We start from the raw sequence: 115343 nt of genomic DNA, 5'->3' as shown, positions 1-115343 counted from the left end.
TTTCGTGACTTGCCGTTAGAAGTTGGCGCCGGCGTTCCTTTTTAACACCCCACCCATCTCATATTAAAAACCACGTAACAGGAAACCAACATGAAACAAGTCGAGCGCATTGGTTGCCTTAACAACGGCATTTTCGTCATGAACTTTTCGATTCAGTGGCTGGATTCGACAGGCCAATGGCATACCTGCGATTGGAACAGTGGCAACTTCGAAAATGGTTTATACAAAGTCAGCCCTTCACTGGCATCACTAGGCATTCCGGCGGATGCAATCGGCGTCGCTCCTTATGTGTCCGCCGTCGCCGGCATCCAAAATCGGGGAGAGCCGTTAGTCCAAACAGCCAATAACGGCAGGCTGGCCGCCTATGAAGTAACGGGCACGACCCTGAACTTCAAGGTTCAGCCGCTACCGTGGAAAAACTGGGCCCAGAACATCGTCGATACCCTGGAAATCGATGGTCAAGGCTACTTCTCCCCCACTCATCTCGCCGAGCTTCAAGACATCATTCGCCAGGCCGACGCGGCGGGCGCGACGGTGCGCGTATCGGGCCAACGGCATGCACAGCCGGCCCTGGTTGCCGAAGACAATCGCAGCGTCCCAAACCCCCGCCGCTGGCTTATCGACCTGTCCTGTTATGCAGACTTGGGGCTCCATGGAGATCAGTCAATGGTGCTCAACGCCACCGAAAATACGATCACCGTGAACACCGGCGTGCGCGAAGATGAGCTGGATGCCTTCCTCACCGCCCATGACATGATGCTACAGACCGCCACCGCCGGCGGCTTCTTCAGCCTCGGCGGGATGACAGCCGTCGATGTCCATGGGGCCACGATCAACGCACCGATCTTTGCGGAAACCGCCTCGGCGTTCACCCTTATGGGGCCGGACGGTCAGGTGCGTATCATTGATGCGCAAACGCCTGCAGTCAGCGGATGGTCGCCCTTGCAGTTCGCGCGCGTGTCTCTGGGTGCATTGGGAATCGTCACCTCCGTCACCCTTGAGGTATTGCCACGCCCATGGGCCACGACATTGAACTCAGGCAAGGAAAAGAATATTGTCTGTGACAACGAGCAAGCATTCATCGCCCGGTTCAAAGCGCTGCTCACAGAGCATGACCGCGTTGAGTCCTTTCTCAATCCCTACACCGACAACTTCCTGGTGTTGTGGTGGGACGTGGTTGCATCGCCTGCGACGCAGGTTCCAAACCTGAAGAAAAACGTACCGAATGCGTGTGCCCTCGCGGGAGAAAACGTGTTCGGGGCGCCCTACCTGATACCGTTTGAACCCATCGTCGAGCCTCCCCTCATCGCTGCTCAGTATGGCGGCAACACCACAACCGCGAGCGCGATCATTGATGCAGGGTTCCTCACCATCGAAACGCTCTTCGATGAAGCCGCGGCGGTCTACTCCGACTTGTGGCTGACCAAAGCTTCACGCGTCATTTTCATGTCGTACTTTATCGAGCTACCGGCGCTGGATGACAGTGGCCTGAGTAAAGCCTGGCAAGGGCTTGATGCGGTGAGAACACGTATCAAGGGCTCCAGCGACTTCCTGGTCGTTGCCCCGCTGGAGTTCCGCTTTGTGCGGGGCGGCGATACGGCATTGGCCGGGACATACACGCAAACCCCCAATGCCACTTTCGTAAACCTCGACCTTATCGGGTACGTGCCTGCTACCCCGGCATCTGATTACCCGGGTCGCCTGCTGGATTTTTTTGCAGCTATCGAAAGAGCCTGGGTTGACCTGGGAGGGATGCCCCATACCGGCAAAATGTTCGCCTTCTATGACCCCACTCAACCCTCGCAAACGTCCTCCGCCCCCTTCAACCCGGCCTTTTTGAAGAACCTTGCACGGCACCGAAGCCAGAGAACCGACGCCTTCAACGCCTTTCGCAAGGTATGCGACCCAAAGGGAGTTTTTTACAACACTTTTGTCGCCACGCTGCTGGGAGACTGAACAACCTCAAGCGCTCTTTTACTTGCTTTGGTCGGCCTTGCCTTCCTGCATCTGCACCGAGGACTTGCTGCCGCTGGTGTTGTCTTTGGTGGTGTTATTGGAACTGTCGAAACAGCCGTGGAGCATGAACGCACTGCAAAGGCCCAGGCACATATAGAGCTTCTTCATGAGGTTTCACCTATAACGGATAGATAAGGCAAGCGTCAGCCATACCCAATATGGCTGACGCAGGTGATCAGGGTTCAACAAATAGATGGAGCCCCTGACGAGTGGTTTGCCATCAACTCGCTAGCATTTACGTACAACCTATTTGAGCTAACCTTGATCCGTTCAAGCCTGCTATCCGGTGACCCCATGGACACGTTGACCAAAGCGCAAATCCAGCGCGCGCTTGCGAGGCGGCTGCGCAACTGCCGTGTCTCCTGCACGATCAATCCGGATAACAGCCTGTCGGTGACGGTGCTCGCGCCCGATGCCAATCAGTTCACCATTGCCAACATCAACCGTGCTCTTTATCACGGCGAGTCAGGGATCAATCGGCTCGTTCGGGAAATCCTCGAAGACATGGTGGTTTCGCGACAATCATCCCGCCTCTCCTCCGTGGAGTAATGCAAAACACAACGAGGCTTGCCATGCACGATGATGCTGTTAACCCCTTTCAACGCGTCAAAATCGACTACCTGCAAGACACGCTCCTCGGCGTGAACCCCCTTTCTTGCGAGTGCATGGCAAAGGTTGTACAAGCGGGTGCGAGCGTTTCGCTGCAAATCCTGGCGCCGTGGCCGGAGCAATTATTGAAGGCCCACACGGTTTCGATCAAAGGCGAAAGCTGCACTTATCATGGCATTGTTGTTGACGCCAGTAAGAACGACGCCAGTGAGCTGCTGTTGAATATCGAACTGCAGGGCTAGCGGCCCGCTAACCCCGCTCCCCCGCCAAGGCCCGCTGGTGAAAATGCGGCAGCCATTTCAACGCATGCAGCGCCGCATACAGCTGCACCTGCTCCCGGGTGCCCATGAAACGCTCTTTGCGACTGAATACACTCAACGCCTTCCCGGCTCGATACGCCCAGGCAAAACAAACGGTCCCGGCCGGAATACCGTCCTTGTCGTCAGGCCCCAGCAAGCCGGTGGTGGCGACTGCGATGTGCGCCGAGCTGTCTCGCAAGGCACCTTCGGCCATTTCGCGGGCCACCTCGCAACTGGTGAGGTTGAAGGTTTCAATCGTGTACGCACGCACGCCCAATAAGCGTTGTTTGGCTTGCGGTGAGTAGACGACATAGCCGCTCTCGATACATGCCCCACCGCCCTCGATTTCAGACAGCAGCGTGATGATCTTGCCTGCCGTACACGACTCGGCGCTGGTAAGCGTAAGCTCGCGGGTTTTCAGATAGTCGATGGTGGAGGCGGCGATGGACATGGGTTCTATCCTCCTGCACAGGGCGCTCACAACGTTGCAAGGTAGTCGGCAAGGGTCAGCGCGCAGGCTTGAATCGCACCGTCGACCACCAGTTCATAACCATGGGTGTTCTCCGTCGGGATCGCCAGGCAACCCGCACAAGGCGAAGTGCCGTTGCTCATGACGGCATTGGCGTCCGACGCGAAATCCACCAGTAGCGCGTATTGAGGCGCATAACCACAGCGTTGCGCAGCCGCCGCGAGGCCAGTGACTTGGGCGTTGTTGAACACTTATAAAAAATGACCCGGCACGCTGAAGGGTTGTTCCATAATCTTGCGCGCCGCCTCCCCCATATCCGGTTGAACACCCTCCTCGACAGGCTTTCTAGATGTTCTCTACAACTGCCCATGGAGGGAATCCCCAATGAACATCCACCGCCTGCAACCTGCGCTCCCATCGCTGTGCCTGGCCATTTGCGTCGCCTCGCTGACGGCTTGCGCGGGCAATGACTCAGCCTCCAACGTGGTGGCGCCGGGTGACGCCAAATCGCCAGGCACGCGAGCACTCGATACCGGTGCCGCGCTGCTGCAGTCGCGCCCGCCCATCGACGCGCTGAATGCCTATCTGGACGGCTTTCACTTCTACAACGGCCACCCCGACGTGCAGATGGAAGCGCACCACTACTGCGCCATCCTTAACGAGGAGGTGATCCAGTGCGTGATTTACGACGGCAACCGCAAGGACGCCAAGTTGATGGGCGTGGAGTACATCATCAGCGAGCAGTTGTTCAACAGCCTGCCGGCCCCGGAGAAGGCCTTGTGGCACAGCCATGTGCATGAGGTGAAATCCGGCCAGCTGGTCGCGCCCGGCATTCCCGCGGTGGCCGAGCACGCGCTGATGGAAAAACTGGTGCACACCTACGGCAAGACCTGGCACACCTGGCATACCGACCTGCACAAACGCCTGCCATTGGGTGTGCCTCAACTGATGATGGGCTTTACCGCTGACGGCCACGCCGATCCGAAGATGGTTGCCGAGCGCGATCAGCGCCTGGGCATCGACAGCACCGAGAAAAAGCGCTCACGCGCCGATATAGCCCCACCGGCAGTCGCACCCGGTGCAGATGCCTGGCGCCAGGGCACGATCATCCAGATCGACGACCCCACCGCAACGCCCCACACGCACTGACGGCGCCGCCGGGTCATTTGGATTGAACAATCACTGACCCGCGCTTGCCACACAAGAACCCGGGCGCATCCGCCGCCCTTTGCATGAGGTATTGCAAGATGTCTTACGACTATCAAGGCCCCGCCAGCATCATCACGGCTTCGCGCCACTTGGGAACCCAGGCGGATGAACGCCTTAACGAACACGTTGACGTAAATCTGACGAGTAGCGGCAAACCAACCCTGGTCCGCCTGGACTTTGACACTCCCCTGCAGTGGCCCGGCAATCCCAACTTTGTCACGGTGAACATGCCGGACGGCACCTCCGTCAGCGGTGTAATCGCCGAAATAGAGCGGCCCGCTGACGGAGCCGGGTGGGTAACGTTTACCGTGGATGACTGACTGCCATACCGCCGCCCGCCCCCCATCGAATTGTCCGACAAGTTCTTTGAATTTTTTTTGACGCCAAATATCTGTAGTTCATGAGCATAGGGAGGCCTCATGAAAACCAACGAGCTATTTACCATCAAGTATCAACTTCACGGCGAGCCGAGGTCCTTTATCGTGCGTACGGCACGCATGAACAATGCCGAAGCATGGCACTGGGCCAGTTGCGATGCCGGCGTGGCGGTCATCCCCAGGTTCGGTCAAAACAACCTCAAGCGCGTGTCCAAGCCGATGGCGGAAAAATACGGCATTACCGATGTGCGCTGGTGCGGGGCAGAAGAAATTCAGTGGGCGGAGGGCGTTACACAATGAACAGTCAGGTGCTGGATTACACAACCAGGCAAACGTGGGATGAGGAGATTGCGCAGAACACCCAGATGTTTTTCGAAGCGGATCGACTGGATGCGCAGGCGTATAACATCATCGAACACTACAGCGGCGATGCAACGACCTGGGCGCGCTTCACGGAGGCGAAGAAGCGTGCGGATGCGCAGCGGACTGCGGCTTATCGAGAGTGGATGCGTATACGGCGTGCGATGAGAACGTAGGAGCGAGCTTGCTCGCGAAAAACGTTAACGATAATGCGTAAACCTGAAGGGACGTGGCGCTCGTGAGTCTTTCGCGAGCAAGCTCGCTCCTACAAAAAAGACACGCCCCGTCCGGGGCGTGTCAGTCAACAAAGCGTGGACTGGTTTGTCGCTATCGGGGGCATGGGTGTCTACACACCTTTGGTGTGACGCCGGACCTGTGGGAGGGGGCTTGCCCCCGATGGCGGCCTAAGAGCCGACCAGGATGCTGGACTTTGACCGAGTACATATCCGTTATTTGAGTCACGGCTGCTATTGGTTCCGCTTTTACAGCGGGTCACTTTGGAAAAGAGCCGGAATGCCGGCCCAGCCCAAAGTAACCAAAGGGCTCTTGCCCCACCACTCGGCACCTCGCTTAGGCTCGGTGTGCCCGTAATCCGCCATGGATTTGGGGGGCCGCCGCCACGCGCCATCCATGGCGCGGGGCGGCTAAACCGGCATCCCTGCCGGTTTACCCCCCAAATCCCTGTCGAATTCCGGCCAGCGTGGTTTAACGGGGCGCCTCAGATCAAAAGCAGATCAAGAGCAAGATCAAGAGCGGCTCGCTTCGCATCGTGGTTAGCGTCGGCAGTGGCTACAAAAGTTGTGTAGATACCCATCGCTATCGGGGGCAAGCCCCCTTTCACATTTTAACGCTGCTTGAATCAGGGGGATGTGCCGATTCAAAGAATCGGCTTGCCCCCCGTCACGCCATAGCGCTCGCCAGAGATGTAACTGCCTTCATCCGACGCCAGCAATACATAGATGGGCGCCACTTCCACCGGCTGGCCTGGGCGGCCCAGTGGCGTGTTGCCACCGAAATGCTTCACCGACTCCTCGGGCATGGTGGACACGATCAACGGCGTCCAGATCGGCCCCGGCGCTACGCTGTTCACCCGAATTCCACGCTCGCCCAGCATCTGCGCAAGGCCGGCGGTGAAGTTGGCAATGGCACCCTTGGTGGCCGCATAGGGCAACAGGGTCGGGTTGGGCATATCGGAATTGACCGACGAGGTGTTGATGATCGAACTGCCTTGCGCCATATGCGGCAACGCTGCCTTGCAGATGCGGAATATCGCCGTGATATTGACGTTGAAGGTTTTCACCCAATCCTCGTCGGGAATGTCCTCCAGAGACTTATAGGTCATCTGGAACGCAGCGTTATTGACCAGCACATCGATACGGCCGAACTTCTCGACGGTGTCATTGACGATCGCCGTGCACTGCGCCGCGTCGCCCAGGTCGCCGGGCAGCAACAGGCACTGGCGCCCTGCCGCTTCGACCCAGCGAGCGGTCTCCTTGGCGTCCTCATGCTCGTCCAGATACGACACCGCGACGTCCGCCCCTTCGCGGGCAAAGGCAATCGCCACCGCGCGGCCGATACCGCTGTCGGCACCGGTGATCAATGCAATCTTGTTGGCCAGACGGCCCGAGCCTTTGTAGCTTTGCTCACCGCAATCAGGCATTGGGTCCATCTTGCGCTGGTCGCCCGGAACGGGCTGCTGCTGGGGATTGAAGGGTGGTTTTGGGTAGTGGTTCATCGGATTCCCTCCTGTGTATGGATACTGTTGCGAGGGCGTGCCGAGCGCGATAGTTCAGAGAAATTTTCATAAAATCGGATAACCGTTGCCGACAGATTTCCCTTTTTGTTGTAGAAGCGAGCTTGCTCGCGAAAATCGTCAACGCAGACGCGTACTTTCTGAATGAACACGGCGCCTGAGAGTTTTTCCCGAGCAAGCTCGCGCCTACCGTTGCGTAATAAAAATGTGCTATCCCTATGCGCTAGGGACTCATACATGAACGTGAAGCCGGCACTCGCCACGTAGAAGAAAAAACCAGAACGCCCATGACTGAACACCGCTCCCCCACCGCCACAGAGTGGCTGATCCGCCAGGCCCAACCCGACGACGTACACGCCCTGGTTGAACTGGACGCCTACGCGGCTGCCCATGCCCACCGCCGCGTGTTTATCCACGACGCCGTGGTTAACCAGCAATGCCTGGTGGCAGCCAACGACCACGCGTGCGCCGGGTACCTGGTGCTCACCCACGACTTTTTCGATCACGGTTTTATTGCCCTTGTGGTGGTATCACCGACCTGCCAGCGCCAGGGTGTGGCCCTGCGCCTGCTGGCGGCGGCCGAGGCGGCCTGCAAGACGCCGAAGTTGTTCGCCTCCACCAACGCCTCCAACCACGCGTCCCAGGCATTGATGACAAAGGCCGGATTCATACCCAGCGGGCAAATCGAGAACCTCGACGAAGACGACCCCGAGTGCGTGTACGTCAAATTCCTGCGCTGATCTGCATCAGACCCAGGCCCAGGCGATCACCCACGCCGCCAGGTAAAGACCCACACCAAACACGCCGTGGTTGATCAGGCTGCGCAGTCGGTTCTTGCCTGGCGTCGGCGTCCTGGACGACGCAAACCCGGCCCCCATGGCCGGCTGTATCACAAACAGCGGAACGGCCACTGTCACAACACCCCACGCCAGTGCAGGTACAAAAGTCGGCGCCAGCAACCACGCATCGCCTTCAATCCACACCAGCACCCACGCGAACACCACTCCGGTGACGTAATGCGCGATCCAACCCAGGGCTACTTCACCTCGAACGGGAAGCGCTTGCCCAATGCTTGAGTGCGCAAATCGCCCCCGGCACGCATGGCCGACCCAACGGCCTACGAACGCAAAATTCAGGGTCGGAACGCCAAGCACCTTCATCAGCAGCATCCACATATCCATCACCACGGTAGCCCCTGCCCCCAACAACACCACCTGCGCAACCCCTTCCAACGCTGTCATACCTACCTCTTAGTCATGGACCCATTCAACCTGCGCAGGCATCATAGAAGTTGAAGTCAACTTCAAGTCAATGGTCTGCCAATGGATATCACCGAGGTCGTCAAACGCACGGGCATTGCTGCCCATACGCTGCGTTTTTATGAAAAGAAGGGGTTGATTACATCGACCAGCCCGCCCGGTGCTCGCCGTCATTTCGCAGCAGCGGTCGTTGAGCAGTTGGCGGTCATCGCCCTCGGGCAGGCGGGTGGCCTGTCGCTGGACGAGATACACGCCATGCTGTCACCCAATGGCCAGGCCAATGTGGATAGAGCGGTGCTGCTGTCCAAGGCCGACGAGATTGATGCCACGGTCAAACACCTGCAGGCGATGAGCCGGGGCTTGCGCCATGCGGCCGCCTGCCCTGCCCCCAACCACGCACAATGCCCGACTTTTCGCCGCCTACTCACCATCGCAGCAGCAGGAACCTTCAAGCGCGGCGGCGCCGGTCTCGCCAGGGTTCGGCCTGCTCACTCAAACACTGAGGCACTATGATTCGCCACTTTCAACCTGCCGACCTGGAACCCGTCCTGGATATTTGGCTGCAAGCGTCCATCCTGGCCCACCACTTTATCGACCCCGCCTTCTGGCATGACCAACTGGGCGCCATGCGCGAGGTCTACCTGCCCAGCGCCGTGACCCGTGTGTTTGAAGCCGACGGGAAAGTGCTGGGCTTCAGTTGCGTATATGAAGACACCCTGGCGGCGCTGTTTGTCGCGCCTGAGCATCAGGGCAGTGGTATCGGTACACAATTGCTCAAGGACGCGCAGGCAGCCAGAACCTCACTTCAACTGAGCGTGTATTCGCAGAATGTTCCCAGCCTTCACTTCTACAAGAAGCACGGTTTTATCGCACTCAGAGAGCAACGGGACGAACACACAGGTCACCCTGAAACAGTGATGGGCTGGGCGCCTGATGGATTATTTGACCCACTGCCCTGATTACTCCAACCCGTATTGCACTCGACCTTTCCCATAAACGCCGCCAGCGCCTCCGGATCAGGCAACGGCGCCGCGCTGATCAGCACGTTGGGCACATGGCACCACGCAAGCGCGGGCGAAGCGCGTTCGCCCTGACCATAGATCAACACATGACGAATCTGTGGGTTGTCCCTGATGAACCAGAGCAAATCGAACTTCACGCTGTGCGCCAGGGCGGCATTGATAATCAGCACATCCAGCGGCGTATCGCCGAACTCCACGGCACTGAAGACTTCATCCAGCCGATGTATCGGCGCGATACGGTAATAGCCCAACTGGTTCAACGCCCGCTCGATTTTCAAGCGAAAGAAGTGCTGCCCATCGGCAATCAGAATGCGTAGCGCTTTATTGGTCATGTTCCCACCGCTCACTGATAAATGATCGTGAAGGTTGCCGACGCATTCGCCGGCCCCGGCGTGACCTTGGCCCCGGTTTGCAGGTAGCGCGCTCGCAGTGGGATGGCATAGCTGCTTTCGGTACTCCTGAGGGTCAGGCCCGTGTTTTGATTGATCGCCAATGGCAGGGCAACGCTGTTGCTGGTAGCGACCTGAATGCCGACGCCCGTCGCGGCAGGCGCGGTGCCGGCCGCGCTCGGGTCGAGGCTCAGAATGCCGTTGCCTGCATTGATGGCCGTCCGAGCCGGGTCGATGCGGTATTGCAGTGTGTTGTTGACGCGGGTTCCGCTGGTGCCGGTGCCTGTGGGTGAGCTACCGCCTTGCGAAATCCAGCCGGGACCCGCGGCGGAGAATATGCCGTTGAACGCCGGGCAGTCATTTAGCGCAATGGAGAAGTCCGTCCAGCCGGTGGAGCTGTTGAGGCCAGTGAATTTGTTGACCAGGTGGGTGCCCATGGGCACCGAGACATCCGGTGTGCTGCAGGTGCGCGAGACGATCTGGATGCTGCCGGAAATGCCCATCCTGAAGCCGGTCATTCTGGCGTCGCCGAAATTGCCGAACAGATTCACGATCGGCAATGTGTTGCCCACCAGCACGCCCGGCGTCACCTCGCCGATCTTGATCAAGATCAGTTCAAAGTTCGAAGGCCCGTCAAACGGCACGATGCATCTGAAACCATCCGAACACGTGGTCCATGCCTTGGTGCTTTGCCTGGGCAGCGGGCCACCGTTGCTATTGAAAGCAACGCCCAATCCGGGAAGGCTGGTTTTGTAGACCTTATTGGCATAAGTGCCACTGGTCACATTGGCCAGGGCCTGGCTGGATTCAACGGTAAGGTCGGTCCACTGCTGAAACGGCGCGACAAGACATTCCAGCTTCACTGCCTGGCCCAAGGCCATACTGAACTTCTGACGGTAAACCTCAGTGCCCACCGGCACATCCCGCCCGACGGTGATAGCCGAGATTTGCAACGGCATGGAGCCCACGGCAGGCCGGGTACCTTCCATGTAGGAACAAGTGACCGCCATGGCCGTGCCGGCCGTGGCCCACAAGGCCACACCCAACAACCCCAGTTTGATCAAAGAGCCGATATTCATAACGCTACCTTTTGCTGGGTGTTGGGCTGCACGCTGTCAGCGACCTGTTTGCCGGCTGCACACACGGCGTCCACTTGTTGCAGTTGTTGCCCATCGCCGGGGCCAGGCGGGATCGTCAGCGCACACTGCTGCTGCGCCTGGCTGCCCCAGTTGACCAGCAAGCGGCGCGTTTCGGGTTTGATTCGCGCATACAGTTGACCGCCCTGCCCGACCACGCCCACGGTGGCCCCCTCGCCATCGGTCACGCCCGCGCCGAAGGGCAAGCTGCTGCCGTCGTCCAGGCGCACATTGAGCAACACCGCGCGGCCCTGGTTGGTGGTGTATTTGAGGTGCACGACTGCACCGGCACGCGGTGCGGTCTGTTGGCTGGTTTCACTTAGCTCTACGTCCAGAGAGCTGCCGATCGGGTCGATCGCCACCTCGTTCAATTCATACGGGCGCAGGTAGGGCACCACGGCGTTGCCGCTGCCGTCGAGCCTCAGGCCCGGATAGCCGGAGACCTTCGCGCCCTCGGCGCCTGGGGCGCTGACCACGGCCATGGTTTCGCCGCGATAAGGCGTCATGGTCACCCCGTCGGCATGGGCTACCATAGTGCCGCTGGCGCCCACCGACGCGCTGGTATAGCCATCGCCCCGGCCCAGGGCGGCACTGAGCATGGCGCGGGCGCCGGTGTACTGGCCGTTGAGGGCTGCGCTCTTGGTATTGCTGCCACCGTCATGGCCGAAGGTAGCGCCGTAGCCGTACTGGCGGTCCTCGCCGGCGGTGCCGCTGATACCCGCCTGCTCGCTGTAATGGCCTCGGGTGTCCCGGCCCAGCTGTGCCGTCACTTGCGGCCCATAGCCCGGACCGCCGAATTCCAGGGGCATGCTCATGGTCAGCAGAAAACTGTTTTCCATATCGCCCAGGCCCATCCGGCTGCGGTTGGCGTTCAGGCTGAAACTCACCCGGTTGAACTGCTTGCTGTAGCTGAACTGGTACTGCACGTCGCTGCCCTGCTGGTTCCAGTAGTTCTGGGCATAGCCGCTGATCGACACCTGACCCCAGGGCCCGAAGCTTTGGTCGGCGGTGACTGACAAGCGGCTGCGCGGGCGGCCGAACTCGCTGGTGTCCCAACCGTTTTTTTCGGCATCGAGCAGCTGCACGGCATTGCTGAAGTCCAGGTAGTCACGGGTAGAAAAACGATAGGCCGCTACCGAAAAGTTACTGCCGGTACTGAGGATGTTCTTGCTGTAGGACAGGCGCATGCTCTGCCCCTTTGCCCGGCCGGCAGCCAAATCGGTCTGCGCGTGCGTCACGTCCACCGCCATGGCGCCAATCGGCGTGCCGAACGCTACGCCTGTGAGGATGGCCGCGTAGTCATCGCTCGATTGCACACCGCCAAAGCCGGTGAAGGTGTTGTTCAGGCCATATTGCAGCGTGCCTTGCAGCAGGCGCGTCTGCTCGTCAACGAAGTTGTTGCGGGTTTCCCCGGCGGTGACACTGAAACGCGAGGTGCCAGGGCGCAGCAACTGGCTGACCGAGGCGTAGGGCACAATAAAGTTTTGTTCGGTACCGTCCGCCTCGGCCACGCTCACGTTGAGGTCGCCGCCGTAGCCGGTGGAGTACAGATCGTCAATCACGAAGGCGCCGGGGGCGACCGTGGTTTCCAGCAGCACGTTACCCGCCTGGCGAACGGTGACGCGTGCGTTGGTGCGCGCGATACCTCGAATAACTGGAGCGTACCCGCGCATGGAATCGGGCAACATGCGGTCATCACTGGCCAACTGCACGCCGCGATAAGACAAGGTGTCGAAGATCTCACCGCTGGTGTTGGACTCACCCACAGTCAGCTGGCTTTTCAGCGCAGTGATATCGCGTTGCGCGTAGCTGTCCAACGCCTGGTACTGGCTACCGTTGCGCGATTGCCAGCTCATCGAGGCATTGTGACGCAAGCGCCAGTCGCCCAGATTGAGGCCGGCATTGAGCCCCAGGAACGCCGAGTCATTGGTGCCGCTGCGGGTGCGGTTGCGATTGGCATTGAAGTTATAACTGAGCATCCCTGCAGTGACGCCACGGTCCCACAGCTCAGGGCTGACGTAGCCGCGCGAGTTACGCTTCAAGGCCGCCTGAGGGATGCTGAGGTCAAGTGCCTGGTTCTCCGGGGAGAAGTTCGCACTGGCGCCCTGAATCAAACTGCTCAACGCCGCGCAGCCTGGCCCCTCAAGCGCCTGGCTGGCTTCGGGTGACAGTTTGGCGATATTCACACCCTGGCGCTCAAGCAAGCCATGGTCCATGCACACCACCGGCTTGCTGCCGTCGGGCTGAGCCTCGATACGAATGTCCTGGCGACTGTTCAACTGGCCGTTGAGCATAACGTCCGCACGGTACTGCCCCGGGGTCACCGGGTTGCCGGCCTGGTATTTGCCGAGGTCAAGATTGCGTGAGTCTTCCGGCAGGAATGCATCGTTGAACTGCACCTCTTGCGCCAACGCGGCGTGGACGCCCCAGGCGCCTGGCGTGACGGCCAATACCTTGAGTATCAAGCGGGTGAGCGGATTCAGGGCGAAGCGAGGCTGCGCCCCCAGGAGCGGCCTGGAGCGGGAAGAGGTCTGCATAAATGACTCGCGGGTAAAGACGTCAGGAATGGTTCAGGGCTTGAGTGCTGTCCGAGTCGGGATCAGCGCGCCGTAATCGTTGATTGCGCTGAACTCCACCTGTGCGCCTGGGGCTGGTCGGGTTTTAAGAGTCGGCAGCGGGAATTGCCGGGTTTGACCCGGGCCCACCATGCCGTCCTCACTGCGCGCGCGGTGACCGCCGGCCACCAAATCCAGTTCGACGAGCGATACGTGAAACGCCGACGGGTTGAACGCTTGCAGGGCCAGGCCCTGGCCATCGCGGGCCGTCACCAGTTGCCACTGCACCTGCTCGATCGCTTCGCTGGCGGTGCCTGCAAGGCCCGTCGGGCGGTAGAACAATTTGATCCGTGAACGGAAGGCCATTTGCAGAGTATTCACGTCTGCCCCGGCCTCAGGTTTGGGCGGTATTTCCAGCACATTGAGCCAGAACACCGACTCCTTGTCCTGGGGCAGCGCTGTCCCGGTAAACAATACGCGCAGGCTTTGGCCCTTGGTCGGGTCGATACGCGCCACCGGAGGCGAAAGCAGAAACGGCGCCTTGGAGCTTGTGGGCGTGGACTCCACACTGCCGGTGTCAATCCACGCTTGCATCAACGCGGGTTGAGTACCGTTGTTATTGAGTTTTACTGTGACTTCTTTCTGGTCTGCCGGGTAGATCACGCGGGTGCCAGTGATCACCACACCTGCCAGCGCCTGGGAACACCCAAACGCGACAAGGCTTGCCAGAAGCATTTGTTTAAATGGAAGTATGCAAGGCATGACTTAGTCCCAATGCCGCCCCGAAAACACGCCCTTAAATAAACAACAGGGCGTGTAGTCATTACCGGCGACTTACTGATAATTGATGGAGTAAGTCACATTGGTGATAACGGTGCCCGGCGTGGTCGCGGCTTGGGCGTAGTATTGAACAGCGTACGGCAGGTCTGCGCTGAGTGCGGTGGCGTCGATATCGATACGGCTGGTGGAAGCCACTTGTGCGGTGTCACCGGCTTTGATGGACTTGCCATTGGATGCGTCGATCAGTTGCAGTTGGACCTTGGTAGCATCGCCACTGGTGTTCTTCAGATTACCGCTGGCCGGATCAACCGAGCCACCGGCTTCAAAGAATGCAGCCGCGGTTTTCAGCGCTGCCGAGCATTTGCTCAACTGAATGCTGAAACCGGTCTGGCCGGCCACCTGACCAGCCGAGGTCAAGGAGGCAGTGGAGATAGTCGGCAGCGTGACGGTGGTGCCTGCCGAGCCGGCTGCCCCATTCACTGCAACCTGGCAGGTCTCGGCCTTCAGTTCGCCTTTGAAATTGATGGTGCCATCCGAAGCCATGGCAGCGGAGGTGGCGGTGGCGGCGACCAATGCAGCGAGGACGCGGGCTTTGTAATTCATGAGTAACTCCGAGAGAGCGATAAACCAGGTAAGTGAAGAAGTTTCCGGTGCTGGAGAACTTCTGTGTTGTTGCGCAGTGAAGTGTAGGGAGTCCACGCAACACCCAATATAGGAGTGCTCCTAAAAACAACTAAGCCACTCAATATTCCAACCAATTAACGCCTCTTTCCCTCGGTGCAAACTTACGCCCTTCAACTTATGTTTTTTATTGGGCCGCTCATGACTTCGTCTATAGGAGTGGTCCTAAAAAGCTGGCTATCGATGCAACGTAGACTATTTAATAACTGGCTGCAGTCCAGTCATCCATCATGAGACTCAATTGACGCGCGACCGCCACCGTTGGCCAGCTCACTTCATCGTGCAACAACAACTCGACGTTTTCCGCACCCGCCGCAATCGCCGCCCAACCCACCGTTTTCGCAGCGCCCTGAAGCCGCTGCGCAGCCTGCATGGCAACCGAGCGGTCACGCAGGGCAACAGCGCTGAACAGACGGTTCATATCCGGGCGCAGCGCTTCCTGCGGCCCTTCCCGCTCATGCCCGCAGGCACCCTGCACCTGCGTCGCGGCTACCGGGACCTGATCGCACCACAGCTCAATCATTTGCTGCAATTTGTCCTGACGCACCGGCTTGCTCAGCACGCCGTCCAGGCCAGCCGCAAAACAGCGTTCAAGATAGGCATTGCCCGTCACCTGCGACATCGCAATGATTGGGCAATGCCCGCGCTGTTGTTGGTGCTCCACGTCGCGCAAAGGGCCGCTCAGGTTGAACGCCTGGTGCTCATCGATCAGTACCAGAGCAACCCGGTGCTCACTGAAGAGCGCCAGCGCCTCGTCATCATCGACCGCCAGCAGTACACCCAGGCCAAAACCTTGAAGCAGGGCTTTCACTGCTTGCTGATCGGCATACTCACCCTCCAACACCAGCACCCAGAATGAAACCTCTATAGGCGCTGCAACAGGATCTGCCGCCTGCACTGGCGACTCAAGCGCGCCAGCCCACTCGACGGGCAACCTCACTTCGACTTGGGTGCCGCTCCCCGGCACGCTGCTCAACGTCAGCTCGCCCTGCATCAGCTTCAGCAACCGGCGACAGATCACCAGCCCCAAACCGCTGCCGCCGCTGCGCTTGAATGACTGCCTGGCGCGGGCATAAGGCCGAAACAGCGCAGCTTGCGCCTGGTCGGACAAACCAATGCCGGTGTCGACCACGCGTATCAACGCCTGCGAAGTTGCCCCCGGCTGTGCGTCGGGCAGCAGCAGTTGCACCTCAACCCCGCCGTGCTCGGTGAACTTGATGGCGTTGGAAATCAGATTACGCAGCACCTGGGTCACTCGCTGGTCATCAAGCAGTGCTGAAACAACGGGACGTTGACCGGTCAATGTCAACGTCAGCCTCTTTTCCTCGGCATAGCCTCGGTAATCATCCACCTGCTGTTGCAGCAGTGACCACAGGTCCACCGGCTCAAGGTTGAGCCGCAATTGCCCGGCCTCCATTTTGGAGATATCCAGCACATCGTCTACCAGGCGCAGCAAGGTGTTGGCGCCGGTATTGGCCAAGCCCGTGAAGTGCCGCTGTTGTTCGTCCAGCGGTGTGTGCTCAAGCAGCTCAACCGCCGCCAGCACTGCGTTCATCGGCGAGCGGATTTCATGGCTCATGACCGCCAGGAACATCGCTTTCTCGCGCTCGCGCTGCACCGCGCGCCGTCGCTGCAACCGGCTTTGCCACACCAGGATGACAAGTAACAGCACAATGGCCAGTAACAGCCACAACTCACCCGCGTAATGTACAGCGATGGACCTGATGGTCGGGATATCCAGGTTCATGTCGGCAAACCAGGCGTCGAAGATCGCCTTGCGCTCATCGCCGGTGATCGAGGCCAATGCCTTCTCCAGGATCGACAGCAAGATTTCATCGCTGTCGCGCACCGCCATGCTGACACCCGTGTGCAATTGGGGCACCACGCCGGATATCTGCAATACGCCCTGGTACTGGCGGGAAAGATACGGGATCAACAACCACTCCGAAGCGATGGCGGCGTCTGCCTTGCCGTCCTTGACCATCGCCATCATGTCTACGGCGTTCTGCGCGGTGATGATCGTGACTCCCGGGGCCTCGTGGCGCAGGAATGCGCCATAGACTTCGCGTCCCAACATGACTAACCGTTTGTGAGCAAGCTGTTGCAGACCTGCCAGGGGCTGATCGCCGAAACGACTGACAAGGATCGTCGAACTGGTGTTGTAAGGCAGGGTGTAAAGCATCCCACGATCCTGGGCCGGGTCGTCGGAGCGGCGTCGAGTGGACAAGATGTCGACCTCACCGCTGATCAGCATATCCTTGCGTGCGCTGCGCGTGGTGGTCAGCACCGGTTGGAAATGCAGGCCGGTACGCAGGCCGATCAGCTTCAGGTATTTGGCCGACATGCCGCGCAGTTGGCCGCCGCTCATGTATTCGAAAGGCAGCAGGTCCTCGAACACACCCACACGCAGCACCGGATTGGCAGCGATCCAGACCACCTCCTGTTGCGTCAACGTCATGGGTGGCGAACTGGCGTACACGCCAACCGACGCCGCAAGGCACACTAACGCCAGTACCAGCAGCAGGCGCCGCATCAGCGTGCCGTCCGTTGCACACGTGTCGCCGGCAGGACGTCGAGCACTGTATCGCCGCTCAAAGCGGCCCAATGCTGCAGCAACGGTTGCAAGGCCTGGGCGTGCACCGCCCCCCACTCATGTTCGCCATACAGCAGACGCTCCATGTATTCAGCGGCCTGCGCCAGTGCCGACCATTCCATGATCAACGCCGCGCCGTGCAATCGATGAGCCACGTGCTGCGCCGATGCGCGATCACACAAGGCGACGGCTTTGACCAGGTTTGCCAGGTCGCCGGCCATTTCACGGTTGATTGAGGCTAGATCCAGCAAAGGCGCCATCAAGCTGGTGCTCGGCGCAGCCAGCTTGACCCCACACCAGCGCTCAATGACCTCGGATAACTGCCCAAGGCGTATGGGCTTGCTCAACGTCGCGTCCATGCCCGCCTCGATACAGCGTTGCAGATGACGGTCGCCGGTCAGGGCAGAGATGGCGATAATCGGGCTGCGTGCGCGCCCCAATTGTATTTCCAGGGCACGTAATCTGCGCACCAGCCCATAGCCATCCTCATCGGGCAAATCGCAGTCCATCAGCACCAGGTCATAGACGGTTTCCCTGAACAGGAGCCAGGCTTGCGCAGCGTCGGCAGCAATCACTGGCTGACAGTCAAACGCGCTGATCTGCGCGCGCAATACCTCCTGGTTGGCATAAGTATCTTCCACCACCAGAATCTGCAGCCCGCTGGTGGTTGGCTGGGTTGAGGGGGCAGCTTGCGCCAGCAAGACAGGTGCTTGCTCGCCGATGCTCACCGGTAAGTGGATAGTCACTGTGGTGCCCGTGCCCTGCTCGCTGGTCAGCGTCAATGTTCCGTGCATCAAATCCACCAACTGTCGACAAATCATCAGGCCCAACCCGGTACCCCCTGTGCGCCTGGAAGACTCGCGGGCCTGGGCATAGGGCTGAAACAGGGCGGCCTGCATTGCCTCTGAAATGCCGACGCCACTGTCGCGAACTTCAATCTGCAATTGCGGGCTGCCGTCCGGTAAAGTCGCCAACGCCACATCAATGTCGACACTGCCCGTGTCGGTAAACTTGATGGCATTGGAAATCAGGTTATGGAAGATCTGCGTGAGCCGGGAGCTGTCGAGCAGCAACAGGGGCAGTTGCGCCTGAATATGGCTGTTCAAGCTCAGGTTTTTTTCTCGCGCACGCAGTCGATGCAGGCCAATTACGCCTTGAACCAATGCCGACACGTCGATTGCCTCAAAGGCCAGCCCGGGCAGTTTGGCGACCGAGCCGGGCCTGTCCAGCACATCATCGAGCAGGCGCGCCAGGGCGTTGACGCCACTGTTGGCCAAATTGGCCAAATGGCGCTGCTGCTGGTTGAGCCGGGTGTGCCCAAGCAACTCCATCGCTGCCAGCACGGCGTTCATCGGTGAGCGGATTTCATGCCCCATCACGGCCAGGAACATGGTTTTTTCCTGCTCACCAAGTACGGCCAGGTGCCGCTGGCGCTGGCCGCGATACACCAGAGCGCACAGGCTGACCAACACCAGCGTGCCAAGGATCAGCACATGCGAATAATGGGCGGCGATACTCGGCAATGAAGGGATATTAAGGTTCAGGTCCTGGTACCAACGCCCATACAGCGTGTTGCGTTGCTCGACGCTGATGGAGGCGAACACCTTTTCAAGGATTGAATACAGCATGACCTGGTCTGTACGGGTCGCGATGCTCACATCCAGCACCTGGCTGCCGAGCACACCGGATACTTCCAGAATGCCCTGGAACCGCTGGTACAGATAAGGCGTTAGAAACATGGCTGACGCGATTGCCGCGTCGGCGCTGCCGTTTTCAACGCGGGTCAGTATCTCCAGGGCCGAAGCGCTTTTTTTGAGATTTGCCTTCACCCCCCTTCGGCGGAATATTTGCTCGTAGTACGTCACATCCGGTATCGCTACGGTCTTGCCCTGCAATTGGTCAATATCGAAGACGTCGGGGCTATCAACACGCGTGACAATGATCGGTGAGGTCGATTCGTAAGTCAGCGTTTGAAGCTCCTTGGTGGTGGGTTCAGACCGGAAGCGCAAATAGGAGGACAGCAGGTCCACCTGTCCCCCCAGCAACATGTCTTCGCGTTCTGCCGGTGTCTTCCCGGGCAGGTAAGTGAACTGAAGGCCCGTCGCGGCTGTGACAACTTGCAAATACTCCGATGACCGCCCGTGCAATACCCCCGCGTCCATGTATTCGAAAGGAATCAGATCCTCAACCACCCCGACCCGTAATACCGGATGCGTCTGGATCCATTGCTTTTGCTCTGCACTCAGCTCGACCGGACCGGCCCTTACACCAGGCACCAGCATTATCAGCAAGCTCCATAACGCCACGGCGCACAGCCCCGTTTTCATGGTGTGCCGATGATCTTGTTAAGCTTGAACAGCTCATTGTTGGACGTCACCCCGAGCTTGCGGAATGCAGAGGTTTTTTGCGTGCTGATGGTTTTGATGCTGCGATTGAATTTCTCGGCAATTTCACTCACGGTCATGCCTGCCAGATAACAGCGAATGACTTCCTGCTCACGGCTGGTCAGCTCCGCCAACGCCAACGCGTCCCGCTCCTGCGCGGGGCTTGCACTTTTCTCACCTGTGACCGTTTCCGCCAGGCGATACGTCATGTCGGTGTTCAAATACACCGCACCCGCTGCGACTTTGCGAATCGCCTTCACCAACTGGCTCATGTCTTCGCCCTTACCCACGAAACCACGGGCCCCGACCCGCATGGCGAGGCCCACTGTCGCCGGATCATGATGGCTGGACAAGATCAGGATATAGCAGTTGGGAAATTTGACGCGTAAAGCGCGGATCAGTGATACACCGTCCAACTCATTGGGATTAAGGGAGAAATCCAGAATTAGTAAATCTGCCGGTGCCGTAACAAGGCCTACAATTAAGTCGCGGCTTTTTTCATAAATGCCAACCACTTCAAAGTTCGCCTCGGCTGCCAACGTATTGGCAAGGCCATGTCGAACGACCGCGTGGTCATCCAATAACGCAATGCGTATGGTTTTCATCGTGATCGTACCCTCTCGGTCCGGCGCGCACCGCACCGTCGAAATACAGGGATAACTCATCGATACAACGTCTAATACGCACATGAGTATATGCAATAACCGCAAAATGACACGCGCACAGCAGATGAATTCGTGCCGCTCAAACCCCTTCGATAATATGCCTGATCCTGAATAACTCATTGTTCGACATCACCCCCAACTTGCGAAATGCGGCGGCTTTTTGCGAACTGATGGTTTTGATACTGCGGTGGAATTTTTCGGCGATTTCCGTGATGGTCATGCCGGCCAGGTAACACCGGATCACCTCCTGCTCGCGCGCAGAAAGGCTGACAAAGCGCAGGGCTTCATCCCGGCCTTTGCCCTCACCGTCGTAGCTCACGGCGGTCGCTTCCGCCACGCGGTAGGCCATGTCCGGGCTCAAGTACACCGCGCCCGAGGCCACCAGGCGGACTGCGCAGATCAACTGCTCCATGTCTTCGCCCTTGCCCAGAAACCCGCGTGCGCCCACCCGTAAAGCCAGAATTGCCGTCGCCGCATCGTGGTGCGTCGAAAAGATCAGGATCCGGCAGGTTGGAAACTTCACGCGCAGCGCGCGAATCAATGAAATACCATCCAGCTCGCAGGGGCCGAGCACAAAATCGAGCAGCAATATCTCAGCCGGTTCGGTCACCAGCCCTGCCATCAGATCACGGCTACGGCTATACACGCCGACCACTTCAAAGTCCGGTTCCTGTACCAGTCGACTGACTAAGCCATGTCGTACAATTGCATGATCATCCAGCAAAGCAATATGTAAACGTTTCATAGATCAAGGAACACTCTTTATAACGAGCAAAAAGACGAGAAGAGCAACTTTATCGATGGTTAATTAGTTCTCGACTTCTCAAGCGCAACGTTCGCCAGCCGAGCGACTATGCCTCGGCAGCAGGACATTCAACAGCACTGAACAATTGAAAAATCAGACGATGCGAAACTTAATGCAATTGCACTCGGATGAATATCGGAATGCTCTTAAAAGCGTACGATGTACTCACCAACGCGGCGCCAAAGATGACTCAGCCAGCCGATGTAGTGGCGCTGTTCTGTTGGATCACAAAGTTCAGGAAGGCATCGATTTCCATCGGCCGCGCCAAGGCGTAGCCTTGTCCAATTCGGCAGCCCAAACGGTGCAGCAACGGGATGGTCGACTCATCCTCGATCCCCTCCGCCACCAGGCTCAGGTTGAGCAGTCGCGCCCAGTTGACGATGCCGGCGATGACATTGCGTGACGAGGAATGCTGTTCGACTCCCCGGACGAACGAGCCATCGATTTTCATCTCATCAAACGACAGGTTTGCCAGTAAGGCGAAGGTTGCCGCCCCGGTACCGAAATCGTCCATCGACACCTGAAAGCCCTTGGCCCGAATAGCGGTCAACGAGGCCGACAGGTACAACTCATTGGGTTCGGAGACGTCTTCGGTCAGCTCGATCTTGAGCAGGCGATTGGGCAGCTCAGCCTGCCGCATTCTGGCTGCCAGGCGACCGGCGAAGTTGGGCGTACAAATCGTCTTGGCCGAAGCATTTACGGCAATGGGAATCTGGATGTTCGCGCGCTTGAGCGACAGCATGACCTTGATCGTCCACATCTCCACCAGGCTGAACAACAGCAAATCCAGGCCCAGGCGGTTGACCAAAGGCATGAGTACCGAAGGCGGTACTTCACCAAAGCGCGGGTGCTTCCAGCGCACCAACGCTTCGGCGCCAACAATGCGCCGGCTGAGCAACTCGAACTGCGGTTGAAACACAAAGCGCAGCCCATCGCCGGTCGTCAACGCATGGATCACTTCATCTTCGGCCAGGGCATCGAAGGTATTTTTGCGTAAGGAGGGGTCGGGTTGCACACGGGTCAGTACCGTGGCGCGCAGGGCATCACCCAAGTCCAGGGTGCCGCCTTCACGCACGATCTCAACGAAAATCCCCGCCGCCCTCGCCAAACGGGCGTGGGACTCCAGAGCGCTGACGGCGACCCCACCCATGTACTTGATCCAGAGTGGCTTGCCCGGCTTTTCATGCGCAAACGTACGCGCACTGTCTATGGCCCCACCCGGCGTGCCCAGCGTGGTTTCGCCCATCCAGAAAATGCCTGGAAACTGAGCCAGTTTCCCTGACTCGTGACGCGCCTTGAGCACGCTCGGCAACATCAGGCCATCGCCGCATTCAGGGCGAATTTCACACACGATGACGTCGACCGGAGAATCCTCCAGCCACGCTTGCAGCGCGTCCAGAGATTCGACGTTGGCCAGAGGCAGCACGCCCAAGCCGCTCAAGGCGGATGCAAGCCGATGTGCGCACGCCGCATCGGATGCCAACGTGATTACACGTAACGCGCTGAACTCGTTGGGCACGGCGACATTTAGGATCATGACAAGGAATTTCCCGAGACTGTTTCTTCAGGGAAAAAGCTTATCAGCGGCAAAAAAGAAACAAATAGGACTGGGACTAAAAGCCAAGGTGCAGCTGCCAAGCGGCGCTTGCCTATTGGCGATCAGCTAACGGTGTGACGCCTTGTTCAGGAACCTTTTCTTGAATACACAATCTGTGCATCTCCCTTGCGACCAAATTTGAGAACTACGCGCGTGATTCTGAGAAAAGCCTTCCTGTGCCTTTTACTGCTAAGCGCCGGCTTCATCGCTGGCTATGCGGCCAAACCCACCGCGCAGTTGGAAGTGACGGCAGGCCAACTCATGGAGTGTGGTGACCTGATGATTCCGACGCTGGGGATGTGAGCATCCTTGTAGGAGCGAGCTTGCTCGCGAAAAACGTCAACGATAACGCGTGTTTCCTGATTGAACGCGGCGCCTGGGAGTTTTTCGCGAGCAAGCTCGCTCCTACAACGGCGATGTAGGTCAGAGGCTACCTATGCCTGACCATTGGTGTGCAGGGAAAATCCGTTGCGTCCCGCAGCCTTGGCTGAGTAAAGCGCCTGATCAGCCGCCTCGATCAATCCGAGCGCCGGCTTCAGGCGCGAACCCGTACCGGTCGCAATGCCGATACTCACACTGACGTAACCGAACGGGCTGCCTGGGTGCGTGATGTTTTCGTGCTGCAGCGACTCAAGGATCCGTTGCGCTACCACCACTGCGCCTTCGCTGTCGGTGCCGGGCATGATGATCGCCATTTCCTCCCCGCCATAACGCGCCACCAGGTCTGACGGCCGCCGCGCGCACCGTTCCAATAGCCTGCTGACCCTCTGCAAGCAGGTGTCGCCGACCACATGGCCGAAGGCATCGTTGTAGCGCTTGAAATGGTCGATATCGATCATCAGCAATGCCAGCGACGTGCCCTCGCGCTGCGCCCGGCGCGCTTCCAGAGCCAGCGTTTCATCGAAACAACGGCGGTTCGCCAGGCCGGTCAACGCATCCTTCATCGCCAGAAACGCCAATTGGCGATTGGAATCGAGCAACTGTTGCTGGGCGACGCGCAGGGCCTCTTCCGCTTCGGTTCGCCGGCGAATATCCAGGATCAGGAACCAGCCAATCAAACCGGTCAGCCCCAGCAACCCCACCACCACGACCGCTGACAGCGCCGCCTCAATGCGCCACGCCGCAAGGGCTTCATGCTTGCCCAGCGCGACGGTGGTAATCAGCGGCAGGGTTTCGCTTTTACGAAAGGCATACAGCCGCTCAACGCCATCCAGGCTGGACGTGTGCGCGGTGGTGCCGAAAGGTTGATCGACATACTTGGCATAGATAGGCGACTTGGAGAAATTGCGCCCCATGTCCTGTTCTCGGAATGGATAGCGCACCAGCAACGTGCCGTCGGTGTAGGACAAGCCGATAGCCCCCTCCTGGCCAACATCGAGCTTGCCGAACACGCGCAGAAAGTTTTCCACCCCCAGCGTCACCGCGACCACCCCGGCAAAATTGCCCGATGCATCATTGAAACGGCGGCTGACGGTGACCACCCATTCCTGATTGGCCCGGCTCTGAATCGGTGGGCCTATGAACGGCTCAGGGCTCGGGTCGTCGCGATGATGAATGAAATAGGCGCGATCGCTGCTGTTGGCGCCCTCTGGGATCCGCCGGTTGGAAGACATCAGCCAGCCACCCTGACGGTCATACACCGTGATGCCGCTGAGCTGCGGCATCAGCGGCTGCTGGCGGGTGATCAGCGCATGGATACGCTCGATTTGCGCCGGGCCGCTGCCTTCGGTTTCCAGGCGCTCAACCAGGCCCAGCAACAACAGCGCGCTCTGCCGGACGATACCTTCGGTATAGGTATTGAGCGCCTGGGTCAGGTTCAAACCATGCACATCCACCTCCGCCAGCGCGCGCTCACGCGAAGACAGAACCTTCCAGATCGTCAACGAGGTCAGGGAACAACCAATCACCAACAATAAAAGCATCACAAGGCGGGTATCGCGCTTCACGTCAGCACCTTAAGGAAGTCCGGTTTCCAGTCCAGCCATCATTCGAACGTCGGCACTTACAGAGGCCACCGGTTTCTGGGCGCAAGCATACAAGCAGTCTGCGTTGGCCGCCACGCAGTAGCGCATTCCCCTCGGCGTGCGAGCACGCAGGGAAACAATTACACCGGAAACTGCGCCCTGATCAGCGTCCCACCCTCCGCCAGGTTGCTTGCAGTAATGGCCCCGCCATGGGCCTGGCAGATCGCGCGGGCGATGGACAAGCCTAGCCCGCTGCCACCCGAGTAACGCGCTCGGGAGCGCTCTGCCCGCCAGAAACGATCAAACACGCTGTCCAGGTGTTGCGCTTCGATACCCGGCCCTCGGTCACCGACCTCAATCACCACCAAACCGTGAACCCGGCGCGCCGTAATATTCAGCTGGCCTCCCCCGGCCGCATAGCGCAGCAGGTTATCCAGCAGAATGTTGAGCACCTGGCCCAGACGATCGCGATCAGCCTGGAGACGAACCCCCTCGGCAATACTGACCTGCGTACGCACGCCGGCCTCATCCAATTGCGGCTGGAACCACGCAAGCCGCTCCGCCACCAGGGCCGCCAGAGAAAACTCGCTGCACTCCAGCACCAGCCGGCCAGCACGAGCCATCGACAACAGGTGCAAGTCATCCACCAGTTTTCTGAGTTGATCGAGCTGACGCTTGACCATGCCCAACTGTGTGGCATCGCTGGGGAATACCTCATCGAGCATACCCTGCACGCGACCCATGGCGGCGTTCAAGGGTGTGCGCAGTTCGTGGGCAATGACCGCGCTGGATTCACGCACATCGCGCTCATAGCGCTCCAGTTGCGTGGTCATGCTGTTGAAGTCGCTGACCAGCCGTTGCAGCTCGTCGGGGGCGTCGCGGTGCACCGGCAGGCGCGTCAGGAAATCACCACCGGCGACTCGCCGGGCGCCCTGGGCAATCGCCGAGAACTGGCTGGACAAGGGCCGCGAAAACCACAGGCCGAAACCAATGATGATAGGGATCGCGGCCAGCACCAGGCCGATCAGTATCAGCCAGTCGCGATTGGCGATAGCCGGCTGGAAATAGTCCAGCGGATAGTACTGGGCAACCACTTGACGCAAGCGTGCCTCATTGAGCTCTGGCTCAGCGCGCAACGCCAGCAGCTCCTCACGCGGCCCCGGCGGCAGATGCTGCACAAAATACCAGTCCGACAGTGTGACGTTGATCCACATACACACCGAGATCACCACCACCGCGCCGATCGCCAGCAGGCTCATGCGCAGGCCGATCCAGCGCCACATGGGTTTGTCGTTGACCCGCGGTTGCTTGAGCATCTGATTTACCTGAACCGATAGCCGATGGAGCGCACCGTGACCAGTACGCCGGTGATGCCATGGGTTTCCAGCTTGCGACGCAGGTTGTGCACGTGGGTGTCGACGACGCGGGCCAGGGCTTCGCTTTCCGGCAGGCAGATTTCCAGCAGCTCATCGCGGGTGAAGGCCTTGGACGGCGTCTTGAGCAACGTCACCAGCAGCTTGAATTCCGTTGGGGTCAGGTCCAGCCATTGCGGGGGTGCTTCGCCCTGCTCAATGGCCGCGGTAAACGCAACCAGATCCACCCGCAGGTTTTCATGGCGCAGCAGGTGTTCCAACGGTTGGTTGCCGGTGGTGCGCCGCAACACCGCGTGCACCCGCGCCACCACTTCGCGCGGGCTGTAGGGTTTGACCACATAGTCGTCCGCGCCATAACGCAAGGCACCGAGCTTTTCCGGTTCGTCGCCCATGGCCGTGACCATGATCACCGGCGTGTCACTGCTGCGGCGCACGGCCGACAACACCTCGGTGCCACTCAAACGCGGCAGCATCACGTCGAGCAGGATCAGGTCAGGCTGCCAGCTTTTGTGCAGGTCCAGACCGCGCTGGCCATCTTCGGCCAGGGCCACCTCATAGCCATCGCGGCGCAAGTAGGCTTCGAGAATGTTAGCGCTGTCGGCGTCGTCTTCGACGATGAGGATACGTTTTCCTGACACAAAGAAGCCTCTTGATGAAACCTTGATAATTTACGAACCGTTTATTGAAAGTGCGCTGCCAGTATCGCCCTACGCCCGCTTTCGCGAGCCGATCCTATGCCGACTGCTGCATCGCTGTCCAAGCCTATCAACGGGTCTGAACAGCTCGATCAGAGGGAGGCGTTGTGTCGCGCGTCGGCGGGCGCACTGCTGTCTTCTTTTGCACATAGGGCTTGACCATGAACTTCACCACCTCCCCTACCCACAACGTTCTGTTGGGCGCCTTCACGCTGCTGTGCTGCGCGCTCGCGCCCCAGGCTCAGGCGACCGACGCCAGCCCGGCAGCCGATGAAACCACCGTTACCTTGGGCCTTGGCATGGGTGTCACGCCTCGCTACATGGGCTCCGACCGCTATCGCCCGCTCGTACTGCCGATGCTCAGCATTCAGCACGGAGCGTGGTTTGCCGACACCACCCGTGGCGTGGGCCTGCAATTTCAATCCGACAGTGGTTTTAGCGCCAGCGCGGCGATCAATTACGACCTGGGCCGCAAAGAGAAGAACAGCACCACCAGCCCGGGCGGCGACGAGCTCAGAGGTATGGGCGATATCAACGGCGCAACCGTCGCCGACTTTACCCTCAGCCAACAACTGCTTGACTGGCTATCGGTCAACGGCGAAGCCGAACTGCGCATGGCCGGCGAGCACCGAGGCAACCGTTACCGCTTTGGTCTGGAAGGCATCCTGATGCACACGGACCGCGACACCCTGAGCCTGGCCATCGACGCCCATGCTGGCGATAGCCGCTACAACCAGACGTTCTTCGGGGTCACCCAGGCCCAGAGCCAACGCTCGATCTACAGCAAATACACCGCCGACGCCGGGATCTATGCCTACTCCGCTGCCTTGAACTGGCAGCACACCTTCGACGCGCACTGGTCAACGCTGGCCAGCCTGACGCTGACTCAATACGCCGATCAGGCCAGCGACAGCCCGCTGGTAAGACGCGAAGGCTCAGGCCTGGGCCTGTTTGCAATCAACTACACCTTCTGACCCCAAGCCCCCAGGCAAGGGTCAGTTGGACTCTGCCTGGGGCAGTTTCCGGTCCTGTGCGAATGGCTTTTCAGACCGCGCAAGGTTTACCCATCAGGACGAACACACGATGATCCGTTTGAAGCACCTGTCCAAAAGAGCCGTGCTGCTCGGCGCGCTATTGATGAGTATCGGCAGTCAAGCCTCCCCCACCCTGCATACCGAAGCGTTCGTGCATCCCGGCCTGCTCCAGACCCAGGAAGACTTCACGCGTATACGCGAGAAACTGGCCAACTATAACCAGCCATGGCTGGCCGGCTGGCAGAAGCTGATCGCCAACCCACATGCCTCATTGGCCTGGCAGCCCAGTCCGGTGCCTCGCACTTCAGGCGGCCCGAACAACGACAGCGCGCTGCTTAACGACGCAGCCGCCGCGTATGCACTGGCGCTGCGCTGGCAGATCTCCAACGACCCGGCGTATGCCGACAAGGCCGTGAGCATTTTGAACCGGGCCGCGACCTTCACCGCGATCAAAGGCAAGCCCGGCAAAGCCTTGGCGGCAGGCTTGTACGGTTACCAACTGGCCAACGCGGCCGAACTGCTGCGCAGCTATCGGAAGTGGCAGCCGGCAGACTTTCAGCGGTTTCAAAGCATGATGCTCACGGTCTTCTACCCCATCAATCATGACTTCCTGACGCACCACGACGGCGCCCCGCCTGATCACCATGGGGCCAGCCACGACCTGGCCCACATGAACTCGATGTTGGCCATCGGCGTACTGACCGATCGCCGCGACCTTTACAACGAGGCTGTCGACTACTTCAAGCACGGCACCGGTAATGGCGCCATCGAACACGCGGTGTGGAAGCTCTACGACGATGGCCTGGGCCAAGTCCAGGAAAGCGGGCGGGATCAGGCACACGCCATGCTCGACATCGGCCTGCTCGGCAGCTTCTGCCAAATGGCCTGGAGCCAGGGCGACGACCTGTTCGGCTACCAGGACAACCGCGTGCTGCAAGGCGCCGAGTATGTGGCCAAGTACAACCTGGGCCAGGACGTGCCGTTTACTCCGGTTAACCACCGCACGCTCAAACAGGCGGTCATCTCGGCTGAACATCGAGGTGAAACCCGCCCGATATGGGAACTGCTCTACAACCACTACGCCGTGCGAAAGGGCCTCAACGCGCCGTACGTGCAAGCCATGGCAAATAACGTTCAGGTGGAAGGGGGTGGCGGGGATTATGGTGCCGACAGCGCAGGCTACGACCAGCTGGGGTATGGGACGTTGCTTTATTCGTTGGGGGAATATGGTTTGTCGCAGACGCAGCTGATGCCTTAGCGGTTTACCACCGAAGCTGCACTGCGCATGACACAACGTCGTTCCTGCATTTCAATTGCCGGGACTGTATGAAAACTGTGAACCTCGCCAGGCGCGGCAAAGGACCGAAGCCACGCGGGCTGCCTTCCAACACGCGTGAGCCTTTGCTGCGCAGCTTGCGCAGGCGCAGGGCTGTCGCCATGAGCGTTGCGAATCAGGGCGAATCGCCGTTCAGGCCAACAGGTCTCTCTTTTCGGCGTCCCAGCAGTGCGATCAGGTACGCGACGGAGTCGGCGTTGTTGAGCACCGTAAGAATGCGCTTTAGCGGATCGATACGGAAAATTCGCCGAGCATCGACAAGGGTTCGGGCGCCGGTAATGGTGAGCAGCCTGTCGAGCACGTGCTGTGTCGACGTGCCCTGGGCTGGGTCTGTTTTGAGCCCGGTTGCAACATCGACAACCTGAAACAACTCATGGGTCGGGGTATTGAGCGACAGTCTTAAAAGATGGCGGTTTTCCAGGGCGACTCGAGTGCTCCTGCCTTCAGGGGTCTGGGGATCAATCAGGTCATGAAAGGGATGGGTTGAATGCACGTAAGCCAAGTCCAGCGTTGCACATACATGATGAGTGATTTCGTGAATGAGGGTAGTCGCACGGGCATGGACGCTGACATAGAACGGTTTTATCAACAAATGACTGTATTTCAGACCCGGGGTGAAAAACACGTCGCTCAAATACACCCGTTCAAGGGGATCGGGCACAATCGTAAAGGCCATCAACGTAAGTGCGTCCTCAAGAACCGGCATCCGCGAACGGCCAATGACAAATCGCGTTGAGTCCGAGGAGGTCAGTGAGGGCTCCATCAACGCGCTGCAGACCTTATCGACGACCTCCTGAATTTTTCCAGGTGTTCGGCCTCAAGTGTCTGCAGACCGAAAAACGTTTTGATGTGTTTGACGAGCTCAGGTGCAGCAAGGGGTGTTTGTGCGAGCAGGCGCACATTGTCCTGGGCGTTCTTTGCATAAAACGTCGCCAAGGCAAGTGCATCGGTGATGACCCAGGATTCCCGAGTGTAAAGCGCTCGAATCTCGCGCATCCCGCTGGCCAATATATTCATACTGGAGCGCGCAATAGGATCGGAGTAGAAGCGGTTGGTCAATCGTGCAATTGTCCGTCGCCCTGTCAGCAATGGGCCAGCGCTACTGAGCATCCACTGTTCGAGAGTATTGCGGTGCACCACAGGGCCGGCTTCTCCATCACCGGTGATGCGCCAACTCAGGCCGTGCTTGATGACTTGGAATACTTTCCCTGCCACCGCCGCGTAGTAGTGGTTGGAGGCCGATAGGTAAAGGTTGAGTGAGGTGTCTTTAGTCAGGCTGGCCAAGCTCGTATCAAGAACTTCGAAACGCTGGAGCCGGGTGCGGGAAGCCGCGGTAATGTCCAATGCGGGCCAGGACACAGAGGTCACAGGAGTGGAAGGCGGCGCAATCGGCTCGGGTGCCGGGGGTATGCCGCCCTCTGATACGGCAGGCATGGAATCGCGCAAAGCGGCCAGCACCGCGACACCCCCGATGAAATGCCCCATTGCCTCATGCCATTGGTGGCTTTGCAGTTCTTCGGCAGAAGCCCTGAACAGCTTATAGCTCTGCCAGACCATCAAGGGATAGGCCAGTTTACCGGCAAAAAATACAATGGCCTCCTGCACACCCTCAGAGAACACGGCCTTGGCCGTATCCCAGCCAGTGCCTGCATCAGCCACTTTTTGGCAGCCCAGCAGCGTTGTCAGCAGCTCGGCATTGTCAGTGAATAACTGTTTGAACAAAGGCGCGTTGATGGGGTTGCTTGCCAGCTGGAGGGCCGTGCTGGCCCGGGGTTGCTCCAGTGCGCTTGTCAGTGCTGCGCGGTCAACGGCCGGCACTACCTGCCGAACCCAACGCTGTAAGGCTCCGCCGGCTGTCAACTCGGCACGCAGTGCAGCCTCAACGCTATATTCCTTGAGGGTGTAGCCAGGACTGTAGGGAGCATAAAGGACTTGAGGCCCCTCTGCAGGTGAGGTGGGACCGATCAGGTAAGCCCCGGGGACCTTGATCGTTTTCTTCCCTGTATCGACCACCAGTTCCAAAGGGCGGATCATGGCCTTGGCGCCCACCACTGTCGCACGGGCGGTCGCATCGGGCATGTCCATGACCTGTTGAATGAGCCCGAAGGCTGCCGGTGAAAGCTGGCCTTGCAACGTCATGCTGTGAGCGTATTGCATCAGTTGCCACGGCAGTTGCTTGGCGAATCGCGCAAAGCGTTGCTCAAAGTCCGGGCTGGCAGGGCCCAGGAAGGATTTGATGTACGTTTGGTAAGCCGCGTTGATGTTCAGCGCCTGTATCCGCGTTTTCAGCGTCTGCGCATCCAGCGTGGATGGCAACGGCGTTGTACCGGTACTGGCGAAGAGGGGCACCTGCTCTTTCCAATAGGTTTGATGGCTCAAGGCATAGTCCAGCAGCGACTGGTTGCGGGCAGGCGTACTGCCCTGCGCCGGTAGCCCGACTTCAACTTCGTCAGGTGTGACGCTCCCCTGATCGTCAAGGTCCCTGAGCAAAGTGCTGAGTTTCTTGTACGTGAACTGAGCCAGTGAGTCGATACCGTGCAGGTAATCCTGATTGTCGGTGACATTGTTTCGATACTGCTCCAACAACTCGGCATACAGCTGTTGATCGACAGCGCTGGCGTTGCCCAACCATTGCAAACCCTGTTGCAGGATCATGGCCCGGACCATGTCCAAGGCACGCTGCACGTTGGTGGGCGCCAGGTTTTGTGTGGCTTGAACCTGCCACAGCTTACGCAACTGATCGACCGACAGCTTCATGGACAGGATTTGGGCCAGTTCACGGTCTTTTTGTTGAGCACAGGTTCGTTGCAAGTGCTCGACGAGGTTGTCTTCGATCAGTTCAAGGGAACTGAGTGCATAGTTTGGCTGTGAATCCCAGTTCGGTTGCACCAGGTCCACCAGGAAAGTCTGTCGTTCGTCCGGGACTGCCAGGCGTCGATCCATCTCTGCTTTGAAATCATTCAATGAGTGGAAACTTTCCAGGCCCCACGCGGGCGTCCACAGCAGCGTACGGCCGGAATATCGAGGATCAAGCCCGCCCCGCTCGGTCAGCACAAAACAGTTATTGAGTCGCAGTGGGGTATTCTGCCCAGTCGGTACGACCCGCAAAGAAAACGCATCAGGGCGGAACCCATTGACGCTAAGGCGTAAGTCTCTGGCGTAAATTCCCAATACGCTTGAGAACACTTCGTAGTCGAGGGGCAATACAGCGTTGTTCCAAAGCCTGACTTGCACTTCCCCCGTCAAGCCCATCTCCATCGCTTTTCTCAGCAAGGGCTGCATGTTGGGGTACAGGCTGTGGGTTCTACGCATGTACTGTTTAAACCCGCCGACTGCACTGTTGATCAGCGTGTTGAAGGCGGTGGCGTCCATGCCTGAGACTTTAGTGGCGGGTTTGCCAGGAGCGGTTGAGTAGACGTAAGTGTTCAGTGGATCGATGAGTGGGCTCGCTTCGCCACATAAACGCGTCAGAAAATAGTCGACCATACTGCTCGATGACAGCAGTTCAGGCTTGCCAGTGTCATTCAAAGGGTTGCTGTATTGGCGTATTGAGAGGCACGCAGCCTGCAGGTGCTGCTGCTTGATAGCGTGCAACCTGGTGTTCAGATAGGTGACGGCGGAACCCTCAAGCGAAGGGCGAAACGATAGGTGTTGTGCGATTTCGGCGGTGACGTTTTCGAGTAAATGCACAGTTGTGCGCATTGCAGAAAGCGTGGGTGGAATCCTGGGTTCAGTCGCCGTCGCAGTCCAGGTCTCTGCCAACTGGGTACTCCAGCGCCCCATGGGTTCAAAGGTCAGTAATGTTGGATCAATCATGCGGCGTACATCCAACACATGATCAACCAGAGCATCCAGGTCCATCGTGCCCTGGCTCAGGCGATACTGATCAAGGGCGTATTCAAGATTGCGACCTTGTTTTTCAATGATGCTCTCCATGATGTTTTGGAAAATAACCCCGGTGATCGGGGCTGTGGTGACATCGCAGTCAAGCAGATCGATTTCGTTATAGCGTTCCGGCCGGGACAGATGGTGTCTCCAGGCATCGGCGTGCTGCCGGGGGTTGAGGCTATCGAGAATGTGGGTTTTCAGGGCACCCAGCTCGGTAAACGATTGCAGGCCTTGATCAGGGGTATAGAGCAGCCAGGGCGCGCCATCGGCGCTTTCGTTACTGCTGATGATGAGTGTGCCTGCCAACTCGGCGGGGGACTGTTCAGGCTCACTCAGCAGTGCTTTTTCAACATCAACAGCGCGAGCACGCGTTGTCAGGGGGAGCGCGGCCTTGAGCGGCAATGCCTGTAGTTGCAGACGCTGCTCAACCGTAATCTTGGTTTGCTGCTGTTGGTCCAGTACCACCGTGAAAAAGGCATTGGCCATGGCCTTGGTAAAAAGTTGTAGCCGTGAGAATCCGAAGACCGTCGGCAGCGCCCAAAATGTCTTGGGCCGTTGCTTCATATGGGCTTTCAAGCCCTGGGCCAAGCCCTGGACGGATACATCCCAACGCAACTGTTCATCAGCCTGCTGAGAAGACAGAGGGGAATCAGAAATGCGTTGGGGGTTGTCGTAGCGCCGGGTTTCACCGACAGGCCAACCATTGGCAACAAAATACCGGAGGACGGTTTCGCTCAAGGTGCGGGTGGCTGTGTGTCGCAGCGCTGGTGTATCAGCGTTGCCTGATTCGCTGGACGCTTCGATGACGTAACTGTGCACCAGGATTTGGCGCTGATCGACACCCGTGAAAGACAGCGCCAACTCAGTGCAAATGTACTCATCCAGCAGAACAGCAAAACTGGGCAGCTTAAGCAGTTCCTCGCGCATCAGGCGGGCATTTTCAAGCAAGTTGCCGGAAAGGGTCGTTTGTTGTGCTTCGAACACAGCGCCGGCCACGGTATGTGAGGTAACAGTCACAGTCGCAGTGGGCGCCAGGGCCGCTTGCTGGGAGATGGAAAGGTAATCAAGCAACGCTTGACGCTGCGACGGGTCTTTGAGCCGCGTACCTAGTTGCGTCTTGAGCGTTTCATGGCTTTCCAGTTTTTCCAGGCCACGAGCTGGCGTATAGAGAAAAACCCCACCTTCCGGGGCGGGGCTCATGACGAATGCGCCGGCCAGCTCAATAGCTGGTTGGCCGAGCATGTTCAGTTGCAGGGTTTGAACGTGCATCGGTGCATGTTGTGCCCGCCGCAGCGCATCGGTGGCCAAATAGACCGAGTCGAGCCAATCAAGGTCCTTGAGGGTAAAGTTGCGCGTGCGTTGGCGCTCGCTTAGCTGTGTACGATCGGTTTGGGTTTCACTGAAAAAATACGGTGGGTTGTCAGTGACCATTGAATGCTCTCCATGCCGGATTGGCTGCCGAGGTGGGCAGCCACTAGTGATCTGAGAGAATCACTCTGGCGTTTCAAGTTTCAGCCAAGGGACTACATATGCACCTGCGCTTCATGCCCCAGCGAAATGCTCGACGCATCGTTCGCCTTCACCCCGAAAAAGCGCAAGTGAGCTCAACAGCGTACCGGTATCCCCCTCGGAGATGAACGCGTCCCGCAAAGCTTTCCCGGTCTCTGGGTTGAACAGGCCATCACGCTCAAACCGTTCAAAAGCCTGGCGGGCCAGGACACCCGACCACTGGTAGGAATACATCCTGGCCGCGTAGCTACTCATCGGTTGTTCGAAGCTGTTGATCGGGCGGGAGCCGTCAGGCCACTGCAAATGCCCGACTTCAACGTTGGCCTGGGTGAAAACCTCATGGGCTGTACGTCCGTCGCCATAGGTACGGTGCAGCTCGAAGTCGACGAGACCCGTCAGCAAAATACTGGCTGTTTCCCGGCCGGTCTGGGTGTGAACAAATCGGCTCATTTGATTGGCCATAGTGTCTGGCAAAGGGTCTCCCGTCTGGAAATGGCCGGATAGCCAGGTCAGGAACGACGGAGTAAAGCAAAACTGCTCCAGCAGTTGGCCGAAGAATTCGCCCGCGTCATGGCTTAACTGGTCCATACCGGAAATCGCCCGATAGGGGGCGGCGGTCAACAGGTGTTGCAGGCAGTGGCCGAACTCATGGAATAAGACCCTCAACTGCAGATGATCCAGCAAGCAAGGCTGGGTCACTGCAGGTCGTGGCAACTTGCTGCGTAGCACTGCTATGGGCCGTTGTGGACGCCCCTCGACCGTCATCCGGTGGCTGCGCAAGCCCGAGGCGACGCCGATCGCGCCGCCCGCCACGCGACGATAAGGGTCAATAAACAAGTGTCCGACGGGCTCGGCGTACTCCCTGAGTTCAAATACCCGCACGTCCGGGTGCCAGGTATCAACAGTGGTTTGTTCGATCAGCTCAACGCCGAACAACGTTTTGGTGAACGTGCACAATCGTTGCAGCACCGTCTCCAACGCAAAGTAGTTGCGCACCGCGTCCTGGGAGACACCCGCTACATCCTGGCGAATTTTTTCCGCGAAATAGTCGTAATCCCAGGGTTCCAGCGCATCGATCCCACGCAGGGCGGCATAGCGTTGCAGTTGTTGTGCCTCATGAGCCAATGTCGTGCGTGCCTGATCAATCTGTTGATGCACAAACGCAGTGACCTCATCAGTGGTCTGGGCCATTTGTTCGACCAGCGCCAGTTCGGCGAAATTGGCATAGCCCAGCAATTGTGCTTTCTGGTGACGGCTGTCGAGCAACACGGTCAGAACCAGTTCATTGTCGGTGGCAATGGCGTCAGGACCGGTACCCACGGCACGGCTGTAGTAAGCCATCATCATTTCCTGGCGCAAGGCTCGATGGTCGGCGTAGCTCATCACCTCCTGAAAGGACTGCTCGCAAAGCGTTAATAACCAGCCGTCCAGGCCTGCGTCACGAGCCGCGACCTCCATACGTGCCAGGGCCGCGCCAGGCAGCCCGCGAAGCAGCGCCTTGTCTTGAATATGCTTACGCCATGCGTCGCTGGAGTCTTTCACACGGCGCAAGAACTCTTGACTGAATTCATCGATTTGCAGGTTTAGTGCTTTCAGCCGTCGCTGCTTATCAGGCGAAAGATCAAGGCCGGCCAAATGGTATTTGCGCAGTATTTTACGCAATGCACTGTGGCGCTGTTGATTGAAAAGGGCTGCGATCGGGCTGGCGGCAAGTTGTCGGTGAAGTTGGTACAGGTCAGTGTTTGTGGCCAGCTCGGCGCTGTACTGCATTGCAAGCTCATGACTGCGGTGTGATGCCAGCCTCCATGCCGCCCCTTGGGGAAGGGCGTCAAGCACCTCGATGATTTTGAGAACGCCATCCAGGCGAGCCTCCAGCTTCTCTACTGCTTGCACCAGGTCGTCCCAAGTGGGGAATAACGCCTGGCTGGCAATGATCGTGGCGGTGCTGTCGCGGCTGTCAGCGATGATCCGCTCAACAGCGGGCACCAAATGTTCTGCTCGGATGGCTGAGAACGGTGGCAAGTCGTAGGGCTGTAGCAGTGGGTTGCTTTCAGGCATGGAGTCACTCTTTAAAGGTAGCTGTCGAAGCAGCCAGCCTAGGGAGTGAATCATCGTTGGATGGGATAGATAGGTATGGGTAATAGTCTGGTCGGCAGGCTAACTCAATCAACATCAAACCTTGAGCCCCCGCCTTTGCGGGGGCTCTAGAGAAGGTCGAGGCGGTTTGAAAATCCGAATCAAAGGTGCAACGCGGGCTTGGACTCGCGAACGCCATGCACAGAAGGGACCCGAACACGCAGCGCAATCAGCACCGCAGCCAGCAGCATCAGCACCGCTGCCGCTATGAATACGCCCGCGCTGCCACCGAGGCTGAACACTGCACCGCCAGCGGCGGCGCCCGTGGCGATGGCGGACTGCACAGAGGCCACCACCATCCCCCCGGCGCTTTCCGCCTGATCAGGTACCGCGCTGGCGACCCAGTTCGACCACGCCACCGGCACACCGCCAAAGGCCAAGCCCCAGATTGCCAGCAGTACCGCCTGCCCCGGCAACGAGGGCGGCAACAGCACCAACGCCAGTGCTGCAACCCCGACCAGCACAGGCATTAACACCAGAGTGGCCAGCGGGTGACGCTCCAGCAGCTTGCCGGCCAACAGTGTGCCGACGAAGTTCGCCACCCCGAAGCCCAGCAACATCAGCGACAGCCCTTGCGGGCCGATGCCGGTAGTGCCTTCAAGGAATGGCCGAACATAGGTGAACATCGCGAAGTGGCCGCTATGTACCAGCACACAACCGAACATCCCCATGGCGATGCCCGGGCGCTGTAACACTTCGAAAACGGTGCGCAGACGTGCCGGCCGGCGCGGCGCAAGGCGCGGCAAAGTCAATGACTGAAACGCCAGGGTCACCATACCGACCGCCGCCGCTGCAAAGAACGCACTGCGCCAGCCGTATAGCCCGCCCAGATAGCTGCCCAGCGGTACTGCAACGACCGTCCCGATGGCAATCCCACTGAAAATGATCGACAGCGCCCGAGGCAACAAAGCACTCGGCACCAAGCGCATCGCCACCGCCGCAGCCATGCTCCAGAACCCGCCAAGGGCAATCCCCAGCAAGATGCGCATCAACAGCAGCACCGCGAAGCTGGAGGAAACGGCGACCAGAAGATTGGAGGCAACCATCAACGTGGAAAACCCCAGCAACACCCAACGTCGGTCGATGCTGCGGGTCAGGCCTGGCACCAACAAACCGGCAAACAACGCTACCACTGCTGTCACCGTTACCGCCTGGCCAGCCAATGCTTCGGACACGCCCAGATCAGTCGCCATCAGTGTTAACAAACTGGCCGGAAGGTACTCCGCGGTCAGTAATCCGAACACTCCCATTGCCAGCGAGAAGACGGCCATCCACGCGGGGACCGCAGGCTCTGCATCCGAGAAGGCGTCGGGATGGCGGTTGGATACGGCATTACACACACAGTCAGTCATTACAGGGATCTCCCAATCATCATGGCGACCCGCAGTCTAGGCGCGCGAATCTGGATGATCTATGATCCAAAATCTCTCATTTTTGACTAAAACACCTGAACAATGTCTGCAGAACAGTTTGCTCTTGCCTCGGATCTCATCAACGAGCTGTTGCGCGGCATGCGCCTGCGTGGCGTCGAATACCGGCGTATACAAACCAGTCCGAGTTTCGGTTTGGGCTTCGCTGAAAAACCTGGGCATGCCTGGTTCCACTTCATGGCCGTCGGTAATGCGGTCCTGCGAATGGAGGACGGCACCACCTACGCGCTGTCTGCCGGCAACGCCGTGTTCATCTCCCACGGCGCGGCCCATCAACTGTATTCCCATGCAGACGTTCCCGTTCAGGACATCGACCGCCTAGACGGCGTCCCCCTCGGTGACACCGTGAGCGCGGTGCACACCGGAACCGATGCCAGCCCAACGCCGAGCACCATTTTGTTCAGTGGTTGTATGGAGTTTGAACTGGGCAGCATCCATGGCCTCGGCAAACTGATGCCGGGCCTGATGTTGATTGATGCCGACGGCCAGCGCTACCCTGGACTGGTGCCTATTCTGACCACCATGGAGCGCGAAGTCAGCGCCGCACGTGTGGGCTTCGCCGGTATCCTCGCGCGGTTGGCCGACGTGGTGGCCGCCATGATCGTTCGCGGCTGGGTGGAGTGTGCCTGCGGGAATGCCTCTGGCCTGGTCGCCGCTTTACGCGATCCACGCTTGGCCGGTGCACTGCTAGCGCTCCATCAACAACCGGGCCGCGACTGGACCGTTGCGCAATTGGCAGCGCAATGCAACACCTCACGCTCGGCCTTCGCGGACCGCTTCCAGGTGACGATTGGCATGACACCGCTGCGCTATGTCACCGAACTGCGAATGCGGCTCGCAAGCCAGTGGCTGACCCTCGAAAGGCTGCCGATCGAAGAGGTAGCACAGCGCTTGGGCTATACATCCCAGGCCGCTTTCAGTCGCGCATTCAAGCGTATTACGGGCAAGACACCGGGGTTAAGTCGCAAGGTGAGACAGCCCGCTGTTACTTGAAGCTGAGCGCACGTAGTCGACAGTCTGTGCCTCTGAATCATTTAACGCCCGTTACGTCGAGGAATGAGTCACGGCAGTGCACAACCGACTAAAGGACTGTCATGTATGACAGTAGACGCCTGCAACGCCTCATCTGAGAATGAACGCCACGCGGCGAGAATCCCCAGCCTCTGATACTGGGCCAGCACGTTTGCCGCCAGCACTCGATGAGGGGCTCAGTCATGGAGATCACTGAATGCCGTGCCGCAGACAACGTCATCTTGACACTAAAGCAGCCGATGAACGCGCGACGCACACGCCTGCTGTGCGGTTATCTGCGCCAGATCAATCCGCCGGCCGAATATTTGATCCTGGTCGAGGAATGGACGGCGCAAGCCCATTACGTGCAGTTCAACCAAATTACAGGGTGCGTGCGCATCACCAAAAAACTGAGGCCACGCCCGGCCTGAGCATCTCCTCATGAACTTGCGCCCACGCGCCATCAGCGTAACGCTGGCGATCGGCTTGCTCACTACCATGGGAGTGGCACAGGCAGAACGCGCCCTCATCGAGCCGTCGCAGATACAAGAAGCGATAACGATTGAAACAGCGATCGAGGCTCAAAGTGCCACAGCCGCCCCCACCGACACCGCTTGGTATGCCGTCCTCAAAGGCAGTACGCCCGTCCTCATCACCGCGCCCCACGCCACGAAGCCCTATCGAGAAGGCAGCTATCGTTTTTCCGACGGCGCAGGCACGGCGGCGCTGGCCAAACTGCTCAATACCTTAACCTGCGCAACGGTCATTTATACCCAATACCACAGCCCATCCGACCCCAACTACTACGACGACAATGCCTTCAAGGCCGAAGTCGCCGAGCTGATCAAACAGCACAAGCCCAAGCTATTGATTGACCTCCACGGCAGCAGCACCTCGCGCCCCTACGATGTCGACTTTGGCACCATGGAAGGGGCGTCGTTGCTGGGCCGCACGGATATCGTCCCTTCCTTGCGCAAAGCGTTGCGCAAGGAAGGGCTTCGCAACTTCTCAGACGACTACTTCCCTGCCGCCAAGCATCATACGCTCACACGATTTGCCTCCTCTCTTGGCGTTCCCAGCGTTCAGCTGGAAATCAACAGCACTTGGCTGCTTCCATCGCAGGGGGATATCTATGCCCAACGTTTCTCCCAATTGCTGCAAGGCCTTACCCGGTACATTCGAAATACAAATGACACTGAAAACGGTGCGTGTCGAGCGGGTGGTGTGTGATCGCTGACTTATGGGCGCTCATCGCTGATAGCGGTTGCGGCGACACTTCCAACCTTGCTTGGGTCTCTCTTCGTCTGGCGCTCTTCAAGCAGGGTCCTGGGCAATACAAACCCTTCAAAACTGCGCTGGGTGATTGGGTTATTAGCTTTCTCCGCCCCAATCCGATAACGCATCAACCCATCGGCGACAGAAAAAGTCAGGTCCACGCTGGTGTCGGTGCGGCCATTGAGGTGCCCACGGCTGAGTAGGCGGAACAGCGACCACGGCCCGCGATAGCTCAGGCTGGCGGTGTTGCCGGTGCTGTGCACCAGGGTCAGTTGGCTGCCGTTGGTGTTGCCCAGGCTGTTGGGCCAGACCAGCCCGATGCGTTGCGGGGCGCCGTGTTGGTACGGGATAAGCTGGCCGTCGACACTGAGCATGCTGCTCAGGCGGGTGGCGCTCAGGGCCAGAGGTTCGATGGTGAGTTGCACCGCGAGGTGGCCGCGATGGTTGAAGAAGGTATCGCGGATGCGCTCGATTTTTTTCAGCTGTTCCAGCACATCGCTGCGCACCAGGTAGCCGCCAAGGCTGTCGGAGTAAAGCGCATCGAGGTTGTCTTTGAGGAACACGTTCAGGTACTGATCGTGGAATTGCTGCAAGCGTCCTTGTGGACCGAAGAAGGCCTCGAAATCATCCAGCGACGCATCCTCGCCACTGGCCTTGAACGGATAGCGGCCCGCCAGACGCTCGCGGTAGAAGCTGTAGATTTCGCTGTCCCAGCGTTTCTCCAGCTCGCGCAGAGCGGCAATCACCAGTACCTGAGACGTCTGGTCGGCAAGCTTTTTGACTTGCTGGTTCAGCGGTTCGGGCAGGCCCACGGCAACACGTTGCAGGTTGGCGATGGGATCGGCACCGCCCAGGGAGAAGCGGTTAAGCACGGTTTTAAGGGCGGCTTTGCCGGGGTCGGGATTGTCGTGCACGGCTTTGGCGTAGTCATAGACGGCGCTGACCGAGCGCAGGGTTTCTTCGTAGTAAGACGGCTGGTCGCCTCGTGCGGTGATCAGTTCTGAAAGACTGGAGAATGCGCGCCGAATCCCGGCCGCCTGTTGTTGCCCCTCAGACACCTTGTCGAGCTTGAGCGGCGCTTGCCCTTCAGCCAAGGGAACGGTCGGGTAGATCACGCTGTTGTCGCGCAGGGTTTCCAGCAAGCGTCGTAGCGGCGCGGCCGGGCCGGTGACTTGCTCCAATACCGCCACACCGTGGCTAAGGTCATCGAAGTCGGTCACTGCAAACTGGTTCAACGCCCGCCGCCAGCTGTCCACGTAGTCGGCGCTGTACAGGGCGCGGATACGCTGGGTCAGCACGTTGCGATCTTCGTCGGAGTAGTCCAGACGTTGTCGTTCGCCCAGTACCCACTGGTCGATCATTGCCAGTTCGATGATGCCCTCGGTGCCCGGTTCGAAATAGTCCTTGAAGCCCTTGGCGGTGAGCAGCGGCGGCAATTGCAGGCCGCTGCCCGCTTGATCGGTGTTCAGCGGACGGTAGACGATATCGAATGCCGGGCCGACCTCGTTGCGCAGGTCCAACGGGCGATGCAAACGTTCCAGAGCGTCCTGTTTGAGGCTCATATAGACCCGTTCGGCCATGGGCAACTGGCGCAGTTGCTGCTGCACTTGGGTAATGCGTTCGCGGTAGTGCGGCAGGTCGGCATCGGCGTATTTCAGCGCGTAGCCCAGGTGCCCCATCAGATCAGCCTGCAGCTGGCCCTGACCGGGATAGGCACGCTGCCATTGCTTGGCAACCCACTCTTCGACGATGGCCGCACGGCGGTTGGGGCGCTCTTCGAGCATACGGTACACGCGCAAGGCCGCCAGTTGCTTGTTGCTACCGGCGGGCGCCGCGTTGATGGCGTCGAGCACACCGCTGGCAATCGCCGGCAGGAAGCGCTTGGACAACAGATTCAGGTAGGCTTCGTCTACGGTGGGGCCAATCGCCCTGCCCTGGTACAACCCCATGTCCGACAGCAACGGCCAGGCTTGGCGGTAGTCGCCATAGACCAGCACCGCATCACGGATCTGGTCCAGGGGCAGCAACAGGTTGCGCCCGGTGGGGTCGACCTTGGCGTCGATATCCCGCTCACTGAACTCCTGGCTCTTGGCCAATACGTTGGCCGCCTTGTCGCGGTTGATATTGAAGTAAAACTGCCAGGTGCCGATGGTCACCAAACATCCCAGGGACGCAACGCTGAACCCCGCGATCAACAGCCGCCGCTTGCTGCGGGCCACCTTGATGTTGTCGCCCGCCAGCCCCGCTTCGGGGTAGATCACCCGCTGGAACAGTTGCTGGGCAAAGTAGATAACCGTGCCACCGGCCGGTTTGACCTCCGGTGGCGGTGGCGGCAGTTGATACGCCTGCCCTGCTTCTTTGATGAAAGCATTGCTCAGAGTGCCCTGCTGCAACACCGAGGAAAAATACAGCCCGCGCACCAACGCGGGTGTGGTGAACCGATCACTGCCAAGCATTTCAGTCAGGAAACCAAACAACGCGCGGCGCAAGCCCGCCATCTGATGCATCAGCGCCTGCAAGCGATCACACTCATCCAACGTGCGCGCCTCCCGGGTGCTGTTGAAAACCTGTTCGCAGAGGCAATCGACAAAGGCTTGATATTGGCGCGTCAGTTCCGCCAGCCAGGCATCAAAGTCATCCACCGCGTCCAGGCTGAACGTGAAACCCAGCAGATCTTCGCGGCCACTGCGCGATAACCTGGCGAAGAATTCTTCGAAGCCTTCCAGCAGGTCGAACTTGCTCAGCGTCACGTACACCGGCAAGCGCGTGCCCAATTGCCGCGTCAGCTCAAACAGCCGGGTGCGCAGCAGGTTGGCATGGGCCTTGCGTTGTTCGGGACGTTGCGCCAACAAGGCCTGTATATCAATTACCAGCACCACGCCGTTCAATGCCCGACGGCTGCGGTTACGCGTCAGCCAGTCGAGCAGGTGCGACCAAAGGCGCGCATGAGTGCCGGTGGGCAACACCGGCTTGAACTTGCCCTGCTGCTCGACGTTTTCAGCCGGTGAATCCGGGTGGCTGAGAAATTCACCCGGTGGGTCAATCAACACCGCCTCGTCCCCGATCCACCAATCCACCGGGTAGGCCAGTTGCTCTTCCTGAGCCCTGACCCCAGCCTTGGTCACATGAGACAACGAAAAGCTCTGGTTGGAGCGGGTGATCAGACTGGTCTTGCCGGCATTCTCCTCACCGAGCACCAGGTACCACGGCAGTTGATACAGTGAACGGCGGCGCTCCATATTATTCAGCAGGCTGCCCAGGCTGCGGTCCAACGCCCGCTCCTGCGCCTCGATATAAGGCAAGCAAGGGTCGGCTTGCACGGCAGCCTCATGCTGGCGTTCAACCTGCAAACGCTGATAACGCTCGCGCACGCGCCACGCCCAGATCAGCAGCGGCACCACGATCACCGCCACACTGGCCGAGACCCGCATCGCCCACTCGGCCAACGGTTGGCGCTCACGCCACGTCCACTGCGGGCCCAGCCACCAGATGGCGACCAGCAAGAACATCACCCCCAACAGCACCAACACCGGCCATGCCTGGTTGAATTGGCGCAGCACCGGCAGGCCCCAGCGTTTGAGGTAACCCCAGACTGTTTTCATGAATTGCTCCTAACGCTTTTTTAGAGTTCGTTGCTTACACACGGTGAACGCATCCCTGTTGCTCCCGCTGAACCACGCCCAGGGACATGGCTTGGGTTTTCAAAGCTGGCGATAAATTCATGGAGGATGCGTTTGCTTTCAGCAGCCTCCTTGACACTGGGGCCGCGAATGTTGGCCTCAGGGTCCGGTCTGGGCGCGACCGCGCCGTAGCGGATGCGTACGGATTTGAGGATTGCGTCCCACACGGCCATGGCTTCGTAGTCGGTGAGCGAGGGGTTGACGGGTTCTGGTGACGCGGGTTGTTGCCAGAGTGGGAGTTCGTAGCCTTTGTTGGCGAATTGGGGAAGGGTCCAGCGCACCAGGTCTTCGGGTTCGTTGGGATCAACTGACTCTCCTTTCATGCCACCCGCCGACAAACGGATGCTCATGCCAGGCCGAGCCAGCGAAGGATTGTCCCGGTAGTTTTCGCTCACAAAGAGTATTTGACGGTGAGTGTCATCGCTGAAGCCGATCAGGGACTCTTCAGCTTGCATGCCGGCCAACGTAATTTTCCTTGCCCGCAAATTTTCGTAATCCCCTGCGAGAAAAATTTGCCCGTCTTTGGGGGTGCGCACGTGCAAGCGTTCTTCATCATCAGGCGACAAAGCGTTGATATAGATACTCAGCGAGACATCTGAGGCTGGTGGGCTAAAGTCGAAACTAGCGATCTCCTGATCGTGATGACTGCGAATGACAATGGAGTCCAGTGCAAAGCCAGCGCCTGCGGTTTCAGGGGTGACTTTGAAGATCTCTTTTGAAAGTTTTAACAGACGATCTTCAACAGGAGCGGTATTACCATTGAAGGAGACAGCGCGGAGCATGACGTAGGCGTCGCCCACCAGCAGATGGAATTCGTGCACGAATGTATCTGGGACTTCGGTGCTCTCAAAATACTGCAGCCATATCTTCTGCGGGGTTTCGAGCCTTGCTGAAACCAACATGGATGCGTCCTGCTGCTCATCATTTTTGACAGCCGCGATTCGACGTGCACGCTCATTCAATGCGGCATCAAACCGCTCCTGCGTCACGTTCTCTCCCAACACGCGTACCTCAACAGACGCATGATCGGCGCCCAGCCCGTAGTAGAGCTTCACGTCGCCGCCACCACTCCAGTTGGCCGGCAAATCAATCAAACCTCGGCCCAACGCCCAGGTGCGCATGGTGCTGGTCAATTCGTGCACGGTTTGTTTCTCCTGTTCACTGGGTTGTTTGAAGGCGGCGCAACCCGTGAGCAACGCGACCGTCAAGCACATGAAAAGAAGCTGGGGGGCTTTAGGATGAAGGCGGCCAAAAGAAAGCCGATGGGCGCTATTCATTGATCGCTATCCCCTGGTAATGACCTACGTTTTTCCAAGCTGGCAATGAACTCATCGAGGATGCGCTTGCTTTCGGCAGCTTCTTCGGCACTGGGCCCGCGAATGTTGGCCCAGGGGTCCGGCTTGGGCGCGACCGAGCCGTAGCGGATGCGTACGGATTTGAGGATCGCGTCCCACACGGCCATGGCTTCGTAGTCGGTGAGCGAGGGGTTGACGGGTTCCGGTGACGCGGGTCGTTGCCAGAGAGGCCGCTCGTAGCCTTTGTTGGCGAATTGGGGAAGGGTCCAGCGCACAAGATCCCTGGGTTTATCAGGATCTATGGCGGTACGCTTTTTTCCGCCTGCCGATAGGCGAATACTCATAGCTGGACGGCTTAGGGATGGGTTATCTCGATAGTTCTCGCTGACGAAAAGTATTTGACGATGTGTGTCATCACTGAAGCCGATCAAGGATTCTTCGGCTTGCATTCCGGCTAATGTGATTTTGCCTATACGCAGTTGTTCATAATCGCCTGCGAGGAATATTTTCCCGTCTTTTTGGGTTCGAACATGCAAACGTTCGCCATCATCAGGTGATAAGGCGTTGTAGTAGACGTTCAGCGATACGTCTGAAGCGGGGGGGCGAAAATAGAAACTGGCGATCTCATGGTCGTGATGACTGCGAATGACAACCGGCCCAAGTGCAAACCCCGCGCCTGCGGTTTCAGGGGTGACTTTGAAGATTTCCTTCGACAGCTTTAAGAGTTGGGCTTCAACGGGATCCGTATCGCCTTCGTATGATTGAGCCCTGAGCATGACGTAGACATCATCGATCAGCAGATGAGACTCATGAACGAATGTTTGGCGGCGTGTTGCCTGCTTGTAGTACTGCAGCAACGTTTCCCTGGGTGAGACAAATTTTGCCGACACCAGCATCGACACATCTGAATTCTTATAGTTCTTGACTGCCGAAATCCGACGTGACCGCTCATTCAAGGCTGCATCAAATCGCTCCTGCGTCACGCGCTCCCCCAAGATCAAGACCTCAACGCTTGAGTGATCAGCTCCCAATCCGTAGTACAGCTTCACATCCCCGCCCCCCGTCCAGTTGGCGGGCAAATCTATCAGCCCACGGCCCAGCGCCCAGGTGCGCATGTTGCTGGTCAATTCGTGCACGGTTTGTTTCTCCTGTTCACTGGGTTGTTTGAAGGTGGCGCACCCTGCAACCGATCCAAGCAGCAGGCATGTAAAAAATACGGTCAGCCTGCGCATAGAGGCCTCTTGGCTTTCGCCGCGATCTTGATCAGGGAGTAGAGGGTGAATTGCTGGGTGAGCGGGCTGGCGTAGGACGCTTCATGATCGAAACCCGGTGCCTGCACTTGCTGGCGGACAGAACCCTGGCGGACCTGCCTGATCGGCGCGCGGCCGGAGCTCACCGGTACGGTGCCGTCGCCAGCGCCGTCCTGCATACGGCAATGCAGTTCCCAATAGCTGGTCTGTACGGTCTTTACTGGCGCATTGGGGTCACCCCGTGGGGGCATTACGCTTTCGGCTTGCCCGCCTACGTACAACGGGCTTCGCCCGTCGTCACGCACCTCATGCATTTGCAGGCTGGACACCGTGAAAGCATCCGGGCTTGAGGCATAAGGGCCATTGAGGCGAGACCCACGACGCATCTCCCAGGTGATGGATTCGAAACTGGGGTGCTTATCGTCGTTGCCGTAGTAAACGTAGGTTTGAGGGTGGTAAGACCCAGCAATATCCTGGTGAAACTCTTTTGCGCTCCGGATGTTATTCGCGAAATCTTTCCAAGTAATCGGATCCCCATCCTTCGGTGCCAACCACTCTTCACGCAACAATCCCCACCAGCGGTCACGGCGTAGATAAATCTCTTCGTAAGGATCCTTTACCGGTTGACGCGGCATAGCCGGGGCTCCGCGCTCGTCAATCAGCCGCAGCCAGCCCGGGGCGTAGTCCTGGGTGGGCAGCAATTGCAAGGCACCGGGTGCCTGCGCAAATACAGCGGTGACCTCCTGGCCGGTGGGTCCAATGACCGCGCCGGCAATGGGGTCTTCGTCGCGCATCCCGACCTTGCAGCGACGGTAAGCGACCGGCGCCCCGATGGCGGGCATCACGCCGTGCACGACGCCGGCAATTTTGTCGGCCATACCCGGTAGCTGCGCGCATCGCCGTGCCACCAGCCCGCCCATGGAGTGGGTAACCAGAATCACCTGTTGGCAGTTGCGACCGTACTGCTGCATGAGTTCATCAATACGCACAGCCAGCCTTGAAGCGGCCTCCTCGTTGGAGTCCAGCCAGTTATAACCACAGGCATGCACCGGCATACGGTAGCCACCACGCGCCGCCAACTCGTCCGAAATAATCGACGGCAACTGCGCCGCCAGGTTAGCGCCCAACCCGGGCATGGCGATGGGCATTTCAGGTTTCAACTCGGTGACTTGAACTGGGCCGGGCTCGACACTGCGGGTGTGCAGATGCTCAGGCCGAACGTCGAACTGCGGCCATTGGTGAGGCAGGAACTGGTTGTTCAGAGTTTCTTCCAGCCAAAGAAGAAACGCGTGATAGCTGGTTTCGCTGACTTCGCCCCATCCGCGCTCTCTATAACGCTGGGTCAAGGCCAGGGCAGCCTTTTTCCTGTCCCGTTCCGGCTGGGTAATGACCGTGCCTACGGCTAGTTTGGGCACCGCTCCTTCGTTATCTACTTCCACCTTGTCAGGATGCAACAAGCGTTGCCGCACTCCTGGCTTTTTGTTGAACCAATTTGTGGCCAACCATATGTTCTTACCCATAAACCCGGCATCCAACCGCCAGATAGGCACCCCCTCCTCTCCCGAATCTTCACTTTCCTGCTCCGCAGGCTTGCTCTTCAAATTCGACCCCATAATCCCCGGCACAAAAATCACCGGCAGCACCCCGTCCGGCGGCAATATGCAGTGCACCGGGTCGGTGATATGGCTGGGCGTGAGGGTCCAGGTATGCACGGGGTTGCCCCGCGCGTTGTAGTGCATGGGGGCGACACGGGGCGTCGTCGGGCTATCGGTCATGTGGGGTCTCCGTTTTCTAGCCATTCCAATGTCAACCCTTCCAGCGTCATGCCCTGTTGCAGGGTGACGTAGCCTTCGCCATCAGTGCGGCCTTCGAAGCGTGCGCCGTCTTTGCGAACCAAGGCGTAGGCACGGTTGCGCATGGGTTGACCGTTGAAAAAGGGTTGAAAGCGTTCGTTGAACGAGGTGCTGGGCCAGCTGTTGAGTTGCGTCGCGGCATGGCTGGGGTCAATGAAGTGTTTGTTCGCAGCCTTCACAATGAAATCGCCGGGCATGCCCAGCTCGATATTGCCGCCCTGCATCTTGATGTAGGCCCCACCGCACAGCAGGGTGATGTGTTTGTCCGCCGCCACCAGCACGTGTTGCTGGCTGGCGCTGATTTCCACGCTTTGATCTGCTTGCACCTGGATGCTGTTGTGCTGGGCCTGCAGCAGCAGTTGACCGTTCTGGGCGATATGGCGCATGTCACCGCCCTGGGCGAACAGGCCCAGCTCGTCGCCTGCGTTAATCACCACTTTTTTACCGGCGGTCAGTTGCAGGTTCTGTTGCGCGACGCTGTCGATGTGTTCGCCTGCGCCTATGGCAATGCTGCGGGATGTGGCGGCAGCAATACCCGCGGGCCCGCTCAGGGCGATGATGGGCTGCGCGCCATTGCCCGTGCCGTTGGGCTGGTCATTGGCACCCTGCCCCAGGGTGTTGACGGCCTCGGTGAGCGCCTGTTGCGGTTGCCAATCCTGGGCAATGCCTTGGGCAACCTCAGCCGAACTGCCTAACTGCTTGGCCAACGCCAGGGCGGTGTGCAGCACCTCAATGACTTGCTGGCGCTCCAGGTGGCCCGCAGCGGCCTTCAGTTGCGCTTCAGCAGTCAGCAATAAACCTTTTGCTGCGCGCAATGCGCCATGCCCATCCGTACGTAACTCAAACCCCTCCCCCCTGGGTTTGCCGCCACCGTAATGGCGAGGATGAGTGGGGTAACCCAGATGCAGCGCGCTGTGCTCGTGATCACTCATCAACGCCGCGCTGATTTGCGCCGTGGTGTCGTCAATGCGCAGCTCATTGGCGCGGGTCCCCTTGAATTCGCGACTTTTGGTTGTCGCTACGGCGTTGAGCTTAGGGAGCTCGTAGGGCGGCAAATTGGTCTCGCGATAAGTACGGCCGGTGGCGATGGGCTGGTCAGGATCACCGTCCAGATAGCTGATCACCAGCTCCTGACCCACACGTGGAATGGCCATGGCGCCCCAGGTCGCGCCAGCCCAGCCTTGCGTGACGCGGATCCAGCACGAGCTGTGGTCGTTGTTTTTGTCCGAACGATCCCACGGGAACTGCACCTTGACCCGACCCCATTCGTCGCAATAAATCTCTTCCCCTGGCGGCCCAACCACCGTGGCAATCTGCGGGCCGTCGATGCAGGGTTTGTCGCGCAGCGGGGCTTTCCAATCCGAGGTCCAGCGGATGGCGCTGGCGGTCATTTCATAAGAAGTGCCGTGGTCGCTGCCGAACGCCTCTTCCTGCAAGCTGGTGTGCTGTTTGCCTTCGTGGGTGATGGCGATGGTGCGCCAACGGTCGTTGAAGTCTTCGCGGGGATGCTCGTTGAGATCGAACGCCAGTCCCGGTTGCAGGCGTGCATCGTCACCGGCCAGGTGCGCCAGTTTGGCGTCATTGCGCAGAGCGGTGAGGCGCGTTTTGGTGAAAGGCTTGCCGGCGATGTCGCGTTTGTAGCGGCCGGGGTAGTCGTAGCGTTCGTAGTCCTTGTGCTGGTTTTTCAACTCCTGATCGCCGCTGGCGGTGTGTTGCTGGCTGTAGCGCGGGTGGGTGAAGGTGTAATCGCGCTGTACCTGCACGGCGGTGCGTACCTGTTCGGTGTAGTGGAAGCGGGTTAACGCCGGTTCCGTGGCATCACCCCCCGCCATTGGCTGATAGATCACTGGGCAATCGGTATGGGTCCCAATGGTGCCCAGGCCACCAACACGGTCGGTGAGGACGAGGGTGTGGCCGTCGGCGCGGTGTTCGAAGGCGTAGAGCAGGCCCTCTTCGGCGGCGAGGCGGCTGATGAAGGCGAGGTCGGTTTCACCGGCCTGTACGCAGTATTCGCGTCGTTGATGCTCAAAGCAGATTTCGCTGCGGATGTCGGTCAGTCGATGCTCGGTAAGTATGTTGGTGATGATCTCGGGTACGGTTTGGCCCTGGAAGATGCGCCAGTTGGAACGCAGGTCGAAACGCGCCAGGGTCGGTTCGACTACGGCGGTATAGCGGGTGCGACGAAAGCCGGTGTCGCCCTGGGTGAACAGGCTGACCAGGCCGTGCACGTAGCGCACTGGGGCTTCGCCGCGCCAGATCGTGAACAGCCCCGCCAGGTCGAGCACGTTATTGAAGTCGATGGCGGCGTTGTGGCTGGCCAGTTCCAGGGTGAGCTTGAACGGCTTTGACAGGCTTTCATCGAGCTTGAAAGAGACCACGTCGAAGGTGTCGCCTTTCAAGGGCTCGAAGGTAAAACGCAGGTCGCTTTGGCGGGGCACGTGACTAGTCCTTACGTTCACTGATAATGGTTGCCACCTTCTGATACAACTCCGGCTCCCACCCCTGCGCCGTGGTCTCGCGCATCAACCGTGCAACGTTGGCGTACAGGTCGTCCGCCAGCCACGACAGGCCACGGGATGCCAGCAGGTCGGCGGCAATCACCGTGGCGTAGCTGCGCTGGCGCGGGGCCTCATGGGCGGCGTGCAGTTCCTGCAGGCGCAGCAGCACCCGCTCGACGCCTTCAGTGTTGAGTTGAGCGGCCAGCTCGTCGCGCAGGCCAGCGTATTCCTGCACGGGGCTGCCCGCCGTTTGTGCCTGGTCCGCGCCGGTGATCCAAGCCTGGGTCTGTGCATCCACGAACGGCGTACCGTCGCTGAAGCACAACTCCAGCAAGGCCGGTAAACGGCAGACAAAACGTTCGCAGGTTTGGCGAATGGCGCCGGCCACCTCTTCCATCGCCAGACGCGAGGCGACATGGGCGGCGAGGTAACTGCCGCGCAGCCAGTACGGCGAGGCGCAGACGCTTTTTTCGATGCGCAGTAACAGATTCGGCTCAATGGCGTTGTGGTTAAGCGCGTCCTGATAACCGTCGACGATGTCTTTGGGCACGGCGGTCAGTTCGGTGCGGCGGTCTCGGACGATTGAAGGCGCGGTGCGCAGATGCGACCACAGACCGAAGCGGCGCAACTGGTAGCCGGTAGGGTCGTAAGGGTCTTGCTGGTTGATCTGCTCGGCCATGTTCAACACCGCACGGCGTTGTTCACGTTCGTTACTGGGCGCTTGCGGTTTAGGCGGGCTGAAAAAGGCTGCGTCCAGAGCGCCGCTGGCGGTGGGCGTACGGGCAGGCGCGTTCACCGCGGCCGGCTCGCTGTATTTGTCCAACTGCCGTTGCAGGGCATCCAACGCTGTGGGGTCGAGCTTGGCGCTGTCGACGCACTGTTGCAGGCTGGCCAGCGCCCGTTGCGCCGCTGCTTGGTAAGCCGGTTCAAAACTGCTGCGCTCCAGGGCCGGCAGCACCTGGCTCAGGTCCTCCAGCAGCCGCTGCACCTGCTTGCGCTTGTTCAAGTAACCGGTGGGGCCGGGTTTGGGGTAGGCGTTGTCCCAATACTGTTCGACCATGCCCGCAATCAGCCCGAGGGCATCGGCCCAGCGCACCCACTGGCGGGTACGCAACCAGACCACTTGCAGATGGCCGACAATGCGCCAGTGCTTGCACTGGGTCGCCAGGTAGTCGCGGGAGGCTTCATCGATGTAGGGCCAGTCGATATCGCTCTCGCGCAAGCCGCCCAGCTTGACCATCTCCTGGTCGATGGCCTGGTAGGTTTCGTCCTCTACATCGAAATCCCCGGCAGGTTGCCCGGGGTCGATGGGGGCCAGCAGCCGCTCGACGATGTCGACCGGAACGTCGATCACCAACGACATGCCTGGCGCTCCTGTTCGATCAGCTCGCCCAGCCCCTCGGCATCAAATACCAGACCGTGCAGCCTGGGATAGTCGCTCTCCAGCCGCAGGCGCTGGCCACCGCCCATATTGCGCAACAGGGAAATCGCCTGCAGCCCGCGCCCGGCATCGACCACCAGGCCGGCGTCGTCCAGCACTTGCCATTGATAGGCTGCGGAGACGGGGCGCTCATCCTTGAACAGTTGAATGCGTATTTTGTTGGGCTTGGCCGGTTCATCCAGCACCAATTGCAGGCGCGAGATTTTCGACTCGCAGCTGATGGCCAAATAGGGCCTTGGCGGCAGTGCCCCCAAGGCCGGCGCCGAGATCACCAGCCGTGGTGGCTGGTCGTTGTCCGGCGCCGGGAATGACGACAACAGAAAGCGCTGGTCTTCGGGCGGGCGCCTGGCCTCATTACGTTGGACCAGATCGACAATCGGCAACACTTGGCCCAGGGCACGTGACGGCGCAGGTGGCTGATGAATGGGCGTGCCGGCCGCCAGATCAAAGCACTCCAGGCGCTTCAAGGGCGAGACGATCGCAGGGCAATCTTGCGCCATCGGCAGCGCATGTATGTGCGGGGCAGCCAGCATCGCACATAGCCCCCCTACCCAGCACCAACGTTGCCATCCTTTGCGCATCAACGCCTCCCCCAGATTAATAAATTCAACTTTTACTATTGAACCAAGGCGAGCACTCACCTTCGAACGCAGCAACTTGGCATGAACTTAATATAAATAACCAAGAGACAAGTTACAGGCATCAATTTTCTGCAAAAAAACTCAAATACCAGACACGCCCTTCGGACATCCAAACCAACTATCGTACGAATTTTCCACACAACAAAATAAACATTAAACGAGGATTTTTCTTACATCCCGAGACCACGAAACGAATCGACTTCGTCCGACATGACTTTTTACGAAACATGAGCTTTAAATAGCGCCACCTTCAAAAAAGGATTTTTCCCATGTCGAAGTCCCAAAGTTCTGTCGCGCCTAAAGAACGCATCAATATCAAGTACGTACCGGCCACAGGCGACCAACAAGCCGAAGTCGAGCTACCGCTGAAGTTACTGGTCACGGGCGACTTCAAAGGCCACGGCGAACTAAGCGCTCTTGAAGACAGACCCTCCATTCGGATAGATAAAGACACCTTCAATGAAGTCCTTACCAAAGCAGAAGTTGCCTTGGACATGGCCGTCCCGTCGGTACTGAATAACGATCACGACACCGACTTGAATGTGCAACTTCAATTCAAAACCATCAATGACTTCGGCCCTGACGCCATTGCTCGCCAAGTACCCGAGCTGAACAAGTTGCTGGAACTACGCGAAGCCTTGGTTGCGCTCAAGGGCCCCATGGGCAACGTACCTGCCTTTCGCAAGCACCTGCAAAACCTGCTGACCGATGAAACCGCCCGCCAACGCTTGGCCAGCGAACTGAACCTGGTGCTCGACGCGCCAAACAACTGAGTTCTTTTACGTCCATATGGAGTAGCCCTTATGCCTAGGGAAAGTAGTGCCGCCCAAGTGCTGGTCGCCGATGAACAGCCGTCCTTGCTCGATCAACTGCTGGCCAACACCACCATTCGCCCGTCCCAGGAAGGCTATGCCGTGGCCCGCCAAGGCGTGGCTGCGTTCATCAGCGAGATTCTGCAAAGCGGTGATCACGAGCAGCCGGTCAACAAGCACCGGGTCGACCAGATGATTGCCGAGATCGACCGCGCGTTGAGCAAGCAAATGGACGTGATCCTGCATCAGCCGCAGCTCCAGCAACTGGAATCGGCCTGGCGTGGGCTGAAACTGCTGGTGGACCGCACGGACTTTCGCGAAAACATCAAGCTGGAAATGCTGCATGTCACCAAGGAGGAGTTGCTGGATGACTTCGACAACGCCGGCGATATCACTCGCAGCGGCTTGTACAAGCACGTCTACACCGCAGGCTACGGCCAGTTCGGCGGTGAGCCGGTGGGGGCCATTGTCGGCAACTACACCTTTGGTCCCAGCTCGCCGGACATCAAGTTGCTCAGCTATGTAGCCTCCATCGGCGCCATGTCCCATGCGCCGTTTGTGTCGGCGGCCGGGCCGGAACTGTTCAACCTCGAAGGCTTCCAGGGCCTGCCCGACCTCAAGGAGATCAACGATATTTTCGACGGCCCCCGCCACACCAAATGGCGCGGCTTGCGCGAGTCCGAAGACGCTCGCCATTTGGCCCTGACGCTGCCGCGCTTTCTACTGCGCACGCCCTACAGCACTGAAGACAATTCGGCCCGCAGCTTCGGCTACAACGAAACCGTCGACGGCAACCACGACAACTACCTGTGGGGCAACACCGCGTTCCTGATGGCCTCACGCATCACTGACAGCTTTGCCCGCTACCGCTGGTGCCCGAACATCATCGGCCCGCAGTCCGGTGGTGCGGTGGATGACCTGCCGGTGCACCTGTACGAATCCTTCGGCCAGTTACAGGCCAAGATCCCTACTGAAGTGTTGATTTCCGACCGCAAGGAATTCGAGCTGGCCGAAGCCGGTTTTATCCCGCTGACCATGCGCAAAGACAGCGACAACGCAGCGTTCTTCTCGGCCAACTCGGTGCAGAAACCCAAGAACTTCCCCAAGACCCGCGAAGGCCAGGAAGCCCAGACCAATTACAAGCTCGGCACCCAGTTGCCGTACCTGTTCATCGTCAATCGCCTGGCCCACTACATCAAGGTGCTGCAACGCGAGCAGATCGGTAGTTGGAAGGAACGCCAGGACCTGGAAAGCGAGCTGAACACCTGGCTCAAGCAGTACATCGCCGATCAGGAGAATCCGTCGACCGATGTACGCAGCCGTCGCCCCTTGCGCGCCGCAAAAATCGAAGTGCAGGACGTCGAGGGCAACCCGGGCTGGTACCAGGTGTCGTTGGCGATACGGCCGCACTTCAAGTACATGGGCGCCAACTTCGAAATCTCCCTGGTCGGTCGGCTGGACACCCAATAAATGCGCGGCGCCAGCCTGTTCGAACGCCTGGAACCCGATGCACCGCGCTACCGCCAAGGCTGCGCGGATGAGCAGGCGCACCAGCGTGTCGAGGCGATCAAACGTCACTTGGAGCAGGTGCTCAACTCACGCCAGGGCTGCTCACAAAGCAGCCCTGAACTGGGCCTGTGCGACTTCAACGGCGTCACCCAGGCCAGCAGTGATCTGGTGTTGGCCATCAGCGCTGATATCCGGCGTTCGGTGGAAGCGTTTGAACCGCGCATCAAGGTCACTGGCGTGCGCTATCAGCCCGACCCGGACCTGCCGCTGGAGCTGAACTTTCGGCTGGATTGCCAGGTGCAGGTCAACCACAAGGATGAACAGGTGCAGATCGAAGTGGCCATGCACGGCCGCGACGGCTACACCCGCGTGAGATGAGGATGCGATGGACTTGAAACAACGCTTTGCCGAGGAGTTGCGCTACCTGCGCGAACTCGGCCGCGAGTTCGCCGAGGACAACCCGCAACTGGCGCAGTTTCTTGGTGATCAGGCCGGTGACCCGGATGTGGAGCGGCTGCTGGAGGGCTTTGCCTTCCTCACCGCCAAGCTGGGGCTGAAGATCGACGACGACTTGCCGGAACTGACCCATCCGCTGTTGCAGATGCTCTGGCCCAATTACCTGCGGCCCCTGCCCAGTGCGACCATCATCCGTTTTACACCGCTGCCGAATGCAATCAGTCAGCGCAAGGTGATTCCCAAAGGGACGCGGCTGTTTGCCAACCCTGTGGACGGCATTTCCTGCGAGTTTCGCACCTGCACCGACGTCAATCTGTACCCCTTGGCGTTACACGCCGTCAGCGATGCCCACAGCCGCGAAGCCTCGACGCTGCGTATTGACCTCAACGTACTGACCCAGCAACCGCTCGACAGTCTTGAATGCGACCAACTGGACTTTCACTTGGGCGGCGACAATGCCACCGCGCTGACCCTGTACCTATGGCTGGCCCATTACCTTAAAAGCATCACGCTGTACGTCAACAACACGCCTTATCGTCTCAACCCCGACGATCTGGGCTTTCCCGGTTTCACCCCCGACGAGGCACTGCTGCCCTACCCGCGCAATGTGTTCGATGGCTACCGCATCCTGCAGGAATATTTTGTGTTCCCGCAGCGCTTCCACTTTTTCAGCCTGACCCGACTTGCCAAAGTCTGGCCGGCCGTCACCACCGGGCAGATTCGCTTCGAATTTCAGTTCTCGCGGCCGATGCCGGTCAATACACACCTGCGCACCAGCGACCTGCATCTGTTCTGCGCGCCGGCAGTCAATCTATTCCGCCACGATGCCGAGCCCATCATGCTGGATGGGCGCAGCCAGGAACGCCGTATCAGCCCCACTGGCATCCGTCAGGATGCGTATGAAATTTTCAGTGTCGACCACGTGGCCGGTTGGGACGCCGCCGACAAGGAACGTAAAGGCGATCCATTGCGGCGCTTCACCCCGTTCGAATCGTTCCAGCATGAGATCGAACATGCCCGGGGCCGCACGGCGCTGTATTTCCGCACGCATATCGAGGAGTCCCACGGGCGAGAAGGCTTGCGTCATCGCATCGCCTTTGTGCGCGGCGATGAAAGCCTGTATATCGGCGAAAACGAAGCAGCTTCGATCGAATTGACCTGTACCAACCGCGACCTGCCGCAGAGGCTCGGTGTCGGGGATGTGTCGCGGTCTACCGAGGCCACACCCTCGTTTGCCACCTATACCAATCTGATTGCGCCAACGCGCAGCTACCGACCGGTGTTGGACAGCAGCCTGCACTGGACGCTGATTTCCAACCTGTCGCTCAACTACCTGTCATTGCTGTCGGCCGAGCCGCTCAAGGCGGTCATCCGTGCCTATGACTTTGCCGCACTGCACGATCTGCAACAGGCCCGCGCCACCCGCAAACGCCTCAACGGCATCCAGGATGCGGTAACCAAGCCCATCGACTGGCTGATGAAAGGCCTGCCGGTACGCGGCGTGCAGACGCGCTTAAAACTGGACCAGGAGGCTTTCCTCTGCGAGGGCGAGCTGTACCTGTTCGCCAGTGTGCTTTCGCACTTCTTCGCCCTGTACGCGAGCATCAACTCCTTCCATCGACTGGAAGTGATCAATACCACTAACAACGAGCGCTACGAATGGCCACTCTTGACCGGCAGACAACCCGTGATCTAGCTGACCTGCTGCTGGCCGACGCGCGGAACTATTCGTTTCACCGTCTGCTGGAGCACCTCCACGCCTTGCATGGCGATGACCTGGAAGCACGGCCCCTGAGTGATGCGGTGCGCCGTCGCGTACGCCTGCAAAGCCATGCGGGGCTGGGTTTTCCGGCCTCGGACGTCGTGGAAGCCGCACGCATTGAGGAAGATCACGAAGAAGTGCGCTATCGCTTGCAAACCAGCTTCTTTGGCCTGCACGGTACGGATTCGCCACTGCCCGGTTACTACCTTGATCGCCTGGCCTACGAGCAGGCCCAGCAGCGCGGCATTCGTCCGGCGTTCATGGACTTTTTCAATCATCGTTTGCTGACGCTGCTGCACACCAGCTGGCGCAAGTACCGCTACTACGTTCGCTTCCAGGCCGAGGCCACCGATCGTTTTTCGCGTTACGTTTTCTCGATGGTCGGCCTGAATGACAACGACCTGCGCGGTACCACCCCGCTGCCATGGGGCCGATTGCTGAGCTTTGCCGGTTTGATCGCCAACCGCAGCCGCTCGCCGTCGGTGGTGTCCGGCATCGTCGAACATTGTTTCGACCTGCACGGCGTGCATATCCGTGAGTTCGAGGCCCGCTCGGTGAGTTTTGCACAACGCCAGCGCCTGGCGCTGGGCAAAGCCAACGGCACCCTGGGCAGCAACTTTGTGGTGGGTGATCGCAGCAAGACCCGCGCCAGCAAGTTCACCCTGGTGATTCCCAACCTGACCCAGGCACGCTTTCGGCAGTTTTTGCCCAGCGGCGATCAGTTCGGGCGCTTGCGCCAGTTGATGGATTTTCTGCTGCGCGATGCCACCGCCTACGACCTGGAACTGGGGCTACGCGAAGAAGATGTACCGCCGTTCAACCTGCAACGCGCCAGTGGCACTCACCTGGGCTGGACCAGTTTTATCGAGCACCAGCAACAACGCCATCGCGCCGTAGTGCGGATTCGGGGGCGCGCATGAAGCTGACCCTGGTTATCAGTAATCCCGCGCAGTTGCTGCACGGCTATCTACCCAGTCACCGCTTTGGTCCGCAGGGCGGCAGCATTGGCAGTGCCGCAGCGAATTGGCGTCTGGTGGATCGTCAGAACAGTGTGCGGCCTAACCACTGCGATATCCGCGTGGTCGAGGGGCGCTTTTGTGTGATCGACCGCAGTGGCTGCACCTACGTCAATGGCCATGATCTGCCGGTGGGTTGCGACAGTGCGATAGCACTCAACGATGGCGACTTCTTGCAAGTGGGCGCCTATCGAGTGGCCGTGCAGTTTGGCGAACATGCGCCAGGGCAACGCTCGCTCGAAGCGCTGTTCAGTGGCCGCCCGGATGGCCTGCTGGAGTGGCACCTGGAGGACGTAACGAACCTTCCACTGGCCGAAGTTGCACCTGTGGTTTGCCCGGAATTCGAACGCCTTTGCCAACCCGTTGATTTAAGCGAGCAAGGCGATCCGCTGCGAGCGATGCATAAAGCGCCGCCGCCCAAACCGCTGGCGGATATTAGCGCGCCCGCACACAAGCGCAGCTTCAGCCTGTTCAGCAACCTGCGCCTATGCACCTTGTTGTTGGCCTGCCTGGCCCTTGGCGGCTGCACCATGCTCGGCAAGATCGGCCAGGTGATCTGGACCCCTTCTATCCCGATCGGCGGCCCCGACGATCAGCCCAGCCGCTACTCCCTCAGCCTGCACGCCAGCGATAACGTCAACCCGCGCCTGATCAGCACCGGCACCGCACCGGTAGAGGACGAAAACCGCTCGCCTTACACCCTTAACGTTCAGGCCGCCAGCCCGCAGGCGCTGACGGACAAAGTACAAACCCTGCTCAACCATCTTTACGAAACCGTGCCAGCGCAATCGTTGCTGACCGTTGAGCCCACGCCTGCGGAGCAAATGTCGCCCATCGAAGACGCGCTGCTCGGCGCTTACGACGCCCAGGGCGTGAGCCTGACCACCCCATGGGGCAGCCCGGCGCTGGAGCATGTCGCCACGCCGATCGCCTTCAAGGTGCTGCAACTCACCGATGACTCGCTGCTGGTCAACGCCAGCTCCGAAGCCCTGGCCGAGGACCTGAAAAAGACCTTGGGCAGCACCTACATTCGGGCCGACGACTACCTGCTCCAGCCCGGCCAATTCAAGTTCATCGACCTGCGTGCCCTGGATGAAGACACGCGTTTTATCGCGGTGATCGCCAACTACCACAGCAGCGACGTCGGCCAGTGGAAACAGCGCCTGCGCGTCGAGCCCAAAGGCCGCCAGTACGCAGTACTGGTGCAGCTGGACGCCACCCAGGTCAGCCTCAAGGGAGAAACCCGATGACGCCCCTTTCAGCCGCCTTTGCCCCGAGTAATTACTGATGAGTTCACGCAACCCCGTCATCTGGCATGAAGGTTTGTTCGTCAAACCCCAGCACTTCCAGCAACAGGCCCGCGCCGCTGAAGCCGCCGTGCATCAGCGCCTGCACAGCCTCAACGACGCCCTCTACGGCTTCAGCGAACTGACGCTGAACACCGAATACCTGAGCTTCGGGAAAGTCGCCATTACCCAGGCACGCGGGATCATGCCCGACGGCAGTGTCTTCGATATTCCCCACGACCTGGCGCCACCCTCCCCGCTGGAAATCGCCGACAGCAGCGCGGTCAACCAGATCGTTTACCTGGCGCTGCCACTGCGGTCCAACGGCGCCCTTGAAGTGCGCTGGCCCGACCAGTATGGCAACAGCCGCTACATCGCCCGCCGCGAGGAAATCCGCGATACCCACAGCGATGACGGCGATCAGGTCGGCATGGACCTGGCCGTGCCCAACCTGCAACTGATGCTCGAACGCAGCGACCGCAGCGCCTTCACCGGCATCGCCCTGGGCAGAATCAAAGACAAGCGCCCCGACGGCAGCCTGGTGATGGACGAACATTTCTACCCCACCAGCCTATCCTTGCAAGCCGTGCCAGCACTGCATCGCTACCTGGGCGAAATCGCCGGGTTGATGCGCGAGCGTGCCAAGAACCTGGCCCAGCGTATCGGCTCACCGGGGCAGTCGGGGGTGGCCGATGTCACCGACTTCAACCTGCTGCAAACCCTCAACCGCTTGTTCCCGCTGTTCCAGCACCTGGCCCGCCAACGCCAGGTTCACCCGGAGCGGCTGTATATCGCCCTCGCCCAAGCCTGCGGTGAGCTGGTGACCTTTACCGATGAGGGCCACCTGCCCCAGGAATACCCGGCCTACCAGCACGACAACCTGCGCGAATCCTTCCAGGTCCTGGAGCACACCCTGCGCCGCGCCTTGGGCACCGTGCTGCAACCGCGCGCGGTGTCGTTGCCGATCGTCGATCAGAAGTACGGTGTGCGCAACGCCGCATTGAACGACAAGCGTCTGCTGGACAACGCCGAATTCATCCTTGCCGTGCGCGCTGAACTGCCGGCGGAGACCCTGCGTCAGCAACTGCCCCGGCAGATCAAGATCAGCTCCACCGAAGGCCTGGAGCAACTGGTCAGCCTGCAACTGCCGGGCATTCCACTGCGGCCGCTGCCAGTGGCGCCGCGGCACCTGCCATTCCATGCAGGTTTCAGCTACTTCGAACTCGACCGCCATCACCCGGCCTGGCAAAGCCTGAGCAGTGGTAGCGGGTTCGGTTTCCATATTGCCGGTGAATTCCCGGAGCTGGAGTTGCAGTTCTGGGCGATCAGGAGTGAGAGAGATGAATGACGTCAAGAACAGCGCCGGCCCTGAGTCGGACACCAATAGTCCAGTGTTTGATGAGCTGGTGCAGCACGTTAGAAGCAAGCCGGAATCTGTAGAAACAGCTCCGCCCAAACCAAAGCCTGCACCATTGCTCGCAGACCCCGAATTCGACATCCGCGGCGTGGCCTGGAACCCACTTTGCGATGCCGCCACGCCGCTGATTGGTCTGGTCATTCGCCTGCGCCGTCTGGACCACCACCATGACGTGCCTGCGTTGTACCAAAGCGTCAGCAACCAGATCACCGCGATCATGGAAGAAGTCCGCCAGCTCGACTACGACGCTGGCATGCTCAAGGCCTACTCCTACAGCCTGTGCCTGTTGGTGGACGAGGTGGTCATGCGCACCACCTGGGGCAGGCTCTCCACCTGGAGCGCCCGCTCGCTGCTCAGCCAGTTCCACGGCGAGACCCGAGGCGGCGAAAAATTCTTCACCATCATGAACAACATGATCCCCGAAGCAGCCAGGTACCAGCATGTGCTGGAGTTCATGTACCAGTGCCTGATCTCCGGCCTCAAGGGCAAATACGGCGCCCACAGCAAGGGCGATGACGAAATCCAGAAAATCATCGACCAGCTGCACGGCCTGCTGCGCCCCCTGCGCGGCGAAACACCCAAGCGCCTCACCGACCCGCTGACCAACGTCGCGCCGCGCAACTACCGGATCAAACGTGCCTGGCCATTGTGGACGCCGTGGGCCATGGCCGCCGTCGTGCTGACCGTCGCCTACACGATTTACTCGATCCGCCTGAACACCATCACCCAGCAGGTGCTGGTGTCGCTGGAGCGGGTGCTGCACCTGTAACCGATTTTCAGCGCGCTCATGCCGAGCGCCTGCAAAGCCATGGCCGCTGGCCATAAACCGCGACCGCGTGGTCGCTCAATCATCACGACAAGGAGCTTGTCATGCCAACACCCGCGTACATCAGCATTCACGGCAAAAACCAGGGGCATATCACCAAAGGCGCGTTCACCGCTGACTCGGTGGGCAACGTCTTTGTGGAAGGCCACGAAGACGAAATCCTCGCCCAGGAAATCGACCATCAAATCGGTGCCCCAACCGACCCGCAAAGCGGTCAACCCACCGGACAGCGCGTGCATAAACCGCTGACCTTCACCAGCTCGCTTAATAAAGCCTCGCCACTGCTCTATCAGGCCCTGGCCACCGGCGAAATGCTGCCGACCGTCGAGGTCAAGTGGTTCCGCACCAACCTCGATGGCAAGCAGGAGCACTTTTTCACCACCAAGCTGGAAGAGGCCACCGTCGTTGATATCCATACCGTGCTGCCCCACGCCCAGAACAGCGACAACTCCAACTACACCCAACTGATCAAGACCAGCCTGGCGTATCGCAAGGTCAGCTGGAGTCATGTTGTGGCCGGCACCGAAGCCTCGGACGACTGGCGCAAGCCGGCAGCAGCGGGCTAAGCGCGTACCCAGCTCCGCCGCTGCAGCTCGCGCAGCGGCGGAGCCTTCACTGACTTGAAACCTATAAGGAGGCTCTATGCCTGCCGTCGTACTGGTCGGACACGACCATGATTGCCCTTTGTGTGGCCCCACCACCGTCGACAGCGGTGCCCGCAACATGACCGTCAATGGCAAAGCCGTCGCCCGTGTCGGCGACACCCTCGGATGCGGCGCCGTGATCACCAGCGGCTCACGCTCTATGACCGTCGAAGGAAAAGCCGTGGCCCGGGTTGGCGACACCACCGACCACGATGGAAAACTGGAAAACGGTGATAGCAGCTGGTTGATCGACTGACATTTACATACTGAAATGGAGGCCCCATGCCCCGTCAAAGCGACCTGCGTTACACCTTCGAACCGCTGCGGGGCGATCCCTTCGAAGTGGTCTCGTTCACCCTTGAAGAAGGCTTGTCCCAGCCCTTCAAACTCGAACTGGAACTGGTCAGTCACCACCCCGCTATCGACTTCTACCGCATGCTCGACCTCGCCGCGGTGTTCACCATTTGGCGCGACGACACCCCGGTACGCTACGTTCATGGCCTGGTCAGCCTGTTCCAACAGGGCGATACCGGTTTTCGCCGAACCCGCTACACCGCCGTGGTCGAACCGACCCTGAAGCGTTTCGACCTGCGCTCCAACTGGCGCATCTTCCAGGCCCAGACCGTGCCCGAGATCATCACCAGCATGCTGGCCGAGCACAAACTGACAGACATCCGCAGCGAAATCTGCTTCGAGCACCAACCCCGCGAATACTGCGTGCAGGCCGGCGAAACCGACCTCGACTTCATCGCCCGCCTCGCCGCCGAAGAAGGCCTGCTCTACACCTTCGAACACCGCGCCGACGGCCACACCCTCGTGCTCACCGACCGCGTCGGCGGTCTCGGCACCATCGGCACCCACACCGACTGCCCGGTGATCTACCAGCCCATGGGAGGTGGCGACTCCAAGGAACCAGCGTTAAACCGCTTCCACTACACCGAGCAAGTACGCACCGCACGCCAGGTGCAGCGCGACTACACCTTCACCCACCCGCGCTACGACCAACAGCACACCGCCACCGGCGATCAGGACTTGAAAAACCAGCACAAGGACTACGAACGCTACGACTACCCCGGCCGCTACAAACGCGACATTGCTGGCAAGCCCTTCACCAAGACGCGCCTAACGGCGCTACGCAACGACGCCAAGCTGGCCCATGTCGAAGGCGACGATGAACGCCTGCAACCGGGGTTGGCCTTCGATCTCAACGATCATCCCCGCGAAGACTTCAACGACCGCTGGCGCACCATCGCCATAAAACACGAAGGCAAGCAGCACACCAGCTTGCAGGAAGAATCGTTCGGCAGCGGCCTCGGTACCTCTTACTCGTTGAAAGCCAGCGCCATCCGCTGGACCTCGGATTGGAAAGCGCCGCTGCCCCCCAAACCCTGCATCGATGGCCCGCAGATCGCCACGGTAGTTGGCCCGCCGGGGGAAGAGATCTATTGCGATGAATGGGGCCGGGTCAAGGTGCAGTTTCCATGGGATCGTGCGGACAAAAACAACGACCACAGCTCGTGCTGGATCCGCGTCACCCAAGGCTGGGCCGGGGCGACCTGGGGCTCCATCGCGATCCCGCGTGTAGGTCAGGAGTTAGTGATCAGCCACCTGGACGGAGATCCAGACCAGCCGATCGCCACTGGGACCGCCTACAGACAGACCAACCTGCCGCCCTACGAGCTGCCTAAACACAAGACGCGGATGACCATCAAGAGCCGCACCCATAAGGGCGAAGGTTTCAATGAGCTGCGCTTTGAGGATGAGCTGGGCCAGGAGGAAGTTTTTATTCATGCCCAGAAAGACCAGAACACGGTGGTGAAGAACAACCAGAGCCTGACTGTTGGAGCGGACAGAACCAAGAGTATCGGTCAGGACGAGAACGTCAGTATCGGTCGAAATCGTGTACGCGTGGTGAGGACCAACGACACCGTGAAAGTCGGTGGCAACAAGAACGACACGGTAGCCGGCGAGTACGAGATCGAAGTCGGCGGCACGCTGCGTTTGAAGTGTGGCAAGACGCTCATTGAGCTACATGCAAACGGCAAGCTGAACATCACCTGCGAGGACTTCAACATCACTGGCGCGCAAACCGGCCAGATCAACACGCTGGGCGCAAATCTCGACCTTAACCCGGAAGGTGGGTCGGCCGGTGCTGCTGCAAATGGGCAAGACGGTGGTGCACTGAAGGCCAGTGTCGATGGGCATTTCGAATAGCCCCCACCTTTCCCATTACCCAACTATCAAAGAAAAGGACGCGCCTGCAATGGCTGATTATCTGACCCACGATGTAATCCTTGATTTTGCCGATGAAACGCCCGAGGACTCGACGCTGAACGTCCTGCGCTTTCAAGCGCGAAATACCACGCTGGTGATTGCCCGCAGTCCCGTTGGTAAACATCAGACCCTGGATGAAGCACTGACGGCCCAGCTGGATCAACTGCGCAACAAGACCCAAGCATTGAGCATCACACCGGCACAAATCACTCACCTGGGGCACCAGCAGCAAGTGGAGGGCCGAGAAATGGCCGTCCAGTTCATGACCGGTGACAAGCCTAACTTCCAGTTGCAAGTCGCCTGCCTGATTCCCGGGCAACACCGCATGCTGGTCCTCAACTACAGCAAACAAGGTCCATTAAGCGACGGCGACATCACCCACTGGCGTGCAATCAAGCAAACGCTGCGCTTTTCCTAAGCTTTTCCGCCCCTAAGAAACCGGTTCTCGATTAGCAAGGAGCTTCTTGTCAATGGCACAAATTGTCCACGCCGCCCGGCAGGGTGACGCCATTCTTCACCCATCACTCATAGCTGAGTTAATCAGTGCAACAGTGGAAGCAGTCATCTATGGGGCGGCTGCGCTGGCGGTGACGGCCGTTGTTTGCCTTGCAGTAGTGGGTACCGTGTTCACGGGTGGCGCGGTAGGCTTCGCCATCGGAATAGCGGCAGGCGCTGCGGTAGGCGCCATGAGTTCGATTCCCATAGGCGAGGATCGAAGTATCGGTGACGCCATCTCTGACTTTAGCGATTCAATTGGCAACGCAATAGACTCACCGGACGTCTATGGCGAAATCAAAAGCGGCTCCAAAAATACCTTTATCAATGGCAAACCCGCCGCTCGCGCTGCGGCGGTCAGTTCCCCCAATGGGTCTGGAGAAGAGGAAAAAGGCGAGGAGCCTTCCGTTCTGGAGAACGTAAGTGCGATAGCCCAAACAGCTCTGGGATTTGCATTTCCACCCTTCAAGTTGGTCAAAGACTTCTTTGACACGGTTCATCAGATATTCAACCCACCAGTAACAACACCAGCAGCCCCGGGGTTCACCCCCAAGGAAGAAGACAAGATCACCTGCACCCGTCATCCCCCCATGCCTGAGACCTACATCGCACAGGGCTCAGACAAGGTGCAGATCAATAGTCGGCCGGCGGCACGCTCGGGAGATAAGGCCACCTGCGATGCCACCATCGATGTGAACGCAAACGTCTCTCCCAATGTGCGTATTGGCGGCGGAACAGTGACGGTTCGGAACATTCACAATGGCAAAAGCAAGACTGCGCAGATCGCGGGGATTGTTGCGGCACTGCTTATATCCAGACGAATGGGGGCTCGCTCTCGCCGCTCTTCAAAAGCGAAAAATAACAGATCCACAATCTGTGATCGCGTAGGCGAACCTGTGCATATTTCCACCGGTGGCAAAGTCCTCGACGGTGCAGAAGACGTCGACTTCAGCCTACCTGGGTTGCTGGGCATCGATTGGGCCCGAAGCTACGACAGCAACGACTCCCGAACCGACGGTATTTTCGGTCGGGGCTGGAGCGTTCCCTATGAGGTGGAAATCGCTCGTGTCCCGCATCCCCACGGCGGCGAGCTATGGATCTACGTCGACGAGACAGGCAACCGCCTGGAACTCGGCCAACTCATAGCCGGCAATGCGTTCGTCAGCGCCATCGATGGCTTGGCCTTCTTCCAGCTAGAGGATGGTCGGACCGTTGTCGAAGACATCTACGCAGGGCGTTATCAGGTTTTCCAGTCTGATCCGCATAACCCGCAACGCTCGCGACTGATCCGCTTGGGCGACCGCAACCTCAACGTCCTCGACATGTTGTACGACGAACAGGGCCGCCTGCACTTCCTCGTCGACAAGTACAGCCAAACCGTAGTACAGCTTCACTACGATCAACAACACCCCAAGCGTGTCGGCAAAGCGTCCCGTGTATTCCTGAAGGCCGGCGAAAACCCCAGCATCGAGCGCAACAAGACGCTGGCCAGCTATCGCTACACACGCAGTGGCCAGTTGCATGAAGTGTTGGACGCGACCGACCACGTGGTCCGCCGCTTCACCTACACCGCCGAGGGCTACCTGAACAGCCATCAGGTCGCTAGTGGCGCCGTTCGCGAGTACGAATGGGCACGCTTTGCCATCCCCAAGAACCGCCCCACACCCAAGCGTGCAGACGGCACCGGGTACCAACTTCCGCCACTATTGGAGCCACAACCCGACCACGAATGGCGCGTCACCCGCCACTGGGGCAGCGATGGGGAAGAGTATCGATTCGAATACGACCTGGAACGGGGCGAGACCCACGTCACCGACAACCTCGGTCGTCAGGACCATTACTATTGGGGCCCGTTCTACGAGATCTACAAACACATCGACCCCCTCGGCAATTGCTGGCAAGAGGAAATCATCGCCGGTCAATTAATGAAGAGTGTCGATCCACAGGGCGGTGAATGGCACTACAGTTACGATGACATTGGCCGCCTGACAGAGACGCGCGATCCATTGGGGCGTAGCGAACACATCCGCTACCTGCGGCACTGGGCATTGCCGGTGGAAGTCACCGACACTGCCGGGCACACATACCGTTCCCGCTACGACGCCCAGGGCAATCTGTTGTGGGAAGCGGATCCGCTGGGCCGCAAGACCCACTACCAATACGACCCCGAAGGCCGGGTGGTACGCATCACCGACACGCTGGACAAGACCAAGTACCTGAGTTGGAACGTGCACGGCCAGTTGCTCAGCTATCGCGACTGTTCCAATGCGCAAACGCTGTACCACTACGACACCGACGGACGCCTGTGCGAAAGCATCAACGCCCGCGGCGAGCACACTCATTACCGTTACGACGCCCGTGGTTATCTGATAGAAAGCCAGCGCCCGGACGGGCGCATCGATCGCTACGATATTGACGCTGCCGGCCAACTGACCGCCTATACCGACCCAGCCCAGCGCACCACCCGCCTGCGTTACGACCGCAGTGGTCGTCTGATCCAGCGGGTTGACGCCCTCGGCCATAGCGTCGACTTTGGCTATGACGCCTATGGTCGCCTGCTGCACTTGAGCAATGAAAACCGCGAACGCTACCGCTTCGAATGGGACGTGCTGGACCGCCTGCTGGCCCAGCAGGACCTGGATGGCAGTGGGCGCATCTACCAGTACAACCCGTTGGACGATGTCACCGCCATCCACCACATCCCCGCGCCGAATGCCGAACCTGAGCTGGATGGCAAGGACAGCGCCGAACCGCACAGGCCACTGGTACATCATTTCGAGCGTGACGCCCTCGGCCGCCTGATCCGCAAACGCACCGACGATGGCATCACCGAGTATGCCTATGACACTGCCGACAATCTGCTGACGATCAACTTCACTGACATACGAGGTGACCAGCAGCGGCTCGACTACACCTACGATGCCCTCGGTCAACTGCTCAGCGAAACCAACAGCGCCGGCCTTCTGCAGTACGACTACGATGAACTGGGCAACCTGCAAACCCTGACCCTGCCCGATCAGCGCCAACTTAACCACCTGTACTACGGCAGCGGCCACCTGCATCAAATCAACCTGGGCGGCCGGGTGATCAGCGATTTCGAGCGAGATGCACTGCACGACGAAGTGCTGCGCACCCAGGGCAGTCTGCTGACCCGCACGCGCTACGACCGCAGCGGCCGCCTCAGCCAGAAAGCCTTGCACTATCAGCAGGTGGCCCGCGAGGTGCTGCCGCTGTTGCAGAAGGACTACCAGTATGACGCCAGTGACAACCTGGTGGCCGAGATACTGACCCAGACCCAGCGCCCAGGCGCTAATCGCCCGACCCCGGCAGCCAATGACGACAGCCTGATCGGGCGCTTTCATAACCAGTCCTCGACCGGCAGGTCCTATCAAGGCAGTGCCCAATACGGCTACAACCCCGTCGAGCAAATCCAGAGCGTGCACCGCAGCAGCCCTGGGTTGCTGGGCCAGCACATCGAGAGCCTCAACTACGACCCAGCCGGCAACCTGTTCGACGGCTACCGAGTCAACGGCCTGATCAAGCACAACCGCGTACATGTGTATCAGGACAAACGTTATCGCTATGACCGCTTTGGGCGGCTGAGCGAAAAGCGCATCGGCAGCAGCCGGATCCAGCACTTCGAATACGACGCGGAACACCGGCTGACCTGTATCCGCCAGCAGCAGGGATCAATGGCCCAGCGCATTGTTTTCAATTACGACCCGTTGGGGCGACGCATCAGCAAGCGGGTGTACAACAACGATGCCAGCGAACCCAATAATCGCACCCTGTTCCACTGGCAAGGCTTGCGGCTACTTGGAGAGGTGCAGGACGGTAGGCCCAGCCTGTACGTGTATGCCGATCCGGGTAGCTATGAGCCCCTTGCCCGTCTTGATGGCAAACCGGGTAGCGAGGCGGTCTTCTACTTCCACACCAACCTGGCCGGGCTGCCGGAACAACTGACCGACACGGACGGCACCACGGTGTGGCATAGCGAATACCAGGCGTGGGGCAGGACGCGGGATGAGTGGCATGATCAACAACCGGGACGTGAGCAGAACCTACGTTTTCAAGGGCAGTACCTTGACCGCGAAACCGGGCTGCACTACAACACCTTCAGGTTTTTTGATCCGGATGTGGGGCGGTTTACCCAGCCGGATCCGATTGGGTTATCAGGCGGACTTAATCTTTACCAATACAGTCCAAATCCACTTACCTGGATCGACCCGCTCGGCTGGAAAACTTATAACACAATGGAATCAAAAGATGGCTTCCAAAAACACCATATAATTCCACGCAAACTTGCCGATCACGATGCACTGAAGGCATCTGGCATGAACATTCATCAGAGATCCAATATCATATACCTTCCAACCGACGGTAAATATCATAAAACACGCACAATCCACAATGGCCCACACCCTGGCTACACAGCAAACATAAAACGACAACTGGACGCTATCGATCAGTACGGGAAAAATAATGGCTGGAAAAAAGCAGACTACGCCAGAGCAATAAATACTATAATCTCGGAAGAAAGAAAAGGCTTACGCACAGGAAGAACATATTTAAACGCACGTTCAATAAGGGGCAATCCTTGTGACTAAACTTTATCTACTTGAAATATCTAACAACTACCCAGAAAGCCACTGGTTTAAATTCAAACACCCCGAAGGGGTTGACGCTATTGAGTTCAGCCAATCAAAAAAAATTGATACTGAAATAGAAACTACATTTGAGAAGAATTCAAAAAAAACCTCATCAAAAATACTTGAGCATGATTTCTTCTTCAGCGATGGGCCTAATTTCATCTCACCAAAATTTAGTGACCTGATTCGCTCTGAACAAATAACAGGACTTCAGCTTATGGCAACGTCTATTGCAATAAACAAGGAGATCCATACCGGATATAATATTTTTGTAGTCACAAACAAGCGCAACTGCTTCAACGAAAAAAAGTCATCCTTCGAACCATTACTCCCCTACTTACCCGACGGCCCCAGAAAATATACGAGCATTTCACTGGACCAAATGACCACGCATGACACAGATGTCTTCCGAGCCCAGGAAGATTTCACGCGAATTATCGTATCACAACGATTCAGAGATCTTTGCTTAAGCAACAACTTAAACGGACTTAAGTTCGTAGAGTAGAAGCAAAACACCTGTTCATCTATTCAACAGGGCGGATACATTAAAAGGGGCTCTCCAGACATAAAACATTTTTGCAGACTTGCGAGAACCAACTGGAGGGTGCTGGCAGACTCGGTCGTAAGGACCCCTTACTATTGGGGCCCGTTCTACGAGATCTACAAATACATCGACCCCCTCGGCAATTGCTGGCAAGAGGAAATCATCGCCGGTCAATTAATGAAGAGTGTCGATCCACAGGGCGGTGAATGGCACTACAGTTACGATGACATTGGCCGCCTGACAGAGACGCGCGATCCATTGGGGCGTAGCGAACACATCCGCTACCTGCGGCACTGGGCCTTGCCTGTGGAAGTCACCGACACTGCCGGGCACACACACCGTTCCCGCTACGACGCCCAGGGCAACCTGCTCTGGGAAGCGGATCCGCTGGGCCGCAAGACCCACTACCAATACGACCCCGAAGGCCGGGTGGTACGCATCACCGATGCGCTGGACAAGACCAAGTACCTGAGCTGGAACGCGCATGGCCAACTGCTCAGCTATCGCGACTGTTCCAATGCGCAAACGCTGTACCACTACGACACCGACGGACGCCTCAGTGAAAGCATCAACGCCCGCGGCGAGCACACTCACTATCGGTATGACGCTCGCGACTACCCGATCAAAAGCCAGCACTGGGACCTCTCAGGCACCGCATAGGACCCGATCCGCGGTAGCGTCCCCCCATCGCGTTTTTTCCACCTCTTTTGAAAGATCGCTCCTACACCTTCGCCGAACACTTCCGACGGCCCCATCTGAAATACTCAGCAGTCACGAAAAATGACGAGCCCTTTTCTACAATAAACGTTATGTATTCAGTTGTTCTGGGCAAGAAGCCCACGTCTCCATTCACCTCATGAAGAACTTGGATCATGCTAAATACCTCATTTTTTCCCTCATTACGTACCGCCATCGGTACAGCCCTGCGGCCTCGACAACTCAATCGAGAAGAAGAGCGCCTGGTCCACTACTACCGTTGCTTGTCGGAACAGGATCGTGAAGCAGTGCGCTGCCTGATGTTTGCGGTCAGGGAAACCAGCGAGGCGAACACCCTCACCCATAAAAAGTGACACCATCATGGGTCAGCGAACGATGACGTACCTGCGGGTTGGAGATCTAGCCGGCAGCCTGTCGCCAACACCCTCGCGATTGTTTTTCCTACCCAGCCAAAGCACGCCTGCCGCCCCCACAAGCAACGCCATCACGTGCGTGTTTGTGACCTCGCCGTCGGAACGTTCGACCTTGCTAGAGTACCAAGCCCCATCGCCGTGGAGGATCTTCATACCCCCATGCCCGCCTTCGTCACCCTCCAGCCACGATTTCCCTTTGGCGGCCTGACCATATCCCCCTGTGTCGACGCCCTGATCCGACAGGATCTACTCGACCCGCTTCCCTACGAGCGCCGGCAAATCTGCGACGATTGGGGCGATGTGTGCGCAGAACATTGGCGCTACAACGACGCGGCTCTGCAACTCGGAGGTTACCTGCAGTCGTCCTACGTCATCAGTGACGGGTTGAACCTCTGTGTCTTCACGGAAGCGGACCGGAACCTTACGGCGGTATTTCTGCTGGCTGAGTACGGGTCGCCAGCAACGTCCCAGGCGGTCAAACCCTTGAAGATCGCAGTACGTCAACGGCGCCTTGGCCGCGTCAACCTTCATCCTTCCGTCATCCCAAGGGACGCCCGCCATTGCGGTTGGGGAGTCCTGCTGTTGCAAGGGGACCATCATGTCATTGCTCTTCAAAGGCAACGATCTGAAACCGGTGCTGGCGGAGGCTATCGCTAATCAACGTTCCATCGTTCTAGTCAACAACCAGAGGGTTTACTGGCTTGCCGAACGCGGCGAACGCCAACCCAATGGCCGGCAAAAGCGGATTGCCTATGCGGTCGGCTGCAACCCCGATGTCGACGCGTTCGACGACTGGTGGCCGCTGGCCCGCAAGGAGCTGGGCGGCACGGTTTCAGTGAGCATTTCGACCCGCAGTCGGAGGCGTTCATGCGCATCGTCAACGGTGAGCACGATATGGCACTTGGCGCCACGGCGACCTACCTGACGCTATAGGCCATCTTGCCATAAAACAATCTAACACCAGACTTTGAGTCCCCGCATGCCGTGGAGCTCTGTGCTATGTGCTCTCGCATGGGCGCATATGCATCGCTACTCGCTTGTCTCCCGAAACTTCTCCCCCAGCCCCGTCCCCAGCCACTGGGCATTGACGCTCAGCAACCGTGCAATCCTATCGAGCCACGCGTGTGGAATGCCCCGCGAAAACCAATTGGTCAACCGCTGAGGGGTGACCTTCAAGAACAGTGCGAAATCCATTGGCGAGATCTTGCACTCACTCAACAACATCCGCAGACGCACGCCGGAACATTCGGCGCTGACCGCCCGAAGCGTCATTGATCGTCGCCCCGCACACGCTTCTTTCCCTTGCTCAAAGACCATTCCTTGCTCCTTGTGTAACGCCATATCTTTCTTCGCCCCATTCACAACGCGGACTCATTGAGTATAAACATGGCGTCCATCAGGTCCAGTTCCTATGCCGCAAAGCCCACCCCAACGCGACAGCCACGCCTGCTGTAGCCGATTTCCTTCAACCTCAGAACAGTCTGCCGTGGGTTCCGTCTCGATTTCTTCCAGGTGATTGTGAGAGCAATTGTGCGCTCCTAGACTCCGCAGCCGTAGGGCAATCCCCTGCCCCTCGAAGATTCCCACGGCCGGCACGTCGCACCTCGCCCTGCCGCCGCCACTGCAAGGAGCCACACCCATGACCAAGTCCTCGACGCCCCTCCTACTGCTCGCACTGACCAGCCTGCTAACAGGCTGCTCCACCACTCCCAATGTTTTGCAGATGCATAAAGTCACCGCCGAAGCGATTGGCCTCGCCTCCACGGATGAGCTGACCATGGGCCCGGTGACCAAAGGCAAGGAAGACTTCCTGGGCGGTGCTGAACTGACGTTTAAAGCCACAACAGCAAAGGGGCGCGTATTCAACTGTTCGACCTTCATGACCCCGGGCATCCTGCTTGAGCCGCCAACGTACTCGCGACTGACCTGCACCAAGTAAGCCCGATACTCCGGTGCGGGCACCTCGTGCACCGGTGATGCAGATAGATGCAAGCGGGCGCCCAGCAGTCGCCCCATGCCATGGAAAGCGTCCGTGACAGATATTTCTTACAGACCAAACGCATGGACTCGCAGGACGCGTCCTGATTGCTCCCACGTTATTGAAGCCCACGGATGACACTGCCTAGGATGTGCCCACTCGCTCATTTGATTGAGCCTTGGCCCTCCCCGCGTCCCGCGTACACGACAGGAGTCGATTGACCATGTACAACAACATCACCCTCGGTTTGCGAAAGCGCCTGCTCGCCGGTTCGACCTTCGCCCTCTTATCGCTAAGCGCAGCCCCCGCAGTGGCCACCGATTGGTGGATGATCTTTGGCACCGGCGACACGCCTAACAGAGACCTGTTCTTCGCCGATGCACAGTCGGTAAAAGCCACACAACAACACCCGCAAAACACACTGCTGACAGTCGTGCAGGTGTTTGAAAGCCCCAACAGTCCCAACTACGTGAGCTACGCGCTGGAGCTGCAATGCCCGGAGCGACAGCTCAGGGTGAACTCGGCCACCGCCTACCTGCGCGCCGGGGCCACTACGGTGCTGCCGGCGCCTAAACGCTGGGTACCAGTGCCCAAGAGCTGGCTGGAGCGTGGCTATGACTTCGCCTGCGCACCGGGCAAACGCAAGTCCAACGCCATGATGCCGATGGGCGTCGGCTCCATCGACAACGCACAACTGGTAGCGATCACGCAGCAAGGCCTCTTCAATCAGTTGCCGGGTAATCAGCCGATCCGCATTGAATCCAGGAAGAGCAGCACCGAGGACGTGATGCGCGACCTCAACTTCCTCTTGGGCGCACCTGAGAAAAAATGACCTCCGGCGCCAATCGGCACACTTGAACTATGAGTGATCAACATGAAATACACAGGCGCATTGGCCTTGGCCCTCGTGCTGCTGCAGACCGGCTGCGTCAGTTTTGACACCGTCCCGGAAATGTACGCGCGCAGCCAATGGAAAGGCCGCCCGGCGCAGGACGCCATCAATTTCTTTGGTCCACCCCAAAAAATGGATCGCACCGCGGACGACCAGCATGTGGTGATGCAGTGGTACCGCGACACGTCTTACAACAGCAATGAGGTGGTGGCACAAAGCGCGGAAAGGCAGGGCAACGTGATGGTGCACACCAACTATTGGGCAACCGTCAATAACCCGAATCGCTGCATCCTTTCCATCACCGTCGATCAGGACAGGAAGATTGTCGGGTTTGAAGCCGATGAAGGCGAATTGCTGCTCTCCAGTGGCTGCCAGTCGGTCAAGTTTGGGCCGCCTTAGGCAACCGACGCTGAGACAGGCTAGTGGAAACACCTCCTACAAACGTCATGTTTACTCTTGAAGGATCGTCCTCGACAATGAAATCCGTCATCGTCGCCATCGCCCTACCGCTCATTGCAGGCTGCGCAACGCCGAAATATTGGGAGGCCACCGGCGGCAACCCGTCCGACGGGCTTGTGCAACTCTCCTACGTCCATACGCCGTTTGAGTACGGCCAAATCCGGGCATCCCAAGGGTTGGCGATTGCCACGGGGCGCTGCCAATTCTGGGACTACCAACGCGCTGAACCCGCGGGCAAAGAAAAATCCGAGTGTCGCACCATGGGGCCGTTCCACTGCCTGGAAACCACAGTCACTCAGGATTACCGCTGCCTGCAATGACAGCGACCCGGGGGGTCAATTTCCATTAGTCAGACCTATCACGGCCCACCACGCACTCAAGTCCCACTCTTGACCTTACTCCAGACCCGCGTACGCAACCGCTCCAGTTTCAAGGGCAGCGGCTCCAGCGCAAACAGCGTATCGAGCACTGCCTTGGAAGGATAAACCCCCGGATTATCGCGCACCTTCGCATCCACCAGCCCCGTGGCATCCTTGTTGGCATTGGCATAGCTGAGGTAGTTAGACGACGCGGCAATCACCGGCGGGCGCAGCATGTAGTCGATGAACGCCAAGCCTTGTTGTGGGTTGGGTGCATCGTTGAGCAGCACCAGGTTTTCCACCCAGATCGGCGCGCCTTCCTTGGGGATGCTGTACTGGATCCGGCGACCATTACCGGCTGCGTCGGCCGCTTTGCGAGCGTCCATCACGCCCCCCGCCCAGCCGACGACGGCGCAGATATCGCCGTTGGCCAAATCGGTGATAAAGCGCGAGGAGTCGAAGTAGCGAATGTGCGGGCGCAGTTTCAACAGCAGGGCCTGGGCCTTCACATAGTCGTCCGGGTTCTGGCTGTTATAGGGCAGCCCCAGATAGTGCAAGGCGATCGGGATGATTTCAGCGGGTGCATCCAACATGGCTACGCCACACCCTCCCAGCTTGGCGAGATTCTCCTCCTTGAAAATCAGGTCCCAGGAATCCACCGGTGCGTCATTGCCCAGCAGCGCCTGGACTTTGGCTACGTCGTAGCCGATGCCGGTGGTGCCCCACAAATACGGCACCGCAAAGCGATTACCAGGATCGTTGCGGTTGACCTTGGCGAGGATGTCCGGGTCCAGATGGGACAGGTTGGGCAGTTGCGAGCGATCCAGCTCCTTGAGCACGCCGGCCTTGATCAGGTTGGGCAACAGGTCGCCGGTAGCCACTACCACGTCATAGCCGCTGCGCCCGGCCATGAGTTTGCTTTGCATGACCTCGCTGTTGTCGAACACATCGTAGGCCGATTGAATGCCGGTCTGCGCCTGGAAATCCTTCAGCGTAGTGGGCGCGATGAAGTCATACCAGTTATAGATATTGACCTTCGGCTCCGCCGCCTGAGCGCAAGCCATTACGCCGCTGATCACGGCAGCCAGCCCCCATTGCATACATCGAATAGCGATCATCACGAACTCCTGGGCCGGCACCTGCGCGCCAGCTGATTATTGTTATGGAGGGTACAAACGCGGTCAGCGAATCAGCAGTTCACGGCGGCCGTCGGGGTGCTCGACAGCCTCTCCTTGCAGTTGCAGTCGACGATCATTGAGGTAGTGATAATCCCTGCGAGCCGCCTTGATTTGCGCAAGGTCCAGGCTGATCACATGGCGTGTTTCTTCGCGCCCGGCTTCGTACAGCACGCGTCCAAACGGGTCGACCACCGCACTGCCGCCGGCGAATACCAAACCGTCATCGCCCTGCCCTGCGCGGTTGACCATCACGCCGAACAGCTGGTTTTCCTGGGCCCTGGCCATGATCGCGGTGCGATGCACCGGACCGTAGGGGTCCATGTTACCGTTGGTGACGATGATCAATTCAGCACCCAGTTGCGCCAGCGCCCGCGCCGTTTCCGGCAGCTCAATGTCGTAGCAGATCAGCAGGCCGACACGCACGCCGTTCCACAGCGTAGTGACGAAGCGATCGCCGGGTGTGATGTCGGCACGCTCGGAGGGCCACAGATGGGTTTTTCGATACCCTAAAGCGATGCCCTCGGGTGTGATCAATACCGAGGTGTTGTAATAGACGCCCGCATCCCGTTCGACCAAGCCAATCACAACCGACACATTGCGTTGGCGCACCGCCTGTTGCACGGCTTGCAGTGTCGGCCCTTTCAGGGGCTCGGCGACGCTGGCCAACTGTTCGCCACCGACGAAGCCCATCAAATGGGTTTCCGGGAATACCAACAGGTCGGTATCCGCGTTGCAGTTGGCGATGGCCTCCAAGGTGCGTCCCAGGTTATAAGCGGTATCACCGTCGCGGCCGGCTAACTGCAAGAGTTCGATGTTCATGGCAGGTCCTTGGGCAAAATGGAAACCCGAATTTACCCGGGCCTTCAAATGAGTATGGGGTGCGGCGTAATGGGAAAAAATCACTTCAATGGGGTACCCCGCAATGGGTAGTGAAACCAATTTGACCTTGCAGGACGTGGCCTGGCATGACGCGGTCGGGCGGCTGATCGAAAACCTCGACCAACCGCACTTCTGGGCCTCCATGACGCGTTTGCTCGGGCGCTATGTGCCGGTGGACAGCTGGGTGGTGCTGATCTTCAACCCTGGCAGGCCACTGGTACTGGCTGAATCGCCTACGGAGGAAGGTGGCACCGACTCGCTGTTCCAGGACTACCTCAAGGGGCTTTACCTGCTCGATCCCTTTTACCTGGCCAATCGCGAATCACCGCGAAGTGGGCTGTTTCAACTGGACGACGTTGCCCCTGAGTGTTTTGAGCAGACCGATTATTACCAGCGCTACTTTCGCCTGAACGTGGTCGCCGATGAAATCCACCTCAATGTGCAACTCGATCCCCAGCGCACCCTGAGCCTGTCGTTGGGCAGCCGTTGCCGCTTCAGCCAGGAGCAACTGGCGCTGCTGCGATTGATCCAGCCATGGGTGGCCGGCCTGATGCGTCAGCGCTGCGTGTTTGAACAGGCTTCGAACAGCGCGCCGGCAGCAGAGCCGTCAACGGACTGGCAAGAGCGTCTGCTGTCACCGACGTTGCAGATCAGTTCGGCGTTGTCGACCCGTGAGGCCGAGGTGGCGCAACTGATGCTCAGTGGCTGCTCGAACAAAGAGATCGCCCGCAAGCTGGCGATCTCTGCCGAAACGGTCAAGGTGCATCGCAAGCACATGTACAACAAGCTGGGGATCAAATCCCAGTCCGAGCTGTTCCTGTTGTTTCTTCAGGCTCAGGAGTGAACCGGGGCCGTCCAACCCACTTTCGCCATCGCCGCCAGCAGTTGTTCAGGCTTGAGCGCCAGCGCTTGCCGGCCGCGGCCCTGAAGGTCGTTCGCCGCCAGCAAAGCATTGAGAATTGCTTCCTCTACGGCATCCGCTGCGGCAACGAATAATCCAGAGATATAGTCGTTATTGACCATCTGCAAGGCCGTGGTCGGCGGGCCGGATTGCCCGAGATTGGCAACCGGCAAGCCGCTATTGCCCACCGAAAACGCGATGAAGATGTCGCCGCTGTCGTCCTCGGTGCCGCCACCGACCCGCGCCAAGCCGATGCTCGCGCGCTGTGCCAGGCGCGTGCATTGATGGGGCAGCAAGGGCGCGTCGGTGGCGATGGTGATGACGATGGAACCCATGCCAGGCACACCGACATTCACCGGCCCGTCATAAGGCGAAGGGGTATCTTGCAATACGCTGCCCACCGGGTAACCCGCCACGCGCAAGGCGCTGCGTACGCCGTAGTTGGCCTGCACTAGTGCGCCCACGGTCCAGCCGCCCTCTTCTGCGCTCAGCACGCGAGACGACGTACCAATCCCACCTTTGAATTCATGGCAGATCATGCCGTTACCGCCGCCCACGCAGCCTTCCTGCACCGGGCCGCTGCGTGCATCCGCCAATGCCGCATGCACATGCTCGGCCGTGACGTGCTGGTCCCAGATATCACTCAAAATGCCGTCGTAGGTTTCCAGCACCACCGGCATGCACCAGTAGGTGTGCTGCTTGCCCATTTCACGCTCGGCGGCCACCAGTGCATCACGCACCACGCCAACGCTATGGGTGTTGGTGTAGGCAATGGGCGTGGTCAGCAAACCTGCTTCGCGAATCCACTCCAGACCGGTGGCGTCACCGTTGCCGTTGAGTACGTGAACGCCAGCGAAACACGGCGCCAGATGGGCCGCGACAGGGCGCGGCTCGATGATGGTCACGCCGGTATGCATCGAACCATCTGCGCCTTCGGCATTGAGCGTGTGGTGGCCGACGCGAACGCCGGGCACATCGGTGATGGCGTTGAACGCGCCAGGTGTGACCGTGCCAATGGTGATGCCCAGGTCTCGTAAGCGCATGTTTTTACTCTCAATAAGCCCGTGAAGAATTGGCTCAAGTCTAGGTAGTCTGCCAGCCGTTGACGATAACCCACAGTTGTTACCCCCGATGAGTTAGGTCGGCCCCGCTTTGAACGATGGCAAATGAAGCCCGGGGTTTCGGGCATGGTGCCAATCGCACCGGTCCGTATCATTTGCCAAGGAGTGCGGCTGACGACTTATCTGACGCACCACCACTTACAACTCAACAGCCCCATATACATGACTGAAACTTGCAGAAATACCACGCACGAGAAATCAAAAGATTCGAGCACAACGCCAAGATTGCACATCTACTCAACATCAATCATAAGATAGAAGAATCACTACTTCGCCTACAAACTTTCCAGGGTTAAGGGCTACCATGGAGCGGCGTACATAGCTTACGTCCAGGGTCTTTGAAAAATAGCCACCCTGGGATTGAACCAGCCCCAGGGAATAGAAAGTACCCATATTCATAACCGTCGAACCCTCGGCAATCTGTAGAGCAACTGAACCGATATTGCCGCCACCCGATGCAGGGCGGAGCGCTACATACTTGTCGGTTGCCGACCAGTCACTCATATCAACGAGAGCATATTTTACATTGTAAGCAGAAGCACCACCGTCGCACACGGCAGCAACCACCACCGGTGTTGTGCCGGCAATCGCGCCAACCACAGGAATATCAGCGAGTTTTATTTTAGGAAGTGCAATCGTCGTGGCGGACAGAAACAACTTGCACGTTGGACTTTTTGCAGTGACAACTGTTCCAGTTAGCGATGTAAATGCCGACCCTGTGTACACTGCATCCTTAGTAATGCCGGTACTCAGCAGCGTCTCGGCAGAGACATTATACGAACCCGAGTCCAACCTTTTTGTCGCTACCAAGCGGACCCTGACTTTAATTCCATATGTGCTGTATACAGGGGCATTGCCCTTATACTGAGTCAACTCAATGCCCTGATAAGGCAGCCACTGCCCATTGGTATCCGCCACCGCCATAATCAATGAAATACCCGGGACTGACGTATTGAGTAGCGCATAGGTTGTATTTTCAAAGGAAAACACACCGTTCACCGTCAGAGCACTGCTAGTCGTAACGGAGTACGGCCCGGAGCTCGTCAAAGTGCAAGTCATAAGCGTTGGAGTACTTGCTTCGTGCCAGCTCGACGAGATCATCCCCGGCTGGCCTGAATCATGAGCGAAGCTGACGGGTAACTTTAAACTCAAGCTAGTGTAAGTGCAGCTCGTATCCGCCTTGACTTGCCAGCCAAACATAATTAAAGCCAGACCGATACACAGTTGTAGAATTTTCAAGAGGAAGCTCCTTATTAAATTCTGCAGCCCTCAAGCGAACACAAAAAATTCACACAAGACCATTTCGTTTGGCCAGCTCAACCAGATCAATGAGATTGGCCACATTCAACTTGCGCTGCAAGCGGACTTTATAAGTACTGACGGCCTTGTGGCTAACCATCAATTGCCCGGCGACATCCTGATTACCCAAACCACAGGCCAATAGTTTAAGGGCCGTGATCTCGCGGTCTGACAACAGGCTCAGCTGTATACTTTCATGGGTGGCAGCCTCTGAGTTATCGCGCAGTATATGAATCGTATTGGCCGGAAAATAGTTATAACCCGATAGTACCGCTTTACGGCTCCAATCAGTTCATCGAGATTATCGTCCTTGCATACAAACCCGTCGGCATCTGCTTGCAACGCCAGAATTGCAAAATTACGTGAGTCACCAGAGGTCAGAATCAGCACCTTGCTGGAAACAACAATCAATTTCAGATTAGAGATGACCGACAAACCGCCCATTTCGGGAATACTTAAATCCAGTACGACAAGTTCAGGCAGTAATTTACGAATGACCTCCAGCGCGTTAACACCGCTATCGGCTTCAGCCAGGATGCTGTGCCCTTCCCCTTGAGCATTACCCTTACTGCCATGCGCATCAATGGATGATCGTCGACAACGACTATGCTACCCATTACTTTACCTTTCAAAGAGATGCCGATAACAAAATAAACTTGATACCCTGCCACCAAACATGCTGCACGGTGGAATATTGCATTCTCTTGCACTGTGTAAAAAGACAATAAAAAACCATCGGTCAAAGAGTTCGAAAAGTCTACCCGGATCAGCGACTGCTACCACCGCAGGAATCTTAGTAGCGCACCAGATATAACCATAATCGGCGTAGGATTAATCCTACTCATAATAAATCCAGATACTACCCGCAGACCTCCAGACATCAGCAGCTCATGCTGTAAACAGGCTGAAAGCCCAGCACCGTTGACGCTACATGCCCCACTGCGCCTTAACCCGGCCGTGCAGCATGCTGTGATCAACACCTTCTACACTGCTCAGGCCTGCCCCCGTCGCCGAAGGCCTGTTTGTGCCATTGCACGTACTCAAAAGCCAGGGCATAAAGGCCGCCACCGCTATCCGCGCTCTGAGTGAGGTGTCGATGCTGATTCGCTCGACGCAGCACCAAACGCCCACTCATATGCGCGAAGTCGATGGCCATACCACCACTGGTGTGATCCTCGACCCACGGTTTATCGCGGGACTGACGCCGATGACCGCAGCGCAAGCGGGCTCATGACATGTTGCGTCCCTATGAAATGCCCTGGCGTCGCGCCTATGAACTGTACGCGGCCATGGCCTGGGGCGGCGCACTGCTGTGACTGCTGGGAGCCCATCTGGCGGGCGTTTTACCGGCCCCCTGACCTGGCCGCTCAGTGCGGTCGCTCTGCTCATGGCCGTGTGCCAGGCGTGTGCATTGATGGGGCAGCAAGGGCGCATCGGTGGCGATGGTGATCACGATAGAACCCATGCCAGGTACGCCGACATTAACCGACCCGTCATAAGGCGAAGACGTGTCTTGCAATACGCTGTCCACCGGGTAACGCGTAAGGCGCTGCGCACTCCGTAGCTGGCCTGCACCAATGCGCCCACCGTCCGGCCGCCCTCTTCGGCGCTCAGCACGCGAGACGATGTAACAATCCCACTAGTGCATCACGCACCACACCAACGCTATGGGTGTTGGTGTAGGCGATTGGGGTGGTCAGCAAACCTGCTTCGCGAATCCACTCCAGACCGGTGGCGTCACCGTTGCCGTTGAGTACGTGAACGCCAACGAAACACGGCGCCAAATGGGCCGCGACCGGGCGCGGCTCGATGATGGACGTACGATTTATCGCAGCACCCATACGACAGCGACCTCCCCATCGTCAGTAACGTCCTTGGGTCGCCGGGCTTCATCTTATTTTTTCTTGCGCTCGACCTTCTTAGCATAGGCGGATGAAATCAACGCCCGGCACGCTCGGCTTCCACGCCTGTATAACGACCACCCTGTATGTAACGACACTATGGCTGTTTACGGCGATTCAGGTCGCGCGAGCGGCCAGCTCGATCGATACCGTCACCAGCACTCAACGCCTGCAAGACCTCCAACTGAAAAGCTTGCAATCCCAGGCACTTGGAACCCCGGATGCACTGACCGCAACGCCCCTGCCCTTCGCCAATGCGCTGAAGCTGCCGGAAGAATCACCCTGTTTCGTTATCCGCACGGTGGAGTGGAAAGGTGCAGATGATTTCGACTGGCTGGAGCGCGCGCCGGCGATCCTGGGGCAATGTGTGGGCGGTGAAGGGTTGACGATTTATCGTCGCTGGGTAGCGGCGCAACTGATGGCGAGCGGATACATCACCACCCAGGTGCTGATACCGGCTCAAGACCTGAGTAGCGGGCACTTGATCGTCCAACTTATCCCTGGGCGCATGGGCAAGATTGATCAGCCACCGGCATCGCTTGGCTGGCCAGGCATGGCCTTTCCCGCAGCAAAAGGCGAACTGTTGAACGTGCGGGACCTGGATCAGGCACTGGAAAATGTGCGCCGCCTGCCAGGCCAGGCGACAACGGCGTTGAATCTGATTCCAGGCGCTGACCTGGGTGAAAGCGATGTGATCATCCAGCAAGCACCGCAGGCGCGCCGGGTGTTTGGCTTGCTGACTGCCGATAACAGTGGTATCGACGCCACGGGCCGTCACCAGCTCGGTGGGATTGTCGCCGTCGATTCTCCGACCGGGCTTTACGACCAACTGCTGCTGACCTACAGCACCGACACCGACTTCAATAACCACACCCGTGGGTCTTCGGCTAAAAGCCTGGCCTGGAACGTACCCGCAGGCTATGCCCTGCTGTCGTTCGGTGCCAGCGAGTGGACCAGCAAGCAAGCCTTATTCAAAGACCCCGGCGGACGAAGCATTACATTCAGCTCCCGCACCCGACGTATAGATGCCGGGCTGGACTACGTGGTGAGTCGCTCCAATCGCAGCAAAAGTGTGCTCAACGCTCGCCTGGTCAATCGTGAGGATCGCGCCTGGGTAGCCTCGACCGAACTGCAGCAATTGCACCGGCAGATCACCAGCTATGAACTTGGCCTGACCCACCGAGCCAACCTGCGCTTTGGCAAGTCAACGGTGCAGGCTGGTGTGCGCGGCTCACTGCCCGGACTCAGCAAAACGCCCGGCGCGCTCTATGAGCAACAGGACTGGAACGGTCGCTATCACCTGTTCACTGCCAAGGCGGCGTTTGAGATTCCGTTTGACCTGGGCGCAATGCGTTTGGGCTATCGCAACGCGCTGGTCTACCAATATGCGCCGGTGCCAGTGCCGTCGACCGAATACATGCAGATCGGCGGCCGCTACAGCGTGCGCGGCTTTGACGGTAACACCACCCTCGCCGGCCCCACCGGCTGGACCCTGCGCAATGAGCTGTCCATCACCGCCTTCAGTGGCAGCCAGGCGTATGCGGCGCTCGATGCCGGTGCGGTGTCGCCGGTGGGCGGCCAGCGGCAAGGTCGACAGCCATTGATCGGCGCAGCTGTCGGCTTGCGCGGTAATGTCAGCCGCTTTGGTTACGACCTGGCCCTGGGCATGCCGATCAAGAGCACCGACGAGATGAGCACCGCCACGCCCACCGTCGATTTCTCTCTGAGCAGCCGTTTCTAGGCGAACGCTTTTTCCCAGGGATGGGAATCCGAGTGCCACCCAGTGCACTCACCCGGCGCCCGCAGTCACTGCTGCGGGACGCCTCTTTAAACCTTCAACCCTTGAGGTCTGTATGAACCCAATGATTCAACCCACTCGGCGCCCGTCCAAGCGCACGCTGCTGGCCCTCGCCCTAATGGGCAGCCTGCCGCTGCTGCAAAATAACGCGCAAGCGCAACCCGCCCTGACGTTGGACCCGAGCGCTGCGCGCAATGCAGCACTGTCGCAGATCAACGACACCCCGGTGGTCAACATTGCCGCGCCGAATGCCGCCGGTGTTTCCCACAACCGCTTCACCGAGTTCAATGTCGGCCCTGCCGGGCTGATCCTCAACAACAGCACCGCAGGTGCCCAAACCACCCTGGGCGGCGCCATTGCCGGTAACAGCCTGCTCAACGGAACCTCTGCCGGCGTCATTCTCAATGAAGTCACCGGTAAAACCGCCTCAAGTCTCAATGGCTTGATTGAAGTCGCAGGGCCGAGCGCCCGCGTGATCATCGCCAACCCCAATGGCATCACCGCCAGCGGCGCTGGCTTTATCAACGCCAATCGCGTGTCGTTGGTAGCGGGCACGGCGGTACTGGACGCCAACGGCCAGGTGGCTCGATTGCAAACCGACCACGGCCAGATCCGCGTGGAAGGTGCTGGCCTTGACGCGTCCGGTGCCAACGAGGTCGACCTGGTCGCACGTACCCTGCAGATCAATGCGCAGTTGCAAGCCAAAAAGCTCAACGCCGTGGCCTTGAAAGGCGAAGTCGACGCGATGGACCCAACCACTGTGCTCAAGCACCTGGGTGCGGATGGCAAAGCCGACATCGCCATCGATGTGGCCCAGCTGGGGAGCATGCACGCCGACTCGATTCGCCTGGTCGGCAAGTCGACTGGCGTAGGCGTGAACGTTCAAGGCAACGTCAAGGCCCTGACCGGCGACTTGAAGGTCACCGCCGATGGCAAGGTACAGATCGCTTCAACGGGCGTGTTGGACGCCAAGCAGGCGCTGTCGATCGCTGGCGATCTGAACAATCAGGGCGTGCTGCGTAATGGTGGCCCGTTGAGTTTGGTCGGCAACATCAACATCCAGGGACCGATTCACTTCGGCGGCACGGCTGGGTCGGTTAACAATCTCAAGCCTGGCACTATTGTGACGGGCGGAGCCGCCGCCACAGGCGCTCAAAATGGTACGGGTGTGGTGATCAATCGACCGGTCGCGTCGCGCCCCTCCTATGTCGTCGCGCCGCCTGTATGGAGCAAGCCGGTGGTGAGCTACCCAGCGTTCAACTGGAGTTCCTATCCGTCGTTCGCCTTTAACACTGCGACAACCCTGAAACAACCGACCCGCATCCTCCCGCAACCACGCTACTGGTAAACCGCTCCAGCCGGGCGCGGTGGTCCACACCCGCCCGGTCACATCTCAAGCGTTGCTGCCTGGACGATGACGAATGAAGCCTGGGGTTTCGGGCATGGTGCCAATCGCACCGGTCCGTATCATTTGCCAATGGGCAAAGCCCTCTAAACCGCATTCACATCCCGCTTGCAAACATTCACTCGGCAAAAGCCCTGAGCGCTGGGCTGGGAGACACATGTCCGTCGATATCACTAAACACAGCTCAAAAGGCTTGTTGTTTTTTCTCGCGCTGTCACTGACCGCAGCGCTCATGAACAGCAGCGCACCCACGCCGCTGTACCCGTTTTACCAAGAACATCTGCAGATCAACGCTGTGGACCTGACCTTTATATTCGGCGCCTACGGCGTCGGGGTTTTGCTGGCTTTGACGACTCTGGCGCGCATCGCCGGCCATGTCAAAGACCAGCGTTTTTTGCTGCTCCCAGCCATTGCACTGGTGCTGATCGGCGCCTGGTTGTGCGCCGAATGCGATTCGTTGTGGGCCCTGTGTGCGGCCCGCGCCATCTCGGGGCTTGGCGCAGGGATCATGACCACCGCGGTGAACGTGACGCTGGTGCGGTTCGGTCCGCTCGACAACGGCAAGCTGGCGGCGACGCTGGCCACCTTGGCAATGATCCTGGGGTTGGCTTTCGGCCCGGTACTCAGTGGCATGGCACTGCAACTGAACCTGTACCCGGCCAGCCTGCCCTTCTGGTCGATCATGGCTCTGGTCACCATCGCCGCCCTCGGCGTACTGGCGCTCTGGCCGCGCCGCGCCCTCCAGCCCCACACCGCCGCTCACACTGCACAAGCGTCGTTAAGTGAAGGGCTGCGCGGTATTGGTCGGCCCTTCCACTTGTGCGCATGGTCGGTGTTTTTCAGTTGGTCGTTCACGGCCTGCGTTTTCGTGATTGGCCCTGGCGCAGCCGAACAGCAACTGGGCTTGAGTGACCGCGGGATGTTTGGCTACAGCATGGCGGTGTACCTGTTGATCGCCGGGGCCAGCCAGCTGTATTGCAAACGCCTGGATGCAGCGCGTGCATTGCGTTCCGGGCTGCTCGCCCAGTGTGCGGCCTTCCTGCTCCTGCTGACGGCCTTCTCGGTCCATTCACTGACGCTCGCGGCGCTGGCCCTGGTAATCGGCGGCTATGCCTACGGGGCCATTTTTGTCGGCAGTGCGCGTCTGATCAATCAGCTGGCTCCCGCCAACTGCCACGCCAAGTTAGTGGCGTATTTCTATATGACCATCTACCTGTTCAACGCTGTGCCTATTCCGCTTGGGCTACTGGTGGATTCGATGGGGCTTGCCCCGAGCGTGCTCGCCGCCTTGGTCTTTTTTCTGGGGCTCGGTGCCGTGCTGGCGATTCTCGCTGCACGGGTCCGACTCCCTCATGCGCATCAACCAACCGGTTGAGCGCTCGTCACCGTTGAATCCTCAGGGTTCTTAATTTTTTGCCTTACGTCAGTACCGGAATCATGAATAAAAAACTTAAAGTGTGCGTCACGATTGCTGCGGTGCTCGCCATTGGCGGCGCCGTCGGCCTGTACCGGCAGTCCACCTCTGCCCAACCTACCCAAACGTCGGCCGGAACGGCTGCGCCGGCCATCCAGGTGGCCGTCGCCACCGCCACGCAAGCCGATATGCCCAACACTCTGGCGGGCATCGGCGAACTGGAAGCCACCCGCCAAGTCATGGTCACCGCCGAAAGCGGCGGCCTGGTACGTTCCATTGCATTCCAACCCGGCGAGCGGGTGAAAGCCGGGCAAACCCTGGTGCAGCTCAACGATGCGCCGGAACAAGGCGAACTGGCCAGGCTTCAGGCCCAGGCCGCCAACGCCAAGGCCCAGTTACTGCGAACCCAGCGTTTGCTGCCTCAGCAGGCGGCGACGCAAGAGGAACTGGATCAAGTGCAGTCCGCCTACTCCCAGGCGCAGGCCGATATCGTGCGGATCAAGGCGCTGATCGATCAAAAACGCATCAAGGCGCCCTTCACCGGCGTGCTGGGTGTGCGCAAGGTCAACCTGGGTCAGTTCGTGCAGGCCGGCGATGCCATGGTGTCGCTGACCGACGCACAGACGCTGTACGCCAATATCACCCTGCCCGAACGTGCCCTCGCACAGCTCAAAACGGGCCAGGAGATGAGCGTCAGCGTAGATGCGTACCCGCAGCGCTTGTTCAAGGGCCACGTCAGTACCCTCGAACCACGTATCGACCCGGGCACCCGTACGGTGCTGGTCCAGGCCACACTAGCGAATCCGGACAACCTGCTGTCACCCGGCATGTACGCCAATGGCGAAGTCCATCTGCCAGCCAAAAAAGATGTCATCAGCGTGCCCGAAACGGCTGTGAGCTACAGCGCCTACGGTGACTTTGTCTACGTGGTCGAGGGCGCCGATACGCAGCTGACCAACACGGTACGCCAGGTCTACGTGAAGACCGGCGAACGCTCCGAAGGCCGGGTCGTGCTGCTTGACGGCGTGAAGGCCGGTGATCGCGTGGTCACCTCCGGTCAGTTGCGCTTGAGCAGCGGCGCCCTGGTACGCATCGCGCTCAAGGACACCGTAGGGCTCGACCAGGCCTCGAGCCGCTGATACACCAAGGATCTGAAAAATGAAATTCACCGACTTGTTCGTGCGGCGCCCGGTATTGGCGCTGGTGGTCAGCACCCTGATTTTATTGATGGGGCTGCTGGCCATAAACAACCTGCCGATTCGTCAGTACCCCCTGACGGAAAGCTCCACGCTGACGATCACCACCCAGTACCCCGGTGCTTCGCCGCAACTGATGCAGGGTTTCGTCACCCAGGCCATCGCGCAATCTGTCGCTACGGTGGAAGACGTCGACTACATGAGTTCGACGTCGACCCAGGGCAAAAGCGTGATCACTGTGCGCATGAAGCTCAACGCCGACTCCAACAAGGCCATGACCCAGGTGATGGCCAAGGTCAACGAGGTCAAATACCGCTTGCCGGAGCAGGCTTACGACCCGGTGATTGTGAAATCCTCCGGTGAAGCCACAGCCGTGGCCTATGTGGGTTTTTCCAGCCCAACGCTGTCCACTGCTGCACTCTCGGACTACTTGCAGCGCGTGGTGCAACCGCAACTGTCTTCCATCGAAGGGGTCGGCAGTATTGACCTCAACGGCGGGCAGAAAATGGCCATGCGTATCTGGCTGGATGCCAATCGCATGGCCGCCCATGGCGTTTCCGGCAGCGATGTGGCCCAGGCCCTGTTGAATAACAACGTGCAGGCTGCGCCCGGCCAGGCCAAAGGTTTGTATGTGGTATCAGATATCCAGATCAACACCGACCTGGTGGATGTCGCCGAGTTTCGCCAGTTGGTGGTCAAGTCCAGTGCAGCCGGTGTGGTACACCTGAACGATATCGCCACGGTGGAACTGGGCGCGGCGTCGACCGACACCAGCGCCACCATGGACGGCGTGCAAGCGGTGTTTTTCGGTTTGAATGCCGCACCCAATGCCAACCCTCTGGTGATCGTCAAGAAACTCAACGAACTGCTGCCGGGCATCCGCGCCAACCTGCCGCCGGACGTGAAAGTCGCTGTGCCGTTTGAGCTGGCACGTTTTATCAGCGCATCGATTGATGAAGTACTCGGCACGCTGGGCGAAGCCATCGCCATCGTGGTGCTGGTGATTTTCTTAAGCCTCGGCTCGGCGCGGGCAGTGATCATTCCGGTGGTCACCATTCCCCTGTCGATGTTGGGTGCAGCCGCGTTCATGTCGATGTTCGGGTTCAGCATTAACTTGCTGACCTTGCTGGCGATGGTATTGGCCATCGGCCTGGTGGTGGATGACGCGATCATTGTGGTGGAGAACGTGCACCGCCATATCGAAGAAGGCAAGTCTCCCACTTATGCAGCCCTGCTGGGCGCGCGTGAGGTGGCTGCGCCGGTGATTGCGATGACCCTGACGCTGGCGGCGGTGTATGCCCCCATCGGCCTCATGGGCGGGCTGACTGGCTCGCTGTTCAAGGAGTTCGCCTTCACCTTGGCCGGCTCGGTGGTGGTCTCCGGCATCATCGCGCTGACGCTGTCGCCGGTGATGAGCTCACTGCTGCTCAACAGCCAGATGAACGAAGGCTGGATGGCGCGCAAGGCCGAGAGCTTCTTCCATCGCCTCGGCAGCGCTTACGGACGCGTGCTGGATCTGTCGCTGCATCACCGTTGGGTCACGTTCACGATTGCGGTCATTGTGTTGATCAGCGTGCCGTGGCTGTACAGCCGTGCCCAAACCGAACTTGCGCCCACCGAAGACCAGTCCACCGTGCTGACCGCAATCAAGTCACCACAGAACGCCAACATTGATTACGTCGAGAAGTTCGGCAAGCAATGGAACGACGTCATGGTGACCTTGCCGGAGCAGAGCAACCTGTGGCTGATCAACGGCAGCAACGGCGTATCCAACAGCATCGGCGGGGTCAACTTCGTCGATTGGGAAAAACGCGAGCGCAACGCCGACCAGATCCAGGGCGATATGCAAAGTCGCGCCAACACCATCGAGGGCAGCAACGTCTTTGCCTTCCAGTTGCCTTCACTGCCGGGCTCGACCGGTGGCCTGCCGGTACAGATGGTGATCAAGAGCGCCGGTGACTACAGCGTGGTCTATGAGGCGATGGAAGCACTCAAGCACGCTGCACGTGAAAGCGGCTTGTTCATGGTGGTCGACAGCGACCTGGACTACAACAACTCGGTGATCAAGATCAAAGTCGATCGCACCAAGGCCAATAGCCTGGGCGTGACCATGAAGGATCTGGGCGACACCCTGGCGGTGCTGGTGGGCGAAAACTACGTCAACCGCTTTGCCATGGACGGTCGCTCCTATGATGTGATCCCGCAGAGCCTGCGTGGTGAACGGCTGACGCCAGAAGCACTGTCGCGCTTTTATGTGACCAGCGCCACGGGTGGGCAAGTACCGCTGTCCAACCTGGTCAGCGTCTCCACCGGGGTCGAGCCCAATCAATTGACCCAGTTCGACCAGCTCAACTCGGCGATCTTCCAGGCGATTCCCAACCCGGGCGTGGCCATGGGCGACGCGGTGAAGTTCCTCGAGGCGCGAGCCAAACTGCTGCCGCCTGGCTTCACTTACGACTGGCTTTCGGATGCTCGCCAATACCATCAGGAAAGCGGCGCGCTGGTCATGGCGTTCCTGTTCGCAATCATCGTGATCTACCTGGTACTCGCTGCGCAGTATGAAAGCCTGCGTGACCCGTTGATCATTCTGATCAGTGTGCCGATGTCGATTTGCGGTGCATTGATTCCACTGGCCCTGGGCATGGCGACCATCAATATCTACACGCAGATCGGCCTGGTGACCCTGATCGGCCTGATCAGCAAGCACGGCATCCTGATGGTGGAGTTCGCCAATGAGATGCAGGTCAAGCAGGGCCTGGACCGGCGTGAGGCGATTCTGCACTCCGCCAAGATGCGCCTGCGGCCGATCCTGATGACCACAGCGGCGATGGTGGCGGGCTTGATTCCCCTGCTGTTCGCCTCCGGTGCCGGTGCCCACAGCCGTTATGACCTTGGTCTGGTGATCGTGGTGGGCATGTTGGTGGGTACGCTGTTCACTTTGTTGGTTTTGCCGACCATGTATTCGTTCATTGCCGTCGACCATCGTATGGCGGCCACCACACCCCGCGCCCGTGCGCTGGCCGCTGCCGATGCAGCCGACGCCGCCACGGCCCATACGGTGTAAGGAGACACATATGCACCCCTTTAATACCTTCGTGATTCGCCCGCTCGCGCTGCTGGTCTGCTCGGCCTGGATGACGGGCTGTACCGTCGGCCCGGACTACCGGGCCAGTAACGAGCCCGCAGTAGAGCTGACTCAAAGCCCCGATACCGCGCTGTATAGCAGCACCCGCGTGCAACAGGATTGGTGGCGACAATTCCAGGACCCACAACTGGATGCGCTGATCGATCAAGCGCTGGCGCGTAACCATGACCTGCGCATTGCACAAGCCCGGTTGCTGGAGGCTCGCGCGGTGCTGGATCAGCGTCAGTTGGACCAACTGCCAACGGTGACCGCCAGCGGGGCTTATTCCCGTAGCCTGTCCCAGGCCAACCCCGGCCCAAGCGGTGAGCGCAACCTGGCCAAGACCTATCAGGCCGGCCTGGATGCGCAGTGGGAGCTGGACCTGTTCGGCAGGCTGCAGCGCCTGTCGCAGGCGTCTTCGGCACGCGCCGAGGCCGTCGCGGCAGACCTGGCGCAAACCCGCATCGTAGTGACCGCCGACGTGGCGCGTCACTACTTCGAACTGCGCGGCGCGCAACGGCAGTTAGCGGTGGCACAGGCCAACCTGAGTAATCAGGAAAAAACCGTGGCGCTGGTCCAGGGCCGCGTGGATGCCGGGCGCGGCACCGCCGACGAGTTGGCCAGCGCCCTGGCCGAGCGCGCACGGGTGCAAGCCACATTGCCGAATCTGGAAACCCGTCAAGCGCTCAGCCGTTATCGGCTCGCCGTACTCACGGGCTCGCGTCCCAATGAGCTGCAAGCGCTGACCGACCTGAAAGCGCTGCCGGCATTGGTCACGCGCTTGCCGATTGGCCAGGTCAGCGACTTGCTGCGACAGCGTCCCGATGTCGCCAGCGCCGAACGCGCTTTGGCGGCCTCGAATGCGGACATTGGTGCCGTGACAGCCGAGCTTTACCCAAGGATCGACCTGGGTGGCTTTCTCGGCTTTGTGGCCTTGCGCGGTGGGGATTTGGGCAACAGCGGCAGCCGCGCGTTCAGCGTGATGCCCTCAGTCAGTTGGCCGGCGCTGCATCTGGCCAGTGTTAAGGCCCGGCAGCGAGAGGCGCAGGCGCGAGAGGTGGGTGCCCGAGCGCGTTATGAGCAAGTGGTGTTGAATGCGATTGAGGAAACCGAGGGTGCGCTGACGACCTATAGCTTGTCGCAGCAACGGGTTCGTAGCCTGGCTGAGGCAGCTGCGCAAAGTGAGCGTGCAGCTCGACTGGCACATGCGCGTTATGAAGCAGGTAGCGCGGCTTATCTGGTAGAGCTGGATGCTCAGCGTACGCAATTGAATGCACAGGATGCGCTGACTCAGGCAGAGACCGCATCGTATCTCAACGTGGTACAGCTTTATAAAGCGCTGGGTGGCGGCTGGCGTGCACCTCAATCAAGCGTATCGAACTGAGAGAATCTGCTGCCATCCATCCTGGTTGGCAGCACTCATCCGGTAATTATTTGCGTTAGGGAAAAAACCGATAAACAAGCATTCAGAATGGGTCACCTACAGACTTTTAACATGCAATGCCGTAAAGCTAATTATAGATAATATTAACCACTATACCAGCAGTAAACTTCCCGAGCGCTGCTGCAGGCGAGATCCATTTCAACCGAGCCTCATAAGCCTTAGAGCTTGACAAAGCAGTTTCTTTTGGTGAAAAGACAAACCGCTGACCATAATTTATTAGCTTATTCGCCGAAACGTCAAAAATACCTATCCCAACCGACTTATTGTTAATTGGCACCAACACATTCAAATCCTGCACGATGCCCGAAATAGCATTTATCGACAAATCCACACCATAAGCAGAGCTGCACGCGCGATTTTCAGTAATAGTGAATGCAACGCTTTTAACTACTTCTCCCTGCTTTGAGTTATTAAGATACGCTTTTCCGAAGTCAATATCCTTAGGACTGATTGATAGCCTTGACTCACAAGGCTCGTATTTTAGCCCGCCAATTCCACTCAGTGTTGGCGCCACTGTCTTAGGGGCGCCCACGCCACCAGCACCGTCAAATTGAAATGCAACCATATTATTTGTCGTGGATAGGTTTCCTGTTTTCAGCGCTGCTGATGGCGTTTTTTTATATAGAAATACCGAATAACTCAGGACCGTAGGATTACCTTGACGACATCCCGAACTACTTATGCACCCAGGCACCATTATGGGTGTTTGGATTTTCTTGGTTTCTGGATACGTGTAAGATTGCCCCATAAACTCGATGCCCAAGCCAATCTCCGCCCCCAGATCGACCGCCTTGGGATTCAAATAAATGTATATATACTCAGCCTCGTTGCGGTTGTCTGCCCAACATTCCAGGCTGATGGTTGTCGGGCTCACCGACCTCCAAACAAAATTGTTTTTTGGCATGATACTAGGAATTGGCGCAGGGTTAATAATAGCCATATGTGTAGAGTCCCCCGTTCCCTCGCATGTCACAGCACTGCATTCCGCACTGCAAACTGCGGCTAACACCACAAGCGTTGCGTAGGCGATTCGCTTTTGCAAAACTTTATCTTGTTGATGGCACGACTGAAAACTCAAATTTCTCAAAACACTAACCCCTATTTTGGAACTTTAAAAACAGCCATAACCCTAACATACTCAACCACCTATTCAACCAGTAGAAGTCGCCCCCCCCCCCGGAGACAAAGCCATTTTTCTATGGCTATTTATCCTACACCGAGCCGTATGACGCGTGTCATTCTATTTTTAATGTCATTAATACTGTCAACCAAAATACTAGCGAACGGAGCGTACGCACCTGCAAACCCCATTACTCATCCTACAAGGCATTTCGAAAAACCCTACACCTAGAACCGAATCCTCCGACAAAGCTAGGCTTTAAACCGTAGGATACTAACCGAACTCTTGTCGGGATTGACTCATAATTAAAAAATATGTTTTTTATTATTAATTTTGCTATCCAATGTAGTTTTAGCAGACGGATTTTATACCCCCTCAACGTCTATCATTAAACTACCCAAAACACTCATTGTGTCAGGCAATATCCCGACAGGGCAAACCCTATGGAAATCGATGCCCGTCACCACTTCTGCCACATTGAACCAACCCAGCTGGAGCCGTTCTGAGATTTATGCAACGATGAACAGCAGCGTTCTATCCTCTTACGGACAAGACGTTTATTAAACCAATATTCCTGGCATTGGCATTAAGTGGCGTGGTACATGGAAGGGCCCATCAATTCCATCTGGTTATACCGAGCCAATAAGAGGAGGAAATATTATCGAACCCGCCCGTGATATTAAGGGATTTACAGATACTCAAACCATTTGGGTGAAACTTATAAAAACGGGCCCAATCAAGCAAGGGGCGTTATCGATCACATCAAATGTCGAAGTCGTGTACTACTGTCCTTGCGACAAAAAATGGGCAGTATCTGTTGTTGGTACCAGTTCAGTAGCAGCTGCACGGAAGTGCTCGCTATCTGCCCCGTATCAACGGTACCTCTAGGTAAATCTCTACAACTGCTTTCAATGGAGTAGGCGGACGCTCCAGCCCAGTAGTGTTTTCCATTAATCTGTCTTGCTCAGGAGAGGATCCAGGAATCAGTATTGCCTCGTACGTCACGCTCACAGATACCTCAAACCTCAATAATATTTCTGACATATTATCATTGCCCCATGAATCAAGTGCATCAGGGCCCGACATTCAGATAAGCAAAGATGGAGGTATAGTCAAGTATGGCCCCGACTCCACCGCGATAGAAACTATCAACCAGTGGAAAGCTGGCGACATACAAACTGGGGCGTCTGTATTTAGAATTTCACTTCGTGCCAGCTATATACAAACCAAGCCAAAAGTCACTACTGGGACAGCCATCGACCGGGCCAATTTCACACTCTGCTATCACTGAGCCAGGTAGACGATCGTCATGACTGATCCTCCATTTTATTCGTTATGGCAGTGGCACGCTTATAAACCAGAATTGCTACTTCGACCCGCCCGACGAACACCTCGACATCTTCATGGGTGCGGGCCAACCCATTCCGCGCAACTAATGCCTCCAACTCACGGCACACCAGAATCAGTGTTTTAGCTTTGCCGACAGCCAATGCACCTCGAATCCGATGCAATAACTGGACAGCCTGATGACTGCCCTGATCAGGATCCAGCGCTTTAAGCTCACTTAAATCTCGCGTGATAGTTTCAATGAACAGTTCGAGCATGCGTTCAGGCACGTTTATCCCGTCCGCATCGCTTGCCTGTGCCGCGATCTCGCAGACTCGGTATACCGTAGGATCAAGCACACTGCGCAAACACAGATAAAGTCCCTGGATATTCATCGGTTTGGATAACCAGTTGTTCATGCCCACGCGGATGCAATGCTCGCCCTCCTCGCGCAGCGCATTGGCGGTGACGCCGATAATCGGCATATCCACATCGCGCTGGCGCAGCGTATCGGCAAGTTCATAGCCGTCCATGAGCGGCATGTTCACATCCGTCAGCAATACGTCGTAAGCCTTCAGTTCCAACTGCCGCAACGCCTGGACGCCATCGGGCACGACATCCACCGTACAGCCGATACGTTCCAGTTGCTCTTTCATCAGCACCTGGTTGACCGGGTTGTCTTCGGCCACCAGCACATTCAGCTCCAGTTGCAGATGCGTCACCGGTGGTTGCGGTAACGGTGCCTCCGATTCGCCAGTGATCGCCATCACCAACGCACGGCAAATGGACCCGACGCTGTTCTGGTTCACCACCACGTCCTGGCCGATAAACTGGGGCGTACTACTGAAATCATGCTGGGCGAAGACATTAATCGCGCCTGAGCTTGCCACCTCAACCTCTTGCGGCATGACCGTCAACACGGCATCAGGCGCCCCGCCCGCGTCATCGCCCATCACGGTAGTGCGTGCACCGTGCCACTCCAGCCAGGCGCACAGGTTATCGGTCAAGGTTGCATAGGGCGTACGAACATCGATGCACTTGCCTGATAACTGGGGCAATAAAGATCGGGGGGCCTCTAGCGTTTCAAGGCTCAACTCAAATATGAATGTACTGCCCTCACCCGGCGCACTGTCCACGGTCAACGCACCTCCCATCATCTGGCTGAGGTGGGCGCAGATAGGCAGCCCAAGCCCGGTGCCGGCGACGGTGTGATGTTTACTGTCGGCCTGGTAAAAACGCTCGAACAGTTGCGCCTGCACCACTTCGCACATCCCTGGGCCGCTATCGGCCACGCGCCATTGCAGGCTCACCTCGCCTGCGCAGACTCCGATAGGCGACAGGAAGACTGCGACATGCCCGCTCTGGGTGAACTTGATCGCATTATTGAGCAGGTTGCCGACGATCTGCTGAATACGCAGGCGGTCGCCCTGCACCAGGTTCGGCACGCGAGGGTCAACACAGCAGTAAAGCGCCAGCCCTTTATTCGCAGCCATCGCCGAGAACCCGCGCACAGTTTCTTCGAGCATTTCCAGTGGCTGGAACGCGACGGACTCCAGAACCAACTGGCCCGCTTCGATCTTGGACAGGTCCAACACATCGCTGATCAAGTGCATCAATACCGCGGACGAACTATCAATGGTGCGCAGGTAGCCACGTTGGCGTTCATCCAGAGAGGTCATGCCCAACAGCTCAAGCGTGCCCAGCACACCGTACAACGGCGTGCGTAGCTCGTGGCTCAGGGTGGCGACGAAGTTGCTTTTCTGTTCATTAGCCGCATCCGCCGCCTGGCGAGCGAGTAGCAACGATGCAGATGCTTCGCGGTGGGAAGAAATATCAGTGAAGGTACACAGCAACACGCTGTCGCCAAGATACTCGGTGGGTGTATAGCGCACATGCAAGACCCGCTGATCGACCAGCAGGCAGCCTTCACCGGTAAGGGGTTTATTTTGCTCAAACAGCGGCCATAGCGCCATCATTGGTGCAAACTCGGTCGGCTCGCCCAACCATTGCGTATACAAACTGTTCTGCGTCACCAGTTCGATCTGCGGCCCCTTGACCACACACAACGCCAGCGGCACCGTTTGCAACAAAGACAGGTTGAAGTCATGGTTGACCAATAACTCCCGAAAGTCATTACTCGCCGGCACCAAAATGCGCCGTCGATACCATCGGATAACCGACCAACCACTGATGACGCATAAACCCAGCAAGCCGACCAGCCCAAGCAACTGCCAACGCGCATCCAGGATCAGTTGTTTATAGGGGATACGATACAGGGCCTGCCAGGCGCCCATGTCCCCGGTGCTGCGCTTGATCAGCAGCCCTGAGGTAGTGAAATGGAAGCCGCTTTCATACTGGTAAATCTGTGGCGACTTGCCGCCCACTACACGCGTGCCGTCCGGCGCGACGATGTCGACATCGCTGTACAGCGGCAGATCAAAAAACTGCTTTTCTATCCTTACCCCGGGCGCGTCAAACTCGTCCCAATACAGCAAGGTAGCGGCAACCAGTTCCCTGGGGGGGCCCTTTCGTTCCCACTGGTCTTCTTCGATGCGACCAGAGACGTAGCCCAGTATTTGTTGAATGTCCTCACCACCCAAAAAGAAATGACTGGGCCGCCAGCGCACCAGCAAGTCACTGCTCAAGGGCGGCAGCTGACGCGCAGATTGCTTGACCTCGTTCAAGACCTGGGAAAAATTGCGCTGGCCTGGATGAGGCTGGGGGCTGATCGCAGGAATCGCGATGTCGAAATCGCTCGACAGATCAAACACGAACATTTGCGGCGACGCGAAGGTTGAACCGCTCCAGAAGTCGCCATACACATTTGCCAGCGCACCCCCCAATTGCAGCTGTTGGCTCAAGACACCGTCATGCGCGTCGGCGGCCTTGATGGGCAATGCCGCCGAAAACGTTGTGGCGACCTGTGACGCCTGGCCTTCATAAATGCGCATGTTGCCCTGAGTCGTTTGGTTGACCACATAAGCTTCAGGGTTGAATACCGGCTTGTATTCCAACTGGCTGCTGGCCTTGATCGCCCGCAGCAGAAAAATCTCATGATCGTAGGCTCGGCCCACGAAACGCATGAAGTGATAATCGACTTTGAGCACTTCGCCGCGAATGATCTTGTAGGTCACCCAATAGCCGGTCACTGCGAAAAACACCAGCAACAACAAGGACATCAGCAGACCAAAACTCAGGCGCAGCGAGACTTTTTCAAGCTTGCCGACGCTCGATTGCCTATAGCGCATACGCGGTGCCGTTTGCAGCGTTCATGAGGGTGCTTTGAGCCTTTGAAAGTTCATGTGCGGTTACCGGACAACCGTCCGCTCGGGTGAGTCTATAGGCTTTTCATTAGTTGATAAGATTAGTCCTACGCACACGCTCGAAAGAGCTGACGTTTATGGTTACGCATATCCCGCAAAATTGACTCATGGTCATCCCTTGCAGGGCATTACATGAAAACCTCAGCCACACTCAGCCTAAGTCAGATTCCAGCCGCCCCCAAGGTTCAAGAGCCCGACGCCCAGGAGCTGCGCCAAGGGTTGGCGGATCACGCGTTTGTGGGTTTTTACCAACCTCAGCTTTCGTTGAAAACGGGTACGATTAGCGGCTTGGAAGTTCTCGCCCGCTGGCGGCACCCTCACAACGGCCTGTTGACGCCCGGTTATTTTCTACAGGCCCTGGAACGCCATGACCTGATAGATGAGCTGTTCCTGCGCCTCTTCGAGCAAGGGCTGATCCTGCGCCAGAAACTGGCCAGTCTGAACCTGCCATTGACGATGTCATTCAACCTTCAACCGTCTCAACTCAGCAACCCCATACTGAGCCAGGCGATTAAAGTGCTGCTGCGTGCACATGAGTGCCCTGCCCGAAGCATCATCTTCGAGATCACAGAAACCGGCACGCTCAATCCGTGCAGTGTCGCCATGAACAACCTCTTGCAACTCAAGCTGCTGGGCTGCGGTTTGTCCATGGATGACTTTGGCACCGGTTTCTCGTCACTGGAGCGCTTGTGTGATGTGCCTTTCACCGAGCTCAAACTCGACGCCGGTTTCGTACACAAACTCGACACGCACTCGGCCTGCACCGCCATTGTCGCCCACACTGTAAGCCTGGCAGCCAGCCTGGGTGTGTCACTGGTGATCGAGGGTGTCGAGACCCCGGCCCAGCTCAAGCGGCTCAAAACCCTGGGCGTGTCCATTGTGCAGGGATACGCCGTTGCGCCGCCGATGGCGGATACCGCGCTGCTGCCTTACATCCTTGAATACATAGCGGGCTCACAGGTGGTGCTGACGTCAGTCTGAACGCCCATTCACATCGCTCTAACTTCCCACCCCATCCGCCACGTCCGTGGTCGACCTTGAGCCGGCCAGCGCGGCGTACTTGGCATTTTGCAGTCAGGTATACGTTTTCATGTCCACGCTCAAAGCCTTCGTGGCTTTCTTCACCGTACTGCTGCCGGCTGTATCGTACGGCGGTGCCGCAACGATACCCATGCCGCAACAGCCCCTTCACTTGCTTAGCCAAGTGAGTCAGGAACCACAAAAGCTGCAATTACCGGAAGCAGACTGGGCCTGGTTGCGCCAACGGCGTGCCCTGACCCTGGGCGTGGTCGCACCGTTCACCCTGCCCTTCGACATGGTCTACGGCAACGGTGATTACGAGGGCATCAGCGCTGACGTGGTGACAATGCTCAAGCAACAACTGGGCCTGGATCTCAAAGTCATCGGGTTTGCTGACCGTGGGCAAGCGATGGCCGCCTTGCGAGCTGGCGAAATCGATTTGATCAGCCGATCCAGCGACTATGACCGCGACTCTTCTGACACGGTGGTGACGCTTCCGTACAGCGTCAATGCCCCCGTACTCTATCAACGCCAGGACAGCGACATTGCAGTCCCCCCAAATCTCAAAGGGCTTACCGTAGCGGTCTCCAAAGATTACCTGCCATACGCACTACTGACCGAACGCTATCCCCACGCGCAGTTTTTTACCTACGGCACCACCGCGCAAGCTTTAGCCGCCGTAGCATTCCAAAACGTCGACGTGTTTCTGGGCGACTCGGTCAGCACCCACTACCTGGTCAACCATAGCTTTTTCAGCTATCTCAAATTTATCCAGTTTGTGAAAATCGACTCAGGCGGCTATGGGTTTCTGCTCAAGCAGGAAGATCAACGCCTGCTACGCATTCTCAATGCTTCACTGACCACCTTTGGCCAACTGCGCATGAGCTACCTGATCAAGCGCTGGACCGGTGGCGGCACGGTGATGCCGGACGATAATGTACACCTCACCGCCCAGGAAAAACGCTGGCTGGCCCAGCACCCAGTGGCGCGCTTCATGATCAACGATGACATGGCACCCTCGGCTTTTTTTGACGCCAAGGGCCGCTTCAACGGTGTTATATCCGATTTGTTCGAGATCATCACCCAACGCACCGGGCTCAAGTTCGAGATTCAACGCGCCTCGAGTTTTGAAGGCATTCAGGACGCTTTACGTGACGGCGATACTGATTTAGCCGTGTTGACGGCCAGCCCGGAGCGCTTGAACCATATCCGTTTCAGCCATCCATTCGCAACCAGCTCGTTTGCGCTGGTCGCGCCGACGGCTGAATCGGGCCGAGAGCGTTCGAGTCTCAATGCTTTGGCCGGCAAGCGCCTGGCCATTGTCCAGGGGCATGTGCTGATCGACAGCATTCGCAAAGGCTTTCCCACGGTGAAGTTGATCACCCCGGCAAACAACCTGGAGGCCATGCGCATGGTGGTTAATGGCGACGCCGACGCTGTGTTGATGACCTTGTCCATGGCTCGTTACTACACCGCGCGCCTCTATGAAAAAGAACTGCGCGTGGCCGGTGTGGTTGACGGCCAGGCGGCCACCGCCAACTTCGCCATGCGCCGAGGCGAAACCGAGCTGCAGTCGATCATGGATAAAGCCCTGCTGAGCATCCCACCTGACGAGCTTAATGCAATCACCATTCGCTGGCGTGCCAATGCGGCCATGAGTGGCCAGAACTGGCGTGACTACAAATTGGTAATCCTGCAGATCATTTGCTGCGCATTGCTGGTGCTGCTGGTTTCGATCATTCGAATCGTGCAATTACGCCGTCAGATACGGCGCCGAGTCACCGCTGAAAAAGCCCTTAATGATCAGTTGGAGTTTCTGCAAACCTTGAACCATGCCATGCCCGTGCCGGTATATGTACGCGACCGCGAAGGACGCCTGCTGTCATGCAGCCGCAGCTATGAACATGTCATGAAGCTCTGCCAATCCGAGGTGCTGGGTAAAACCGCGTTGCAAACGAACCACGGTGATATCGAACTTGCGCCCTCGCTTCACCAGAGTTATCTGCAAGCGATGGAGGATGGCAACGCCATCGAACAGCAACTGCAGATCACCATCGAGGGACAACCCCACTTCATCGAGCATTGGATTCAGCCGTTTCGTGACTCTAATGGCACGATCGCCGGAGTGATCTGCGGCTGGCAGGACATCTCGCAACATCATCAACTGATTGAGCAACTGCAGCAGGCTAAAACCCAGGCTGACGAGGCCAGCCGCGCCAAAACCCAATTTCTTGCGACCATGAGCCACGAAATCCGCACGCCCATGAGCGCGGTGATTGGCACATTAGAGTTAGCGCTCAAACGCGCTGATCATGGCGTACTGGATCGGGTGAACATCGACGTGGCCTACACGGCCGCCAAGAACCTGCTTGAGCTGTTGGGCAATACGCTGGATATCGTACGCATTGAATCCGGGCACTTGAGCTTCTCACCACGCCGGGCCAACCTCAAGAATCTGGTGGAGATGGTGGCGCGGGTATTCGAAGGGCTGGCGAGAAAGAAGAAACTGGACCTGATTCTGGAAATCGACGCCGGTACCACCCTGGACGTCTCTATCGACCCTCTGCGCTTCAAGCAAGTACTGTCGAATTTGGTGAGCAATGCGATCAAGTTCACTGAGCGCGGCCGTATCGTCATCCGCTTGGTATGCCGCGTGTTGAACGGGCAGACACTCAACATGCATCTGCAAGTTCAGGATACCGGCATAGGCATCAGTGAGGCAGACCGGCAGACGCTGTTTCGCCCCTTTGCGCAAGTGACTCAGTCGGACCTCTCGGTCCATGGCGGCAGCGGCCTCGGGTTGGTTGTGTCGCGGTCGCTGTGCGAGATGATGGGTGGCCGCCTGGAACTTACCAGCACGCCGGGGCAAGGCACTACGGTCAATGTAACGCTCAAGCTCAAGCTTCTGGAACCGCTGCCTGAAGAAGAACTGCCATTGCCCGCGTCCTCCGAGGCTACTCCGAGCTGGGCCATGCGAGTGCTGATCGCAGACGACAATACCTTGAACCGTCAAATGCTGCGCGCGCAGCTGGAGTACCTGGGCTGCAAGGTGATTGAAGCCAGCAATGGGCTGGAGGCGTTGGAGGCCTGGCGTGCCTTTCCGGTTGACTGGCTTATCACGGATTACCACATGCCGGTCATGGACGGAGTAGAACTGACACTGGCGATCCGCAAGGAAGAACAGCAACGCAACGCCAGTGCATTGACGATTCTGGGGCTGACAGCCGACGCCCAGCAGGAAGAAATGGACCGCTGTCTTAATGCTGGCATGGGCGACTGTCTGATCAAACCCATCAGCCTGGCCATCCTCGAACAGCGCCTGGCATCACTGGAGCCAGCGGATAAGCCGGCCTATAAAGGCGCCAGACCGACGCTGCATGGGCCTGAATTCGACATGAATCTGCTCCAGCCGATTACCGGTGGCAACCCGGCAATCATTCAACAACTGCAAGCTGAATTGATGCGCAGCAATCAACAGGATATCGAACAGTTGCGTGACTTCAGTGAGACACGGGACCTCGCCGGCATTGCCGAGCTGGCTCACCGTTTGAGGGGTAGCGCAGCATTAATGCGCAATGACTATCTGCTTGGGTTGTGCAAGGAACTGGAGCATGGCTGCCGAACCGGCGCCGAGGACGTACCGGCGCAGGTCAGGCAGGTGAAGAAGGAGTTACGGCGCATTCAAAACATGCTCGAGCCCTAGGCTGTGAGCGACTACGCCAAGCCATTGCGCTTGGCCAACTCGCCCAGGGCAATCAGGTTTTCCACACTCAGCTTGCGTTGCAGGCGGATTTTGTATGTGCTCACCGTCTTGTGGTTGATCATCAACTCATCGGCAATGGCCTGGTTGCCCATACCCCGCGCCAGCAGTTTCAACACGGTGATCTCACGATCGGACAGTTGCGCAATCAGCTGGCTTTCCTCGCTGGCGGCCTGGGTATTGTCGCGTAACTGGTGGATGGTGTTGGCCGGAAAATAGCTGTAACCCGACAGCACCGCCTTCACCGCGCCTATCAGTTCGTCCAGATTGTCATCTTTGCAGACAAAACCTGCCGCACCGGCTTGTAACGAGCGCATGGCGAAGTTGCGAGTGTCACCAGAGGTGAGGATCAACACACGGGTGGAAATGCCGATAGCCTTCAAGTGCGCGATGACGGAGAGGCCATCCATTTTCGGAATACTCAGGTCAAGAACGATCAGATCTGGAAGCAATTTTCGGATAATTTCCACCGCGTCCACGCCGTTGTCGACTTCGGCGACAATCGAGTGGCCTTCTTGCTCGAGCATCACGCGCACAGCCATGCGCATCAGGGGGTGGTCGTCGACGATGACTATGTTGCCCATGGTCTGGTTATTCCTGAGGTAATATATTCATAGATAATGCCTTGCATGCAGAGCAAATCAAAGGATTATACGCACAAGCGCAAGGAAAGCCTTCTGGCTCAACTTGAACTATTTAGGGAAAAAATAAAGTATACCCAAGAACAAGCATTATTTGTAGGACAACGTAACTGTCACACCTGCCCTCACTGAACCCGGGCGCGCCACGGTTGAGGTTCGTATATAGCGAACGTTCATGGCTTTGCTTATCATGCCACCGCCATTTGGCATGCTTCCGAACAGGCGTATCGACGTAGAACCGAACTTAACGGGCGTCATACCATCGACCACCTGTAATGAGACACCCGAGGCCTTTTTCGCCGCATCAGCTAATGTGAGCGTCGAGGACTGGTTGGCTGAATCGTTAACATCGCTCATCGAATAGCTGACCTGATAAGCGGGTGTACTACCGGCACAGGTTAACCCTAGTTGAAAGCTGGCAGCCTCGTTGCTATCCCCTGGCATAGGAATTGCCGAGAGATTTACTGATTTCAGCTTTAACTCAGCAGGAATTGCCAGTGTGCATGAAGGACCATTCACAATAAATGAGAAGGCCGAAAGATTCATGCCTGATTCGGCAACGAACCCCACAGAGGTAATCTTACCTTTGACTAACCCAGCGCTATTAATTGTGTACACACCAGGCGTCATCGATTTTGACGGGGAGTAGAACTTGATTCTCACAGTAGCAGGAAGCTTGAATTCGGTAATCACGGGGGGGTATATAGCGTGGGAGTATGATGTACCAAACGGGCGAAGAACTCCGTCAGGCCCTGCCACACCGCCAAAATAAAAAACATCACGCTCGCTCGTCGTGTATAGCTTGTAAGAAACGCCCTCGAACAACTGCGTCTTGCCGGAATCGTTGCCCGCTGGCGTTATCTCATTTCTCAAGAGATAAGAACCGCTCATGCCATTGCAGCTAACTTGAAGCTCTGCAGTGTGCCATGATTTCGACAACATGCCTCCCGTGTTATTGGCTATAGCTGGGATCCATGGAGCGAGGCTAAATCCCGACTCTTGCACACACCCAGCCGCCACTACGAGTGGAGCATATGCGGCCAGCAATACAATAATAGCTTTGAGAAATTTCATTTATTTAATCCCAACATAATGAATCGTCGAATTGCGCGCTGCCTCCTTCACTAAAAATCGCTTAAACTGTAAATATTACTTACAAAAAGCGCCTTAACTAAACCCTGCATGAACAGACCGAACTACAATCTAACGCCTTATGAATAAAGTAGACACTCCTAAATTTGCCGAGTGCCCAGTCGTCATTTGGCGCATTGTCAATACGTATTGACACCTACCTCCCTAAATCCAATACCAAAAGAACATTGATATTCTATCCCATATGTTTTCCATATAAAAATACCAGCTTATCTCGCCGAACTACAAACACACACCGCTGTACTGCTCGTACATCAACTCTTTATTAACCGGCGGCAGATCATATTTAACTTCACACGCCAGACTACCCCATTTAACTTTGAATGTGCCCACATCCTTTAAACCAAAAACAAGTAGTTTCGAAGCGTTATCCACCAACCCAAGAACCTTCCCTTCATCGTCATATGCCTGCGCGCCAAATGGTAAATGCGCACCTTTGCCGTCCGTTAAGTTAAATTGAAGTCTACGCCCTGACTCGACCTCAAAGTGAGTTTTAACAACTGCGCCGCGAGTCGGCACTACTTTCTTCGAACTTTCCGCCACTTCGATACTGCTGCCCATCGTACTGGTATCCAAATTAATCCAGTTATAACGATAGGGCTGCGCATAAGGCACAACCGCATAACCCTTGCTATCGGTTCTTACCGCATTGGATGAATCAATACCGATACCTTTGGTATCAGGTATTTCGACCAAGGCAAATGTTTCACCCACGGGCTGCCCCAACGTGACACCACCGCTGTGAACGACAACCGAACCTGATGCGCCGACATCCAAATGCTTGTTATCACGTCCCTGCCCATAGTTACCGCTGACTTTTGCAGTCGGCGTATCCCAGTTGACACCGAAACTGGCAGAGCTGCCACTGATTTTACTGTGGCTGCCTTGCGCTGAATAATTTAGAGTGTTTTCATCATTCAAGTTACCGGACAATCCTGTCTGAATCGCAGACTCACCCTGGTTTGAGGTGGTAACGCTGGTGTACAGGCGCTGCGAGCGGCGAGTGTCGCCAAACGGAATGCTGAACGATGCCGTCATCTGATTATCGGCACCTTGACTCCCAGCCTGCCCTTCGGTACGGGAGACCGCAAAGCTGTAGCTGATATCCGAATAGTTACCGTTGTAGCCGAACTGCCAGCGCCGGGTACTGCCTTGCCTGTTCCAATAACTGGTTTCGCCGAGGCTCAAAAACAATGAGCCACGTCCGTCCAGAGATTGGTTGACGTTCACATCAAAGCGACTTTTCTGTCGGCCATAATAAGGTGTAGCGACGTGCTCTTGTTCTTCAACATGTTGACTGAAGGTGCGATAGGACTCAGTGGAGTAGCGATAACCGACCATCGTAAAGGTGGTATCGGTCTGGCTAAGCGTCTTGGAATAAAGGAATCGCGCACTTTGACCTACGTTTTTACGCCCGGAACGCTCTTGCGAACTGCTGTTGGTGACGTCAAAGGATAATCCACCCCACGGAGAGTTAACCCCCACCCCCAAGTTTAATGCCTTATACGCCTGGGCCGCTATCAGGCCACCGTAGCCAGTGAAATTATCCGTCACCCCGTACACCAAGGTACCCTGGGTAAACTTAGGCGCGGCTTGACCTTCATTGGAATACTCACCAGCCGCCAGACTGTAGCGCGTGTTTCCACGACGGGTCATGACCGGGAGATAAGAATAGGCCTGGGAGTATTGGCGCTCGCGCCCATCAGCCTCAATGATCTTGATGCTCAGGTCACCGTTGGACCCACTGGGGTAGATATCGCTGATCTCGAAAGCGCCCGCAGGGACAGTGGCCGAATAGATGACGTAGTTGTTCTGGCTGATTTCAACCGTCGCATTCGTTTCCGCAATACCTCGCACCACCGGAGCAAAGCCCACCTCATCATCGGTCAACATGCCCAATTCCGAGGATAGCTGCGCGCCTTTGAATCTCACGCTGTCAAAGATTTCACCCTGGCTGTACAACTCCCCCGCCGCGAGCTTACCTTTAAGGCTGCGAATGTCGCGCTCTACATAAGTACGGTTGCTGGTGAATTTGTCACGTACCCCCGTAGAACCTGAAATCGACGACTCATTGCGCAGGCGCCATGCGCCAATATTCAAGCCGTTGCGCAGACCGACATAGCGGTAATCGCTATTGTAGCCCTGGTTGATATTGCGGCTGAAATTGGTCTGGTAATTTGAGTAGAACGCAGTAATACCGTCATCCCATAATGACGGATCAACATACCCACGAGACTGGCGCTGGATATACGCTTGAGGCATGCTGATCTGCAAAGCCAGTGCCGTGACGTCGAACTCCACACCCGCACCAGGCGCAAGCGACTCTACGTCAATCAATGTTTTATCATCTGCCTTCGCGGCAATCAGCTTTTCCTGCTCCAGGCGAACGACGTTGACGCCCACTGCCTTGAGCACCGAGAGAGGTATGAGCGGCTTGACCTCATTGTCTTTACCATTGGTAGCAAACTCAATACGCTGGCGCAGGATGAGTTGCTGGTTTAGATAAATATCGACATTGTAGTGACCAGGGGCAACCGAACTTCCCTGCTCGAAATACTTCAACTCAACCGGCGCACCCTGCTTACTCAGAAATGCACTATTGAATTCGACCGCAGACGCAACCGAGGGAACCGAGGCGCCGAGGGCAAAAAACCCCGTCGACCCAAGACTCCCGAGCAGCGTCATCGTGCGCCGACTCCCTGATCGAAACACCCACATAAGATTATGCCTCACAACTATCAACGTTTACTCTTAAGCGGCAACCGAACAGAAAAACCTGAAAGATTAACCAGCATCCCCTTCACCCACATAAGCTATTGGTGCCCCATAATCGTTAATGGCTTTATACTCAACGCTAAACCGCTCTTTGGAGGCCAATATGCCTCCCGAATCAACCGGGAATTTTAACGTTGCGCCAGGGCTGATCATTTCTGCTTGAACCGTATAGCGCTTGCCTGACTGCTTTAAATAAACCTCTCCAAATGAGATATAAAATGGCGATGTATTACTTGCGACAAGCCACGCCTTTCCGGACTCATGAATCAGCTGCCACTTCAGTTGCTTGGCGGACTCCTCCTCCGAACCTATAAGGCCTGTAGGACGGTAGAAAATCTTGATACGTTGGCGAATGGCGATCTGTAACGTATTATCCGATTCTGATTTTTGCGGTATTTCTTGTACGTTTAGCCAGAACACAGACTCTTTATCCGCTGGCAAGCCTTTGCCCGCATAAAAAATGCGCAAACTTTGTTGTTTACTGGCCCCGAGACGACTAAGTGCAGGGGTTAAAGCGAAAGGCACAGCTTGTTCCGAAACATTGGCCGCTGGCTCTATCCATGACTGAACCATGATGTCTTTATCACCATCATTCTTGACCATGATTGAGGTTTCTTTAAGCTTCTCCTGATAAACAACACGTGTACCACCCAATGTAATACCCGCACTTGAAACACCACTGAACAGCAACACACATCCCGCCAAAAAACATTTGGATAGCAGCTTCATTATATTTTGCCTGTGCAGAAGCTGGAGAAGCACTTACGTGCTTCTCCAACAAACGACTTACTCGTAGGTCAGCGTAAACGGCAGGTTGCCATTGGCCGTACCCGGCACGACTACGTCACCGTTGGCGACATAAGAAGCACGCAAGTTCAAGTTAGCGGAGTATTTAATATCTGGATCGGTACCGGCCTTGATCAAAGGGGAGTCAAACGAACCGTTACCGGCCAAATTAATCAGGGTATTGCTGGCGTCATACAAACCGATCCCCACGCCAGTAGCAGTGCCCGTAGTTTTCAGCAAATTGTTATTTTTAATATCTACGCCGCTACCCGAATTCGGGTCAAATTTCACCTTAACTGTGGTCAAGCCAGCAGCGGTATTGCCACAATCAAGATTGAGATTGATCGCCGAGCCCGCAACGATTCCGGCCTGGCTATTTTTCAACGAGTCGATGCTCACCTTACCCATTTTTACATCAATAACTTTCTGGGTGGTACCCGTGACACCGGTACCGGCACCGGCACTGATACCGCAAGAAGCCGCCGTCACTTCGCCGGTAAAATTGATAGTACCGTCAGCAGCCATTGCAGATGTAGCGAAAAGCCCAACGATGGACGACGCGAGAATTAGTTTGAATGGAATAGACACGACTGTGTACCTCTAGGTTGGCAAAAACAAATAGATAAGTTCACTCTGCTTAAGAGTTCCCGAATTCTACCCATCTCACAGAAGCAGCCAACCGCAGCGATCCACACAGACCAAGGATAGATCCTCAGACAATGTAGGACTATTCCTACAAGGCATAGATAATTTTTCTCAGCCGACATCAACCCCAACAAAACATGATGAATTAGAGCATATAAAATATGATGAAATATATTCGGACGGGAAATCCGATAGCGGAAAATCAATCACACACCGAGAGGGATTATTGATATTTCTAACACGATTCACATTCAGGCATGAAGTGAGTCACATCATCAGTGGACAAGAAACTCGACCGCACCGAGACAAAAAAATTGGCGTGCCTCTGTGAGGCAACGCCAACCTAAACTTCTACATTTTAACCTTGCATGTTTTTATCGATTCTAAAGCACTCAACATGCGCAAGGTGTTGGTGGGCGCAAAAAAATCAACTACCCAAATGAATTGCCTGTTTTTATCTTTCGGCGAACCATACATTCGGCAACCTTGCTTGTACCGTCACAGTTTTGATCTGCGTGTAGGCATTCAGGGTCTCCCGACAGAACTCTCGGCCAATACCACTATTTTTATAGCCGCCAAAGGCGGTGCCATCGGTAATGTTCGAGTAACGATTGATCCACACCGATCCCGCCTCCAACCTTGCTGCGGTTTCCATAGCGTGCTGCAGGTTGCTGGTATAGATTCCGGACGCCAAACCGTATTCGGTGTCATTGGCCTGGGCGATCATCGCTTCATAATCATCCCACACGATCAGCGAGAGTACCGGGCCAAAAATCTCTTCCTGGCAGATGCTCATGTCATTATGCGTTAGTAACAAGGTTGGCTGGATGAAGTAACCGTGTTCACTACCTGATACGACTGCGCGACCGCCCCCCGCGAGCAGCTCGGCGCCCTCCTCCAAGCCCATAGTGATGTAGCTCAACACACGCTCACCTTGTTGCGCGTTGACCAGGCAACTGACCCGCGACTCTTCAGACAGCGGAGACCCCACTTTCACACGATTGAATGCGGCAATCAGTTTTTGCTTGAACACTTCAAAAATCGCGGCATGCACGAACAAGCGGGTGCCGGCCAGGCACGACTGTCCGTTGTTATGAATAGCAGCGAAGGTGGCGTTATCGACCACCGCATCAATGTCGTCGATATCGGGGAACACAATATTGGCGCTCTTGCCCCCCAGTTCGAGTGTCGCGGGCACCAGACGCCGGGCGGCCACACCGGCCACAGTGCGACCGACTTGCGTACTGCCAGTAAATGACAGCTTCCTGACCAGAGGATGCTCGCTCAACGCCGCACCGACGACCTCCCCCAACCCGGTGACCATATTCACCACCCCGGCAGGAAAGATTTTGTTAATCAGCTTGCCTAACTCAAGCGTCGATAAAGAAGCGTTTTCATCGGGCTTCAAAACAACAGTATTGCCGGCTACCAATGCCGGAGCGAGCTTGAACGCAGCCATAATCGCCGGCGCGTTCCAGGGAATGATCTGCCCGCACACACCCAAGGGTTCACGTTTGGCGATGGCGTAACCACCGTCGATTTCCCGAGCAGTGTCTTCATGAGCCATGATCACTGAGGCGAAATAGCGATAGTGCCGAACGGCGGTAAGGTAGTCCTTGCGTACTTCGCTAATGCAACGACCCACGTCATGGGCATCGATCATGGCCAGGCGTTCACTGTGCTCTTCTATCTCGTCCGCCAGCAGATTTACCAGACGTGCGCGCATCTGCTGGCCCAGGGCACGCCAGGCTGGAAACGCTGCATGCGCCGCATTGACGGCGCGGTCGACGTCCGTGGCATCGCAATAGCGGATATAGGCCAAGTGCCTGCCCGTGGCGGGATCGACCGCGGCAAACGAGCGCGACTTATCGTCAGTTTCAAACACCCCGTTGATCAGTGGACCATAAGACGTATCAAAATGGATGTGCATGGAGAACCTCATATTTAAAGGTGAAATCTGGATGAACCCTGATATAAAATTGCAATTACTTTATTTTTCGTCCAATCAGGTGCTGCATGGATCCTCTGTCCGACGTCCTTTCATTGTTGAGAATCCGTAATTACCATTCCGCCACGCTGTCCTTGGGCGGTGATTGGGCCTTCACCTTTCCTGAACGCGAAGGCATCAAGTTCACGGCGGTGGTCAAGGGCAGTTGCTGGCTGCAAGTGGATGGCGAACAGCAACCGCAGCAACTGCATCAGGGCGATTGCTTTCTGATGACCAGAGGTATGCCTTTTTCGCTCTACAGTGATATGTCCCAGCCGGTGATGAATTCCGACGGTCACTTTCAAACCCTTGCGGCGGACGAACTGGCCCTGCATTACGGCGGCGATGAAACTCAGTTGGTCGGTGGCCGCTTTGACTTCACCGGTGTCCCTACTCAATTGCTACTCAGCGGCCTGCCCTCGCTGGTTCACGTACAAGGCAATGAACCGCAGGCCTCGGTCCTGCGCTGGGCGCTGGAGCGCTTCACCTCGGAGTTGCAGCAGAAGCGCCCAGGCCGCTCGCTGATGAACGAACACTTGGCGCACCTGATGCTGGTCGAAGTTTTGCGCACTCACTTGGCGACCCTGGAAAGCAGCGGCATCGGGTGGTTTTACGGTTTGGCCGACCGCAACCTCAGTGTTGCCTTGAGCGCGATGCACGCCGACCCAGCCCATCGCTGGAGCGTCCAGGAACTGGCGCAACTGGCAACCATGTCGCGCTCGGCGTTCGCGTTGCGCTTCAAGCAGGTGGTCGGCGCAGCCCCCATGGAGTACCTGACGTACTGGCGCATGTTGCTGGCCAGTGATCGGTTGAAGAACTCCGATGACTCGGTGTCCACCATTGCGTTCTCATTGGGTTATGAGTCCGAAAGCGCATTCAGCACGGCATTCAAGCGCGTCATGTTGCAGTCGCCCCGCCACTATGTGCGCGAGCATGCCGCCCAGGTTTAGTGCAGCCCGCCGCCGATTATCAGGGTTTCACCGGTGATCCAGCCTGCATCCGACGACGCCAGGAAGGCGACGGCGGGTGCAATATCCTCTGGCTGACCGATGCGCCCCAGCGGCGTGATGGCTTCTATTTTTTCGCGGAACGCGTCTTCGAAAAAACCGCTGGCATGTACGCCTTCGGTGACAACCAACCCTGGGTTTACTGAGTTGACACGGATATTTTTGGGGCCTAGTTCATTGGCCAGGGTACGGGTGATGGCGTCCACAGCCGCCTTGGAGGCGGTGTATACCGCCGAGTTGGCCGGTGTGAACGAGGTGACGCTGGAGCTGATATTAACGATGCTGCCACCCTTAGGGTTGAACACTTCAACGGCTGCCTGGGTGCACTGGATCAGACCCAGGACATTGAGGTTGAACTGGCGATGAAACTCCGCCTCGGTGATGTCGGCCAACGCGCTGGTCGAGTAAACGCCGGCATTATTGACCAAAATATCGAGGTGACCATGCTCATGCACAATGGTCTTGAACAGCGCCTTGAGGTCGGCCCTGTTCGACACATCGGCCTGCACTGCATGTGCCCTCGCGCCGGTTTGCAGGATATGTTCAACCACCCGGTCAGCGTCCTCGCGGCTGTTGGCGTAATTAACGATGACAGTGGCGCCATCCTGGGCCAATTGCTTGGCAATGGCCGCGCCAATGCCCTTGGAGGCGCCGGTCACCAGCGCGACTTTCTTGTGCAACCTTTTCATGTTCACTTCCTTTCTGTTGCTGGCTGAAACTCAGTGAATCCAGCTTAAGAGGATGTGGGGAACCGGTTAATAGCCAATGCTCCAGAAAAGCTCTTTGATCGTCCAGCTGACAAACCGCACATTGATAATTGACGCGAGCCACTGACTAGTCGTACGTAAAAGTCACACTGACCGCCGCGGTTATTTTTCCGGGCGTGGCGACTTTTTCCGTTCGAATGTACTGAACGCTCATCGCCTTACTGAGAGCTCCATGCGTCAAACTACCCATTGAAGATTTCACCGGCGGAGAAAAAATAACGGCCCGGCCTTCGTCCGACAATTGCAACGCTATGCCATTCGCCTTCAAAGGTTCATCAGCCAGGGTTAAGACAGTAGATGTATTCGCTGGGTTATAAACGTCAGTCATCGCGTAACTGACCTTGAATGAGGGGGCGCTAGCATTGCAGGCTAAACTTAAGGTGAATGCCCCCCCTTCTACCGTTGAACCTATCGCAGGAATAGAAACGATGCTTACCTGTTTCAACTTGACGATGGCGGGCGTTGTCAGTACACACGACGTACCTTTTGCCACAAACGAAAAGCCTTCACTTTGCATAATCCATTTACCAGAATAGACGCCGGGCGTCGAATAGTTAATATCACCTCGAACAAGATCTAAAAGATCTATATTGCGCACACCGGAAGAAAGGCTCTTGCTGGAGCTATAAAACCTTATTTTAACTAAAGCTTTCAGATCAAATGCTGAGGTCCCGGAACCGGGACCCGTTACTTTGGAACTTACGTAGGGAGCCGAACCGAACTGCTGCTCTGCTCCATTATCTACTGCAAAAGTACCAAAATAGAAAACATCAATAAGATTCGTTTTATAGAGCTTGTAACTAACCCCTTCAAACACCACTGAAGTGCCGGCAACGGCACCAACCGCACTCATTTGGTTAGTATAGGTACCATTGTACATTTCAACACACTTGAGCATCATGGTACCCGTATGCCAAACACTAGATATCACACCCCCACTGTCGTATGGTACATCCGTAATTTTTGGATAGATTTTATTTCCGCTGATTACACAACCTGCCAATGCAGAGCCCGGCAATGCAATCAGTAGACCAACAACAACAATCCAGAAACTTCTTCTGCACCTGCGAAAACCCCACATATACTTAGTGCCTTTATTAAATATTGCGCTGGCGTTGCGCTCGCTTTCTTAAGAAGGCCACACACAACAACAAACAAGTAATTACCAAGGGGACAGATACAAGATTGAGCCATCTCATACGCACACCCAACTGCTCGATCTGAAAGTTGAGATGGCTCGCGACCTGACGCATTTTCTTGTCTAACGCATCTTTTTCATTGCTGAACTGATCAAAAGTCGCTTGCTGCTCTGCCGTCCGAGGCATATCCCGTCCCTGTTCAGCGGCCAACGCAGCGAGACGCTTTTCAACCAGATCGAGCTTATCTTGCAGCTCGCTTCTCATGTCGCGATAACGCTCGCGGGCTTGCTGCTGCAACTGTTCGACCACAGTGAACGTTCGGCTGTAATGCCCCCGCGAGCGTAAGCTGATCAAGGCATCCGATCCGGACAGGCTGTCCAGCGCATTGAGCACCAACACCGCATTGTCAGCCCATGGCACCGTGACCGAACGGCCCCCTTGCTGCTGCACATCCGCCCAC

At 57.8% G+C, this 115343-nt stretch carries 94 protein-coding genes and 2 pseudogenes (1 of these 96 only partly in view); 48 read left to right on the top strand and 48 right to left on the bottom strand.

Going from position 1 to position 115343, the window contains the following annotated elements:
* The first annotated feature begins 90 nt into the window (after positions 1–90).
* The gene (locus tag TX23_RS22715) at positions 91–1956 is read left to right on the top strand and encodes a D-arabinono-1,4-lactone oxidase (protein WP_057704118.1); all 1866 of its coding nucleotides are present in this window, start codon (positions 91–93) and stop codon (positions 1954–1956) included.
* A gap of 18 nt (positions 1957–1974) precedes the next feature.
* On the opposite strand, the gene TX23_RS28220 is transcribed toward TX23_RS22715, so the two are convergent.
* Positions 1975–2124: a hypothetical protein gene (locus TX23_RS28220; protein WP_167346951.1), complete on the bottom strand. Its 150-nt coding sequence runs from the start codon at positions 2122–2124 to the stop codon at positions 1975–1977.
* Between the two features lie 186 nt (positions 2125–2310).
* Between TX23_RS28220 and TX23_RS22710 the strand changes: the two genes are divergently transcribed.
* The gene (locus tag TX23_RS22710) at positions 2311–2565 is read left to right on the top strand and encodes a hypothetical protein (RefSeq protein WP_057704165.1); all 255 of its coding nucleotides are present in this window, start codon (positions 2311–2313) and stop codon (positions 2563–2565) included.
* A 23-nt stretch (positions 2566–2588) separates the two neighbouring features.
* Positions 2589–2867 carry a hypothetical protein gene (locus TX23_RS22705; protein WP_057704117.1) on the top strand — a complete coding sequence of 93 codons (279 nt, stop codon included), beginning with the start codon at positions 2589–2591 and terminating at the stop codon, positions 2865–2867.
* 7 nt (positions 2868–2874) lie between these two features.
* Here the strand turns inward: TX23_RS22705 and TX23_RS22700 are convergent, their stop codons facing one another.
* Entirely contained in the window at positions 2875–3375 is a 501-nt protein-coding gene (locus tag TX23_RS22700) for a CinA family protein (RefSeq protein ID WP_057704116.1), read from the bottom strand.
* 26 nt (positions 3376–3401) lie between these two features.
* On the bottom strand, positions 3402–3644 hold the full coding sequence (locus TX23_RS22695) for a zinc-binding metallopeptidase family protein (protein ID WP_057704115.1): 243 nt from the start codon (positions 3642–3644) through the stop codon (positions 3402–3404).
* A gap of 133 nt (positions 3645–3777) precedes the next feature.
* On the opposite strand from TX23_RS22695, the gene TX23_RS22690 reads away from it, so the two are divergent.
* The 4 genes from TX23_RS22690 to TX23_RS22675 all read left to right on the top strand — a co-directional run bounded on the left by TX23_RS22690 (position 3778) and on the right by TX23_RS22675 (position 5515).
* Positions 3778–4542: an OBAP family protein gene (locus tag TX23_RS22690; RefSeq protein ID WP_057704114.1), complete on the top strand. Its 765-nt coding sequence runs from the start codon at positions 3778–3780 to the stop codon at positions 4540–4542.
* Between the two features lie 98 nt (positions 4543–4640).
* Entirely contained in the window at positions 4641–4922 is a 282-nt protein-coding gene (locus TX23_RS22685) for a hypothetical protein (protein ID WP_057704113.1), read from the top strand.
* A gap of 99 nt (positions 4923–5021) precedes the next feature.
* Positions 5022–5279 (top strand): DUF6555 family protein, encoded by a 258-nt coding sequence (locus TX23_RS22680; RefSeq protein ID WP_005787382.1) that lies wholly within the window; start codon positions 5022–5024, stop codon positions 5277–5279.
* A complete protein-coding gene (locus tag TX23_RS22675; protein WP_057704112.1) occupies positions 5276–5515 on the top strand; it encodes a hypothetical protein in 240 nt (79 codons plus the stop codon). Before TX23_RS22680 ends, TX23_RS22675 begins: the two co-directional genes overlap by 4 nt.
* 701 nt (positions 5516–6216) lie before the next feature.
* On the opposite strand, the gene TX23_RS22670 is transcribed toward TX23_RS22675, so the two are convergent.
* Complete coding sequence (locus TX23_RS22670) at positions 6217–7074, bottom strand: SDR family oxidoreductase (protein ID WP_057704111.1); 858 nt, start codon at positions 7072–7074, stop codon at positions 6217–6219.
* 305 nt (positions 7075–7379) lie between these two features.
* Between TX23_RS22670 and TX23_RS22665 the strand changes: the two genes are divergently transcribed.
* Complete coding sequence (locus TX23_RS22665) at positions 7380–7832, top strand: GNAT family N-acetyltransferase (RefSeq protein ID WP_057704110.1); 453 nt, start codon at positions 7380–7382, stop codon at positions 7830–7832.
* A gap of 6 nt (positions 7833–7838) precedes the next feature.
* Here TX23_RS22665 and TX23_RS22660 read toward each other — a convergent pair whose 3' ends face one another.
* Positions 7839–8333 carry a DUF2938 domain-containing protein gene (locus tag TX23_RS22660; RefSeq protein WP_057704109.1) on the bottom strand — a complete coding sequence of 165 codons (495 nt, stop codon included), beginning with the start codon at positions 8331–8333 and terminating at the stop codon, positions 7839–7841.
* Between the two features lie 81 nt (positions 8334–8414).
* On the opposite strand from TX23_RS22660, the gene TX23_RS22655 reads away from it, so the two are divergent.
* Positions 8415–8864, top strand: coding sequence for a helix-turn-helix domain-containing protein (locus tag TX23_RS22655; protein WP_057704108.1), 450 nt, complete (start codon positions 8415–8417; stop codon positions 8862–8864).
* A complete protein-coding gene (locus tag TX23_RS22650) occupies positions 8861–9310 on the top strand; it encodes an N-acetyltransferase (protein WP_057704107.1) in 450 nt (149 codons plus the stop codon). Before TX23_RS22655 ends, TX23_RS22650 begins: the two co-directional genes overlap by 4 nt.
* Here the strand turns inward: TX23_RS22650 and TX23_RS22645 are convergent.
* The 10 genes from TX23_RS22645 to TX23_RS22600 form a co-directional block, all read right to left on the bottom strand.
* Positions 9253–9705 (bottom strand): ANTAR domain-containing protein, encoded by a 453-nt coding sequence (locus TX23_RS22645; protein ID WP_057704106.1) that lies wholly within the window; start codon positions 9703–9705, stop codon positions 9253–9255. The two genes, TX23_RS22650 and TX23_RS22645, sit on opposite strands and share 58 nt — an antisense overlap.
* Before the next feature lie 11 nt (positions 9706–9716).
* Positions 9717–10841, bottom strand: coding sequence for a fimbrial protein (locus TX23_RS22640; RefSeq protein ID WP_057704105.1), 1125 nt, complete (start codon positions 10839–10841; stop codon positions 9717–9719).
* Positions 10838–13435 carry a fimbria/pilus outer membrane usher protein gene (locus tag TX23_RS22635; RefSeq protein ID WP_082629691.1) on the bottom strand — a complete coding sequence of 866 codons (2598 nt, stop codon included), beginning with the start codon at positions 13433–13435 and terminating at the stop codon, positions 10838–10840. The genes TX23_RS22640 and TX23_RS22635 overlap by 4 nt, the downstream gene beginning before the upstream one ends.
* Positions 13436–13468: 33 nt before the next feature.
* Positions 13469–14215 carry a fimbrial biogenesis chaperone gene (locus tag TX23_RS22630; RefSeq protein WP_057704104.1) on the bottom strand — a complete coding sequence of 249 codons (747 nt, stop codon included), beginning with the start codon at positions 14213–14215 and terminating at the stop codon, positions 13469–13471.
* 72 nt (positions 14216–14287) lie between these two features.
* Complete coding sequence (locus TX23_RS22625) at positions 14288–14836, bottom strand: fimbrial protein (RefSeq protein WP_057704103.1); 549 nt, start codon at positions 14834–14836, stop codon at positions 14288–14290.
* A gap of 277 nt (positions 14837–15113) precedes the next feature.
* Positions 15114–17447 carry an ATP-binding protein gene (locus tag TX23_RS22620; protein ID WP_082629690.1) on the bottom strand — a complete coding sequence of 778 codons (2334 nt, stop codon included), beginning with the start codon at positions 17445–17447 and terminating at the stop codon, positions 15114–15116.
* Complete coding sequence (locus TX23_RS22615; protein WP_244885977.1) at positions 17447–19789, bottom strand: ATP-binding protein; 2343 nt, start codon at positions 19787–19789, stop codon at positions 17447–17449. The genes TX23_RS22620 and TX23_RS22615 overlap by 1 nt, the downstream gene beginning before the upstream one ends.
* 41 nt (positions 19790–19830) lie before the next feature.
* A complete protein-coding gene (locus tag TX23_RS22610; protein ID WP_057704101.1) occupies positions 19831–20496 on the bottom strand; it encodes a response regulator transcription factor in 666 nt (221 codons plus the stop codon).
* 139 nt (positions 20497–20635) lie between these two features.
* Positions 20636–21301 carry a response regulator transcription factor gene (locus TX23_RS22605; RefSeq protein ID WP_057704100.1) on the bottom strand — a complete coding sequence of 222 codons (666 nt, stop codon included), beginning with the start codon at positions 21299–21301 and terminating at the stop codon, positions 20636–20638.
* A 250-nt stretch (positions 21302–21551) separates the two neighbouring features.
* On the bottom strand, positions 21552–22898 hold the full coding sequence (locus TX23_RS22600; protein WP_057704099.1) for an EAL domain-containing protein: 1347 nt from the start codon (positions 22896–22898) through the stop codon (positions 21552–21554).
* A gap of 213 nt (positions 22899–23111) precedes the next feature.
* On the opposite strand from TX23_RS22600, the gene TX23_RS28215 reads away from it, so the two are divergent.
* A complete protein-coding gene (locus TX23_RS28215; protein ID WP_167346950.1) occupies positions 23112–23261 on the top strand; it encodes a hypothetical protein in 150 nt (49 codons plus the stop codon).
* 131 nt (positions 23262–23392) lie between these two features.
* Here the strand turns inward: TX23_RS28215 and TX23_RS22595 are convergent, their stop codons facing one another.
* From TX23_RS22595 to TX23_RS22585, 3 genes are all read right to left on the bottom strand, one after another.
* Positions 23393–24904, bottom strand: a complete 1512-nt coding sequence (locus tag TX23_RS22595; RefSeq protein ID WP_057704098.1) for a sensor domain-containing diguanylate cyclase — start codon at positions 24902–24904, stop codon at positions 23393–23395.
* 158 nt (positions 24905–25062) lie between these two features.
* On the bottom strand, positions 25063–26238 hold the full coding sequence (locus tag TX23_RS22590; RefSeq protein WP_057704097.1) for a sensor histidine kinase: 1176 nt from the start codon (positions 26236–26238) through the stop codon (positions 25063–25065).
* Positions 26239–26243: 5 nt separating this feature from the next.
* Positions 26244–26933: a response regulator gene (locus TX23_RS22585; RefSeq protein WP_057704096.1), complete on the bottom strand. Its 690-nt coding sequence runs from the start codon at positions 26931–26933 to the stop codon at positions 26244–26246.
* 218 nt (positions 26934–27151) lie between these two features.
* On the opposite strand from TX23_RS22585, the gene TX23_RS22580 reads away from it, so the two are divergent.
* Positions 27152–27964: a MipA/OmpV family protein gene (locus tag TX23_RS22580; RefSeq protein ID WP_057704095.1), complete on the top strand. Its 813-nt coding sequence runs from the start codon at positions 27152–27154 to the stop codon at positions 27962–27964.
* A gap of 109 nt (positions 27965–28073) precedes the next feature.
* Positions 28074–29282 carry an alginate lyase family protein gene (locus TX23_RS22575; protein ID WP_057704094.1) on the top strand — a complete coding sequence of 403 codons (1209 nt, stop codon included), beginning with the start codon at positions 28074–28076 and terminating at the stop codon, positions 29280–29282.
* Positions 29283–29475: 193 nt separating this feature from the next.
* Here TX23_RS22575 and TX23_RS22570 read toward each other — a convergent pair whose 3' ends face one another.
* From TX23_RS22570 to TX23_RS22555, 4 genes are all read right to left on the bottom strand, one after another.
* Entirely contained in the window at positions 29476–30123 is a 648-nt protein-coding gene (locus TX23_RS22570; RefSeq protein WP_057704093.1) for a hypothetical protein, read from the bottom strand.
* A complete protein-coding gene (locus TX23_RS22565; RefSeq protein ID WP_057704092.1) occupies positions 30123–34679 on the bottom strand; it encodes a dermonecrotic toxin domain-containing protein in 4557 nt (1518 codons plus the stop codon). Before TX23_RS22565 ends, TX23_RS22570 begins: the two co-directional genes overlap by 1 nt.
* A 111-nt stretch (positions 34680–34790) precedes the next feature.
* Positions 34791–36815 carry a M3 family metallopeptidase gene (locus TX23_RS22560; RefSeq protein ID WP_057704091.1) on the bottom strand — a complete coding sequence of 675 codons (2025 nt, stop codon included), beginning with the start codon at positions 36813–36815 and terminating at the stop codon, positions 34791–34793.
* 179 nt (positions 36816–36994) lie between these two features.
* Positions 36995–38245, bottom strand: a complete 1251-nt coding sequence (locus TX23_RS22555) for an MFS transporter (protein ID WP_034135300.1) — start codon at positions 38243–38245, stop codon at positions 36995–36997.
* Positions 38246–38347: 102 nt separating this feature from the next.
* On the opposite strand from TX23_RS22555, the gene TX23_RS22550 reads away from it, so the two are divergent.
* The 3 genes from TX23_RS22550 (at position 38348) to TX23_RS22540 (ending at position 40564) form a co-directional block, all read left to right on the top strand.
* Positions 38348–39316 (top strand): AraC family transcriptional regulator, encoded by a 969-nt coding sequence (locus TX23_RS22550; protein WP_057704090.1) that lies wholly within the window; start codon positions 38348–38350, stop codon positions 39314–39316.
* 221 nt (positions 39317–39537) lie between these two features.
* On the top strand, positions 39538–39765 hold the full coding sequence (locus TX23_RS22545; protein WP_057704089.1) for a hypothetical protein: 228 nt from the start codon (positions 39538–39540) through the stop codon (positions 39763–39765).
* A gap of 10 nt (positions 39766–39775) precedes the next feature.
* The gene (locus tag TX23_RS22540; RefSeq protein ID WP_057704088.1) at positions 39776–40564 is read left to right on the top strand and encodes an N-formylglutamate amidohydrolase; all 789 of its coding nucleotides are present in this window, start codon (positions 39776–39778) and stop codon (positions 40562–40564) included.
* A gap of 8 nt (positions 40565–40572) precedes the next feature.
* Here TX23_RS22540 and tssM read toward each other — a convergent pair whose 3' ends face one another.
* Genes tssM through vasI form a run of 7 tightly spaced genes read right to left on the bottom strand, consistent with a single transcriptional unit; the run spans position 40573 to position 53207 of the window.
* Positions 40573–44211 carry a type VI secretion system membrane subunit TssM gene (gene tssM / locus TX23_RS22535; protein WP_057704087.1) on the bottom strand — a complete coding sequence of 1213 codons (3639 nt, stop codon included), beginning with the start codon at positions 44209–44211 and terminating at the stop codon, positions 40573–40575.
* Between the two features lie 20 nt (positions 44212–44231).
* The gene (locus TX23_RS22530) at positions 44232–45566 is read right to left on the bottom strand and encodes a T6SS immunity protein Tli4 family protein (protein WP_244885976.1); all 1335 of its coding nucleotides are present in this window, start codon (positions 45564–45566) and stop codon (positions 44232–44234) included.
* Positions 45563–46816 (bottom strand): T6SS immunity protein Tli4 family protein, encoded by a 1254-nt coding sequence (locus TX23_RS22525; RefSeq protein WP_057704086.1) that lies wholly within the window; start codon positions 46814–46816, stop codon positions 45563–45565. Before TX23_RS22525 ends, TX23_RS22530 begins: the two co-directional genes overlap by 4 nt.
* On the bottom strand, positions 46804–48609 hold the full coding sequence (locus TX23_RS22520; RefSeq protein WP_057704085.1) for an esterase/lipase family protein: 1806 nt from the start codon (positions 48607–48609) through the stop codon (positions 46804–46806). Before TX23_RS22520 ends, TX23_RS22525 begins: the two co-directional genes overlap by 13 nt.
* Positions 48606–51125 carry a type VI secretion system Vgr family protein gene (locus TX23_RS22515; RefSeq protein ID WP_057704084.1) on the bottom strand — a complete coding sequence of 840 codons (2520 nt, stop codon included), beginning with the start codon at positions 51123–51125 and terminating at the stop codon, positions 48606–48608. The genes TX23_RS22520 and TX23_RS22515 overlap by 4 nt, the downstream gene beginning before the upstream one ends.
* A gap of 4 nt (positions 51126–51129) precedes the next feature.
* Complete coding sequence (gene tssA / locus TX23_RS22510; protein ID WP_057704083.1) at positions 51130–52548, bottom strand: type VI secretion system protein TssA; 1419 nt, start codon at positions 52546–52548, stop codon at positions 51130–51132.
* Positions 52536–53207 carry a type VI secretion system-associated protein VasI gene (gene vasI, locus TX23_RS22505; RefSeq protein ID WP_244885975.1) on the bottom strand — a complete coding sequence of 224 codons (672 nt, stop codon included), beginning with the start codon at positions 53205–53207 and terminating at the stop codon, positions 52536–52538. The genes tssA and vasI overlap by 13 nt, the downstream gene beginning before the upstream one ends.
* 329 nt (positions 53208–53536) lie before the next feature.
* On the opposite strand from vasI, the gene tssB reads away from it, so the two are divergent.
* From tssB to TX23_RS22410, 16 genes and pseudogenes are all read left to right on the top strand, one after another.
* A complete protein-coding gene (gene tssB, locus TX23_RS22500) occupies positions 53537–54040 on the top strand; it encodes a type VI secretion system contractile sheath small subunit (protein WP_032892393.1) in 504 nt (167 codons plus the stop codon).
* Positions 54041–54070: 30 nt separating this feature from the next.
* The gene (tssC, locus tag TX23_RS22495) at positions 54071–55549 is read left to right on the top strand and encodes a type VI secretion system contractile sheath large subunit (RefSeq protein ID WP_057704082.1); all 1479 of its coding nucleotides are present in this window, start codon (positions 54071–54073) and stop codon (positions 55547–55549) included.
* Positions 55550–55966 carry a type VI secretion system baseplate subunit TssE gene (tssE, locus tag TX23_RS22490; protein WP_057704081.1) on the top strand — a complete coding sequence of 139 codons (417 nt, stop codon included), beginning with the start codon at positions 55550–55552 and terminating at the stop codon, positions 55964–55966.
* Between the two features lie 7 nt (positions 55967–55973).
* The gene (tssF, locus tag TX23_RS22485) at positions 55974–57740 is read left to right on the top strand and encodes a type VI secretion system baseplate subunit TssF (RefSeq protein WP_057704080.1); all 1767 of its coding nucleotides are present in this window, start codon (positions 55974–55976) and stop codon (positions 57738–57740) included.
* On the top strand, positions 57704–58726 hold the full coding sequence (tssG, locus tag TX23_RS22480; RefSeq protein WP_057704079.1) for a type VI secretion system baseplate subunit TssG: 1023 nt from the start codon (positions 57704–57706) through the stop codon (positions 58724–58726). Before tssF ends, tssG begins: the two co-directional genes overlap by 37 nt.
* Entirely contained in the window at positions 58723–60072 is a 1350-nt protein-coding gene (gene tssJ, locus TX23_RS22475) for a type VI secretion system lipoprotein TssJ (protein ID WP_057704078.1), read from the top strand. Before tssG ends, tssJ begins: the two co-directional genes overlap by 4 nt.
* A gap of 37 nt (positions 60073–60109) precedes the next feature.
* The gene (tssK, locus tag TX23_RS22470) at positions 60110–61456 is read left to right on the top strand and encodes a type VI secretion system baseplate subunit TssK (RefSeq protein WP_057704077.1); all 1347 of its coding nucleotides are present in this window, start codon (positions 60110–60112) and stop codon (positions 61454–61456) included.
* Complete coding sequence (gene icmH, locus TX23_RS22465) at positions 61449–62294, top strand: type IVB secretion system protein IcmH/DotU (protein WP_209445925.1); 846 nt, start codon at positions 61449–61451, stop codon at positions 62292–62294. The genes tssK and icmH overlap by 8 nt, the downstream gene beginning before the upstream one ends.
* Positions 62295–62395: 101 nt before the next feature.
* Positions 62396–62917 (top strand): Hcp family type VI secretion system effector, encoded by a 522-nt coding sequence (locus TX23_RS22460; RefSeq protein ID WP_057704076.1) that lies wholly within the window; start codon positions 62396–62398, stop codon positions 62915–62917.
* Between the two features lie 76 nt (positions 62918–62993).
* Complete coding sequence (locus TX23_RS22455; RefSeq protein WP_047710546.1) at positions 62994–63251, top strand: PAAR domain-containing protein; 258 nt, start codon at positions 62994–62996, stop codon at positions 63249–63251.
* A 26-nt stretch (positions 63252–63277) separates the two neighbouring features.
* Positions 63278–65209, top strand: a complete 1932-nt coding sequence (locus TX23_RS22450) for a type VI secretion system Vgr family protein (protein ID WP_057704075.1) — start codon at positions 63278–63280, stop codon at positions 65207–65209.
* Between the two features lie 49 nt (positions 65210–65258).
* Complete coding sequence (locus TX23_RS22445) at positions 65259–65687, top strand: DcrB-related protein (protein ID WP_057704074.1); 429 nt, start codon at positions 65259–65261, stop codon at positions 65685–65687.
* A 52-nt stretch (positions 65688–65739) separates the two neighbouring features.
* Positions 65740–70371, top strand: coding sequence for an RHS repeat-associated core domain-containing protein (locus TX23_RS22440; RefSeq protein ID WP_082629688.1), 4632 nt, complete (start codon positions 65740–65742; stop codon positions 70369–70371).
* Positions 70364–70918 (top strand): imm11 family protein, encoded by a 555-nt coding sequence (locus TX23_RS22435; RefSeq protein WP_057704073.1) that lies wholly within the window; start codon positions 70364–70366, stop codon positions 70916–70918. The genes TX23_RS22440 and TX23_RS22435 overlap by 8 nt, the downstream gene beginning before the upstream one ends.
* A 99-nt stretch (positions 70919–71017) precedes the next feature.
* On the top strand, positions 71018–71617 hold the full coding sequence (locus TX23_RS22430; protein WP_057704072.1) for an RHS repeat domain-containing protein: 600 nt from the start codon (positions 71018–71020) through the stop codon (positions 71615–71617).
* A 1068-nt stretch (positions 71618–72685) separates the two neighbouring features.
* Positions 72686–73020: pseudogene (locus TX23_RS22410) on the top strand (DUF3085 domain-containing protein).
* 96 nt (positions 73021–73116) lie between these two features.
* On the opposite strand, the gene TX23_RS22405 reads toward TX23_RS22410, so the two are convergent.
* Positions 73117–73404, bottom strand: coding sequence for a helix-turn-helix domain-containing protein (locus TX23_RS22405; RefSeq protein WP_157243938.1), 288 nt, complete (start codon positions 73402–73404; stop codon positions 73117–73119).
* 322 nt (positions 73405–73726) lie between these two features.
* Between TX23_RS22405 and TX23_RS22400 the strand changes: the two genes are divergently transcribed.
* The 4 genes from TX23_RS22400 (at position 73727) to yecR (ending at position 75736) form a co-directional block, all read left to right on the top strand.
* Entirely contained in the window at positions 73727–74026 is a 300-nt protein-coding gene (locus TX23_RS22400) for a hypothetical protein (protein ID WP_057704068.1), read from the top strand.
* A 262-nt stretch (positions 74027–74288) separates the two neighbouring features.
* Positions 74289–74897: a hypothetical protein gene (locus TX23_RS22395; RefSeq protein WP_057704067.1), complete on the top strand. Its 609-nt coding sequence runs from the start codon at positions 74289–74291 to the stop codon at positions 74895–74897.
* A gap of 42 nt (positions 74898–74939) precedes the next feature.
* The gene (locus TX23_RS22390; protein WP_057704066.1) at positions 74940–75356 is read left to right on the top strand and encodes a hypothetical protein; all 417 of its coding nucleotides are present in this window, start codon (positions 74940–74942) and stop codon (positions 75354–75356) included.
* Between the two features lie 77 nt (positions 75357–75433).
* On the top strand, positions 75434–75736 hold the full coding sequence (gene yecR, locus TX23_RS22385; RefSeq protein ID WP_057704065.1) for a YecR family lipoprotein: 303 nt from the start codon (positions 75434–75436) through the stop codon (positions 75734–75736).
* Positions 75737–75792: 56 nt separating this feature from the next.
* Here the strand turns inward: yecR and TX23_RS22380 are convergent, their stop codons facing one another.
* Positions 75793–76893: a polyamine ABC transporter substrate-binding protein gene (locus TX23_RS22380; protein WP_057704064.1), complete on the bottom strand. Its 1101-nt coding sequence runs from the start codon at positions 76891–76893 to the stop codon at positions 75793–75795.
* A gap of 63 nt (positions 76894–76956) precedes the next feature.
* Positions 76957–77772: a carbon-nitrogen hydrolase family protein gene (locus TX23_RS22375; protein ID WP_057704063.1), complete on the bottom strand. Its 816-nt coding sequence runs from the start codon at positions 77770–77772 to the stop codon at positions 76957–76959.
* Positions 77773–77875: 103 nt separating this feature from the next.
* On the opposite strand from TX23_RS22375, the gene TX23_RS22370 reads away from it, so the two are divergent.
* Positions 77876–78676 carry a helix-turn-helix domain-containing protein gene (locus tag TX23_RS22370; RefSeq protein ID WP_057704062.1) on the top strand — a complete coding sequence of 267 codons (801 nt, stop codon included), beginning with the start codon at positions 77876–77878 and terminating at the stop codon, positions 78674–78676.
* Here the strand turns inward: TX23_RS22370 and TX23_RS22365 are convergent.
* From TX23_RS22365 to TX23_RS28520, 4 genes are all read right to left on the bottom strand, one after another.
* Positions 78667–79776 (bottom strand): DmpA family aminopeptidase, encoded by a 1110-nt coding sequence (locus tag TX23_RS22365; protein WP_057704061.1) that lies wholly within the window; start codon positions 79774–79776, stop codon positions 78667–78669. The two genes, TX23_RS22370 and TX23_RS22365, sit on opposite strands and share 10 nt — an antisense overlap.
* Positions 79777–80097: 321 nt before the next feature.
* Positions 80098–81093 (bottom strand): fimbrial protein, encoded by a 996-nt coding sequence (locus tag TX23_RS28530; protein WP_057704060.1) that lies wholly within the window; start codon positions 81091–81093, stop codon positions 80098–80100.
* 49 nt (positions 81094–81142) lie between these two features.
* A complete protein-coding gene (locus TX23_RS28525) occupies positions 81143–81283 on the bottom strand; it encodes a LuxR C-terminal-related transcriptional regulator (protein WP_244885981.1) in 141 nt (46 codons plus the stop codon).
* Between the two features lie 50 nt (positions 81284–81333).
* The gene (locus TX23_RS28520) at positions 81334–81648 is read right to left on the bottom strand and encodes a response regulator (protein WP_244885980.1); all 315 of its coding nucleotides are present in this window, start codon (positions 81646–81648) and stop codon (positions 81334–81336) included.
* Between the two features lie 529 nt (positions 81649–82177).
* Between TX23_RS28520 and TX23_RS28050 the strand changes: the two genes are divergently transcribed.
* Positions 82178–82387, top strand: a complete 210-nt coding sequence (locus tag TX23_RS28050; protein ID WP_157243936.1) for a hypothetical protein — start codon at positions 82178–82180, stop codon at positions 82385–82387.
* A gap of 162 nt (positions 82388–82549) precedes the next feature.
* On the opposite strand, the pseudogene TX23_RS28255 reads toward TX23_RS28050, so the two are convergent.
* Positions 82550–82970, bottom strand: a pseudogene (locus TX23_RS28255) (P1 family peptidase); the annotation flags it as partial.
* Between the two features lie 115 nt (positions 82971–83085).
* On the opposite strand from TX23_RS28255, the gene TX23_RS22345 reads away from it, so the two are divergent.
* The 6 genes from TX23_RS22345 (at position 83086) to TX23_RS22320 (ending at position 93375) form a co-directional block, all read left to right on the top strand.
* Positions 83086–84795 (top strand): ShlB/FhaC/HecB family hemolysin secretion/activation protein, encoded by a 1710-nt coding sequence (locus tag TX23_RS22345; protein ID WP_057704058.1) that lies wholly within the window; start codon positions 83086–83088, stop codon positions 84793–84795.
* Positions 84796–84907: 112 nt separating this feature from the next.
* The gene (locus TX23_RS22340) at positions 84908–86200 is read left to right on the top strand and encodes a filamentous hemagglutinin N-terminal domain-containing protein (protein ID WP_057704057.1); all 1293 of its coding nucleotides are present in this window, start codon (positions 84908–84910) and stop codon (positions 86198–86200) included.
* 214 nt (positions 86201–86414) lie between these two features.
* Positions 86415–87632, top strand: a complete 1218-nt coding sequence (locus TX23_RS22335) for an MFS transporter (protein WP_057704056.1) — start codon at positions 86415–86417, stop codon at positions 87630–87632.
* A 62-nt stretch (positions 87633–87694) separates the two neighbouring features.
* Positions 87695–88810, top strand: coding sequence for an efflux RND transporter periplasmic adaptor subunit (locus TX23_RS22330; protein WP_057704055.1), 1116 nt, complete (start codon positions 87695–87697; stop codon positions 88808–88810).
* 19 nt (positions 88811–88829) lie between these two features.
* Positions 88830–91931, top strand: a complete 3102-nt coding sequence (locus tag TX23_RS22325; protein WP_057704054.1) for a MexW/MexI family multidrug efflux RND transporter permease subunit — start codon at positions 88830–88832, stop codon at positions 91929–91931.
* Between the two features lie 10 nt (positions 91932–91941).
* On the top strand, positions 91942–93375 hold the full coding sequence (locus tag TX23_RS22320; RefSeq protein ID WP_057704053.1) for an efflux transporter outer membrane subunit: 1434 nt from the start codon (positions 91942–91944) through the stop codon (positions 93373–93375).
* A 127-nt stretch (positions 93376–93502) separates the two neighbouring features.
* Here TX23_RS22320 and TX23_RS27525 read toward each other — a convergent pair whose 3' ends face one another.
* Positions 93503–94375, bottom strand: coding sequence for a fimbrial protein (locus TX23_RS27525; RefSeq protein ID WP_081007117.1), 873 nt, complete (start codon positions 94373–94375; stop codon positions 93503–93505).
* A gap of 1072 nt (positions 94376–95447) precedes the next feature.
* Here TX23_RS27525 and TX23_RS28855 point away from each other — a divergent pair.
* Positions 95448–95846, top strand: a complete 399-nt coding sequence (locus TX23_RS28855; protein ID WP_407071391.1) for a fimbrial protein — start codon at positions 95448–95450, stop codon at positions 95844–95846.
* 16 nt (positions 95847–95862) lie between these two features.
* Here the strand turns inward: TX23_RS28855 and TX23_RS22315 are convergent, their stop codons facing one another.
* Complete coding sequence (locus tag TX23_RS22315; RefSeq protein WP_057704052.1) at positions 95863–99129, bottom strand: hybrid sensor histidine kinase/response regulator; 3267 nt, start codon at positions 99127–99129, stop codon at positions 95863–95865.
* Positions 99130–99336: 207 nt separating this feature from the next.
* Between TX23_RS22315 and TX23_RS22310 the strand changes: the two genes are divergently transcribed.
* Both TX23_RS22310 and TX23_RS22305 read left to right on the top strand, forming a co-directional pair.
* The gene (locus TX23_RS22310) at positions 99337–100185 is read left to right on the top strand and encodes an EAL domain-containing protein (protein WP_057704051.1); all 849 of its coding nucleotides are present in this window, start codon (positions 99337–99339) and stop codon (positions 100183–100185) included.
* Positions 100186–100294: 109 nt separating this feature from the next.
* Positions 100295–103927 (top strand): transporter substrate-binding domain-containing protein, encoded by a 3633-nt coding sequence (locus tag TX23_RS22305; protein WP_082629687.1) that lies wholly within the window; start codon positions 100295–100297, stop codon positions 103925–103927.
* A gap of 11 nt (positions 103928–103938) precedes the next feature.
* Here the strand turns inward: TX23_RS22305 and TX23_RS22300 are convergent, their stop codons facing one another.
* The 6 genes from TX23_RS22300 to TX23_RS22275 form a co-directional block, all read right to left on the bottom strand.
* Positions 103939–104568: a response regulator transcription factor gene (locus TX23_RS22300; protein WP_005787308.1), complete on the bottom strand. Its 630-nt coding sequence runs from the start codon at positions 104566–104568 to the stop codon at positions 103939–103941.
* 147 nt (positions 104569–104715) lie between these two features.
* Positions 104716–105699: a fimbrial protein gene (locus TX23_RS22295; RefSeq protein ID WP_057704050.1), complete on the bottom strand. Its 984-nt coding sequence runs from the start codon at positions 105697–105699 to the stop codon at positions 104716–104718.
* Between the two features lie 300 nt (positions 105700–105999).
* Complete coding sequence (locus tag TX23_RS22290) at positions 106000–108462, bottom strand: fimbria/pilus outer membrane usher protein (protein WP_082629686.1); 2463 nt, start codon at positions 108460–108462, stop codon at positions 106000–106002.
* 99 nt (positions 108463–108561) lie between these two features.
* Positions 108562–109281 carry a fimbrial biogenesis chaperone gene (locus TX23_RS22285; RefSeq protein WP_057704159.1) on the bottom strand — a complete coding sequence of 240 codons (720 nt, stop codon included), beginning with the start codon at positions 109279–109281 and terminating at the stop codon, positions 108562–108564.
* 57 nt (positions 109282–109338) lie between these two features.
* Positions 109339–109926 carry a fimbrial protein gene (locus tag TX23_RS22280; protein WP_057704048.1) on the bottom strand — a complete coding sequence of 196 codons (588 nt, stop codon included), beginning with the start codon at positions 109924–109926 and terminating at the stop codon, positions 109339–109341.
* Between the two features lie 511 nt (positions 109927–110437).
* Positions 110438–111913 carry an aldehyde dehydrogenase family protein gene (locus TX23_RS22275; protein ID WP_057704047.1) on the bottom strand — a complete coding sequence of 492 codons (1476 nt, stop codon included), beginning with the start codon at positions 111911–111913 and terminating at the stop codon, positions 110438–110440.
* Positions 111914–111999: 86 nt separating this feature from the next.
* Between TX23_RS22275 and TX23_RS22270 the strand changes: the two genes are divergently transcribed.
* Positions 112000–112920, top strand: a complete 921-nt coding sequence (locus tag TX23_RS22270; RefSeq protein WP_053150309.1) for an AraC family transcriptional regulator — start codon at positions 112000–112002, stop codon at positions 112918–112920.
* Here the strand turns inward: TX23_RS22270 and TX23_RS22265 are convergent.
* The 3 genes from TX23_RS22265 to TX23_RS22255 form a co-directional block, all read right to left on the bottom strand.
* Positions 112917–113666 (bottom strand): SDR family NAD(P)-dependent oxidoreductase, encoded by a 750-nt coding sequence (locus TX23_RS22265; RefSeq protein ID WP_053150306.1) that lies wholly within the window; start codon positions 113664–113666, stop codon positions 112917–112919. The genes TX23_RS22270 and TX23_RS22265 overlap by 4 nt on opposite strands.
* A gap of 145 nt (positions 113667–113811) precedes the next feature.
* A complete protein-coding gene (locus TX23_RS22260) occupies positions 113812–114825 on the bottom strand; it encodes a fimbrial protein (protein ID WP_082629685.1) in 1014 nt (337 codons plus the stop codon).
* A 16-nt stretch (positions 114826–114841) separates the two neighbouring features.
* A protein-coding gene (locus tag TX23_RS22255) for a Gldg family protein (RefSeq protein WP_057704045.1) crosses the window boundary here: on the bottom strand, positions 114842–115343 show its 3' portion. It continues 1334 nt past the right edge of the window; 502 of the gene's 1836 nt are visible here — the last part of the coding sequence; the start codon falls outside the window, past its right edge; the stop codon is at positions 114842–114844.

This window comes from Pseudomonas paralactis (assembly GCF_001439735.1).
Taxonomy (GTDB): domain Bacteria; phylum Pseudomonadota; class Gammaproteobacteria; order Pseudomonadales; family Pseudomonadaceae; genus Aquipseudomonas; species Aquipseudomonas paralactis.
This window is presented reverse-complemented; position numbering and strand designations above follow the sequence as displayed.

Bases quoted from the DNA above. Each gene is read 5' to 3' on its own strand.
- TX23_RS22440 (WP_082629688.1), top strand. From the start codon at position 65,740: ATGGCACAAATTGTCCACGCCGCCCGGCAGGGTGACGCCATTCTTCAC.
- TX23_RS22670 (WP_057704111.1), bottom strand. From the start codon at position 7,074: ATGAACCACTACCCAAAACCACCCTTCAATCCCCAGCAGCAGCCCGTT.
- TX23_RS22520 (WP_057704085.1), bottom strand. From the start codon at position 48,609: ATGACCGATAGCCCGACGACGCCCCGTGTCGCCCCCATGCACTACAAC.
- TX23_RS22300 (WP_005787308.1), bottom strand. From the start codon at position 104,568: ATGGGCAACATAGTCATCGTCGACGACCACCCCCTGATGCGCATGGCT.
- TX23_RS22710 (WP_057704165.1), top strand. From the start codon at position 2,311: ATGGACACGTTGACCAAAGCGCAAATCCAGCGCGCGCTTGCGAGGCGG.
- tssE (WP_057704081.1), top strand. From the start codon at position 55,550: ATGCGCGGCGCCAGCCTGTTCGAACGCCTGGAACCCGATGCACCGCGC.
- TX23_RS22400 (WP_057704068.1), top strand. From the start codon at position 73,727: ATGACCAAGTCCTCGACGCCCCTCCTACTGCTCGCACTGACCAGCCTG.
- TX23_RS22305 (WP_082629687.1), top strand. From the start codon at position 100,295: ATGTCCACGCTCAAAGCCTTCGTGGCTTTCTTCACCGTACTGCTGCCG.
- TX23_RS22335 (WP_057704056.1), top strand. From the start codon at position 86,415: ATGTCCGTCGATATCACTAAACACAGCTCAAAAGGCTTGTTGTTTTTT.
- TX23_RS22330 (WP_057704055.1), top strand. From the start codon at position 87,695: ATGAATAAAAAACTTAAAGTGTGCGTCACGATTGCTGCGGTGCTCGCC.
- TX23_RS22620 (WP_082629690.1), bottom strand. From the start codon at position 17,447: ATGCGGCGCCTGCTGCTGGTACTGGCGTTAGTGTGCCTTGCGGCGTCG.
- TX23_RS22325 (WP_057704054.1), top strand. From the start codon at position 88,830: ATGAAATTCACCGACTTGTTCGTGCGGCGCCCGGTATTGGCGCTGGTG.
- TX23_RS22675 (WP_057704112.1), top strand. From the start codon at position 5,276: ATGAACAGTCAGGTGCTGGATTACACAACCAGGCAAACGTGGGATGAG.
- TX23_RS22550 (WP_057704090.1), top strand. From the start codon at position 38,348: ATGTCTGCAGAACAGTTTGCTCTTGCCTCGGATCTCATCAACGAGCTG.
- tssK (WP_057704077.1), top strand. From the start codon at position 60,110: ATGAGTTCACGCAACCCCGTCATCTGGCATGAAGGTTTGTTCGTCAAA.
- tssM (WP_057704087.1), bottom strand. From the start codon at position 44,211: ATGAAAACAGTCTGGGGTTACCTCAAACGCTGGGGCCTGCCGGTGCTG.
- TX23_RS22665 (WP_057704110.1), top strand. From the start codon at position 7,380: ATGACTGAACACCGCTCCCCCACCGCCACAGAGTGGCTGATCCGCCAG.
- TX23_RS22650 (WP_057704107.1), top strand. From the start codon at position 8,861: ATGATTCGCCACTTTCAACCTGCCGACCTGGAACCCGTCCTGGATATT.
- TX23_RS22260 (WP_082629685.1), bottom strand. From the start codon at position 114,825: ATGTGGGGTTTTCGCAGGTGCAGAAGAAGTTTCTGGATTGTTGTTGTT.
- TX23_RS22270 (WP_053150309.1), top strand. From the start codon at position 112,000: ATGGATCCTCTGTCCGACGTCCTTTCATTGTTGAGAATCCGTAATTAC.
- TX23_RS22635 (WP_082629691.1), bottom strand. From the start codon at position 13,435: ATGCAGACCTCTTCCCGCTCCAGGCCGCTCCTGGGGGCGCAGCCTCGC.
- TX23_RS22310 (WP_057704051.1), top strand. From the start codon at position 99,337: ATGAAAACCTCAGCCACACTCAGCCTAAGTCAGATTCCAGCCGCCCCC.
- TX23_RS22655 (WP_057704108.1), top strand. From the start codon at position 8,415: ATGGATATCACCGAGGTCGTCAAACGCACGGGCATTGCTGCCCATACG.
- TX23_RS22540 (WP_057704088.1), top strand. From the start codon at position 39,776: ATGAACTTGCGCCCACGCGCCATCAGCGTAACGCTGGCGATCGGCTTG.
- TX23_RS22590 (WP_057704097.1), bottom strand. From the start codon at position 26,238: ATGCTCAAGCAACCGCGGGTCAACGACAAACCCATGTGGCGCTGGATC.
- TX23_RS22630 (WP_057704104.1), bottom strand. From the start codon at position 14,215: ATGCCTTGCATACTTCCATTTAAACAAATGCTTCTGGCAAGCCTTGTC.
- TX23_RS22645 (WP_057704106.1), bottom strand. From the start codon at position 9,705: ATGACCAATAAAGCGCTACGCATTCTGATTGCCGATGGGCAGCACTTC.
- icmH (WP_209445925.1), top strand. From the start codon at position 61,449: ATGAATGACGTCAAGAACAGCGCCGGCCCTGAGTCGGACACCAATAGT.
- TX23_RS22530 (WP_244885976.1), bottom strand. From the start codon at position 45,566: ATGAATAGCGCCCATCGGCTTTCTTTTGGCCGCCTTCATCCTAAAGCC.
- TX23_RS22575 (WP_057704094.1), top strand. From the start codon at position 28,074: ATGATCCGTTTGAAGCACCTGTCCAAAAGAGCCGTGCTGCTCGGCGCG.
- TX23_RS22560 (WP_057704091.1), bottom strand. From the start codon at position 36,815: ATGCCTGAAAGCAACCCACTGCTACAGCCCTACGACTTGCCACCGTTC.
- tssA (WP_057704083.1), bottom strand. From the start codon at position 52,548: ATGTCGTTGGTGATCGACGTTCCGGTCGACATCGTCGAGCGGCTGCTG.
- TX23_RS28220 (WP_167346951.1), bottom strand. From the start codon at position 2,124: ATGAAGAAGCTCTATATGTGCCTGGGCCTTTGCAGTGCGTTCATGCTC.
- TX23_RS22565 (WP_057704092.1), bottom strand. From the start codon at position 34,679: ATGGTCACTGACAACCCACCGTATTTTTTCAGTGAAACCCAAACCGAT.
- TX23_RS22405 (WP_157243938.1), bottom strand. From the start codon at position 73,404: ATGGTCTTTGAGCAAGGGAAAGAAGCGTGTGCGGGGCGACGATCAATG.
- TX23_RS22715 (WP_057704118.1), top strand. From the start codon at position 91: ATGAAACAAGTCGAGCGCATTGGTTGCCTTAACAACGGCATTTTCGTC.
- TX23_RS22450 (WP_057704075.1), top strand. From the start codon at position 63,278: ATGCCCCGTCAAAGCGACCTGCGTTACACCTTCGAACCGCTGCGGGGC.
- TX23_RS22525 (WP_057704086.1), bottom strand. From the start codon at position 46,816: ATGCGCAGGCTGACCGTATTTTTTACATGCCTGCTGCTTGGATCGGTT.
- TX23_RS22285 (WP_057704159.1), bottom strand. From the start codon at position 109,281: ATGAAGCTGCTATCCAAATGTTTTTTGGCGGGATGTGTGTTGCTGTTC.
- TX23_RS22345 (WP_057704058.1), top strand. From the start codon at position 83,086: ATGAAATCAACGCCCGGCACGCTCGGCTTCCACGCCTGTATAACGACC.
- TX23_RS22580 (WP_057704095.1), top strand. From the start codon at position 27,152: ATGAACTTCACCACCTCCCCTACCCACAACGTTCTGTTGGGCGCCTTC.
- TX23_RS22610 (WP_057704101.1), bottom strand. From the start codon at position 20,496: ATGAAAACCATACGCATTGCGTTATTGGATGACCACGCGGTCGTTCGA.
- TX23_RS22615 (WP_244885977.1), bottom strand. From the start codon at position 19,789: ATGCTGGTGCCTGGTGTAAGGGCCGGTCCGGTCGAGCTGAGTGCAGAG.
- tssJ (WP_057704078.1), top strand. From the start codon at position 58,723: ATGAAGCTGACCCTGGTTATCAGTAATCCCGCGCAGTTGCTGCACGGC.
- TX23_RS22290 (WP_082629686.1), bottom strand. From the start codon at position 108,462: ATGACGCTGCTCGGGAGTCTTGGGTCGACGGGGTTTTTTGCCCTCGGC.
- TX23_RS22545 (WP_057704089.1), top strand. From the start codon at position 39,538: ATGGAGATCACTGAATGCCGTGCCGCAGACAACGTCATCTTGACACTA.
- TX23_RS22370 (WP_057704062.1), top strand. From the start codon at position 77,876: ATGGGTAGTGAAACCAATTTGACCTTGCAGGACGTGGCCTGGCATGAC.
- TX23_RS22445 (WP_057704074.1), top strand. From the start codon at position 65,259: ATGGCTGATTATCTGACCCACGATGTAATCCTTGATTTTGCCGATGAA.
- vasI (WP_244885975.1), bottom strand. From the start codon at position 53,207: ATGCGCAAAGGATGGCAACGTTGGTGCTGGGTAGGGGGGCTATGTGCG.
- TX23_RS22660 (WP_057704109.1), bottom strand. From the start codon at position 8,333: ATGACAGCGTTGGAAGGGGTTGCGCAGGTGGTGTTGTTGGGGGCAGGG.
- TX23_RS22375 (WP_057704063.1), bottom strand. From the start codon at position 77,772: ATGAACATCGAACTCTTGCAGTTAGCCGGCCGCGACGGTGATACCGCT.
- TX23_RS22275 (WP_057704047.1), bottom strand. From the start codon at position 111,913: ATGCACATCCATTTTGATACGTCTTATGGTCCACTGATCAACGGGGTG.
- TX23_RS22395 (WP_057704067.1), top strand. From the start codon at position 74,289: ATGTACAACAACATCACCCTCGGTTTGCGAAAGCGCCTGCTCGCCGGT.
- TX23_RS22685 (WP_057704113.1), top strand. From the start codon at position 4,641: ATGTCTTACGACTATCAAGGCCCCGCCAGCATCATCACGGCTTCGCGC.
- TX23_RS22295 (WP_057704050.1), bottom strand. From the start codon at position 105,699: ATGAAATTTCTCAAAGCTATTATTGTATTGCTGGCCGCATATGCTCCA.
- TX23_RS22460 (WP_057704076.1), top strand. From the start codon at position 62,396: ATGCCAACACCCGCGTACATCAGCATTCACGGCAAAAACCAGGGGCAT.
- TX23_RS22320 (WP_057704053.1), top strand. From the start codon at position 91,942: ATGCACCCCTTTAATACCTTCGTGATTCGCCCGCTCGCGCTGCTGGTC.
- TX23_RS22455 (WP_047710546.1), top strand. From the start codon at position 62,994: ATGCCTGCCGTCGTACTGGTCGGACACGACCATGATTGCCCTTTGTGT.
- TX23_RS22680 (WP_005787382.1), top strand. From the start codon at position 5,022: ATGAAAACCAACGAGCTATTTACCATCAAGTATCAACTTCACGGCGAG.
- TX23_RS22365 (WP_057704061.1), bottom strand. From the start codon at position 79,776: ATGCGCTTACGAGACCTGGGCATCACCATTGGCACGGTCACACCTGGC.
- TX23_RS22690 (WP_057704114.1), top strand. From the start codon at position 3,778: ATGAACATCCACCGCCTGCAACCTGCGCTCCCATCGCTGTGCCTGGCC.
- TX23_RS22390 (WP_057704066.1), top strand. From the start codon at position 74,940: ATGAAATACACAGGCGCATTGGCCTTGGCCCTCGTGCTGCTGCAGACC.
- TX23_RS22640 (WP_057704105.1), bottom strand. From the start codon at position 10,841: ATGAATATCGGCTCTTTGATCAAACTGGGGTTGTTGGGTGTGGCCTTG.
- TX23_RS22705 (WP_057704117.1), top strand. From the start codon at position 2,589: ATGCACGATGATGCTGTTAACCCCTTTCAACGCGTCAAAATCGACTAC.
- TX23_RS22605 (WP_057704100.1), bottom strand. From the start codon at position 21,301: ATGAAACGTTTACATATTGCTTTGCTGGATGATCATGCAATTGTACGA.
- TX23_RS22625 (WP_057704103.1), bottom strand. From the start codon at position 14,836: ATGAATTACAAAGCCCGCGTCCTCGCTGCATTGGTCGCCGCCACCGCC.
- tssG (WP_057704079.1), top strand. From the start codon at position 57,704: ATGGCCACTCTTGACCGGCAGACAACCCGTGATCTAGCTGACCTGCTG.
- tssB (WP_032892393.1), top strand. From the start codon at position 53,537: ATGTCGAAGTCCCAAAGTTCTGTCGCGCCTAAAGAACGCATCAATATC.
- TX23_RS22315 (WP_057704052.1), bottom strand. From the start codon at position 99,129: ATGCGCTATAGGCAATCGAGCGTCGGCAAGCTTGAAAAAGTCTCGCTG.
- TX23_RS27525 (WP_081007117.1), bottom strand. From the start codon at position 94,375: ATGGCTATTATTAACCCTGCGCCAATTCCTAGTATCATGCCAAAAAAC.
- TX23_RS22700 (WP_057704116.1), bottom strand. From the start codon at position 3,375: ATGTCCATCGCCGCCTCCACCATCGACTATCTGAAAACCCGCGAGCTT.
- TX23_RS22570 (WP_057704093.1), bottom strand. From the start codon at position 30,123: ATGGAGCCCTCACTGACCTCCTCGGACTCAACGCGATTTGTCATTGGC.
- TX23_RS22340 (WP_057704057.1), top strand. From the start codon at position 84,908: ATGAACCCAATGATTCAACCCACTCGGCGCCCGTCCAAGCGCACGCTG.
- tssC (WP_057704082.1), top strand. From the start codon at position 54,071: ATGCCTAGGGAAAGTAGTGCCGCCCAAGTGCTGGTCGCCGATGAACAG.
- yecR (WP_057704065.1), top strand. From the start codon at position 75,434: ATGAAATCCGTCATCGTCGCCATCGCCCTACCGCTCATTGCAGGCTGC.
- TX23_RS22380 (WP_057704064.1), bottom strand. From the start codon at position 76,893: ATGATCGCTATTCGATGTATGCAATGGGGGCTGGCTGCCGTGATCAGC.
- TX23_RS22265 (WP_053150306.1), bottom strand. From the start codon at position 113,666: ATGAAAAGGTTGCACAAGAAAGTCGCGCTGGTGACCGGCGCCTCCAAG.
- tssF (WP_057704080.1), top strand. From the start codon at position 55,974: ATGGACTTGAAACAACGCTTTGCCGAGGAGTTGCGCTACCTGCGCGAA.
- TX23_RS22600 (WP_057704099.1), bottom strand. From the start codon at position 22,898: ATGATCCTAAATGTCGCCGTGCCCAACGAGTTCAGCGCGTTACGTGTA.
- TX23_RS22555 (WP_034135300.1), bottom strand. From the start codon at position 38,245: ATGACTGACTGTGTGTGTAATGCCGTATCCAACCGCCATCCCGACGCC.